The following is a 115,343-nucleotide window of genomic DNA, read 5'->3' on the forward strand; positions in this document are numbered from 1 at the left end:
AGTCTGTCAAAATATTCGATTGCGCCTTATCATCTTTTAGCGTTGACGCTGTAACTGCAATGATTGGAATATGTTTAAAGCGATCATCACTACGAATTAATTGACTTGCCTCTAAACCGCCCATTACGGGCATTTTTAAATCCATAATGATCAAGTCAGGTTGATGTTGCTCCATTTTATTAAGCGCATCTTCTCCGTTGATAGCTGTATCTATAGTAAAGCTCCAGCGTGATAAGAAGGACTCTAAATAGTCTCGGTTATAAGGGATATCATCAACAATTAAAATACGTGCAGGATTAAAATGATAGCTTGAAATGGCAGGGTAATTACGATGCTCAACTTCGGTTTTTGATTCGGCCAATTCAACGTTTGGTAACGATACAATAAATTCACTACCTCGGCCTTTTTCGCTTATCACTGATAAATCACCACCCATTAGCTTGATAAAGCGCAAAGAAATAGCTAGACCTAATCCGGTTCCGCCAAACTCAGAACTACGTTGGCCTTGTACTTGTTCAAAATCATTAAAAATAAGATCTTGTTGATCTTTAGGAATACCTTTACCTGTGTCTTTAACATGAATACATATGTCGATATTGCTGTTGTCATCGTGGGCTTTAAAATCGAAATACACTTTAACACTGCCTTGTGCAGTGAACTTAATGGCATTACTGATTAAGTTGGTTAGTACTTGGCGCACTTTATTGCTATCAAGTAATACAGGGGTTGTTAACTCGGGATGAGAGCTTATTTGTAAGTCGAGATCTTTTTGTGCACTGAGTTGTAAAAACATCATATTGAGTTCATGGCACATTTTAGGAATTTCTACGCGCTCAATATCGAGTTGCATCTTACCAGCATCAATTTTTGATAAATCTAGAATGTCATTTAGTACATTAAGTAGGGAATTACCCGAGATTGAAATTGCTTCTAAGTAACGACGTTTATTTTTATCTGTTTCGCTATCTTGCAGTAACTGGCTGAAGCCTAACACTGCATTAAGCGGAGTTCTAAGTTCATGGGACATATTGGCTAAAAAGCGGCTTTTAGCCTGATTTGATTGCTCAGCTTGCTCTTTAGCATCAAGATACTCTTGGGTACGTTTAGCAACGGTATCTTCGAGTAAACTATGTTGTTCATGCATGCTGTTAATCTGTTGCCTAACCGCAGCACGCATCATTTTAAAGCCACTGGCAAGGGTGCCAATCTCATCTTGGCTTTTTATGTTAATAGGGCAGTTTAGATCACCAGTGGTCACAGCATGAGAAAACTCAACAAGCTGATCAATTGGCTGCAAGATAATACGGCGAATAATGATGTAGGCGATGATGAGTGCAGTTAAAAGGTAGATTGCAAATAGTGACACAGCATTACTAATGATAGATTTAGTTTTTAATGCTAAGTCTTTATCTGAAAAGCTCACAATAACATAACCGATATTTTCGCCCTGAAAGTTGCTAATTGGTACAGCAACAGCATATTGTTGCTCCATAGCTACAATGGTATTTTGCTTTGGATTAAGCTGCTTTAATAGCATTTGGTTAGTTTCAAGGGTATCAACTTTACTGTTATCAGGATGGGCAGCAATAAAGTTATTTTGATCGATAAAGTAAATCGTCTGTAAGTCATCAAAGGTATTATTTTTTAGAATATTTTTTAATGTTAATCCCTGAATTTTAAGTACCCAACTTCCTACCGTATTGTCTTTAGTTAAGCTTTTTATTTCTGACAACATGGGTGAGACAATAGCGTCAGCTTTTTCACTCATGTTCAAAAGTGTTTGTTCTTTTAGCTCCATAACATGCAAAGACGTACTTGCCCCTAAAATAAGGGTAATGGTAAAGCCGATGATCATTAAAATTTTATGGGCAATACTAATTCTCATTGCTGAATATTGCTCCGTACTTTTAGCGCTTGCATATTAGTGTTTATTTTTTCGTCAGCAGCTTTAATAGATTGCTTTATATCTGCACCATAGAAAATTTGGCTAAAGGTTTGCGAGATAATTTTGCCAATAACAGGAAACTCGACCATACCAGACTGCAGGCGGTCCGGAGTTGCGTGATCAAATACCCATAACATGGTTTTATTAAAGCCAGGCTTGTTTACTAAAGTAAATAGTTTTTCGTGCCACACCTTTTGCCTTGGTGGTGAACCTCCGGTACTCAGTAGTGCGGCTGTTTGTTCACTTGTTGCCCATTGAATAAATAACCATGCAGCATGTTTTTCATTTGATTTGCTATTTATCGCGAACGCCCATGCCCATGGCGATGTTTCTCGGGCTATTGGGCCAGCAGGCAAGGGGGCGGCCTCCCATTTATTCCAAATATCAGACTCTTCTGCGGTATCTATTTCATTATAAAAATGAGAGGCCAAAAAGGCCGAGGCAAGTTGGCCTTCTTTAAAAAGGCGACGAATTTCATAAAAGTGAAGTAAGCGGCTGTTATCAGGGGTGCCGAACCCCGTGACTAGATCACGATACACTTGTAAGCTTTTTGCTGTCTGAGGACTACCGAAAACAGATTGACCTTGCTTATTGATAACCTCAGCACCATAAGCTCGCATAATAGGTAAGACTGTCCAGGTGTTTAATCCTGCCCCCGGCAGTGTGCGTGAGGCAAATGCGTGCATACCATTCAAAGAAGGGGTGCGGTCAATAGCCTTTTGCAGCTTAATTTTAGTCGCTTGCAGTTGTTCGTAGGTATTGGGTACTTCTAGGTTGAAGCGCTCGAAAAGATCTTTACGGTAAAAATATATCGGCGCAGAAAAATCAAACGGTAACGAATATAGTGTATCGTCGATCTTACAAAGGGCTAGGCTACGCTCACTAATATCTTCTAACTGATACCACGCTTTGTCTGTAAGTCTAGGGTTTTCAATGTATGGCTGTAAAGGGTCAACCCAGCCTTGGCTTTGAGCTTCACCTAAAAATGTGATTCCCATAGGCAGTACATCATAAAGACCTGTGGCTTCGCTTAAATCTTGATGTCGACGAGCACGCATTTGCGATTGTTCTAAGGCATGAAAACCAACAGAAATTCCTGTTAGCTTTTCAAACAAAGGAATGTAGGGTTTTAAAGCCATAAATGCGGGTTGCTCGTCAGCCAAGATATTTATATGGCTACCCGCTTCACTTTGCCAATTTATAGTTGCTTGCTGCCAATGTTGTAACGTTGCAGAGGCAAAGCTACATTGACAAAAAACCAAAAGCGCAACGCTGAGGGGGAGATTTTTAAGTTTTAACAAACGAAACGCCATAAAGAAGTTACTCTGCAAGTTTAATTTTTAATTTTGCAGCCTGTGCTTTAATTTTTTCAAAACGGATTGCTTGTTCATCTTCTAATGTTTGAGCATCTAACAAGGCAAAACATTTTTTCGCGAGTGCTAAATTAAATGATTGGCCTTGGTTATTTGTATCGAATAAACACTGCAGTAAATTTAAGGCGATGCTGGCATTTTTTGGCATTATTCTAAATGCCTGTGTGAATGCTTCAAGTGCAGTATTTAGCTGGCCTTTATTAAACTGCGTCACAGCGTGGTTATTGAGCTCTTTTGGACCTAACTTAATATCACGCCGCTCAGTTTGTTGCTGTTGAATATAACGTAAATAAACCGGATCGCTTATTGATGGGTGACGTTCACAGTGATTGATAATTTGGTTAAACAATGTTTGTGCTTTGTGGTGGAAGCCCAATTCATGAAACGCTTTCGCTTTATCGAGGGCTCCATCTACCGAACGAATTTGGCTGTCACTTTCATCCAGTTGATTGATGAGTGCTTTGGCCTTTTGATGTTCATCCTTTAAGTAATGCAAACGCGCATTGAGAACGTCAATCTGTGTTTGGTTATTACTATTAGGAAATTGTTTTTTTAAATCACTCAAGTATTGGTTTGTCTGTCTTGATATTCGATTAACTTGATCAGTCTGATCTGTAGTTAAAGCAAAATCAATACCGGCACGAGCCGCATTTAAATACACATCAGGGTTGTCGTGAATAGAGTGCTTTGCGTAACTAGCAATGTCTTTTTGAGTTAGATAATTCTTTTCGTAGTCGTGATTAAGTAACGATACATGACTCAAGGTTTTTTGACGGTCAATATTACGTGGCGCAATTTCAACAGCTTGACTAAAAAACTGCTGAGCCTCATCAAACTTATGCAGCTTTATTTCTAATCGACCGAGTAAATCAAGAGCAACGAGTCGAGTTTCACTGCGCTGCAACATTGTCTTCAGCATACGATGTGCAAGTGTGTGTTCATTATTGGCAATGAGTGCTTCTACTAAACCTACTTTTGCCCATGTGAATTTTTGAATATCGAGCACTGATTTAAAGAATGTTTTTGCATCTTCAAAGCGTTTGAGGCGAAGTAGGGCATCACCTTTTAATCTCAATAGAATGGCGCTGTAACTATTACCTTTGTTTTGCAGCAAGGTATCAATTTGTTTAATTGCTTTGGAGTCATTCCCATCATCAATAAGTTGATAAATTTGATGTAGGTTACTTTTGCGTAATAACACTTTTTCAATACGATTTTTTAATTCGTTAATTGTAAAGGGTTTAACTAAGAAATCATCTGGTTGTAGCTCAAGCACACTGTGGACCAAAGAACCACTTGTTTCAGCTGAGATAAAAATGAAGCCCGTGGAGTTTTTAATAAGGCGCTTCATTTTCAGCTCTTCATAAAGCTGATAGCCATCTTGATGTTTACTTAAGTTAAATGAACAAACGATGAGGTCAAATTGCTCAATTTGACATTGTTCTTTTGCTGCAATGGCATGCTCTGCAAAACGCAATTGACGAAAGCCCAACCCTTCTAAGGATTGTTTCATATAGCTTTGAGCAAGAGGCTGCTCTTCAACTATTAAAATTTTGGCTTTCGAAAAAATCTTTGCAGGCATTGGACTTGCGACTAAGTGACATTAACAACGACTATAATAAACAGTCTAGCTGCTGACAAGGCAAATTACAGCTTTTGCAGCGATTTAAAATTTACTTTTAGGCTATATCAATAGTGGGGGAGGTTGGTATTAGAGTTTAAATCTCAAATGTCAGATAAAAGGAACTAGATACTAGAGGTTTATATGTGGTGGGTCGTACTGGACTAGAACCATCGAGCCTGTGTTTTGTTAATGGTGGCGATGCTTTTGAAAGCTAAGGGTAAAATAAGGAAATATATTTAATGAAGTGTCTATATGTGGTGGGTCGTACTGGACTAGAACCATCGAGCCTGTGTTTTGTTAATGGTGGCGATGCTTTTGAAAGCTAAGGGTAAATAAGGAAATATATTTAATGAAGTGTTTATATGTGGTGGGTCGTACTGGACTTGAACCAGTGACCCTCGCCTTGTAAGGGCGATGCTCTCCCAACTGAGCTAACGACCCACATATAAATTGCCTAGTGGCTTAAAGATTAAATGGTGGGTCGTACTGGACTTGAACCAGTGACCCTCGCCTTGTAAGGGCGATGCTCTCCCAACTGAGCTAACGACCCATATAATCTTTTTCTTCGCTTACCATCGGTGAAAATGGTGGGTCGTACTGGACTTGAACCAGTGACCCTCGCCTTGTAAGGGCGATGCTCTCCCAACTGAGCTAACGACCCGCGAAGATTAATCTAAATGAGAACACCACTAAAATGTGTTTAATGGTGGGTCGTACTGGACTTGAACCAGTGACCCTCGCCTTGTAAGGGCGATGCTCTCCCAACTGAGCTAACGACCCATTTAGATTTTTTGTAATATGAACACCATTAGTGAATAATGGTGGGTCGTACTGGACTTGAACCAGTGACCCTCGCCTTGTAAGGGCGATGCTCTCCCAACTGAGCTAACGACCCATATTACATGCAGCCCTATTTCTTAATGGTGGGTCGTACTGGACTTGAACCAGTGACCCTCGCCTTGTAAGGGCGATGCTCTCCCAACTGAGCTAACGACCCATTAAGAATTTAGATATGAACACCATTAGTGAATAATGGTGGGTCGTACTGGACTTGAACCAGTGACCCTCGCCTTGTAAGGGCGATGCTCTCCCAACTGAGCTAACGACCCATATCTAAAACAACTCATTGCTGCGTTGTTGTGGGGCGCTATTATAGATAGAGTTGTAAATGTGTCAACACTTGAATGAGTAAAAATGTGTTAGATGCAGCTTTTATAAACAATGACATGGCATTTAAGCATTTTTTGGTGAACAAATATGCAATTTATATTCATAACCTTGTATTTATAAGTTGATCTATAGCTCTATGACCTTAGTAAAATGATCGAAGTGATATGAAAACAGTAAAGCTTTATAGCAGTTTCTTCGTATCAATAAGTTTGCATCAGTTAAAAGCGACCTATTTTGTATATTAAAAAACAACATAGGGTACGCTTAGTTTCTTTATTTAAAGCTTTAGGTAGCGATCTTTGTTTTGCATATAAATGTATACCTTATTTAAATAAGCAAGTTTAAAGGCAGGAAGCCTTTAAATGAGAAACCAGTACTGCAAGTAGCTCAAAATAGCGAATTTGATAGCACTTTGTTTAAAACACCTCCGTAACGGATTGATATTTAGTCAGCTTGTTGAAATTTAAATCATTTAAATAAACTTAGATAAAAAACTGTTGACTTTATTTGGGGGGCTGCATAGAATGCGCCCCGCACTCAGCGATACACAGCCAACATTAATTGGTGGTGTGTATGCAAGTCGGGGCTATAGCTCAGCTGGGAGAGCGCTTCGCTGGCAGCGAAGAGGTCTGCGGTTCGATCCCGCATAGCTCCACCAGATTTGCATAGTGTTTGTCCTAGGGTTGCAGTTTTCTGCGTCCCCATCGTCTAGAGGCCTAGGACACCGCCCTTTCACGGCGGTAACAGGGGTTCGAATCCCCTTGGGGACGCCACTTACTTCAAGTAAGTGAGCAATTGCCAAGAAAATAAATATGTTAGTCTCGAGTACTTACATGTTAATTTAGTAACCTTAACTCCGATATGAGTCAAACTATCATTTAATGTCCTAGTGACACATTATGTGTCCCCATCGTCTAGAGGCCTAGGACACCGCCCTTTCACGGCGGTAACAGGGGTTCGAATCCCCTTGGGGACGCCACTTATTTAAGTAGGTTATGTGTAGTGGGGCGGTGAACACCGCGCAATCTATGCAAGACTTTATCAAGAGTACGAATCTCTTGGGGACGCCACTTACTAAAAATGTTGTGTTATTAAAACTCGTCTGAATCGAGTCTAACTATTCAGTTGTCCTAGTGACACATTATGTGTCCCCATCGTCTAGAGGCCTAGGACACCGCCCTTTCACGGCGGTAACAGGGGTTCGAATCCCCTTGGGGACGCCACTTACTAAAAGTGCTGTGTTATTAACACTCGTCTGAATCGAGTCTAACTATTCAGTTGTCCTAGTGACACATTATGTGTCCCCATCGTCTAGAGGCCTAGGACACCGCCCTTTCACGGCGGTAACAGGGGTTCGAATCCCCTTGGGGACGCCACTTACTAAAAGTGTTGTGTTATTAAAACTCGTCTGAATCGAGTCTAACTATTCAGTTGTCCTAGTGACACATTATGTGTCCCCATCGTCTAGAGGCCTAGGACACCGCCCTTTCACGGCGGTAACAGGGGTTCGAATCCCCTTGGGGACGCCACTTACTAAAAGTGCTGTGTTATTAACACTCGTCTGAATCGAGTCTAATTATTCAGTTGTCCTAGTGACACATTATGTGTCCCCATCGTCTAGAGGCCTAGGACACCGCCCTTTCACGGCGGTAACAGGGGTTCGAATCCCCTTGGGGACGCCACTTACTAAAAGTGCTGTGTTATTAACACTCGTCTGAATCGAGTCTAATTATTCAGTTGTCCTAGTGACACAGAAACTTTCTGTTTAAGCTAAGGCCATTCGCCTCGCAGGCTCGGTCTCATCTTACACAGAAATAGCAAATCGGTGATTTGCAAAGCAATTTCTGCGTCCCCATCGTCTAGAGGCCTAGGACACCGCCCTTTCACGGCGGTAACAGGGGTTCGAATCCCCTTGGGGACGCCACTTACTTAAGTAGGTTATGTGTAGCAGTTCGGTGAACTCCGAACAATCTATGCAAGACGTTATCAAGAGTACTAATCTCTTAGCGCGATGCCACATATTGACATAATCTTATGTTAAGTAGGAATAATCACCTTGTAATCTAACTTCAAATGGTTAGATAAACATATCTAGAATTTCATCGCTTTAACTCTCCAACATATCTCTGCGATATTATTTTTTTAATTTCTAAAAAATCAATTTTTACAGAACACTTTTACTGAACATTTTATTACTTTATAGTATTTAGCAACTCATCAGCTAACCGTAAGGAAATTAAAATGTTAGCTAAACGTGTTGTACTCATATTTATTTCTTTAGTTATTTCAGCTTGTTCAGACTCTAATGAGGGAGTAGCGCTAGGGACTCTTGAGCGTGAACGTGTGATCCATCCTGCAACGACTAACGAAGTACTGATTGATTTACCCGTCTCAGCAGGTCAGTTAGTTGAAAAAGGGCAGGTAATTGCACAGTTCGATGCTGAGCTTCAACAAGCCATTGTAGCCAAAGCTCAAGCGCAACTAGCTCAAGCAACAGCATTTCTTGAAAAAACTTTAAATGGTGCTCGCCCAGAAGAGGTTGCTGCGACATCAGCCAAAGTAGCAGCGGCAAATGCTGCATACACACAAAGCGAAGCTAATTTTCGCCGAGCAAAAACGTTAGTTAAAGATAAGCTCGCAAGCCAAGAAACCTTAGACAGCGCAACAGCCGCACGGGATGAAACTTTTGCAAATTTAGAATCAGCAAAGCAGAACCTAAAAGAGCTAACAAATGGCTCTCGTGTCGAAGATATTAATAGTGCAAAGGCGCAAGTTCAAGCCGCAGAAGCTGAGCTAAAAGTACAACAAAAATATCTTTCAGATCTGACAATTAAAGCGATGCGTTCCGGCAGAGTCGATAATTTGCCTTGGCATGTAGGTGAGCGAGTTACTAAAGGAAGCCCTGTGGTTATTATTCAAGCGAACAGCGCACCATACGCACGCGTATATATCCCAGAACCATATCGCGCCAAGCTCAAACAGGGCATGAGGCTCATGGTTCGCGTAGACGGCATAGATCAAGAGATTGAAGGCGAACTTACTTGGATCGCCACAGAGCCTGCTTTCACTCCTTTTTATGCCCTTAATCAGGAAGAGCGCGCGCGTTTAATGTATCTTGCTGAGGTAACACTACCTGCAACTGAGAATAACTTACCAACAGGCGTACCTGCCCAAGTGGTTATGCCATGACTGAGTCGGTGATCCATGCCAAAGGCTTGATAAAACAATTTGGCGATTTAACAGCGATTGATAACCTTGATCTAGACGTTCAGCAAGGCCAAATTTATGGCTTTTTAGGCCCCAATGGTTGTGGCAAAACGACTGCAATACGTATGCTTACGGGTTTATTGAAGCCAACCGCCGGTGATATCAATGTGCTTGGCTTGAGCCTGCCAAAAGATGCAGAAAAGCTGAGAACACAACTTGGTTATATGACTCAAAAGTTTTCACTTTATAGCGACTTAACTGTACTTGAAAACCTCCAGTTCATGGCTGCGCTTTACCCTTTAAAAAAGCGGCAAAAACAACAAAGAATTGATGAATTGCTCCATACCTACGGTCTTGATCAAAGAGCGGAACAAATGGCCGGAAGTATGAGTGGGGGCCAAAGGCAGCGCTTGGCATTGGCTGCTGCAGTGATCAATAAACCGAAAATTTTATTTCTTGATGAGCCAACATCGGCAGTCGATCCACAAAATCGCCGTGACTTTTGGGAAACACTTTTTGATTTAAGTAATGCCGGTACCACAATATTAGTCACTACTCACTACATGGATGAAGCGGAGCGCTGTCATCGTTTAGCAATTTTAGAATCCGGTATTAAACGCGCCGATGGCTCACCAAAACAATTAATGACAGACATGCATGCCTATGTTGTAGAAATAGCTGGGGCGCAAACTAGAGAATTAAAAAAACAGCTCGCAACAATCGATCAAGTTATCTCGGCGACTCAGTTAGGCGCACAATTGCGAGTATTAGTGAAAAAAGATGTTAAAGATCCCGTTGAGTTTATAAAACAGCAATCATTTTGTAAGGATACGTGGCAAGTAAATATTGTTCGCCCAAGCCTTGAGGACGTGTTTGTAACTTGTACAGGGCAGGGCAGACAATGAATATTGTTACCTCTTTAAGCCGTATAAAAGCTATTGTAAGCAAAGAGTTATTACAATTACGCCGTGATAGAATGACATTTGCTATGGTGGTAATGATCCCCCTTATCCAGCTGATTCTATTTGGGTATGCTATTAACACTAATGTTAAGGATATCCCTGTTGCAGTAGTCGATCATAGTCACACTGCTCTCAGCCGCATTTTAGTACAAACAGTATCAGCCACAAATGTGGTCAAAGTGACAGATTACTATAACAGTATAGAGCAAGCACAAACAGCAATAGCCAGTGCTAAAGTGCGCGCCGTGCTTTTTATACCCCACGATGTAGCAAACCGGCTTGCTCAACACCCAACAGTCGGTTTTGGTTTACCAGATGGTAGTAATGAGTCGTTAGTCAGGCCAATTGCGCATTGGTTAGTTGATGGCTCAGATACAATGGTAGCGTCGAGCATTAAATCGCTTCGCAACATGCCGCTTGCTGAGCTGCTCGATAAGCCCGCGAATAGAACTTATCCTACCTTTGAAACAACCTTATTTTATAACCCTGAGCAGCGCTCTGCGGTTAATATTGTGCCAGGTTTAGCAGCTGTCATTTTGACCATGACCATGATTATGTTTACCTCTGCTGCAATTGTTAAAGAGCAAGAGCGAGGCAATATGGAGCTCTTAATAACCTTACCTTTAAGCTCACTTGAGTTGATGATAGGTAAAGTGGTGCCTTATATCTTCATTGGTTTTATTCAGTTATTTATTATATTAGGAATGGGCAAGATATTATTTCATATTCCTTTTGGCGGTGGTTTAATGGCACTGGTTGTCGCAACATTTGCCTTTATATGCGCCAGTTTAGTGCTAGGTTTAGTGCTCTCGACCATCGCTAAAAACCAGCTTCAAGCAATGCAAATGACTATTTTTATTCTGTTACCTTCCATTTTATTGTCTGGTTTTGTATTTCCCTATGAAGGAATGCCTATGGCGGCGCAGTGGCTTGCTGAATGCTTACCAGCAACGCACTATTTAAGGCTAATAAGAGGAATAGTACTAAAAGATGTCAATCTAATGAGTATGAGCAGTGACTTAATTTGGCTTTTGATCTTTACTATTTTAGGCTTGGCTATGGCTGCACTTAGGTTCAAGAAAACCCTTGATTAAGCTAGGCAATGTACGGCATATGTGCTTAACTAAAATATAATTTTCATTATTTATGAGCAAACCTTAGCGTGTGGCAAGTATTTTGGGTAGTGATGCTAATAGTTACATTTGATAGCTATGCGGCAAAGATAAACCTAGCCCATACCATGAAACATGAGCATTTTGATCAACTGTTAAGCACACTCGCTGAGCAAAGTGGTTTGACGGTTAATTCTGTGTCGGTTGATCAAAAAGCTCTAAAAGTAAGACTGGTACAAAACACCAGTACCAGCACCTCAACAGACGTTATTATTGTGCCTGCAGATCATTTAGGTCTTGATAAATATGCCAACTACAGTGTTATTCCAAGCTCACTCATTGCTGACACTACAGATAAGCGAACCTTAGACACTGCTAAGCTAAACAATCAGCTCTTGGGTATTCCCATTATTCAAGGTAATCACCTGCTACTTTTTTATAATAAGCAGTACGTTAAAGAGCCAATAGAAAATTGGCAGGATATATATAGCTTTAAATCATCCTTGCCTGAAGAGGTTAAACTAGTTACATGGAGTTTTATGGAGATGTACTGGTTTATTCCGTTTTTATCGGCTTTTAATGGTGATCTAATTGTAGATAATAAAGCTCAGCTAAACACGCCTGCAATGCAATCTGCTCTCAAATTTGTTTGGGATTTAAGTAAACAAAACCTCGTTGATAGACAGTGCGATTACACTTGTTCAAATAACGCATTTAAAGCGCAGCAAGCCGCATTTACTATTGATGGTGCATGGGCATTAAAAACTTATGATCAGGCGCTTGGTGATAATTTAGGGATGCAACAGTTACCGAAACTCAATGGTGAGTATATGCAGCCTTATTACTCTACTTTTGTACTGGCGTTTCCAAATGATGGCCTAAATGGTGCAAATAAAGAAAACTTATTCAAATTTGCTAAATTGGTTCAAGCAGAAAAGTTCCAAACAATGATTTGGCAACAGCTCCAAGATATTCCTATCAATACAGAGGTTTTAAATAAGCTAAAAGCACAACAAGGTTCATGGTTATCAACCTTAATTGATGCTATGCAATTCACAAAACCTATGCTATCAACGCCATCTATGATCATTGTATGGGAAGTATTAAATAAAGGTTTTATTCGCTATGGGAGTGGAGCCTTAACTGCTGAGCAAGCGGGGTTTTTTATGCAAGGGTTGGCAGAGCGTTCGATTGCCAATGAAGGGGATGAATGAGCAGTCCACGCTTTAGTCGCGCCTTGTTTATCAGTGTTTTACTTCTGGTAATTATACCTTTATTGATACTTGCAGGTTTGATGACAGGGCGTTTCTATTTAAGCTCGATTGATCAGGCAAACACTAGTTTACAGTGGCAAGCCAGAAATAATGCGGCTAGTCTTGAGCAACTATTATTTAAGCTTGAGAAAAACAGCCAATTACTTAGTAGTATCAAGGCGATTACTGAATTGCCTAATAAAGTTGTATACTCACAGTTCGCGCTAGTACAGCTACAGGAGTTTGTCGCCCAAAACCCGCAAATCAAAGCTGCAATTGTTATTGATAACCAAGGGTTTATAGTTGAGGGTTATCCTATTACCTCTTTAAATTTGAACTATAAGCTCACAAAAAGCATTCTCGATAGCGCCCAAACATCGACACAACAGAACACAATTCAAATTATTGATAACCCCCAAGTGAGTGAGTTGTTTGTTCCTGCACAAGCAAAACAAAATGCCTTGTTGGCTATTACATCAACACTGCTCCATGAGCAAGATTCACTGAGCGAGCCAATTATCAAAACGGGCGTATTAGTGTCTTTTGTCCCCTTATCCGAAGCGTTAAAGTGGCTTGCAATACATAATGAGCAGCCAGTTTATCAAGAAGGCAAGCAAGTACAAATCACAGCAGAAAAAAATATTTTGTTTAGTTTGGGTGATGCGGGCGAAAATGGGAAACTAATGGGGCAAGCAACGATTAATAATGTTTACTTCGAAGGCAAACCAACGAACTTACAGTTTCAAATTAACGAAACCAAAACAAGTTACACCAGCGCCGTTAAACAAACAGCCGTATTAGCAGGACTACTAATTTTTGGACTCTCTGTTATTTCATTTATTCTCGTCCGTTGGCTGACTGCGCGACTTCATAACCCGCTGAATCGTATAACTGCCCTTAGCCGCGAGTATGCGTTAGGGAATTACAAACAAAATACTGACGACTTTCACTACCAAGAGTTTAAAGATATTGCTGAGTCGCTAAATAGCATGGCTGAAACCATTGATATTCAAATTACTTCTTTGCAGCTAGAAAAACATCGGGCTGAGCGTTCTGAGCAAGTTAAAAGCCAATTCTTAGCGAATATGAGCCATGAAATACGCACTCCAATGAATGGTATCGTGGGCTTTTTACAGTTACTAAATAAAAGCGAATTAACGCAAGAGCAAGCAGAGTTCGTTAGGCAAATTAATAACTGCAGCGATGTTTTATTGACCGTTATTAATGACATTCTTGATTTTTCAAAAATAGAGGCAAAAAAAATAGAGCTAGAGTCGCGTGAATGTGATTTAGTCGCGCTTTGTCGTGACCTTATTTTATTATTCAAGCCTAGTTGTGATAACAAAGGGATTCGCTGCAATCTAGATGTCCCCTCAATACAATCTTTGATCGTTGAGTGTGATGAAATACGTGTTAAACAAGTGCTTATTAATTTGCTTTCGAATGCAGTTAAGTTCACTAACCAAGGGGAAATTGTACTCTCACTTACTTTGCTAAATAGAGACGAACGCGTCACAGACGTTGAGTTTTCTGTAAAAGATTCCGGAATTGGTATCGCAGAAGATAAAATTAAAGCACTGTTTAATCCATTTGTTCAGGCGCAAAGTAATATCACCCGTGAATATGGCGGTACAGGCCTTGGGCTTGCAATTAGTAAAGGGATGATTGATTTAATGGCAGGGAATATAGCGATAATTAGTGAGCTTGGCAAAGGAACCGAGTTTACGGTTAATGTCAGTTTTAAAACGCTATATCCAGAAGGTGTAAGCGCTAAAGTGGATCAGTTAGATAAAGACTCTCAATTTGATTTTAACTCAGTCGATAAGCCTATATTAATTGCCGAAGATAACCCAATTAACCAAATTGTTATCACTAAGTATTTAACTCAATTAGGTCTAAGTTATGAATTGGCCGAAAATGGACAAATTGCGTGTGAGAAAACCCTAACAAAAGACTATGCACTGATTTTAATGGATATCCAAATGCCGGTGATGGATGGTTTAACTGCCAGTGAAAATTTATTAGCAAGGTCAGGTTTTAATACACCAATTATTGCAGTCAGTGCCAATGCAATGAAAGACGATATCGAAAGAAGTTCAAAAATTGGTATCAGCGACCATATCGCAAAGCCAATTAATTTTACTGAACTGGAAAAAGTACTCGCAAAGTGGCTATCTCAGCAATTGCTGAAATAGCCACTATCAATCAAAAAGTGTTGTTATCTTTTTTCTGAATTAACTCAATCGCATAACCATCTGGGTCTTTAACAAACGCGATTTCAGTTGTGCCGCCTTTAACAGGACCCGGCTCACGACTCACATTACCGCCAGCAGCTTTAATGTCTTCGCAAGCTTTATAAATATCATCAAACTCAATAGCAATATGACCGTATGCATTACCTAAATCATAGCTGTCTGTATCCCAGTTATAAGTAAGCTCAAGCACTGTCGAATCTTTTTCATCACCATAACCGACAAAAGCAAGGGTGTAGCGGTACTCTTCATTGTCTGCACGACGCAGCTCTTTCATACCTAATACCTGCGTATAAAATTCAATTGATTTGTCTAAATCAGCAACGCGAAGCATTGTGTGTAATAAGCGCATTTTTAGCATCCTCTTTCTTGTCTTTAAATTCGCACAATTCTAATAACGCAGTGTGGTATAAGGCTGCGCGTTAAAATTATCAAAAATGGATTATAAGTTATTTCGATTGCTTGCACAGTAGCATTGAGACAAATCGCAAAGTCCATGCTGTAAAATTAATAACTAAGCTTTGGTATAAAGAAGGTAATGATATGCAGCAATGGGAGAGCTATTGCTGCATAACAATGAGGTATTTGAGATATAAGCGTACGTTTAGCTTTTCACTTTACCTTTCAGTACATAGATTTCGCCATCAAAACTCCCTTGGATTGTCAGACCTTGTCCCGCCAACTCTTTAAGATATTCGATATGCTCATTAGTGATATGTTGCCCCGGGACTAACAGTGGGATACCAGGAGGGTAAGGCGTCACTAATCCGGCACAGATTCGGTTGTTACTTTTACTAATCGGCACAGATTCACGTTCACCATAGAACGCATCACTTGGGATACAAGCCAAGTCTATAGCAGGTAAGTTTTCTGGTAAGCGAGTGCGCCTCATTGTGGTGGCTAGCTTCACTTTACCACTGTCGAGTTTTTTCAGTGCATTGTAAAGACGAATGATCTTTGAGCGTGTACCGCCAAGAGTTAGTAAAACTAAGATAGTACTGTGAGTATACTTTTCAATTTCAAGGCCAATTTCATCTAATAGGAATTTATGAATATCCTTTAATGAATAAGGTAGCTCACTAATATCTATAAGAATTTTTAGTGGGTCGTGGCCCATGTTATCGCCACGAAAATGTGGGAATATATCCATGAAATCTTGCTTATCGAGCACTTTTATATGTTTTAGGGAAGCCATTTGTTGCTTAAATTCTGCAACGTGATTCAGTAGGGCATTCAGTAATTTATAACCTTCCATTTCTAATTGTTTTTGGCATACATCTAGCGAAGCAATGAGCTGATATTTTGGCGAGGTACTGGCGTAAATACTGTAGATCTCACGAAAGAAATCGGCATCAAAATCAGGATCGTTAACATGAATATAAGATGCTTGAGAGAACGCTGAAACCACTTTATGTGCCGAATGGGTAACATAGTCCGCGCCAGCATTAATCGCCGAGTAGTGGCGTAAACTCGGGTGAAAAAGTGAATAAGCAAACCAGGCTTCGTCGATAAACACTTTAATACCGTGCTGATGCGCAAATTCAACCACTTGCTTTAAATCGCTAAGCAGGCCATCGTAAGTACAGCCTGTTAAAACCAATAATTTAGCATCGGTATTTTGTTCAATTGCTTGCTTAATGTCAGCCAGTGACGGTGGTGCGAAGATACCATATTTAGGATTCAAAATACTCGACAAGTAGATAGGTAAACTAGCCGATTGCAAAATGCCATAATGCACTGACTTATGGCAGTTTCGGTCTATTATCACCTTATCGCCTTTACGTAGCAAAGTTTGCAAAATAATTTTATTTGAAGTAGAGGAGCCGTTGGTAACAAAGTAGGTATGTTTTACTTCAAATGTCGCCGCTGCTGATTCTTGAGAGCGGCCTATAGTGTTGGTACTGTCTGACAATGAGCCAAGCGAATCGACAGAAACAGACAAGTCGCCAACAAACACATTACGGCCATAAAACTGATAAAAGTCTTTAATATAGGGAGAGTTTCTAAAGCTAGCACCGCCACTGTGCCCAGGTGTGTGCCATGAATCGTTCGATTCACTTACATAACGACGGTAAGCGGTCCAAAATGGGGTTTCTGATCTGTCATCAAAGTCATTGATCATATAGCCCAAGATTGCTTCAGGGTCTGAAATGACCTCGTCTTTAAAAAAGAAAGATTCAATTTCTTCAGACTCGTTGACTATTTCCAAGCCTTTCGTATCGTCACCGATAACATAGACTGGCAGTTCAAGACGGATGCCTTTTAATTGCTCGATAAAGCGACTATAGGTGCGTTCGCCATTATTTAATACATCCCAACTAAGCACTACAGCTTGAATATCACCATCTTCCTCTACATAATTCAACGCCTGCTTGAGCTCAATGCACTCAACAATCTCGATATCAACATCAGTACGTTCAAAGTTAGGGATTGTTCTTGCTAGGTTCGTTGAAAGCTCTTTTAAGGTGGCAGGATCTTGCTCAATTAATAAGATACGAAGTAAAGGTAACATAGCAACTCTCATAAAAAATTCACATTACTCAACAGCATAACGAAAGGATGGAAGCTTGTGAAATTAATACATTGATATTTTTGTTTCGATACAGGGTATGCTTTTTTGCGTGTTAATCGCAGATAGTTGAAATTACATGTTCTTACTGTAAAAGTAATCGCTAAAGTAAAAGGTTAATTGAGCACTGAGTGATAAAACCACTCAAGCCAGATACAGCTAAAAATAAAGGCAAGCTTCCAAGGGAGAATAAAACATGGCGTATGTTGCCAATTTCAAAACCGTAGTCATCTCGACATTGTTTGCGTTTTGTACAAACGCGGTCAATGCAGATGAAATTTCAGATTCAAACAACAGTAAAAAGTCGATACCCGAAGCCACAAAATTTGTTACGCAGCATAAAGGCACTTTCAATGGCAAAAAGCTGAAATACAAAGCTGTAGCAGGTGAAACTTATTTATTAAACAAAAACGAACAGCCAACAGCTGCTATTTTTTCGTTTGATTACATAGCCTCAGACGGCAACAAAAATAGACCTGTTACATTTATCTGGAATGGTGGCCCTGGCTCATCGTCTAATTGGTTACACATGGGGGCTTATGGCCCCAAACGAGTTGTTGTACCAAGCGATGCAACATCTCCTGGAATGGCTCCTTACGAATTAAAAGAAGCGCCTGAGACGATTCTAGATGTGACTGATATGGTGTTTGTGGACCCTGTTGGTACAGGTTACTCACGTGCATTAGGTGACACTGAAAGCAAAGCCTTTTGGGGCTTGAATGAAGATGCATCTTCTATCGCTGATTTTATTGCCCAGTGGCTGACGAAAGAAAATCGCTGGAATGCACCAATATTTTTATTGGGAGAGAGTTATGGTACAACTCGAGCAGCAGCGGTTTCTAAAGTGCTTATGGATAAACACCTGATTAATGTAAATGGCATTATTTTTGTTTCACAAGCTTTAGACTATCAAGGTTCAAGCCCTTATGTTGATGACAATATCATTTCTTACGTCACTTACATACCCACACTTGCTGCAACCGCTTGGTATCATAAAAAAGTAGACACATCAGGAAATTTTGAAGCATTCATTGATGCTAGCCGAAAATTTGCTGTAGATGAATTACTGCCTGCACTATTTAAGGGTAATGCGCTCAGTAAAGCTGACAGAGCGCTAATTGTTGATGGACTTCACCGTTATACAGGGCTAAGTAAACAATATATTGAACAGGCTGATTTACGCATTAACGCCTTTAGATTTGCAAAAGAATTATTGCGTGATGAGGGCGTTGCCGTTGGCTTTCTTGATGGACGTTATAAGCTTGATGAAAGAGATGATCTAACAGCAGCTCCTAAGCAAGACGCTTCGAAAGTTATAGGGCCGGCATATAAAGCGGCACTGATGAAATACATGCACACAGACTTAAACGTGCAGTGGAAAAGAAAATACTTAAATCCTGGCGACCCTGAGTTATCTGATAATTGGCGCTGGCGAACTGCTCCTGACGGACAAGGTTGGGAGCCAACATACGTCAACACAGCACCGGATCTATCTTATGTTCTTCGTAGTAATCCACAGATGAAAGTGATGGTTGCCTCTGGATATTACGATATTGTTACCCCATTTTTTGATGCTGAATACACTTTAAATAGACACGGTATATACGCTGATAAAATTGACTATCACTATTATCACGGCGGTCACATGATGTATGTTCACGAACCAGCAAGATTATCGTTGTTAAATGATACGCGAGAGTTTATTAAAAAGCAGGTGAGCCGAAATCCACTATAACGGCTGGGCAGATTGTGCCAAACCCTTTGTTTGGCACAATGTGCAAAATGAGTTTGCATGGGGATAGAAAAAGAAGAAGTGGGGAACATCACCTTTAGATTATTTGCTTTCGAGTAGACTTCAACTACTCAGTCTTTTCTTTAAACTCACACAAATCTTCAATATTACAACTGCCGCATTTAGGCTTACGAGCAGTACACACATAGCGGCCATGCAGGATTAACAAGTTTAGGTACCACTTCTTCTAGTTTTTGTTCTACAGCAACTACATCTTTACCCATGGCAAACTTAGTGCGGTTAGAAACGCGGAAAAAATGCGTATCAACAGCAATTGTCGGCCCGCCGAAGTATACTGAAAGTAGATTTAGATGATTGCGCTAAAATAGGCTGCTTTGAGAGGCCAATGGCCGTTGTTAACGATTAAGTTGTCTAGTCTATTTGTTTGATAATCTTAGATACTTCAGTGTTTGGTTGATTAAAAATCGATTCTTTCGATTCCTGTATAGAAAGTAATGTGATCAATTTGTTAATTATTTAGTAACCTATCGCTGTTTTATCGTTATAATGATAGTGACTTAATAGGTGAGTGAATGTGAGCATCATTTTTATAATTTTAGTTTTGACACTGTTGTTTACCTTTATAAAAATTAGACAGTATCAAATAGAAGTGCGTGCTGCTAGGTTCGATAAACAGCGTGCTGACATCGTTAATAAAATAGCAAAATGTATCAGCTCTGAATTAGCGCCGAATCAAATAATAACCATTGCGCTAAAGGATATAGCCCAATATTTCCCTATGTATCGTGTATCCTATTCTACTATTTCACCTCAAGGGATTTTATCCGTACATAGCTGTATACCCACTGAAAACTCACCCTCTATCGAAGGCATAGAAGCTGATTTAACTATTGCTCCGCAATACCTCGCAGCGCTAAAAAAACAAAAAATATTGGCGATTGATGATGTCGAAACCAACTCACTTATAGCGCCATTAAAAGACACTATGATAGAAGGAAAGACCAGAGCTGTACTGGATGCTCCTATCAATGTAAAAAATAATGTCGTCGGTTTATTTTGCTTGGACAGTGCATCAACTCAACACTGGTCGGCCAGTGAAATTGAAATAATAAAAGAAGTTACTTCTTACATTGAAATTGCAATTCGCCAAGCGAACTATGTGATTGATATTGAGCAAATGGCAGCCAAATTAAAAAAATATAATCATAGTCTTGAAGAGCAGGTTAAAGCCCGTACGGCAGAGATCGAAATTGCCAAGAAAAAAGCTGAAACACTTGCCTTAACGGACGAATTAACACAGCTTCCTAATCGCAGAGCTTTTTATCAAATGGCTGAATGTCAGCATTCACAAGCTGTACGTTATTGTCATTCGTATTGTGTAATGATGTTTGATATCGATAACTTTAAGTCTATTAACGATACCTTCGGTCACGCTGCTGGTGACAAGGTGCTCTGTTCACTTGCAGATTTAGTGCGAAAAATTATAAGAAAGTCCGATGTCATCGGGAGAATAGGCGGCGAAGAGTTTGCGATGATGCTACCTGAAACTGAAATAGAAGAGGCAAAAGACATGGCTGAACGTCTGAGAGCACATGTAGAACAATGCCAAGTAAAATTTGAGCAACAAACTATTCGTTTTACCTTATCAATAGGTGTCGCCCAGCAGCCAGATTATAAACAAAGTTTTGACTCTATTTTAGCTCAAGCAGATAATGTGCTTTACCAAGCTAAAGCCTCAGGTCGAAATAAGGTAAACTGTACTGCCTGAAGAAATATTGTGGCTGCGTTTTTCGAATAACCGAGAGTGAGCTGCATCTACTTTTTATGAAGAGAAGGTTTCATGTAGAAGTACTGTGCTTATTGAGGGGTGTTATCACGTCAGGGGTGATTGTATGCCCATCACTTACTTACCGAAGCCGCCCCTTAATGGGTGGTCTAAAGGTGCTGACTGAGTTTGAGTAATACAACAATGAAGTCTTTGATTACTCAGTTTTATCCTTAAACTCACACAAGTCTTCAATAATACAACTACCGCATTTGGGTTTACGTGCAGTACATACATAACGACCATGTAAAATGAGCCAGTGGTGCACATCGACTTTAAATTCTTTAGGTACTACTTTTTCTAATTTTTGTTCTACAGCAACTACATCTTTACCCATGGCGAACTTAGTGCGGTTAGAAACGCGGAAAATATGCGTGTCTACAGCAATGGTCGGCCAGCCGAAGTATAAGGAAAGTAGATAATTAAGCTCGTAATCCCCTGTTTAAATGTATGAGCATTGTCAACTTTTTAATAAAAATATACACTCAACCGCCTTAAAGATATAAACCGGATTCGCACACTATTTACTTGCTGTAATAGACTATTAGATATGAAACTTTCCAAATATATTATATTAATCACCACACTCCTTTTGGTAGCTTGTGGAGGTAGCTCGCCTTCGGATGAACCTAAAGTTACAACTAAAATAGACAAAATCAGCTTAAACTCTGAACTGATAAGGGGCCAAAGTACCAGCGCAATAATAGAGTGTGTTGATTGTTTGAAGGATGAAGCCATTTATAGCTGGAAAATTGATAATGTTGTAGTGAGTCAATCTAGTTCATTTACTCCTGATTTTGAGCATTTGGATAAGACGGCTGTGATCACGGTTCAAGTACCAAGTATTGATCAGGTGATGAGTGATGAAGTTTCCTATCAGGCTGAGATTATTTCACGTAAAACCAAAGTCGAATCGCTAGAACTTACAGGGAAACATACTCCAAACACGACAACCCTTGCGGATTTTACCTGTGATAATTGTTTGTCGGAAACAATATCAATGCAATGGTTTATAGGCGACCAGTTAGTTGCAACCGGCGCGTCGTTTACACCAGAATTAAATAACTTTGATAAACCAATCACTATAAAAGCAAAGGTGATTAGTATTGATAAAATTGTTAGTGAAACGGCTTCATTTGACTTTATCAAGCCGACTCCAATCAGTGGAAATATAGACCTATCAGATAAATATATTTTGATGTCTAACGGCGAGCTAATTTTTGATAGTACCAATGGAATACAGCCGGAAGATGGCAAGAGTGACTTTGTTAATGCTTATTATGGAAAACATGTATGGGGGACTGTTTTAGCTCAAGATACTAAAGGGAAATTTTTTAAATATGGTGACGGCAGAGAGTTTTATTCTCATGAAAAAGAAAGTAGCTTTGAAGATATAAAAGAAAAAATAAACAACGTGAAAAGTTACTGGTTAGATTTCTACGGTGAGCACGTTTTAACAGGTGATGGAAAAGTTATTACTTGGGATAACACTCTCGATGATTCAGGTAATTTTGAATACAGTAAAGCCCAATTATCCCAAACAGAGCTTAACGATGTAAAACAAGTTCTGCATTCACTTTATGACTGTAGCAGCTCTGCAAATACTTCAGCAGTGCTGTACAACTCTGGACTTCTTGTTATCGACGGATTTTGGTGGGATAAAGAAGGCTCGCACCAACATAGTTATAAGCGAGTAGAAAAAACGGGTGTTAGTAAGATACAAGCTGTTAGCTATGCTGGTGGTGGAGGATACGATGCTGTAGCAATATTTGATGAACAAGATAATGTAGAAGTTTGGACGTGCAGTAATGAGCCGTTTTTTTCTACTCAAGAAAGTGGAGAATATGCTACAGGGTTTGGAGATTTACAAAATGTAGCCCGAATAATCAGTCCTTTAGATTCAAAAGCTATTCTTGCGATAAAAAAAGATGGTAGCTTTTCAATCAGAGGTTCTGGTTTAACCTACCGTGTTTCGAGTCTAAACACTGAGATTAAGGTAAAAGACTTACTTAAAATTAGTTGGATGTATGTTCTGTTGGATGTTGAAGGTAATATTCATTATTTAGATAGCTATTGGAGCGAATACTTACCTGAACAGTTCCCAGAGTTTTCTTTTGATAACATAGCATATAGTGTTCCTTCAGATCATTCCAATGGCGTAGTTGTTAAAGACGATGGTTCGGCTTTACTTATTACACAAAACAACCCACAGACATTATCTTCTGTTAAAGATGTAAACCTAGTAGACAATTTTATGCTAATTACGGATAAAGAAGATAAGCTCATGACTTATTATGACCATGATAGCGAAAGAGAGTTAGATGCAGATTTCTTTTCAAATGGTATTAATCAAATAGAGGGCGTTTCAGAGGTCATAAATTTAGGACACGGTTATATTATAAAAACAAATTTAGGTGAGTTTATTTTAGTTCAACCGAACGAAAGCTATCTCAGTTACTTCCATGACAAAATCAATCGGCCAATTGAAGCTATAGATTAATTATTTTTTAAATAAATTAGCGCACTATAAAAAGAGAAGGCTAATCAGTCTTCTCTTTAAACTCACACAAGTCTTCAATAATACAGCTGCCACATTTTGGTTTGCGGGCGGTACAAACGTAGCGACCATGTAAAATGAGCCAGTGGTGCACATCGACTTTAAATTCTTTAGGTACTACTTTTTCTAATTTTTGTTCTACAGCAACTACATCTTTACCCATGGCAAACTTAGTGCGGTTAGAAACGCGGAAAATATGCGTGTCTACAGCAATGGTCGGCCAGCCAAAGGCACAGTTTAAAACAACATTCGCGGTCTTTCTGCCAACACCCGGTAATGCTTCGAGTGCTTCACGATTCTCTGGTACTTCTGAGTTATGTTTATTGACCAGAATCTCACACATTTTATAGACATTATTAGCTTTAGAATTAAATAAACCAATGGTCTTAATGTAATCACGAAGGCCTTCAAGGCCCAAATCAAGAATCGCTTGAGGCGTGTTAGCAACAGGGAAAAGCTTACGTGTGGCTTTATTAACCCCCACATCTGTTGCTTGTGCTGATAAGGTAACAGCAACTAATAATTCAAACGGGCTTGAATATTCAAGCTCTGTTTCTGGGTGCGGATTTTGTTCACGAAGACGAGATAAGATCTCGTAGCGTTTTTCTTTATTCATGGTGGCGTAAAGCACGCAGTGACGGTGCGCGCTCTCCTTTAAGTTAAACTCGTTACTCGGACTCTCGGGCCTTTTTCTGCTTCTGGAGTAACAACTTGCTTAGATTTTATTTGTGTATCAATGACATTTTTTGCAGCAATCAATAAACCAAGTCCCAAAAAGGCACCCGGAGGTAAGATAGCTAATAAAAATTGGTTATCAAAACTGAATACTTCAATTCGAAGTGCTGCAGCCCATGGTCCTAATAGTAAATCGGCGCCATCAAATAGCGTACCTTGGCCAATAAGCTCTCGCATCGCCCCTAATACCACTAAAACTAGCATAAAACCAAGACCCATCATCAGTCCGTCAAAGGCTGAAAGTGGCACGGTATTTTTAGAGGCGAATGCTTCTGCGCGACCGATAATGGCACAGTTAGTAACAATAAGCGGAATAAAAATCCCCAGTGATTGGTAAAGCCCAAATGTATAGGCATTCATCATCAGTTGCACAATGGTTACAAAGCCTGCGATGATCATCACAAAAACAGGGATACGAATATCTTTAGGCACCCAGTTACGTACTATCGATACGGTTACGTTAGAGCCAACCAGTACCAATAAAGTCGCTAATCCAAGGCCTAACGCATTGGTAATCGTTGATGTAACGGCAAGTAGCGGGCACAAGCCTAATAACTGAACAAGGGCAGGGTTATTGGCCCACATACCATCTTTAAACAAGGTTCTAACTTGGCTCATTACTTGGCTCCTTGACAGATGTTTGGTGCAGCAAACAGATTATCAAATTCAGCTTGGGCAAAAAGTACCGCTTGTTTAACTGAGCCGACAACAGCACGGGGTGTGATCGTAGCACCGGTGAATTGATCAAACTGGCCGCCATCTTTTTTAACAGCCCAGCGGTTGTCATCTTCACCCAGTACATTTTGGCCTTTGAAAAGGGTGATCCAGTCAGACTTCTTGATCTCGACTTTATCGCCAAGACCCGGCGTTTCTTCGTGTTTAGTGACACGGACACCGGCTATTTCGCCATTGGCAAAAACTGCTGTTAATAAGTTGATATCGCCGCTATAACCACTTGGTGTTACATGGCGCATCACTAAAGCATAAGGCTTATTGTCTTTGTAGGCGCGGTAAATAACTTGCTCTGGGCGTGGACCTAAGCGCTCATCGGTGATCACAACACAATCTTTATAGAGCTGATTGTCGTAATGATGAGCATCAAGTACTTGTTGCAGTTGTTCTGCAAGTTGTTGCTTTTCTTGCTCTTCAATACGCTCAGCAGTCAAGTTATGAGTAAGGGCTACAGTGCCTGTGGTAATGAGCGCAAACGCAGTAAGAATAGCACCATTTTTAGTCATTGAGGAAAGGATCATTATTTCACCCCATGGCCGTAAGTTCGTGGTTGCGTGTAGTAATCAATTAAAGGCACCGCCATATTTAGCAGCAATACACTAAATGCCACTGCATCAGGGTAACCACCAAAAGTACGAATTAAGTAAACAAGCAAACCAATTAACGCGCCGTAAATTAAACGCCCTTTATTAGTTGTTGATGCAGAAACAGGATCCGTGGCAATGAAAAATGCCCCTAACATAGTCGCACCACTGAATAAGTGAAATACCACACCTGGTTCTGTGCCAGGGGCGGCGATATAACCTATACCACTGCACACGGCTATCGAGGTTAAAAAGCTAACAGGGATATGCCAATTAATGATTTTAGCTTTTAATAAATAAAGACCACCGATTAAAAAGCCGAGGTTAACCCAGCCCCAGCCAAGACCAAACCAGTCGTTAAAAATTGGTTTACTCATGCTTTCAGCCACCGTTAGGTGATGGGCGACATCTGTTTTAACGGTATCAAGCGGTGTTGCCATAGTTGTGCCATCAATTGCTACACGTAATTGATCGACACTAAATCCAGCGCTTGTAAAGCCATTGAAAATAACAGACAGCTGTTGTGAGAAGCTAATCGGAGATGCAAGTAAATCACTCACAGGTAACCAACTGGTCATTTGCACTGGAAACGATACAAGTAGTAATACATAAGCTGCCATAGCAGGGTTAAATAAATTAAAGCCAAGGCCGCCATAAAGCTGTTTTACAATAACAATTGCAAACATACAGCCAATTACGATAATCCACCAAGGCGCTAAAGGTGGAATACTCAACGCCAGTAATACGCCCGTTAACCAAGCACTGCCATCACTGAGTGTTGGCCAAACTTTGCGCTTACGAAGCAGCAATACAGCGGCTTCACAGGCGCTTACTGTTATAAGTGCGAGAATAAGCTGAATTAAAACGGCTGTGCCAAAAAAGTACACTTGGGCAATTAAGCCAGGAATACACGCAGCAATCACCGTCATCATTAATCGACTTAATGATTTATGGCTATGATTATGCGGCGAACTCGCCATGGTTAGTTTCATGACTTATCGTTTCCTTCTTGTTGTAACTTTTTAGCTTTAGCTTTAGCTTTTGCAATTGCACGGGAAACTGCTGCTTTTTTCTTATCTTCGCTAGACTCAGGTTCATCAGATTGCGGTTTGGCATCTGCCTCATCACTTGAATCATTTATTTGCTCTGAATAATCGTCACTCTGCGCTTGCTCTTTAGCGGCTTTTTTCGCTTTAGCGCGAGCGATAGCTGCAGCAACGGCGGCTTTTTTCTTGTCTTCGCTAGATTCAGGTTCATCAGATTGCGGTTTGGCATCTGCCTCATCACTTGAATCATTTATTTGCTCTGAATAATCGTCACTCTGCGCTTGCTCTTTAGCGGCTTTTTTCGCTTTGGCGCGAGCGATAGCTGCAGCAACGGCGGCTTTTTTCTTGTCTTCTCTAGATTCAGTAGCATCAGACTGCGGCTTGGCATCTGCCTCATCACTTGAATCATTCGTTTGCTCTGATGAACCGTCACTCTGCGCTTGCTCTTTAGCGGCTTTTTTCGCTTTAGCGCGAGCTATGGCTGCAGCAACAGCGGCTTTCTTATCATCAACTGGTGCGCCATCTTCTTCAGCTTCAGTTTGGTTTTTAGCAGATTGCGCGGCTTTTTTCGCTTTAGCGCGAGCTATGGCTGCAGCAACGGCAGCTTTTTTGTCATCAACTGGTGCGCTATCTTCTTCAGCTTCAGTTTGGTTTTCAGCAGCTTGAGCGGCTTTCTTCGCTTTAGCGCGAGCTATGGCTGCAGCAACGGTAGCCTTTTTGTCATCAACTGGTGCGCTATCTTCTTCAGCTTCAGTTTGGTTTTCAGCAGCTTGAGCGGCTTTCTTCGCCTTTGCACGAGCGATAGCAGCTGCAACAGCGGCTTTTTTGTCATCTTTTGGTGCTGAGTCTACTTCTGCGTTATCTTCTTTAGCTTGCGCGGCCTTTTTCGCTTTAGCGCGGGCAATAGCGGCAGCAACCGCAGACTTTTTATCGTCTTTATCGGCGCTTTCTTCACCTTGCTCTAGTGCTTTTTGCTCTTTATATTTACGTGCTTGTTCTTTACGCGCAGCACGCTCTTTAGCTACTTCAGAGTTATCAGGCTCAATCTCTGCACCTTGCTTTTTCGCTTTAGCACGCGCGATAGCAGCAGCGGCAGCTGATTTACTCTCTTTGTCATCAGATTTAGTTTTAACTCGTGCTAGTGCATCGGCCACTTTTTGTTTTTCGCTATCTGACTTAGCAGCTGGCTTACGTTTGTGGCGGTTTTGACGTTCTTCTTGTTCGCGCTCTAAACGCTCTTTACGTGCTTCAAAACGCTCCTTTGCACGCTCAGCTTTAATTTGTTCTGCTTGCTGTTCTTTTATTTCTGCTTTAGCAACACGATAGTACTGAACGAGTGGAATTTCACTTGGGCATACATATGCACATGCACCGCATTCAATACAATCGAATAGGTTGTGCTCGTTGAGTTTGGCGTATTCTTTAGACTTAGCGAACCATTGTAATTGCTGCGGTAACAATGAAGCAGGGCAGGCGTCAGCACAGGCACTACAACGAATACAGGCTTTTTCCTCACCCGGCTCAGCAAGTTCTTGGTGATCTGGCGCTAAAATACAGTTTGTCGTTTTAACGACACCAATTCGCACTGTTGGTAGGGTAAAGCCCATCATCGGGCCGCCCATTACAACACGTTGTTGTGGTACTGGTGAAAAACCTTGGCAATCTAATAAATGTTTAATTTCAGTGCCCAGTAAAGCCCACACGTTACCCTGTTTATGAATGGTGTTACCAGTTACAGTCACCACACGCTCAATCAGAGGTTTACCCTCATGCACAGCTTGATTTACTGCAAACAAGGTACCGACATTTTGCACTAACATACCAATATCAGCTGGAATACTGCCACTCGGGACTTCTTTGCCAGTTAGCAATTTAATCAGTTGTTTTTCACCGCCAGAAGGGTAAACCGTTGGCACTGTTTGTACTATTATGCTGTCGTTATGTTCAGCTGCTTTTTTCATAGCAGCAATGGCTTCTGGCTTATTATCTTCAATACCAATAATTGTGAGCTGCGGGTTTAACAGCTGCTGCATTAATTCAATGCCCGCGATAATACCATCAGCATGTTCGCGCATTAGCATGTCATCAGCGGTGATATATGGCTCACATTCGACGGCATTGACAATTAAAAACTCAATGTCTTTACGTATATCTGCTTTGACATAAGTAGGGAAGCCAGCGCCGCCCATACCTGAAATACCGCTTTGATGAATAATATCCACAAGCTCATCATGCGAAAGTGCTTTGGTATCAGGCACAGACCGAAGCTCGCACCATTTATCTTCACCATCAGGTTCAATGATAACGCTAAGTTCTGGCAGCGCTGATGGGTGAGCAGATGGCATTGGGCAAATATCGCTGATCAGCCCAGATGTTGGTGCGTGTACTGGCACTGACCAATTCCCGCTTGGTTTCGTTAATGCTTGGCCTTTAAGTACCTGTTGGCCTTTTTCAACAATGAGTTTGCCGTTAGCGCCAATATGTTGTTTTAGTGATACAACAAGTTTGTCAGGTAGTGGTAGTCTTGCGATTGCTTGCTTAGTTGATTGCTGCTTTTGACCCGGTGGGTGAATACCTCCAGGAAATGGCCACACTTTACCTTGTTTAATTTGATCTATTAGCTTTTCCATCTGTGCTCCTAATCTACCTGAGTCACAGGGATTGCGTTTAATTGCCATTTCCAGGTTTGTTTAGTTTCTTTTACGGGCAACATATCAATACAGTCTACAGGGCAGGGTTCTACACATAAGTCACAACCGGTACATTCATCAATTAACACGGTATGCATTTGACGCGTTGCACCGACAATGGCATCAACAGGACAGGCTTGAATACATTTGGTACAGCCAATACATTCATCTTCACGAATATAGGCGACTGTTTTAATCGGATCAGCTTGCTCACCGCCTGCAAGTGGTTTTGCTTCAACACCCATTAAATCAGCTAATTTTTTTACTGTTGCTTCGCCGCCTGGTGGGCATTTATTTATTTCATCGCCGTTGGCAATCGCTTCAGCATATGGGCGACAGCCAGGGTAACCACATTGGCCACATTGTGTTTGCGGTAAAATGGTATCAATTTGGTCAACTATAGGGTTGCTCTCTACGCGAAAACGCACGGCAGCGAAACCTAAAATTAAACCAAATATTAGCGCTAATGAACCTAACGCTATCAAAGCATAAAACAAGGTCATATTAAAACTTCACTAATCCTGTAAAACCCATAAAGGCCATCGACATAAGGCCTGCAGTGATCATCGCAATAGAAGCACCTTTGAAAGGAGCAGGGACATCAGCCGCAGCTAAGCGTTCACGTAATGCAGCAAAGAGTATTAACACCATAGAAAAGCCCACTGCGGCACCAAAGCCGTAAACAGCGGATTGCAAGAATGAGTGGTCTTCTTTGATATTAAGTAGGGCAACGCCTAATACAGCACAGTTAGTGGTGATAAGCGGTAAGAAAATCCCTAATAAGCGATAAAGTGTCGGGCTGGTTTTTCTAACCACCATTTCAGTAAATTGCACGACAACAGCGATAACCAAAATAAAGCTCATGGTACGCAAAAACTCGATATCCAGCGGGATCAAAATATAATGATTTACTAGATAACTAGTCACGGAGGCAAGTGTAAGTACAAAGGTTGTGGCTAAGGACATACCAATCGCGGTATCTAACTTACCCGACACGCCCATAAATGGGCATAAACCTAAGAATTGAACTAAAACGAAGTTGTTGACTAGCACGGTGCCAATCAATAACAAGACATACTCTGTCATGCGTGCCTCACGAGAATAAAAACGACCCTATTATCCTTTTTTCTGGGGGCTGACACAACACATGAGGGACGAATAGATAAAATTAACAAAGCTGTTTACGATTAAAGTGTTAAAGCTAAGTTAATAGATAGAATAGGCCCAAAAACAGTAAGGTTTTTTGGGCCTTTAATAGGGGGGTTAAATGTCTTTTGGTTTTTCGATGTAATAGCCTTGCACACCATCAAGACACAGAGTTTCAATGATATGCTTTTCTTCTTGGCTCTCTACACCTTCAGCAAATACACTCACTCCAATACGGTGGGCAAGATCAACCATTAAGCGCATAAAATATTGATTATTTTTATCTTCTTCAAGGCCGCGGGTATAACTTGCATCCATTTTGATGAAATCAGGTTTTAAATCTCTAAAGAATTTAAATGACGTTAAACCAACACCAAAACGCTCTACAGTGATACGCGCACCGACACGATGCACCATATCGATAAAGCGCTTACTTGCTTTAATATTTTGTTGCAAGCCAAACTCGCTCACTTCAAATATAAGCTTAGAGGCGATATTACTGTCTTTTAGTAGGCGGCGCTCAAGCCAGATCACAAATTGATCATTATGGGCGCTTGATGCGGTAACATTGATTCCAAAGAATTTCTCAGAAAAATTACGGGTTTTAATTTTTTCTAAGCTGGTGTCAATGATTAAGCGGTCAATTTCCATAGCCATTTCTAGCTTTTCGGTCATAGCAAGAAAAGAGGCAGTTGGTAGCATTTGATTTTCTGCGGTTTTGAAACGAACCTGAATCTCTGCATAGGCCTTCACACTTTTACCAATTGGCATAATGTTTTGCATGACCAAGTGAACACGTTTGGTTTCGATCACTTCGTTAATCACTTTACGCCAGTTTTGGTTACCAAAACCAGCGCTAGCATTATTTACAAGGTCAGTCTCGCGTTGAACATGCCATGCGTTAGCTTGCTTTGATTGCGCCATACTCATCGCATTATCAACAATAGATAATAACTCTCCTAAAGGTTTACCTTTTTCGTATCCGACAATACCTGTGTTCGCGACTGAGCTTAACTCTTGATTTTGTTGATACTGTGTAAATCGAGACTGTAAGTTATCACCAAAACGTTCCGCTTCTTTTAGTGGGGTATGGGGCAACACAACTGCAAAGTCTGAGCTGTTCAAACGAAACACTTGGCTACCAGTATAAGTACCACTGATATGTTTAATTATATCGGCCACGCCTTTAACATAATCATCACCTTTTTGGTAACCACGAGTTTGGTTGATGGCTTGCAGCTCGCTACAGCGAACCATCGCAAGTGAACCAAAAGTACTTTTTTCTGCGTTTTCGATATTCTTTTCGTAGTACTCAACAAACATATTACGGTTGCCAAGGTTAGTCACTACATCTTTATAAGCTTCTTTTTTGATGTTCAGCGCATTGTTTTGAATATCGTCGTGTTTAGTTTGTAAAAAGTGAGAAAGGCGGTTGAATGAAGGGATTAAATCTTTGCTTAACTTTTTTAGGCTAGTTGTATCAATTGATTGTTCTAGGTCATCATCAATTTGGTTTTGATTAATATAAATATCAACTATATCTGCAACTGTAGTGCTAATTTTACGATTAAGGCGGCGGAACATGCTCTTCATATAGATAATAGGAAGTAGGGCAATCAAGCCTGAAATTAAAATAACAACAAATAGAGCCTGTTGTAATAAGCTTGCGAGATTATGCGCATTAATTGTGAATTCAACCTTTATATCAGATGCTTGGTTAACGGCAAATTGAGGGCGAATTGAGTTAAACGTAGCATTTACAATTTCAGCAAATATGGGTAGGGGTTGACTTGATTCAACTGAGCTAACTACTTGGCCCGCTTGATCACGGATCACAAACTTAGAAAAAGTACTGCCATCGGCAAGCGCGTGTTTAATTTTTTCTGGTGCTAGTTCATCTAATGTCTGAGTGTTTATATAAGCACTAACGACATTTTGTGCTTTTTGCTGAGCATCACTGACAGCACTGTCGAAACTAAGGGCAATAAAATAACCACCTAATAAAGCAAAAAGCAGCCAAGATATGAGTTGTATAAATATAAGTTTTTTAAAGCCAGCCATGTTCTTATCTTATAAAAGCCTAACGGAAGGAATCAATTCCTTGATTGATCGCTTTAATTACAGTCATTACATTCTATCGTAAAAAATAGAAAAAACTTTAGAAATAACTTTAATGTAGGGTAGATTATAAGCGCTTTAAAGTCTAATACAATCGAAGAATAGTAGTAGATAAACCTGATTATTTTCTGTGAGTTGGCTCCCCCTCCCCGACTCGAACGGGGGACCTGCGGATTAACAGTCCGTCGCTCTAACCAACTGAGCTAAGGGGGAACTAAATAGAGTAGTAGGGTGCTATGATTTGGCTCCCCCTCCCCGACTCGAACGGGGGACCTGCGGATTAACAGTCCGTCGCTCTAACCAACTGAGCTAAGGGGGAACAATCATATTCATAAACTTGGCTCCCCCTCCCCGACTCGAACGGGGGACCTGCGGATTAACAGTCCGTCGCTCTAACCAACTGAGCTAAGGGGGAATCGTTTATGATTGAAAAACTTGGCTCCCCCTCCCCGACTCGAACGGGGGACCTGCGGATTAACAGTCCGTCGCTCTAACCAACTGAGCTAAGGGGGAAGCGTCATGCCTTTCAACGGGGCGAAATATTAATGACAGCATTGCAAAGTGTCAACATAAAAACTTCATAAATTCAAAAAAGAAGCTTATTCGATGTTTTTATGTTCGATCTGCGCAAAATGTAGCTGAAAACCACTGCATTTTTTAGCTTGTAGTAGGGGACCTATGTCGAAAGCTTTTATTTTTTGCATGCTTTTTAAACAGAAGCATCATTTTAAAAGTATAAAAAAGTTTCTTTGCTTAGATATTCTTTACCAAGTTGAGTAAATCATCATTTATCCAATGTTTTATTCTAACTATGAAAATCAGATCTAATTCTTTTTGTTTGAAGTTCTCCGAGCGTAATTTTTTCTTTGTATTTACTGTGTAGGACTAGTAAAGATTTTTCTATTCTTTGCAGAGAAACTCAAAAATGATCTGAATTCAATAGAAGTAAACTCATTTTTAGTGCTGTATTTCATATGCTTAGCATATGAAATTTTATAGAACTTTAATTGTCATACTTAACTTTATAATAGGGTAGAACAATTTTTACGCGTTCTTTTCTAGAAACTTATAAAAAGGTTAAAACAATAGGCTTTGTTACTTTTCCTATACAGAGATGAACATCCACCTTAGAAGCCTTTATATTTGCGGCTTCTAGAGAGTTATCCACGGTTTCTGTGGATAACTCTGTTTATTAAACTTTAAGAACAGCTATAGTACTAGGATTTTAGGGCGCTACAGCAATTTCAAGCATTTAATTAAGTTTTTTTATTTTATTATAAATCAATTGCTTAGTATTTTTATCTGAAGCCATGCTGAATTGATAAGTAAATTTATTCGTGACGATGAAATAGCGCGATTTGTTGTGTAAAAAAACAGCGAAAACTGCCTTTTAATTGTAACAAAGCTATTAAAGTTGTTTTTATATTGTATTTTATGAGGGTTAGTGGTTATTTTTATGTCAAAGTGTCAAAAGTGATAGTTTTGTGTATCAATTTTGATTCTGCTAATAAAGCATAGCTTGCAAGAGAAGGATGCTTTAAACTAACAGGTTCAGAAAAAGAGGCAAAGTATCCCCATGAGCGTGAAACCGCAGAGCAAAACTAAACCTGATCTTTTAAACTCACCCATTCTGCCAACCTTAAAAAAAATGACCATTCCGATGATCTTTGGAATGATCACCCTAATGATGTTTAACCTTGTTGACACCTTCTTTATTAGTTTACTAGGCACTGAACCTCTCGCCGCTGTCAGTTTTACCTTTCCTGTTACTTTTACTGTTATTAGCCTTGCAATTGGTTTAGGTATAGGCACTTCAGCGGTTATCGCTAAAGCCCTCGGTAGTGATAAGTTAGATGAAGCTCGCTTTGATGCCAGTATGTCATTGTTGGTATCGGTTGTGATGGTGTTTAGTCTTTCTGTGATGGGCTATCTTCTGATAGATCCTATTTTTAAGTTACTTGGTGCTGGTGAATTAGTATTACCGCTTATTCATGAGTATATGAGTGTATGGTTCCTTGGCAGCGTGTTTTTAATTACACCTATGGTTGGCAACTCAGTACTTAGAGCAAGTGGTGATACCAAAACTCCGAGCATTGTTATGGGTGGAGCGGGGCTGATTAATGCTATTTTAGACCCTATGCTTATTTTTGGCTTTGGGCCTTTTCCCGCATTAGGTATACAAGGCGCAGCAATTGCCAGCGTTATTGCGTGGTCGGTTGCAGTGGTTATCATTTTATATATTCTAGCAATTAAAAATGGCTTATTGAGTTTGCATGCTGGTTTGCAAACACCATTTAGCTCAATTCAAAAAATTCTTAAAATTGGTTTACCAGCGGCGGGGGCAAATATGCTTACACCAATAGCAATGGCGGTAATTACGGCATTAGTGGCTAAGCATGGTCCTGAAGCTGTAGCAGCGTTTGGTGTTGGAAGTCGAATTGAGTCTATCGCAAGTCTTGTTGTGCTTGCTTTATCGATGACTTTACCGCCATTTGTTAGTCAAAACTTTGGTGCCGGTAAGTTTGAACGTGTAAAAGAAGCCTACACTAAAACCTTAAAATTCGTGATGATTTGGCAGTTTGCTATTTATATTTTACTGCTATTAACTTCTGGCTTGATAGCTAATGTATTTGGTAAAGAGCAGGCGGTAATGGATGTTATTAAGCTGTTCATTTATATCCTACCGCTAAGTTATGGCCTACAAGGGGTAATTATTCTATCGAACTCTTCATTTAACGCATTACATAAACCGATGAATGCGCTTATTTTAAGTGTAGTACGTCTGTTTGTTTTTTACGTGCCTTTTGCTTATATCGGCAGTGAGTTTGCTGGGTTAAAAGGGTTATTTATTGGCGCGGCTATAGGTAACCTATTTACTGCGGTGGTTGCCTATAGATGGTTTATCAAAGAAGTTGATGGGTTAAGTGAGTCTTATGTGAAGGAGTGTCATTCATGAGCGACCATTTTCAGCTAGTTTCTAAATTTCAGCCAAATGGTGACCAACCAACGGCGATTGCACAGTTAAAAGACGGTCTTGAGGCTGGGCTTGCACATCAAACATTATTAGGGGCTACAGGAACGGGTAAAACCTTCACTATGGCCAATATCATTAATGATTTGAATCGGCCAACCATTATCATGGCACACAACAAAACACTCGCAGCTCAGCTTTATGGGGAAATGAAAGAGTTTTTCCCTCATAACGCGGTTGAGTATTTTGTTTCTTATTATGATTATTACCAGCCAGAAGCCTATGTTGTTGCTAGTGATACATTCATTGAAAAAGACGCCTCTATCAATGAGCATATTGAGCAAATGCGTTTAAGCGCTACTAAAGCGCTACTTGAGCGTCGTGATACGATCATTGTGGCTTCGGTGTCTGCTATTTATGGTTTGGGCGATCCAGACTCATATATGAAAATGATGCTACTGCTTAAAGTTGGAGAAACTGTCGATCAACGCGACATGCTGCGTCGTCTTGCTGAATTGCAATATACTCGAAACGATATTGAATTTAGCCGTGGTACATATCGTGTTCGTGGGGAAGTGGTTGATATATTTCCTGCAGAATCTGATACTTATGCCGTTCGTGTGGAGATGTTTGACGATGAAATAGAGCGTTTAAGTATTTTTGACCCACTTACTGGGGCTGTTGAAAAGCACATTGTACGCGCTACTATTTACCCAAAAACGCACTATGTTACGCCGCGTGAAAAAATTCTCGATGCTATTGATAAAATAAAAGATGAGCTTAAAGACCGTCGTTCTCAGCTACTTAGTGCCAATAAACTTGTAGAAGAGCAACGTATTGCTCAGCGCACTCAGTACGATATCGAAATGATGACCGAGCTTGGTTATTGCTCAGGAATCGAAAACTACTCGCGTTACTTATCTGGCAGAACGCCAGGCGATCCGCCGCCAACATTGCTTGACTATTTGCCTGATGACGCATTAATGATTATCGATGAATCGCATGTTACGGTATCGCAAATCGGTGCTATGTATAAAGGTGATAGAAGCCGTAAAGAAAATCTTGTTGAGTATGGCTTTCGCTTGCCATCGGCGTTAGATAACCGCCCATTACGCTTTGAAGAATTTGAAGCAATCGCGCCGCAAACTATTTATGTGTCAGCCACCCCAGGTGACTTTGAGCTTGAACGCTCGTCAGGGGAGGTTGCAGAACAGGTCATTCGTCCAACCGGGCTTATTGACCCAGAAATTGAAGTGCGCCCAGTGGGCTCACAAGTAGATGACTTACTCTCTGAAATATACAAACGAGTTGAGGTCAACGAACGGGTATTGGTAACTACTTTAACCAAGCGTATGGCTGAAGATTTAACCGACTACCTAAATGACCATGACGTAAAAGTTCGTTATTTGCACTCAGATATCGATACCGTCGAACGGGTTGAAATTATCCGCGATTTACGTGCAGGTGTGTTTGATGTGTTAGTGGGCATTAACTTATTACGAGAAGGTCTCGACATGCCAGAGGTATCCTTAGTAGCGATACTTGATGCCGATAAAGAAGGTTTCTTACGCTCTACTCGTTCACTGATCCAAACCATAGGTCGTGCTGCACGTCACTTAAATGGTAAAGCGATTCTTTATGGTGACCGCATTACTAAATCAATGAGACAAGCCATTGATGAAACAGATCGCCGCCGTGAAAAACAACAAGCTTATAATCTTGAGCATGGTATTGAGCCGCAAGCTTTGGTTAAAAGCATCACCGATATTATGGATGTGGGCGAAGAAGCAAGCCCTAAAGACAACCTTAAATTGGTGCGTAAAGAGTCTAAACAAGTACTCAGTGCAAAAGAAATTGCCAGCCAAATTAAAGAGCTTGAAGCGAAAATGCATGCCTATGCTAGCGATCTTGAATTTGAAAAAGCGGCATCTGTGCGTGATGAAATTCACGAATTACAACAACAGTTAATTAACTAAAGATTATGACAAACGATTTTTCTGCCATTTTAAATGCTTTAGCAGAGGCTCCTCTCGCTACAAATGAATTATGCCGTGTATTTCATGGCCGTGGCCACTCCGTGGCTGAGCTTAGTCACATTAACTTAGACTTTTATCCGCCAGCACTTTTTTTAGTTTCATATGAAGAAATAGATGAACAAGTGCTTGAGCAATTAACTAATACAGTGTGGCAATGGGCGCAAGTAAACCCACCAGAGCTTGTGACTGCATTGGTTTACCAACAACGCTGTGGGATTAATACCCGAAATTCTCTTCTGTTTGGTGAATTACCACAAGAGCATCTTGTTAGTGAAAATGGTATTAAGTTTAAAGTAGATTTACTTAGTCGCCAAAATACCGGTATATTCCCTGATATGCGCCGTGGTCGAGAGTTTGTCCAAGCTAATAGTAAAAACGCAAAAGTGCTAAACTTGTTTTCTTATACTTGTGGCTTTTCTGTTGCTGCAATGCAGGGTGGTGCTGACCAAGTTATTAATATGGATATGAATAAAGGCGTGCTTAGAACGGGTAAACAAAACCATCAGTTAAATGGTTTTGCTCAAGGAGTTAGTTATTTCCCACACGATATTTTAAAGTCATTCGGCAAGTTAAAAAAATCAGCACCTTATGAATTGATCATTGTTGATCCACCGAGCTTTCAAAAAGGAAGCTTTATATTGACTAAGGATTATCAAAAAATCCTGCGTCGTTTACCTGAACTGTTAAATGAAAACACCCAATTATTGCTTTGTGCTAATAGCCCTGAGCTTTCAGAGCAGGCGTTTAAAGAGCTAATTGCTGAGCATACGCAAGGGGCTATTTTTTTTGTTGAGCGTTTAAAACCGACAGATGGCTTTGTTGAAGTAGACAGTGATCGAAGTTTAAAAGCCTTAGTCTATAAAACAGCAAATTAATGGCATTGAGTAAACGACTATCAGCCATCGTTGATGTGGTTGATTCAGGCTATGACGAAATCTGGGATTGCTGCTGCGACCACGGTTTGTTAGGAATTGAGCTTTTACAGCAAAATAAAGCACAGCTTATACATTTTGTTGATATTGTGCCTGAGTTGATGCAAGCACTAAATGACAAACTGGTGCGCTTTGCCACTAACGAGCAATGCGGTCGCTGGCAAGTTCATTGTCAGGATGTTGCGATGATTTCCCCTGATCCAAATAAACGTCATCTTGTTATTATTGCGGGTGTTGGTGGTGAGCTATTGGTGCAATTTTTAGCGAAGATTGTGGGTCATCACCCAGGTATTCATATTGACTTTATTGTTTGCCCTGTACATCACAGTTATCAAGTTCGCCGCTATTTGCAAACACTCTCATTAGGGCTCGTATCAGAACAGTTGATTTGTGAAAATAAACGCTTTTATGAAATCATAGCTATGAGTGCGTCATCATCGAAACAGGTTACTCGAGTTGGGCAGCAAATGTGGCAACTAACAAGTAAAGAGCACCAAGCCTATTTAAAGCAGTTATGTGCTCATTACCAACGCATGTTAAATCAAGACGCGGCTTATTATCAGCCAGTGCTTGATGAGTACTCAGCTTTATTATTGTAATTAAAGTTTATTAATTTCTTGTTTTACGCTGTAGCTAGAGTCAGTGACAATGGCTTCGAGCGTTTGTACACGTTCTCTTAACTCTTGTAGTTCTTTTGTCACTTCGGCAACATGTTCGTTTGCTTCTTTTGAATTTTTTAAAGTCCGTGATTTAAACTCAAGGTGTTTTTTATACATATCATAAATTACCCCAGAGCCGACTGATATCAGCACGATTAACACCACCATGGTAGTACCTGACATACTATTCTCCTTCCATATTTAGTACCTAATAGAGTATAGATTGTATTTAAAAATGCAATTTGCATTCTGTTACAAGGTGTTTCGTTTTAAAAATGGTTTTATACGGATAAAGCCTGTGACCAGCATGGTGCCAGCGATAACACAAAGTGCGCCGCCTAAGGTATTTGGCCCTATTTGTTCATCTAAAATTAAATTACCCCATACAATACCAAAGAGTGGGATTAAAAAGGTAACAGTCAACGCAGAAGTTGGGCCAATGTCATCAATCAAGCGGAAAAACAGTATATACGCCACAGCTGTACAAAGCACACCGAGAGCGACCACTCCAAGCATCACTTCATTACTTGGCATTTCTCTGGCAGGAATAACAAAAATAAGCGGTAGTACCATAATACTTGCTGCCCACATACTGCCATGAGCATTATCAAAAGCAGACAACTTTGGTGCATGTTTAGTGTAATGGGATGCTATGGCATAACTTAGTGAAGCACAAAGTGCTGCAAAGATTGCTGTAACTGCTTGGGTATCGATAGTGAGGCTATTTTGACCCACTAAAATTGCTACGCCCGTTAAACCTAATAGTAAGCCAAGCAGCATACTTTTAGTGGGTTTAGTTTTACTCCAAATAATACCAACAATCACGCCCCAAATTGGGGTTGTTGAGTTTAGTATTGATAAGGTTGATGCATTGATTGTTTGTGCTGCATAGGCAAACAGTAAAAAGGGGATAGCGGAATTAAGTGCGCCAATAATAAAAAAGTGTTTTTTATGTGTCGTGAAAGCGAGTGTCTTTCGTAAGTATAAAGCAAAAATAAAGAGTGTTATTGCTGCAAAGCCAACTCTTAGCTCTATTAATACCGCAGGGCCTAAGCTATTAGCTGCCATACGCATAAATAAGAAGGAAGCGCCCCAAATAGCAGCAAGGATGAATAAGCGCAAAAAACTTGGCAATGACATGGTGTTACATTCTTTAATTATAAAACCTGAGCATAACAAATTTATGCCCTAATACTCGCCATTTTCGGACTATTAATTAGTTGATTTTGAGAGTTTCTTTTCGAAGTCAGATTTTACGATTTCTAGTGCGGCTAATACATCTTCAGCAGGTACGTCGTTTTGCTCTAAGAGCATAATTAGGTCAACAGCAATCTTTATATAGTCAGGCGCATGCTCTAACTCACTACTCATGATTGTAGTTCCTTTTTCTTAGCAACTTGACTGATTGCCACATCGATTGCCGTTTGTACTTGCTGCTCCATTTTTATACGCTCTGTTTGCGGTAAATAAAATTCCATATCAACATCATAGCGTATGTAGCGGGCAGGGAGTTGATTTAATACAGTGCAGCATAAATCTGCCATAACATCATCACTGTAGGTCGTTTCTAAGTTACGTTTTGTGATGTCTTCGACAACCAGTTTTTCATAGTAGTTGTGAATGTCGTCATGCAATTTCATACAAAGTGAACCCAATTAAAAAGTCACTTTAAGTGTATACCAAGCTTTAAAATAAATCGACAGCAGCCCTAAAAAGCTGACCATGAACATCAACCAAACGGCTTACATTTCGCTGATAGCCACCGCCCATGACTGCAAAGACAGGGATTTTTGCTTCTTTCGCTTGGTTTAATACAAAATAATCACGTTGATACACTCCCTCCATACTGACTTGAAAGTGTCCTAATTCGTCATTCGTTGCAATGTCTGCGCCGGCGTTGTACAAAATGATATCTGGCTGGTGGAGTCTCATCGTTAAGGCTAATGCTTGTTTCACTGTTTCCAAGTATTCAGTATCTTTTGTGCCATGCTCTAGGGAAAAGTCGTAGTTTGATTGCTGTTTAATTCGCGGGAAGTTTTGTTGACAATGAATTGAGCAGCTAATGATCTGAGGGTGCGCTTGTGTCACTTCAGCGGTACCGTCACCTTGGTGAACGTCGCAGTCAAAGATTAACACGGTGTCGGCTTGATCTGTATTAATTAAATGCGCAGCTGCTATCGCTAAGTCATTGAAAATACAAAAGCCACTGCCATAGCCTGTAAATGCATGGTGATAACCACCACTTAGGTTAAAAGCTGCACCATGTTGCAAGGCATACTCTGCGCCATGAATACTCGCCCCTACAGAATAAAGTGTTCGTTCAACTAATTCATGTGACCAAGGGAAGCCCATTTTTTTTATCTCTTTTGTATCAAGGCTGCCAGTTAAAAAAGCATCGACATAATCTTGGTCATGGCACAGAGCAAGCTGTGCTCGAGTGGCTTGTTGTGGGGTAATGAAATGCTGCTCATCAATAAAGCCGCTGATAAGTTGTTTCAACAAGCGATATTTATCAATCGGGAAGCGGTGACGCTCAGGTAAAGCTAACGCTGAATAACTTGGATGATAGTAAAACATTATCTGAGCTGCTGTTTTTCGACCTGTTGAATTTTGTCTTCAGTGGCTGAAATTGCCTTACGGCAACGGCCCAACCTTGCATGCAATGCAAGTATTTCTTTATTGATTTCGGCTGCTTGCTGCGTATTTGCAGCTTCGAGCTTAAGTTTTCGCTCTTCAATCATCAAAACTAAGCGGCGCTCAAACTCGTGATTTTGCTTTAGTTCATCATACAGTTCATGTGACGACTGCATGATTTTTTTTACTGCTTGTTTATAAACTTGTGGTTTTGTTTTTGGTTTAAAACTGTACTTATTTTCTTTAGCCCACACAGGGGTTGATTTGATCACATTGAATACAGCTTCTACCTGAAGGGCAATTCGTTCAAGAGCATATTGGTATGCGTGACGATGCTCAGCAGGTGGCAGGCTGTTAAGCTCATCTTCGATTTCTATGACATAATCTGCCAGCTTCATACTTTTTGTGCTAAATACTGCTTTATCAAATAAACTTGGTTGGGCTTGCATATAACGATTTTTCGCAAACAAATTACCCTTATCAAATTGTGTAGCTAATTGCTTTAGCCTTTCAATTTGTGAACGCAGTTTATCAAAAGCAGCCGATTGCATTTATAAATAAGCCTCATAGATTAACTTTAATGCTAAAACAATAACCACAGTGTTAAACACGGGGCGGATCATTTTACTGCCAAACTTAATTGCCGAATGCGCACCTAACCATGCACCTAGCATCAAGAAAAAGCCCATCGTGATACCAAGTATAAAGTTCACATGCCCTAACGCAACAAAGGTGATCAAAGAAATAAAATTTGAAACGAAGTTCATCGAGCGAGCAAGCCCACAGTTAAGTAACAAGCTCATTTTATATAATAGGCTATTTGAAGCAGTCCAAAACGTACCAGTCCCTGGGCCTGCTAAACCATCAAAAAAGCCTAGCCCAAGCCCTTGCAGCCACTGTTTAATTTTAGTTTTGCCATCAAGTTCTGGTAATTCGTTATGCTCGGTAGTACTCAAACTGCCAAATAAGCTGTAACAAGCTACTAGAATAATTACCACTGGCAATAATTTATTCAGAAATTCAATACTTAAGTAATCAACCACAAGGGTACCTATAAGCGCACCTATGGCTGTTGCTAGGATTGACGCGGCCCAAAATCGAGGGTTGAATAACTTTTTACGAAAATAGGTCACGCTGGCTGTTAATGAGCCAAAACTTGCTGCAAGTTTATTTGTGCCTAATGTGAGATGGGGAGGTAAGCCCGCAGTTAATAGCGCCGGCACAGTTAACATGCCGCCACCGCCTGCGATAGCATCAATAAAGCCAGCTGCCAGCGCCACTGCGCATAATAGTGCCCATGTTGTTGGGTCTAAAGCTAATTCAAACATTAATAATCAATTTGTCTTTTAAAGGGTGGCAAGGTATCGAGCATGGCTTTGCCATATCGCTTGGTCACTAATCGGCGATCAAGAATAGTAATACGACCCTGATCATTTTCTTTGCGAAGCAGTCTACCACAGCTTTGTACTAATTTCTTTGCAGCATCAGGAACGGTTATCGAAAGAAACGGGTTGCCACCTTTACTTTGTACAAACTCAGCCTGCGCTTCTTCTATTGGGGAGGTCGGCACCGCAAATGGAATCTTTGTTATAACTAAGTTTTCTAAGTATTTACCCGGTAAATCAAGACCCTCTGACAGGCTTTGAGTGCCAAATAAATAACTAGCACGGCCTAAATCTACATTCGCTTTATGCTTTTTCAAAAGTGCCTCACGCGACATTTCACCTTGCACTAATACATTAATCCCTTTGCTTCTCAACGCTTTGACGACATGGTCCATTTGCCAATAAGAGGCAAATAACACTAAATTAGCTTTTTTATCGTTAAGGAATTTAGGTAACTGTTCAGCTAAGTGGTCGCTAAAGGCTTTCTCTGTAGGCTCAATATGACTTGCAGGAATATGCAGCGTGGCTTGTTTTGGATAATCAAACGGAGAAGGAACTTTAATGTATTTGACACCTTCTTCTTTGGCAAGGCCACATTCATATGCAAAGTGATCAAATGAGCCAAGTGCCGTTAATGTCGCTGAACACAGAACAGCACCTGCACATTGGTTCCATAATTTATCTTTTAAGTAATAGCCAACTTCAATAGGGCAATCACTGAGTAAATGATCGTGATGGTTCTTATACTCTAGGCGTTTTATCCACCTGGCATGGGGAATACCTTCACCTTTTGTAGCGTAACTAAACCATAGCTTGTTTAATAACTCTAGGCGATTAATGTACTGGCCACTTTCAGCCAATATTGGATCGGCCACATAAGGTTTAATATCGCCATCACTCACGTCTTGCACTAGGGTGTCGTGCATCTTGTTAAGTGCTCTTAGTGCATCAAGGGTGGCATCGCTAATATCTTTTGCTTTAGCATGCAAAGCCGCTGGAATCTCACCATGCTCAAAGCGATAGGTATCATCACTATTGTAGTTAAAGTCGGCATTATCAAGAATGTCACGGACTACTTTTAGGTTTTTGCCCGCATCATTGATGCTGTCACTGAGTTTAAAATTTTGCCCAATCGCTTTTTGACCCACCAGTACATTCGCCATTTTCCCTGCGAATTTAACAAGCTTGTCGAGCCAGTCGATGGTGCCTTTGATTGTTGCCGCAGCAGATGAGAAGTCTCGAGTGATGTGCGCTAAGTGATGGGCTTCATCAATAACATAAATAGTATCGTCAGGTTCAGGTAGAATCTTACCACCACCCAAATCAAGATCAGCTAGTAACAAAGAATGGTTGATCACTAGCACATCCATTTGCATAAGACGCTGACGCGCCATATGGAAAGGGCAGAGCTGATGAGCGCGCATTTGTCGTTGGCATGAGTGTTTATCACAGGCAATTAAATTCCAAACTTTATCCGGAATAGTATCAGCCCAACTATCGCGATCGCCTTGCCATTGTTTGTTTGAATAAGCATCATAAAGTTGCTTTAAGCACTTGGTTTCCATATCTGAAAGTGGTGATGACAGGGTAGGCATAAACTCCATTTGCGTTTGGCTGTCGCCATTAACTGCAGCACTAAGTTTTTGTGCACAGATATAACGCTGACGACCTTTAACTAAATCAAATTTAATATCTAACCCAGAGTGCTCTTTAAAAAACGGCAGTTCTTTACTTATTAACTGTTCTTGTAGGGCAACAGTTGCCGTCGAAATCACTAATTTCTTTTTTTTGGCCATCGCCAATGGTAATGCACCTAAACAATAAGCGAGTGACTTACCGGTCCCTGTGCCAGCTTCAATGACACAGATACGTTGACTTTTGTGATACTCACCGGCAAGGGTTTTTGCTATCTCGGCAACTAAATAGTTTTGACTGCTTCTAGGGCGGTAGTCAGTAAGGTTATCAGCAACATGCTTATGAATTTGCCGAATTGTTTTTTTTAAAGAGTCAGATAGCATGCCCAGAAAACCTAAAGTATGTATATAATTACAGTAATGAATTTTAGAGATTTAACTGGGCAACTACAAGCGACTTGTTCGATTATTATTTTATTAGCTTTAATAGAGGTTCAAGATGAACCTGATAATTAGACCATTCTGTTAATGCATCTTTGTAAATGGGTTGCCTTACTTGTTCTGAGCTTGGTGTCATAATTGGGCGTTTGTGATTATAAAAACTCATGCAGCTTTCATGCATTTCTAAATCGCAGTAAGTTAGTAACTCACTCACGGTGTTGGAAAAATCATTAACAAGATTTTGATAGTCGACTTTAAATATTTCGTCAGGATATAAGCAATGCCAGTGCGACATTAAATCAGTGTAATCATTTATATATTCTGCAAGAGATGTAAAGTCGTAGCTATAGGCGTGACCCTCAGAGAAAGAGTGTTTGTATAAACTCCACGCAGTTGCGGCTTTATCTCTCGTTACTTCGAGTATCTTCGCATTTGGGAAGAGCGTTTTAATTAACGCGATATGATGAAAGTTCACTGGTTGCTTATCGATAAATATATTGTTTTTTCCACGTAAAGGAGCAATAAATTTTAGGTATCTATCAGCGTAGTGTGCTTTATCTTTATCAGTTAGCTTATCAAGGCCATAAGGAACATCTGAGAGTTTTTTACTTTCTAACTCTCGAGCGATTGCATTTATTTCTGTGAGCTCGTAACTTGCATCAACATCAGGGTGACTTGCTAAAATTTGCTCAACTAAGGTAGAGCCACTTCGCGGTAAGCTGACGATAAAAATCAGCTGTAGCGATTCATTAGATGTAAGATTATTAATAGATCTTTGAGTTAAATATTTTTTACAACGAAAAGTAAAGTTGCTTGGCTTGTATGGTGTTAGTGCTTTTTGAATTTTGTTTGCTTTTTCTAATGTCTTAAATGAGAGTTCGTAGTTGTGGCATTGTTCATAGGCTTTGGCGAGAGCAAAGTAAAGTTGAGCACTGTTGAGGTTTTGAACAGCAGATTGTGTTTGTTCTACTAAACTGTCTATATCCCTTTTATTAAATGTATATGTTTTTAAATTAGCTAAATTCCAATAGGCCTCACCTAGTCTGTTATCTAGTTGGAGTGCTTGTTTATAGTGCGTTATAGCAAGTTCAGTATCACCTTTGATTTTTTCTATGTTACCAAGTCGAAGGTGGCAATGGGCTGCGTAATAGTTTGCATCGAGTAACTTGTTATAGATGGCCTTTGCTTTATCAAATTGCATCATTTTTACATGAGCGATAGCAATTAAACTCTCAATAAATAAAGTAGGAGAGGGGATCGATGTGCGATAAAATGTGAGTAACTCTTCAAATTGCTTGGTATTGAGTAAGGCTTGGCAGTAGTTTTCTAGGACTGCTTGTTTTTGCGAGTTGTTCTCGAGGTTATGTTTTGATATGTCAAAGTACGCTTTGCTATCTCCCACCTTTAGTGCGATATCAGCCAGCGTTTGAAGTGCTCTATACTCATTAGGCACGAGTTGTAGTAGTTGCTTAGTGATTTGCTCAGCTTGGCGAGGGTTATGGTTATTTAACTGTTGTTTAGCCGTTTCTAATTGTTTGTTAAACCAAAAAATCATCTCATATTGTTTTAAAGCACTTTGCTGTTGTTCGTGCTCTTGCAGCATTTTGTGAGTTTCAGCGAGTAATGCCCAGCCATCATGATATTCAGGGTGTTGTTTGAGTATGTCTAGCAACAAAGCTTTAGCCTTATGTGGTTCAGTAGCAACGAGTGTTTTTGCGCTTTTAATTGCATTAATTGGGCTCATAATTGGCTCTTATAATTTTTTATAGTTAGGGTGTACTATACCTCTACCGTGATAGATATTTGAAGTAAATGGTTACAGATACAGGTTTTATACTTTCAAAAGAGGCCTTCGATAGCTCAACAGGAGTTACTTTTGTGTTTTGGTTGTGGTGTAAACACGGCCCATTAAAAGTGCTCGTTGAACAACAAGAAGTGGTGTTTTTCATCCCTGACAATCAGGTGTCTGCTGCAGAAAGGCTTTTGCAAAGTCAAAACATTTATGTTCGTTTTGCAGATGCAAAATTAAAAAACTTTCAAAATCAATCGGTGATCTGTTGTTATTTTAATTCATTAAAAGACTATTACCGTGCCATCAAAATTTTAAAAAGTTCACAAATAGTGACGTTTGAAGATGATGTCAGGCCAATTGACAGATTTTTGATGGAACGTTTTATAAAAGGCTCTGTATGGGTTAAAGGTGAAATTCATACACGAAGCGATTTTAGACTGCTAAAGAAAGCAAAATTAAAACCAAACAATGAATTTAAACCTAATTTTAAGCTCGTTTCTATTGATATAGAGTGTAATGGTGATGGCGTACTATTTTCTATTGGCTTAGTCGGAGACGGCATAGACAAAGTGTTAATGATAGGGCGTCCAGAATCTACTGCCGAATTAGATTATCAAATTAACTGGTGTGAAGATGAAATTGACCTGCTATCTCAGTTTGAGACTGAAATTCAGCGAATTGACCCAGATGTACTAATTGGCTGGAACGTTATTGAATTTGACTTTAGTGTACTTCATGCAAGAGCTGAGGCGCTAGGTATTTCACTAAAGCTTGGGCGTAATAAAGAAAAAATGCGTTTGCGTGAGGGAAACTTTACCCGCATTACAATACCTGGTCGCGTTGTGGTTGATGGTATTGATACCTTAAAAAATGCCACTTATCATTACGACAGTTTTAGCCTTGCCAATGTAGCAAGCATTGAACTTGGCGAAGAAAAGCTGATTAGCACTGATAATCGCCTTGAAGAGATTATTCGTCAGTTTAATGAAGAGAAGCTTTCGCTTGCTAACTACAACAGACAAGATTGTATATTGGTACTACGCATCTTTGAGAAGCTTAAACTGCTCGACTTTGCGGTTGTAAGAAGCCAGCTCACAGGCCTCGAATTAGAGAGAATGGGCGGTTCAGTTGCTGCCTTTACTAATCTCTATTTACCACTGTTACATAGAAGTGGCTATGTTGCCCCGAATTTAGGAGATCACGGGCTAAGCTTTGACAGCCCAGGTGGTTATGTTATGTCATCGCAGCCAGGCTTGTATCAGAATATACTTGTGCTTGATTACAAAAGCTTATATCCATCGATCATGAGGACCTTTTGTATAGATCCTCTTGGGCTTATAGAGGGATTAAAAAAGCCGGATAATGCAATCGAAGGATTTAACCAAGCACAGTTTTCACGCACTGAACACCACCTGCCTGAACTGATCCGTGAACTTGCAGCGACAAGGCAAATAGCCAAAGACAAAGATCAGCCTATGCTCTCACAGGCGATTAAAATCATTATGAATAGTTTATATGGTGTACTTGGTTCAAAAGGTTGTCGCTTTTATGATCCTCGATTGTCTAGCTCTATCACTTTACGTGGTCATGAAATTATGCAAACCACCAAGCAGTGGATAGAAGAGTGGGGCTACGAAGTCATTTATGGTGATACAGATTCGACCTTTGTAAGGCTTGATGATGATCTAAATTCGCATGACTGTAATGAAATCGGTACGAAACTGGCAAAAAAAATTAACAAATGTTGGCAAATTAAATTATTACAAGATTATAAAATAGACAGTTTCTTGGAAATTGAGTTCGAAACCCACTATAGCCCATTTTTTATGCCTACAATTAGAGGCAAAACAACAGGTTCTAAAAAGCGCTATGTAGGAAAAGTTGGAAAAAATGGTGCTTCAAAATTAGTCTTTAAAGGCATGGAAACTGTGAGAAGTGATTGGACAGAGCTTGCTCATAAGTTTCAGACAGAATTATTTGAAATTTTATTTTCAGAAAATTACGGTCCACAATTAATAGTGCAAGCCTTTGATAGATATGTTAAAAAACTCTATGCAGGTGAGTTTGATTCAAGCCTTATCTATCGTAAGCGTTTAGGTCAGCATTTAACTGATTATCAAAAAAACATCCCTCCCCATGTAAAAGCTGCGAAACAGCATTTAGCTGACAATCCCCATCTGGTGTTTCAGCGTGGTCAAATAATTGAATACGTTTACACCGCTAGTGGTGCAGAGTACTACATAGGTAAGCATAATTATGATTATAGCATTTATGTTAATAAACAATTGTTACCAATAGCTGAAATGATTGTTGTTGATTTGGGTACTATAGTTTCATCTCTAAGTGACCGTCAAATACAGCTTTTTTAAAAAAATTAACATTTTTTTGATTCTTTATTGCGATGAATGATCGAGTGGGCAGGTTTAAATACTTATTTGGGTGTTTTTTGTTCACAAAAACAGAAAAAGTAAACTTTTTGCTACTTCATTAAAAAATTGTAAATAAAGAGCTGGATATTTTGTTTTATTTGTTTATTATTTGTTTGTCGCAGTCCTGATGCGATACAAATAATAAACAAGCTTATGCTAAATATAGCCACAATATAGTGGTCCAGGGAGAATCAAATGTTAAATAATAAAGTTTCAAAAGCAGTTCGCTTAGCGCTTGCTTTTGGTACAGCTTCAACAGCTGCGTTTTCTGTAAACTCTTATGCTGCCGAAGAAGAAGCAGTAGAAAAAGTTGAACGTATTGAAGTTACAGGTTCACGTATCAAACGTACTGATATTGAAACTGCAAGCCCAGTACAAGTTACAACAGCTGAAGATATCGAAGTTGCTGGTTTTACTCGTGTTGAAGACATGATGAACAGCTTGCCTCAACTTGAAGCTTCAAGTACTGCATTCCAATCAAATGGTGCTTCTGGTACTGCTACTCTTGATTTACGTGGTATGGGCTCACAACGTACCTTAGTACTTATCAATGGTCGTCGTATGCAAGCAGGTGGTATCTATAGCCAATCTGCAGATATCAACCAAATCCCAGCAGCACTTATCAAACGTGTTGATGTTATGACTGGTGGTGGTTCATCAACTTATGGTGCTGACGCAGTAGCGGGTGTTGTAAACTTCGTAATGGACGATCAATTCGAAGGTTTCGAAGTAAACTTAGGCTCAACAGCTTATCAACATGATAACGATAACGAGTACATCCAAGGTTTAATGGATGAAAAAGGTTTTGAATACGAAAGCGGTAATACAGGTTTTGATGGTTCATCGTTTGATTTCTCTGCTACGCTAGGTGGCTCATTCGATAGCGGTAAAGGTCATGCTGTAGGTTATTTTACTTACAACAAACAAAACGAATTACGTCAAGGTTCACGTGATTACTCATCTTGTGCATTATCTTCTACAGGTACTGCATGTGGTGGTTCTGGTAACGCAGTTGTTCCTAACTTCTATATCGCTGGTGTTACAGATGCTGGTGGCTTCAATTGGGATGATTACGATTACTGGACACTAGGTACTGATAGCAGCTTCATTCCTTCAAGCGGCAACCTATATAACTATGCGCCAGTTAACCACTTTATGCGTCCAGATGAACGTCATACACTTGGTTTATTTGCTAACTATGAAGTAAATGATAACTTCCACCCGTTCATTGAAGCTATGTTCATGCGTGACCGTACTTCTGCACAAATCGCAGAATCTGGTACGTTCTTCAACGAAAATTATGTAATGGATTATGATAGCCCATTACTAACTGATGCACAGCGTCAAAACCTAACTGACCGTTTCGGTTTAACTTCAGGTGACCAATTTGCAACTTACATCGGTAAACGTAACGTTGAAGGTGGTCCTCGTGTTAACCAACTTGAGCATAGCTCATTCCGTTTAGTATTAGGTAGTAAAGGTGAAATTAGTGACCTTTGGTCATATGAAGCGTTCATGCAATATGGTTCAACTTCTTCATCTTCTGCATACGAAAATGACTTCTTCGGTCCACGTATCAGTACAGCTCTTTCTGCAAATGGTGAAGATTGTGCGGCAACTTCAGGTTGTATTCCTTATGAAGTATTTACTTACCAAGGTGTTTCAGCTGAAGCGGCTGGTGCACTAACAGGTACTGCGATCCTTAACGGTGTAACAGAACAGTTTATCGTAAGTGGTTTCGTAACAGGTGAATTTGAATTTGGTCTACCTTCTTCTGATTACCCAATTGCAGCAGTATTTGGTGCTGAGTACCGCGAAGAGACATTCGGCCGTACAGCGGATGAAGTTTACGCGCAAGGTCTACTACTTGGTCAAGGTGGTCCAACTAAGAGCCTTAACGGTGAGTACGATGTAACAGAATTCTTCGGTGAGTTAAGCTTACCAATCGTTGAAGGCATCACTGGTGTTGAAAGCCTATTAATCGACTTAGGCTATCGTTGGTCTGATTACAGCACTTCAGGTTCAGAGCCTACTTATAAAGTAGCAATGAACTGGGATGTAACTGAAAATTGGAAAATCCGTTCAAGCTACAACCGTGCAGTACGTTCAGCAAACAATGGTGAATTATTTGCTCAACAAAGCCGTGGCTTATGGGGTGGTGTAGATCCATGTGCGACTGCAACTCCAGAACTTAGCCAATCAGCTTGTGCAAACACAGGTGTTTCAGCTTCTCAGTATGGTAGCATCGGTAAGAGCCCTGCGGATCAGTACAACGGTTTCTTCGGTGGTAACCCAGAACTTCGTCCTGAAATTGCAGACACAATCACCCTAGGTGTTGTTGGTAACCCATTTGAAGATTTCAACTTCTCAATCGACTACTGGGATATCGACCTTGAAGACGCAATCGGTGCAATTGACCCTGAGTTAATCGTTCGTCAATGTGGTCTAACAGGCGATGCACAGTTCTGTGATAAGATTGAACGTACACCTGGTAGCGGTAGCTTATGGGTTGGTTCTGGTCAAGTTGTTGCAACTAACACTAACTTAGGTAACATTCACTTTGAAGGTATCGATTTAAGTGCTAACTACGACATGGAAATTGGCGGTGGTACACTTTCGACTAGCCTAATCGGTACTTACATGATGACTAAAGAATATGAAGATATTCCAGGTGTAAGTGAACCGTATGATTGTGTTGATACACTAGACAATGGCTGTTTCCCACAACCAGAATGGCGTCATGTTCTTAGCGCAAGCTACGACACTGGCAGCTGGTGGAAAGCGACAGCTAAATGGCGCTTCTTTAGTGGCGTGAACGATTACACTGGTTCTGACACATTAGTTCAAGACGGTATCGGTTCACAAAGCTACCTTGACCTTAAGGGTTCATTCACAATCAATGATTACACTCGTGTTCTTGTTGGTGTGAATAACGTATTAGATAGAGAGCCACCATTAGTAGGCGGTACATTATCTACAAATGGTAACGCAGTAGCTGGTTACTACGACACACTTGGTCGTTACTTCCACGCAAGCGTTTCATTAAAATTCTAATTTGAATTAATTAATGTATGATAAAGCGAGCTTCGGCTCGCTTTTTTTATGGGGAAGCTTTTTTTATGGGGAAACAATGACATCAGAACAACACACGTTTACCCAAGCTGTTGCTTTACTTCAGCAAGGTAAAGTTAGCCAGGGGATAGAATTATTAAAACCGTTAACACATAACAGTGAGTTTGCTGAAAAAGCGTTACAGATTCTCTTTAAAGTTGCTATGCAGCAACAAGACACTGAAACAGCCATTTCTTATTGCCAGCAACTAGTATCAATTGCTCCTACAAAGTTTGATTACGTACTGACCCTAGTACAATTAAGTTTAAGTTGTGGTGAGCTAGAAATTGCAAAAAACGCGCTATTACCTTTATATGAGACAAACCCGCAGCAAGCTGATATTTGTTTTCAGCTAGGTAAAATAGAAAGAAAGCTTGATAACGCAGATGCAGCATTAACTTATCTAGATCAAGCGAGGGTTTTGTCTGAGCAGTTTAAAGTACCTGCTTTAATCGAAATCTCTTTTGTCCATAATGATCAACTACATCAGCCAGATTCAGCAATAAAGTATTTAGAACAGGCAATTAGTGCTGATAGTAATAATCTGCAAGCCCACTTTGCATTGGCAAATATTTATGAACAACTCGGTGATAAAGACAAGGCTAAGAAGGGATTTCAACAGGTTTTAAAAATAGATGCATTTAATGCGATGGCTCAAGCAAGATTGGCCGATATTGAAACCTTCACTGAACGCGATGCAATTGACTATGAACGAGCAAGCTTAGCCATATTACAGCGGGAATCAGATGATATAGCGTGTGCTGATATTTATTATGCACTTGGTAAAGTATTTAATGATTGCAAAAATTATCAGCAAGCTTGGCATTATTATGTAAAAGCTAATCATTACAATAAAAAGTATTTACCAGCCTATGATCGCCAATCTGTTGAGAAGATTACTGACTACACCTTAGCTCGTAATATTGTTCTGCAAGAAGCGAATAGCTCAATAACACCAATTATAATTTGCGGTATGTTTCGTTCTGGCTCAACACTAATTGAACAAATCATCAGCTCTAACGAGCAAATAGCGGCAGGTGGTGAAATTGCCTATTTACATTCATCGTTATTCAATTTAATTGGCGATGAAAAGGCTCTTGCTAATAAGGCTAAAGAGCCTGAATTTATTGATGGTTATAAAGAACAATTAACCTTAAGAGCTGAAGGTGCGCTTTATGTAACAGATAAACGCCCTGAAAATTACCTTTACTTAGACATTATCAAGCAGCTATATCCAAAAGCTAAGATTATCTGGACAGAGCGAGATATTAAAGACAATAGCTTATCAGCTTTTTTCCAGCATTTAGGTCCAAGTTTAAATTATGCTGTATCGCTAAACGATACATTGCATCATTACGAGCAGCAACAACGAATTAAGTCACATTGGCAGTCGCGTTTTGGCGATGATATTTTTACTCTGAATTACGACCAGCTCGTTTGCTCACCTGAGCAAGTGTTAGAACAGTTGTTTAGTTTTTTAGGGCTAGAATACTCTGATGAAGCCCAGCGGTTTCATAATAAATCTGGCACTGTAAGTACAGCGAGTGTCTGGCAGGTTAGAAAACCACTTTATAAGTCTTCGTCAGGTCGTTTTGTAAATTATCTAAAGCATATACAGGCTGATGAGAAATCCTATTTAGATGCAAAAGCGCTTTTAAATAGATAACAGCTAATTAGAGGAAAAGACCATCAGTTTGATGGTCTTTTTTTCACTATTTTAAGGGCATGATATCGCAAGGAATTGTTAGCCTAGGACTCTTACTTTTGAGTTGGTAAGTGCCATGCCAAATATAGCTAGGGAAAATAATAATATGACCTTCTTCTGGGCATATTTCACGAGCAATAGATTCTCGATCACCTAAGTTAAGACTTGTTTCCCCCAGTTTTAACCAACCATTTTTAGTCGGATCATCTTTACTCATTTCATCAGGAATAGAAATATAGCTCGGAGCCGATAACCAACCTTGTGGGTGAATATGGTTAGCATGAAAACCACCTTGTTCTAGTTTGACAGACCAACTACCTTTGGCAACAAAGCGTTGATGGTTACGTGCCAATAGAGGATGGTTAACATCTTCTGGCAGCTGCTGCAGATATTGGTTTATGCATGTCGTCATTGATGACTTAAATAAATCAATGAGTTGATTAGAGCGGTGCAACAGGTGACCCTGCGTTTGACTGCCACTGCGCACACTTTGATCTAATGGTTGTAGTTTATTGGTGTGTAGGCCAATCATTAGCTCTTGCAGTTGTTTATTGAAATCGCCATACGTTTTAAAACCATGCGGGGCAGGAAGCTCCATTACCTTAACGAATTTATCAAGGTTAGTTAACCAATGATATTTATCATTATTTGATAGTCGCCAAGCAATACTTAAATATGCCCAAAGCTCTTGGTTATTAGGATTAAATTTTACTGCGGTTTCTAAATGAGAGATCGCTGAGCTGTAATCGCCTTGTTGTATGTAAAAGTTTGCTAAATCAATACAGTAACGAGCATTTTGTGGGGCTGCTTTGACTAGTTGCTGAAGGAGTGAAAATGCTTTTTCTGCTTCTCCTGTTTTATCAAGAAGAATACTATGGGCATGAAGTAAATCTAAGTTCTGCGGATGGCTTTGTGTTGCTTTACTACTTATAAGTAACGCTTCTTCTAACTTGTCTAATTGCAGCAATTGACCAATTTGAGAATGGATTAAAACAGGGTTAGCATCATAGTTTTTAAAAGTATGGGCATATGAACTCATCAACTGGTTTTGTGAGTGTTCCCAGTAGAGCTTATTAAGACTTTCATGTGCAGGTACATAGTTAGGAGCAAGCTCTAAGCATGCCTTGAGGTGAGCTTGTGCATGTTCATATTGTTGTAAATCATAATGTGTACAACCAACTATATAATGTAATTCAGCACTTGGTTGCTGTTTTAAAAGCATTTTCAAAAGCTCCAATGCTTTGTCAAATTTACCCAAATTACGATAATTACACGCTTCTTTATAAACGAAATGAAATTGCCCCTTTAATTGGGCTGGTAATTTTGTTTGAAAATAGTCTTCGATACGTTGTAAATCACCCAATCGCTCGAAAAGCTCTAGAGCGAGCCAGTGATATCGAACTAATGAAGTTTGCGAAGGGGATGTTTCGTTAATAAACAGCTCAGCCTTCAGTAATTCGTCTTGGTTAATTAGACTTTCGATATAATTAAGTCGTGGCTTTTCGAGTGACAAAGAAGCTGTGTTGTATTCACAAAACTGAATACACTCTGCATACTTTTTTTGTTTACAAAGTAGATTGGTGTAGTTGTCTAAAAGGCCAACATGATTACTAAATTGGCTAAGGCCTTTTAAATAACACTGCTCTGCTTCAATAGTTTTGTTTACAGCTGATAAACATAAGCTATTCAATGTATACCAATCAGCGGTTTTATTTGTATGTAAAGAAAGGAGTTGTAATGCCTGCACATATTGTTGTTGATTGAATGCGTGCAAAGCTCTTTGCAATGTATTATTCACTCGTACACCCTGTTTTTGCTTTATGTTAACAGGGCGTACAGTAAAGTAAAATATTACTCTTGATTTACATCAAGGTCTTTGATTTCTACTGTACCTTTAATGCGTTCTCTTTGTTTATAAAGCTTGCGAATTTTCTTCCAAACTTGTGGTGGGTATCAACCAAATTGAGCTAGCCGCTTCGTTAAGGGATCGGTGATATAGCTTCCGTCTGCTGCACGATATCCATATGTTATTCCACCTATACCTTCTAACGGAGCCCTGTTAATAGCTGAAGAGGCTCCATAGGCTCTATGCGTGCGATATAAATCCACGATATGCCAATCATCTATTGTAAGCTTAAACCCTTTAGATGACTCTACAGCATCTTTTAAAGAGCCATTAGTATAGTGTTCAATATGAGACTTTAAATCTTGTTCAAAGTCGTCAAACAAGGCTTCTGTTTGCTGGTAGTAGACGGATAGGTAAAGCCTATCTTTCCCTTTAATTTGCATACCTCGGTTAGAATTAACAAATTCCTCACCATTGTCTGCTAGTTGGTAATACACTTTGCTTCCTACATAGGCTTCTGGGCGAAGATTTGGGCTGCCGATATTCCCTTGATGAAAGCCGTACATTACAATCGGTTTACTTTTGCCAAACTTTTTAAAGACAATGTTGTGTTGTATGTCATTTAAAGACAGGCTATGTCCCATAACAGTAATAAATTCCTCATCAAGTAATGAATTATCACCAAATAATAAATCTTCAGTACTGAAGATAGGGTAGTGCTCAATGAGTTTCTCTAATAATGCTGTGGTATATAAATTTAGCCAATAAGCGAGTTGCTCAGATAGGACGAGCTCATTAAGAGGGATTTGTTCAGGAACTTGTTCAAGGCTCAGACGTATTTTTCTAAAACCAGTTTTCAGGTTTGCCTTTACAACTTCTTCATAATAAAAACGGTTTGCTTCTAAAGCAGTATCGTTATTTTTATGTGCTCGGGTGCGTGTCCCAATGCTTGATTGGCCTTTTCGAAAACCTCGGTCTGAGCGGCCTAAGTCAATAACAGTGATTTTAAGCAACTGATCTAAATCACCATAAGATATTGTTAAATCATTATCTAAGCCGAAATCGGCAAATTCTTCTGGTAGAGTGTCTAGTTTTGCTGACGAGTATGCAGTAAAGAAAATTGTGGTAATTAATAAGAGTGGTTTAAGCATAGCGAACTCCCTGTTCAGAAAAAGCCACCCATCACATTCTTTTGACGAGTGGCTATCTTATTTTAATTCTTTGAATCAAGATCCTTAATCTCAACAGAGCCACTGTTGTCTTGGCGCTTTAAATTAAGTTTTTTGATTTTTTCTAACATTTCAGGAGAAAAACGACCAAAATCCATGGTGCGCATCATAATTGAATCAGTAATGTGACTAACGTTTACCGCCCCAATACCAGCGCCACTACCTTCAGGGCCGATAGGTACTGCAGAGTTGCTTACAACAGCATTTAGCATTGCCGCAGGGTTAGTTGATGCAGAACCGCCATAGTCACGGTCGGTGCCATATAAATCAGTGATACTCCAATCTTCAATATCAATTTTGAAGCGCTTGGCGTATTTAACATCGCTTTTCATTTGACCTTCAGCGTAGTCTTCTAAGTGCTCACGTAAGTCATTTTCGAAATCTGAAAATAAAGACTCAGCTTGTTCATAATACTTAGACACATAAAGGCGGTTTTTACGCTTAATTTGCATGCCTCGATTTGAGTTTACAAACTCTTCACCATTTTCAACAAGTTGATGGTAAACCTTGCTACCTTTATACGCTTCATCTCGAAGGTTTGGGCTACCAATGTTACCTTGATAAAAGCCATACATAACAATTGGCTTCTTTTTACCGAATTTTTCAAAAACAATTTTATGTTGAATATCATTGAGTGAAAGTTTGTAACCGGCAACGGTTAAAAACTCATCTTCTAAAATTGAGTCATCACCAAAAAGAAGATCTTCCGTATCACGAACAGGGTAGTGTTCAATTAACTTTTCAACCATCGCTGTATTATATAGGTTAAGCCAATATGCCAATTGTTCATCAAGGCTTAAATCGTTTAATGACACTTCACTCGGTACCTTTTCTAGGCTAAGCCTAATTTTGTGAAATCCATCTTTTATGTCTGATTTAACAACCCCTTCGAAGAAAAAACGATTGGCTTCAAGCGCAGTATCATTATTTTTGTGGGATTTCATGCGTGTGCCAATAGAGGATTGAGATTTACGAGAACTTCGATCTGATTTCCCCATATCTATTACGGTCATTTCAAGTAGCTTATCGAGATCCTCGTACGAGACTTTAATGTCACGATTGAGACTAAAGTCAGAAAACTCTTCTGGGAGTTCATTTATTTTTGCATACGAAGAAAGTGAGCAAAAAGTAAATGTAATTAGTAATAATTGTTTAATCATGGTTTTTCCTTGTTGTTTTAACAATCTAACTATTGCTGATTGTTACATTTTTTTCAAGTGAACATGTACCGAATATATAACTGGATCCAATGTTTACCCTAGTAAATAAGGAGGTGTTGTAAATTGTTGGTTAAGTTGTCTTCCTGTTTGAGGTTAATAGAATGTTCATTCTATTAACTTTTGCATTTTTAAGTCTTGATTTTATCATTACCCTTTAATTTGACCTGTTTAATTGTGAATTAACCGTAATTGCTGGGTGTTTATTTTTTTATTTTTATTTTTTACCAGATAAAAAATCTAAAACAACAAAGCTTCAACTATTGCTTTTTTGCAATTAATTGGCCGGCTTTGTGCTTGTACCTATATTAATGCCAAAAATGTGGATTTTTAAATTCTTTTATAACTTGTTGTAAACACTGTCATACTCTTTGTAATTCAAGGGATTTAAAGGTGTTAATGTTGTTTTTTTAATTTGGGTGTTCTTATATTTATTGTTAAAAGTTGAACTTTTGCGTTACTGAAGTGTTGACCTTTGAGAGTCGCGAGTATTATTATCATGGCTCAAAATGACTGTGTAATATGCATTTATTTTGAATAACTATAAATATTCCATGAATAACATGGACCAGGGAGAATCAAATGTTAAATAATAAAGTTTCAAAAGCTGTTCGCTTAGCGGTTGCTTTTGGTGCAGCTTCTACTGCTGCATTTTCTGCAAGCTCATTTGCAGCAGACGAAGAAAACGCAGAAAAAGTTGAACGTATTCAAGTTACAGGTTCACGCATCAAACAAGTAGACCTTGAAAACAGCTCTCCAGTAACTGTTTTATCAGCTGCAGAAATTAGCCTTTCAGGTGAGCCTACAGTTGCTGACGTTTTAAATAACCTTGCTTCTAACTCTTTCGGTTCTTGGAAGGGTGTATCTGGTTACGGCGCAGGTGGTGCAGCATCTTCTAACATCAACTTACGTGGCCTGGGTTCTGATGCGACACTTGTATTATTAGACGGTCGTCGTATGCCTGGTACAAGTTCATCTTCAGGTTCATCAGCAGATACTTCAATTATCCCAATGGCAGTTGTTGAGCGTGTTGAAATCCTTCGTGATGGCGCATCAGCTGTTTATGGTTCATCTGCAGTTGCTGGTGTAATCAATATCATCACTAAGAAAGATTTTGATGGCGTTAGCGTTAAATACGATTACGAGGTACCTAAAGTAGAAGGTGGCGAAAGCAAAACTTTCTCAATTACTTCAGGTTATACATCTGAAAAAGGTAATATCATTTTCACGTATGAGAACTCACGTGACAACGCAATCTTCGACAAAGAAATTTGGGCGATGGACGATCCTACGTACGGTGCGTACAGTGGTTATAGCCATGTACCAAACTATCGAATTGGTGGTGCAGGTAGCTACATCTCAAACCCAGAGTTATGTGATCAAACAGCTGACGTAGTGAATGCTATGGATGAAAATGGCGTTGGCGGTTGTTTATATAACTACGGTAACGTTACAAAATTCTACCCAGACGTAGAAAATAACTCATTCTTAACAAACTTTAACTATGAACTAACTGATAACATCCGTTTTGTTGGCCGTGCAATGGCAAGTTTCAACGAAACAAATTCACGTTATGCTGGTACTCCAGTATCTACGGGTGCTGTATGGATGGACGCTGACAACCAGTATAACCCAGAAGGCGAAGACATCCGTCTTTACATGCGCTCTGTACCAATTGGTAACCGTGACACTAAAACAGAAGTTGTTACAACTGATATCGTATTAGGTCTTGAAGGTTTCACTGATATTGGCAATGGCCTTGATTGGGAAATCAACTACCAAAATAGCATTTCTAAAACAAACGTTTTCGGTAGTAACCTAGTTAACGACGTAATGTTACAAAACGCGATTGATTCTGGTGAGTACGATATTCTTAATACTACTGGTATGAGCTACGATGAGTGGAACACTCAATTAACTGATTTATACCAATATGCAGCGCACACTGGTACTTATGAAGGTCGTTACGAAAGTCAACAAATTGATGGTTTAGTGTCTACTACTTTTGTTGATAACGGTGACTTCGTTATTGCTGGTGTTGTTGGTGCTGAATTTGAAGAAATTGATTTCACTCAAGTATCTGATCCTGAATCTGCAAATGGTTTCATCTCTGGTGGTTCAGGCGGTGATGACGTGTATGCAACTCGTGACCGTACTGCTGCTTACATGGAAATCCAAGCAAGCTTACCATACGAAATTGATGTAACAGTTGCTGGTCGTTATGAGAAATACGAACAGTCTGGTATGACAAACCTTGGTGAAAAGAGCACTACATTCGATAAAGTTGTTCCAAAAGTAGGTGTTACTTGGCGTCCAACTGAAACATTATTAATCCGTGGTTCTTGGGGTGAGTCTTTCCGTGCTCCTAACATGGGCGAAATGTTCCAGTCTTATGCATTAAGTTTCCCAACTGTTCGTGATACAGCATGGTGTGATGCTAACCCAGGTCAAGCACTAGAAGGTTACTGTTCTGACGCTGGTGAGCAAGTAGCGACATGGTTCGGTGGTAATGCAAACCTTACTGAAGAAACAGGTGATTCTACGACTCTTGGTTTCGTATGGGATATCGTTGATGGTTTAGCAGTAGAATTAACTTACTACGATATCAGCTACGAGAACCGTATTGATGACGTAAGCACTACTGAGCTTCTACGTATTGAACAAGAAGAGGGTGGTTTAGGTTCTACGCCAGATGCTATCGACCGTGCTAATGGTAATGGTCAAATTGATTACATCTACACAGGTTATATCAATAAAGCATCACTACAAACGTCTGGTATCGACTTCTCAACTCGTTACAAGCATGAAACTAGCTTCGGTGACTTCGGTGTTATGCTAAACGTTTCTAAAGTTATGGAATTTGAAGAGAAAGCTGACAAAGATGCAGAACCATTTGATTATGCAGGTCTTCAAGATTACCCAGATTGGAAAGCTGATTTAGGTGTTAGCTACTCTTATGAAGACTACAGTGCGTCTTGGACTATGTTCTACGTAGGTGCACAAGAGTCTGGTAATGAAGAGTGGGGTGTTGATTACCTTGCTGATGTACCTTCATACTTCAAGCATAATGCTCAGTTCACATACACTGCACCAACAAATACTAAAATTTCTGTAGGTGTTAACAACGTATTTGATAAGAAAGCTCCTTCTTGGTATGACGGCTTCCGTGACTACCGTGATTCAAGCTGGTCATTATACGATCAAACAGGTCGTTCAATGTACCTTCGTTTAGAACAAAAATTCTAAACTTTGAAAACAAATTAGTATAAGCAATAAAACCCCGCGACATCGCGGGGTTTTTTTTGTCTAATTCTCGTTTCTCAATACTTAAAAATGGATTCATCAATATTAGTTGTTGTTAAAACCGCTGTGCTTCGGTTTGCAAAAACTTAATTACAAACCTTTTGTCTTAGTCTGATTTTGTGCAAACAGTCGTTCTTTCTAAGAAAAATCTTTAAGTTATCGAATAAAGTTCCCAGTAAATAGTGTTGTTGTTTTCGCAAAAACGAAAGCTTATTTGTTTTGTTTTTTGGAACTATCTTTTAGAGCTTTAATGGTTTTTTTATTGTATTAAAAAGGCTGTGTCGGTTATTTTAAAATTAGTTTGTCCCTATTTTTAGAATAGCGGTTAATGGTGTATGAATGGTTTTGGGAGTATTTTTAGATATAACGAATTACTGGATTTTACATTAAAAAACAAAGGTTAAAAAACTGTTGACCAAAAGTTGTCCCTGATATTAGTATTTAATTCCCTTATAGGGTACTAGTACCTCTTTAAGGGTTAAAATAAATTAATAAAGTCATAACATGGATATGACCAGGGAGAATCAAATGTTAAATAATCAAGTTTCAAAAGCAGTTCGCTTAGCGATTGCTTTTGGTGCAGCGTCAACTGCTGCATTTTCAGCTTCGTCTTTTGCAGCTGAAGAAGAAGGTGCAGAAAAAGTTGAGCGAATCGAAGTTACAGGTTCACGTATTAAACGAACTGACATTGAGGGTGCAAACCCTGTAGTTGTAATCGACCGTGCATCTTTAGATAATTCGGGTCAATTAAGTGTTGCAGACGTATTAAATCGTTCAACATTTAACTCATTTGGTTCGATTCAACCATCATCAGGTAGTACTGCGCAAAGTCAGGCAACAGTTAACTTACGCGGTTTAGGTTCTTCAAGAACACTCGTTTTAATTAACGGTAAGAAAATGCCAGGTTCACCTGTTATGGGTGGTGGTGCAGCTGACTTAAATACCATTCCTTTTGCTGCTGTAGAGCGCATTGAAGTTATGGGTGATGGCGCATCTGCGGTATATGGCTCTGATGCGATCGCCGGTGTAGTTAACATTATCTTAAGAAAAGATTTTGAAGGTGTTCAAGTACAGGGTCGTATGGGTACTCCGAGCCGTGATGGCGGTGGTGATGAGTCATCTTTCTCAATTATCACAGGTCTTAAATCAGAAAACTCTAACCTAGTATTCAGCTATGAGCATGATGAGCGTGACATTATTTTTGCTCGTGATCGTTGGTTCTCACGTGCAACAGACGATGGCTCAGGTACATTCGCTGGTACAACAGGTCAAAGCTGGTATGGCCGTAACATTCTAGATATGCAAACATTTGAGTTTAACCCAATGATCACTGGTCAAGACTGTTCTCAGTACGGTGATTCATTTGCTTATCATAATGATGCACCAGATTTCCCTGCTGATGACGGCTGTCACTATGATTATACTGCTGTTGCTGCTGACGCTGCTTCAACAAAGCGTGACTCAGTATTTGTTAACTTTGATTATGACATCAATGATGATTTAATCTTTAACTTCCGTTCATTACATTCGCGTAATGAAAGCTTTGGTCGTTTCGCACCTGCAGCAGGTTGGTTTACATTCCCTATCGCGCTTGCTGAAGACACAGAAAAAGGCTTAATGGCTGTTAATGAAGGCGACCGTGGTTATTATCGCTTTAATAACGTAGGTACTTCACGTGATACTTGGCAAGTTAGCAACATGGCTGATTGGAGTGCATCTTTAAATGGTATGGGTGAAGTGCTTGATTGGCATGTAGATGCACACTATAACCGTTATGAAATGAACGAGTGGGGTCAAGGTTATGTTCATCGCCCAAGCGTTGAAAATGCGATCATTGATGGTTGGGATCCACGTGACCCAGATCAATCTGCGTATGCTACTCAATTAGCAAATATTGCTGCAAATAGTAACCGTCGTTCTGGTAGTACATTACGTGAAGTAACTGCAGGTGTAAGCTTCAATGAGTTAGCTACTTTACCTGCAGGTGAACTAGGTTTATATATTGGTGCAAGCTACCGTGAAACTGATTACTTTGACCAAGCGGAAGCTCAAAACGAAGCGAAAAACATCATTGGTACTGCTGGTGGTTCAGCGGCAGGTGACCGTACAGAATCAGCTGTATTTGCTGAAATGTTAATCCCTGTAGTAGACACATTAGAGTTAAACTTAGCTGCTCGATATGATGATTACAGCGATGTAGGTTCGTCATTTGTTCCTAAAGTTTCACTTAAATACCAGCCATTTGATGAGTTAGTTTTACGTGCTGCTTGGGGTGAAGGTTTCCGTGCTCCAACGCTAGAAGATCTATATAAAGCACCACAAGAGTCAGCTTCATCAGCTAAAGATGTTGTGGTATGTACATCAGCAGGTACATCACGTTCTGATTGTCGTACTCAACAACATACAACTTACTTCATTGGTACTGATTCATTAAAACCTGAAGAATCAGAAAGTGTAAGTTTCGGTATGGTTTATAACATCACTGATAATATTGATATGTCAGTTGATTACTATGATATCGAAATCACTAACCAAGTTAGCTCGTTATCTACACAAGACGTATTTGACCTTGAGTTAGCTGGTCTTTTAGGTGACCCTGAAGATCCAAATGATAACGCAGCTGGTTATGATCAAGTATCTGTGGACCGTGGTGGTAATCCAACAGGTCGTTCGTTACTTGTTACTGCACCAATGGCTAACATCCCTGGTTTCTCTACAGATGGCTTAGATTTCAAACTTAACGCAGTATTCGACTTAGGTGGTGCAGGTTTGCTTCGCTCTAAGTTTGCTTGGTCAGAAGTACTTAGCTATGAAGAGCCAGATATCATTGGTTACCCTAACGTTGATAAAATTGGCCGTGCTGGTTTACCAGAAAGAAGAATCAGCTGGGGTTTAACATGGGATATCGAAGCTCACATGTTAAACGTAAATTGGAACCACATTGCTTCTACAGCTGAAGAAACTGAAGATGCAAATGATGAAGGTACTAAGTTCAAAGCAGTTGGTGAGTTATCTTCGTATAACATCATCGATATTAACTATACTTACGCAACGCCTTGGAATCTTGATCTAACACTAGGTGTTAATAACTTAGCTGATAAAGATCCAGTATTGAACTCTGAATTAGACTACGACGATACTCTTTATAGCCAAGTTGGTCGTCTGTACTATGCAGGTTTCAAATTTAAGTTCTAAACGAACGATTTAAATACTTGTATATTAAAACCCTGCACTTGCAGGGTTTTTTATTTTATGCACTGTTTCACTCCGCATTTTACAGTTACAGCACAATTTATTTTTTAAGGTTTTAAGATAGGCAATTTTAAGTCTTAATTTATATCCACATTTTCTCACAAGATTTATGTTCGGTTGTTTAAATCAAATTATGCTCTTATACTTTAAAAAATATTAACAAACGTGATGTTGAAGTTGAGTTATTTCCATAAAATCAACGTGTTGTTTTTGACACTGTGCCTTTCTTATGGTGCTTTAGCAACACAACTTAAAGCGGGTATCGTTAACTATAACTTTTTCCCTTACCATACTCGCGACGCTGATGGCCAGTTCTCAGGTGTAATTGTTGGTTACAGTAATGAAATCGCTCGTTTGGCCGAAGCTGATCTCGAATACCGCGTTTATGATAGCCTAGATGAGCTTTTAGATGCCCTTAAAGCCGGTGATGTTGACTTTGCCGTAGGCTTAAACAAAACCTCACAACGTAAAAAGCACTTTTTATTCTCAACGCCATTCATGGAAGCGCCAAGAGGTATTGTTGCGAATAAGTCCATCGCGAATGATGCATTAAAAAATTTGGCTAGCCTGCGATGGGTGTGTATTACGGGGAGTTCGCACTGTGAATATCTAGTAGAAAATGGTGCGCTATTTATCAACCGTTTTATAAAACCAGAGGACGCCTTTAAAAAAGTAGCTGATGGCTCATTTGATGCGTTTATGGGTGATTACTCGGTTTTATCTCACCAACTTAAAAACCTTTCCCAAGAAAACCTGAAAGTTGTAAGTCCAGTTTGGTTATCCAGTGAAACCCTGCATGTTATGTTTAATAAAAATAATACGGCATTACGTAATCAGGTTAATTCGGTATTAGCTGCTATTTCTCCTACAACTAAACAACTATGGGAAAGCTCTGCCAGTGAAGAGTATTTAGCAGCAAAAGCTTATAGCCAATTTAAGCGTGATTTCAATCAGATTGACAAAGTGGAAGATAATAATTACTTACTCACTTTTTCTTTTGTAGATGGCTTATTTCCAATTCACGCAACCAGTAATATAGGCGAAGCAAAAGGCTATTTAAACGACACTTTGGAACTATTAGCACAACGAAGTGATTTTCAATTTAAATATATACCAGCTGCCAACTCTCAAGAGCTAGAAAGGCTCTTTTTAGCTAATAAAATTGATTTAATTCCAACTATGAACCCCACAAAAATAGAAGAAGGTGTGTTAATTGCGTTACCTTCTCACTATAGTTTAGAGATGGTGTTAATCTCTAAACGAGCTAGTCAAACCAAGCGAATTGGCTATTTAGAGGTGTTCGCCGATCCTAAACAAAAGCTATTGACCAATGAATTAGTCGAAACAGTCTCATTTGATTCAATCAAAACGCTGTTTTATGCATTGAGAAATGACAACATAGATGCGGTGATACTACCGCAAAGTATTGCGGCGTATCAGCTAAACCAATTTTATATTGGTGAGTTTTATATCAATCCAAAATACCGTTATACCCAGCCTATTTATTTTTTAGTGAATAAACACTTCTCAGAATTTGCGACTCTGCTAGACAGCCTATTTAAAACATTGACCAGCAATGATTTTAACTATGTTGTTAGTCGTCACGGCATTTTTAGTATTGAACGTGGTTACGACCGTAAAACTGTTAATACCACAGCTATTCTCATTTTAATTTTGATTGCTGTGTCGGTAATTTATTTTATTAGCTGGCGATTAACCATTAATCGTGAAATTGCAAAGCGCAAAGATGCTGAAGAAGTGGCTTTAAGTAAGCTTAATTTTACCCAAAAACTGATAGATGACTTACCCACTATGGTGGTGATACAAGATCAGCACCAAAAGCGTATTATGTGGAACAGAGCTTATAAAGAAAATTTTGCTCACTTATGGGATGAAAAAAACCAATATTTGCGCGGAGATATTAAAGTCGTAAAAAAACTGATTTCGCAAAATGAGCAAAGTTTAAATTCAGGCAAGGTAATCAATCAGCATATACATTACACGAATAAATCGGGTAAAGAGCTGGAGTTACTTTACACCAAAAAGCCATACTTGGGCTCAGGGGGTGAATTTGCAGGTATTATGACGGTGATCACTGATGTAACTGAACATCGTCACCTTCAGCGTGAGAATCAATCTGTACAGCAACTGTTACAAACCATTACGGACACAATACCTGGAGGTGTATTTCAGTATGAGTACTACGATGACGGTGAGGGTTGTTATACCTATATTAGTAAAGGTGCACAGAGTTTATTAGGGATTACTTCGCGAATGATTAACCAGCGCGGCATGACGGGATGTATTTCGCCGCTTATTGTTGATGAAGACCGAGTGCAAATTGCAAAGAGTTTTAAAGCAGCGAGTAAACTCAACAAAATGATTGATATTGAGTTTCGGATAAACAACCTAGGCCAGCAAATTTGGTGTCGTTTTATTGCCAATGCAGAAACTAATAAGCGCGAAAATAAGCAGGGTGTGCGTTGGAATGGTATTTTGCTTGATATCAGCATACTCAAACGTCAGCAGGAAGATTTGAATAAAGCAACGGAGCTTGCACATCAAGCTCAGTTGGCGAAAGGTCGTTTTATTGCCACTATGAGCCATGAACTAAGAACACCTATGTCTGGAGTAAATGGCTTTATAGAGCTTTTAAAATCATCATCACTTGATGAAGAGCAACACTATTTAATCGAGCACATAGAGAGCTCAGTAACAAAGCTTCGCACTTTAGTCGATGATATTTTATATTTCGCAGACAGTAGTACAGGTAATATCGAAGTCGACTTAAGAGAAACCGACCTTGAGGCGCATTTATGCCGTGTTATGCGTGCTCATGAGTACCTCGCTAAGCAAAAAGGGCTCGCTTTCAATGTACTATGGCGTAAAGCTACTTTTAATTTGGCTTTGGTCGATATAAGTCATTTGATGCAAGTGCTTTCTAATGTACTAAATAACGCCGTGAAATTTACAGAGCAAGGGACAATAAGCTGTGATGTTTTATTTGATAAGCAATCTTTAAAGATTGAAGTATCAGATACAGGTAAAGGTATGACAGCCGAGCAGTTGGCTAATATATTTATCCCTTTCGAGCAGGCAGATAACTCTATTCAACGTCGCTATGGTGGTACTGGGTTAGGCTTAAGCTTGGCAAAGCAACTTGTTGAAGCTATGCAGGGTGAAATCTCCCTATCAAGCACCTATGGTAAAGGCACTAATGTTTATATTTCAGTACCACTTAAAAACGCAAGTAAACAGAAGTTACGAGCTTTGTCAGTTAATTGGGCTGTTTGTACCCAGCACGATCAATTACTAAATAACCTAGCCAGTATGGGGGTGAAACACTATCAATTAAGTTGGCCAATCGATAAAGACGCATTTGAACAAGCTGATAATATTCTCATTGACGAGAGTTATGTTAATGCACTGTGGGGCGCTAATTGGCAGCAATCAATTAGTAATGCAAGTAATAATTATATTTTAGTAGCATGCGCTAACAAAGTGCATACACCAGCAAATTGTTGCTGCCATATTCTACCTATTGAACCATTGTATCCAGATACTTTGAGAGAGCTTATAAATAGTGCACACATTCGCTTGGATGATGAGATGCTAACGCAAAGCTATCCGTTACATGGGAAAATATTAATAGCTGAGGATAATAAAACAAATCAGTTATTGCTCGAAAAACAATGCCAAAAACTAGGAATTAAAGCGGTCATGGTTGACGATGGTATTGCTGCTCTAAGAGCACTTGAAACAGGGCATTTTGATTTATTATTAACAGACTGTCACATGCCTGATTTAGATGGATTTCAATTAACTGAGCAATTACGCAGTCAAGAGAAGTTTAAAAATTTGCCAATTATTGGCTTTACTGCGGATGATTCTAAAGAGTGTTTAAATAAAGCATTAAAATCAGGAATGAGCTGTGTGTTATTTAAGCCATATAAACTCAATGAATTATATAATCGACTAGCTGAGTTTATAGAGTTAAGTAGTGATGATTTGCCAATTACCGATGATAATCCCGATTTAAGCTTACAAGGTATAAAAGATAAACAGCATTGGTTAAATGTTTTCGGCAATGAGAATGATGCAAAAATGCTCGCAGAGGTATTTATTACTAGCTTGCAAGCAGACTTAAATTCCTTACAAGAGCAAATAAAAAATCAAAATTTAGAAAAGGTTTCTGGCGCAATACATAAACTTAAAGGCGCTATTGTAATGCTTCAATATCCTCCTTTATCTGAGCTTATCGTAACGACCGAGAGTCGTTTTAATCAACTGCAAGATACATTAATTGTCGAAAAGTTAATTGCAGAGCTAAGCGATGTAATAGATAAAATAAAGCTATGGCTATAATAAAAAGATAGGATAAAAAATAAACATGGAATAGATTATTTCATTAAATCCACATATACTAGCTACTGTTAAACTTTTAACTTAACTTTTAATACTTAAGAGAGCTCTCAATGAAAGAAATCCGATCTTTTGTGAAATCTGCGTCATTATCTGAATTAGAAAAAGCAAAACAGCTAATTGACACAGCAATCGAGAAATATACTCAACAGCAAGAAGCTAAAAAAGAAGTACTCGATCTACTAAAAGAAAAAGGACTTACATTAGAAGATCTACAGGATGTAGCAACAACTGATAAGCGTACTAAAGTAAAACCAAAATATCGCATCGAATTTAATGGTGAAATTGTTGAATGGACAGGCCGTGGTAAACGTCCTAAAGCTTTCCAAGGTGTAGATCTAACAAAACACCTCGCTTAATTTTTGCTTTAAAGAATAGGAAGGGAAGCGTATGCTTCCCTTTTTTTATGTCGATAATAGTCAGATAAAATGAAGTACGTACTCAGACCCTATCAACAAGAGGCCGTAGCACGCACAGTTGCTCACTTTCGACAAACTGATGATGCAGCACTTATTGTGTTACCAACAGGTGCAGGTAAGAGTCTTGTTATTGCTGAACTTGCGCGTATTGCCAAACAAAAAATTATGGTGCTTGCTCATGTTAAAGAGTTGGTAGAGCAAAACGCTGAGAAATACACCAGCTTTGGTTTTAAGGCCAGCATATTTTCAGCGGGTTTAAAGCAAAAGTCTTTAACTGAACAAGTCACCTTTGCAAGTGTGCAGTCACTGGCGCGAAATACAAAACAGCTAACCGACGCCTATTCATTATTGATCATTGATGAATGCCACCGTGTAAGCGGTGATGAAAAAAGCCAATACGGACGGGTGATAGCGAGTCTAAAAAAACAAAATCCTAGTCTTAAAGTACTTGGACTAACCGCGACTCCATTTCGAATGGGCATGGGGTGGGTTTATCATCATCACTATCATGGCTTTGTTAGAGGTGATAGCGATGCGCCATTTAAAAAGTGTATTTTTGAGTTACCACTGCGATATATGATCAAAAATGGCTATTTAACGCCGCCTCACGAGGTGGATGCTGCGATTAGTCATTATGACTTTTCATCACTGCCGAGTGATTCATTTGGTCGTTACAGTGTCGAGAATATGAATGCGTTATTGAAAGATAACACTCGCGCGACAAAAGCTATTATCAACCAAGTAATAGAATATAGTGAGCAGCGTCATGGTGTAATGATCTTTGCTGCAACTGTGATGCACGCCAAAGAAATAACAGGCTACTTACCTGAGCATAATACTGCACTGATTACTGGTGATACCGATAATCAAGAACGCGATAGGATTATTAATCAATTTAAAGCAAAAAAAATAAAGTATTTAGTCAATGTATCAGTACTTACGACAGGCTTTGATGCCCCTCATGTTGATTACATCGCAATTTTAAGGCCTACAGAATCGGTGAGTTTATACCAACAAATTGTAGGTAGGGGACTTCGTTTAAGCGAAGGTAAAGAAGATTGCTTAGTTATTGACTATGCTGGTAATGGCTTTGATTTGTTTTATCCTGAGGTAGGTAGTATCAAAGCACAAAGTGATAATGAGCCAGTACAAGTACTTTGCCCTGGTTGTGGGTTTGCGAATATTTTTTGGGGTAAAACTGATAGCGAAGGTAAAGTTGTTGAGCACTTTGGCAGGCGTTGCCAAGGGTTGCTGGAAAATGATGAAGTGCAAGTACAGTGCGATTATCGTTTTCGTTTTAAAGAATGTGAGCACTGTGGTGAACAAAATGACATAGCAGCAAGGCAGTGTCAGTCATGTGGTGCTATGATGGCAGATCCTGATGATAAACTAAGAGAAGCGCTTAATCTAAAAGATGCTTTGGTATTAAGGTGTAGTGGTTTGTCGGCACAGTTGCTTGCTAAAGGTTTACTTAAAATTAGTTACTATGATGAAGACGGTGCAAGTTGTGATGAAGTATTTAATTTAACCAATGATACGGGGCGGTTTATCTTTAATAAGCAATTTGGCAAACGAGCGGCACCCGGTTACAGTCCCGTTGAATGGCAAAGCGCAGAACAAGTTGTTGAATTACAGAAGCAACTACTTGCACCAGACTTTGTGATTGCCCGTAAAAATAAAAAATACGGTTGGAAAGTGGCTGAAAAGCTATTTGATTATCAGGGGAGTTTCCGTAAAGCGAATCAATTGAGTTGATTCGCTTTACGAAATTGGGGCAGACCTATTTTTCTTCGGCCATTAAACCCCAGCCGTCACCATATCCATTGTGACCATTTGCGATGCTCTCTAAGTATTGCTCTGTTTGGCTAAGTAAAGTGTGATCTGGCACCATTTTCACACGAGTAATTACTTCCCACACCCCTGTATCAGGGCATTCGTTTAATTCCGTAGAAGGTGCAAGCTCATCACTTTCAATTACTTTTGAAAATTTTTCTGCTTCTGGTTTTTGTTCAAATAGAATATAGAAATCGATGGTTTGCATACTGGTTAAGTCGACACCAGCTTCAGCAATTTCAGCTAATAATTGACCGTTTTCGTCATCAGGGAAGTGCATTTAGTCGCTCGTTCATTATAAATCTAGGTATTATCCGCTATTGTAGCGAAAATAAAAGTTTAACGCGTACTAATTTTAACATTTCAATTATGTCAGTGGCTATAACGCTGTGTTAATATCATTTTGTACTCATTTTAGATTATGACTCTTCCAAAAAAGTAAGGATAATTTTTGTATACTCGGCATCTTTATTTTGTCTTTTTGCTTTTCTGTTCTTCGTATAGCCAGTACTCAATTGGTACGGAAGGGATTATTAAAGATTATAAAATACAAGGGATTAGTGGCGAGCTTGAGGGGAACGTTGAGCTTTACATTAAACAACTTGTCGATGAAAAAAACTCTAAGGCTCTAAAGCGTCATGCTAAAAGCCAAGTTGAAATGAGCTTAAAAGCTCTTGGCTACTATAAACCTACCATTAAAATTAGCTTCGATAACGCAGAGCAGCTTTTAATAGTTAATGTTGAACGCGGCCCTGTTACACGAGTTGCAGATATCAAAGTGACTATCACTGGTTCAGGTAAAGATGACGCTGAATTCATGTCTGTAGTCAACAGCATCAAAATAAAACAGGGTGATTTTTTAAATCACGGTAAATATGAGGCCGCTAGAAAACGCATTGAAAGCCAACTATTAGAGTTAGGTTACTTTGATGCAAAATGGCATGAGCATAAATTAGCGGTGTCTTTGAAAAATAATAACGCGAGAGTCATTTTTAATGTTGATACTGGGCCTCGGTACCAGTTTGGTGATATCACAATCGGCAGTGAGACTCCCGCTGAAAAATATATTCGCTCACTAGCGGAGTTTAAACAAGGCCAGCCTTATAAAGCGACTGAGATTTCTGATTACAATTTAGCATTGTCGAGCACGCCTTATTTTGCGAGTGTGCGTGTTTATGCTGACATTGCTAAACGTAAAAATAATCAAGTGCCAATTAATGTTGATGTGTTACATAAACCTGCAAATAGCTTCGAAGTGGGTGGCGGTTATAGCACCGACCTTGGGCCAAAAGTTCGCTTTAAATGGACAAAACCCTGGATCACTGAAGATGGTCATTACTTAGAGAGCAATCTGAATGTATCAGAACGTCAGCAAGATATCTCTCTCGGCTATACGGTACCTGTAGATGACCCTAACGATGATTTATGGCGTTTTTCTTTGGGCTACAAACTAGAAGACGAATTAACCAATGATTTATATAGCCGCATTTTTACAGGCCAATTACAGCGCCAATGGCTAACAGACGACGATTGGGTACGCACTGCATTTTTAAGGCGTGACTATGAAACTTACCGTATTGGTGATGAAGAGCAAAGTGCAAAAATGTTAATGCCTGGCATCAGTTATGCCAAGAAAGACACTGAAGGAGGCACAACGCCATATAAAGGCTATCAATGGATGATGTCAGCCGAATTTGGTTTAAAAGATATGATGTCTTCAACTAACATTTTGCGATTACAACTGCAAAATGCTTGGTTAACCACGTTTGCAGATCGCCATATGCTGTTTTTAAGAGCCAACCTAGGCGCAATGCTGGTCGATAATATCAATGAAGTTCCTCTATCTTTGCGCTTTTATGCGGGTGGTGACCAAAGTGTGCGTGGTTTTGCTTATGAATCTATTTCGCCTGAAGATGAAGAAGGACGTTTGATAGGTGGTAAATATTTAATGAGCGGAACCGTTGAATATAACTACCAATTTGCCGAGCATTGGCGAGCAGCCTTATTTGTTGATAGTGGTACCGCGACAAATGATTTTACTGATCGTGTAGAAGTTGGGGCTGGTTTTGGTTTTAGGTATTTAACACCGGTTGGTCCTGTGCGTATCGACCATGCTTGGGGTCTGACAAAAGAAAGTAAAAGCACTCGACTAAGTATTACCATAGGGCCTGAAATCTAATGAAGATGTTAAAAAAGATAACCAAGGTTCTATCAATTACATTGACAAGTTTGGCAGTCATTGTGTTTTGTTTGTTGTTCACAGCACCCGGTAATCACTTTATTGCATACTCTGCTAATAAGCTAGTTGATGGCTTAACAATTAAGTTGCCATCAGGGCGTTTTTTATATAACGATGCGTTTGATGTTTTCTTTGAAAACCAAGGTATCATGCTTGATGCAAAGCAACTAAAAGTTGATTTGTTCTGGTGGCGTTGTGATGGTATTTGTATTGAAAATTTAAGCGCCCAGTCGATTGATTTAAATATTAAAAAGCAAGCTTCATCAACTGAACCTCGTAATGAATCAGAGCAAGAAGTAGAACAAGCCACACAAATTAGCTTACCAATAAAAATCACTCTAAACCGAGTTGCAATTAATCGGTTTAGTTTAGTGCATGCCAGTGCCGACGTAACAGTAAATAAATTAAGCCTTGAGGGGCGCGCCGAAGCATCAGACGTCACAGTGAATTCATTGAATATTGCTGACATAGAGGTGTTATTGCATGAAACTAAAGAGCAGCCTAAGTCGACTCCACTAAAGGAGGTACCGGCACTACCAGAAATCGATACTACGCTCCCGGTTAACCTCCAAGTTAATCAATTTCGAATCAGCAAGGTTGCTATTACACCTTCTGGGGTAGAAGAGGCTCAGCTGGTTGAAAATATTGAATTGGTCGCTTCAGTTAATGGCAGTGATATTCACCTTGAAAAACTTGCTGCACGCTATCAGCAATGGCAATTACAAACCAAGCTAACGGCTGAACTCTCTGGTGATAATACTGTTAGTGGCTCGCTGTCGGTAGGTAACACTGAGCATCAAGCTAATTTAACTGTTTTAGGCCCACTTGCTAATTTAAAGTTAGATTTAGTCACTCAGGGGACATACCCAGCAAAGCTAAAAGGGACTGTGAATTTAAGAGAAACAAATTTTCCATTTGATTTAACAGGCCAGATAGAAAAGTGGCAAATTGAAACTAATACACAAAACCTGCAATTAACTGACTTTGATTTACAAGCCAAAGGCCACGCCGATGCTTATGAAGTCGATTTGAGCTTAGTCACACAGTTAGACGCGTTACCGGCAATGACTGTGAAATCGCAACTACAGGGTAGCTTAACAAGTGCAAAACTGAAGCAATTAAACCTTAATGCGAATGACAGTAACGCAGTAGTAACCGCTTCGGTTGATTGGTCAAATGGGGTAAAAAGTCAATTTAAAGGAACTTTGAGTCACTTAAAAGCACAATACTTAACGGATGCACTGAGCAGTGACTTATCCGGTGAGTTTAATGGTTCACTCAATTTACAGGCAAGTGAATGGCAGCTTGCGTTAGATAACACGCAATTAAATGGCTCAATAAATGAAGTTCCTGTGACCTTACTTTCGGATTTTGAACTTGATAGCAGCTTACATGCGAGTTTTAAAAAGCTTGAAGTGAAAAGTGGTAAAAATGAAATTGCCTTATCAGGTCAGGTAGATGATGTATGGCGCGTCGAAGGTAAAATGCGTTTAGATGCAAGTGGTCAAGATATCTTGCCTATGCAAGGTAAGGGATTTGCTGATTTAACTTTACGTGGAAAGCGACTCGCGCCAACGGTTGATTTAAATATGGTACTTCATACGTTGAGTTATCAAGATATCCAGGTCGATGGTTTAACATTAAAAGGGCAATTCGATTATGCCGCAGACTGGCAAACTGACCTGTCACTTATTCTTGATTCTGCAAGTGTAGGCGAACATAAAATTAATCAAATTGAGTTAGATGCCAGTGGAGATAAAACTGATCACCATTTAGCTTTTTTACTCGATGCAGATCAAGGGAAAGCATCATTTGATGTTGACGGTAAATTTAATAAAGAAATCTGGCAAGGTGCGTTAAGTCAAATTCTTGTAACCGATAATCAGGTGCGCTTTGGTACTAATAAGCCGGTTAATATTCAACTAAATACCAAAACCTTTGACTTTAATGTAGCCGCTCACTGCTGGCAAAGCGATAACTCAAAACTATGTTTTGAGACCTTGCAGCAAACTAAACAATTAGGTCAGTTGAATGCAAAGCTTGCTGCGTTATCTATTGCTGAATTTAAACACTTCTTACCAGATAATTTGAAAGTAATTGGCAATGCAAACGGGGAGTTTGTTGCTAATTGGAATAATGGCGCATTGAAAACGATTCGTGCCAATATCAAAACACAGCAGCTAGAAGCATCCTTAATTGATGGTGCAAATGTCTATAAATTACCGGTAGAGGTTTTAGATATCTCGGCAATGAGTGATGCGCAAGTTGGTAAACTTAATGCCACCCTTGATTCATCCGTATTAGGTAAAGTGACTTCACAGCTCAACATTGATGATATACAAAATAAACAGACCTTAGCGGGCGACTTGGTTATTGAGAAAATTGAGTTAACAAACTTAAGACCCTTTATTGCATCACTTGAACAATTAACAGGCGATATTAAAGGCCGTTTAGCAATCGCAGGCACCTTGAAAGAGCCATTACTCAATGGTGAATTTGATGTTGAAAAAATCAATCTAGAAGGGGCAACATTGCCCGTATCGCTGCAAAATTCATATGTAAACATTGCCTTTAATAACCAAAGTGCAAAGCTCACGGGTGAGCTGAAAGACACTGAAGGGGGCGCACTTAACTTATCTGGCGGTGTCGATTGGCAGCAAGATTTACCAGACGTTGACGTGAAATTGAACGGTAAAGAGTTTTTTGTGCGTGCCCAGCAAGATGTTACCTTTAAAGTATCACCAGATTTAACTATGTCATTGAAGAACAATGCGTTTAATCTCGATGGCCAAGTCGTGGTGCCATGGGGCCGAATTGCTATTGAAGAGCTACCAGAGGGCGCAGTACAAGTCAGCGATGATGAAGTGATTGTTGATATTGAGCAGCAACAATCTGAGAAAGTGCCATTTGACTATGCGATAAATTTAAAAGTATTGGTTGAGAATGATGTACGAATAGATTCTTTTGGCCTTAAGTCAAAAGTTGAAGGTGATTTAAATATAAGTATGGACCAAGTCACTCCTATGATAGCAACGGGTGAATTGAACCTAGTAGACGGTACATACCGTGCATTTGGACAAGACTTGCAAATCCGTACTGGTCAGGTGGGGTTTAGTGGCTCAATTGATAAACCTTACTTAAATATCAAAGCGATTCGTAACCCTGATAACACCTCAAATGGTGTTGTGGCAGGGATCACCTTAACAGGTAATGTTGAACAGCCTTCGTTAAAAGTATTTTCAGAGCCAGCGATGGATCAGGGTCAAGCCCTGGCTTATTTGCTAAATGGACAACCTCTTGATGAAGGTGACAGCTCGACCGATGCCATGTTAACACAATTATTGCTTGCCCAAGGTGTAAACCGCAGTGAGGGGGTGGTGTCTAAGATAGGCGAAAGTTTTGGTTTGTCAGATGTAAGCTTAAGTTCGAGTGGTAGTGGTGACGATACAAAAGTAGAGATATCTGGCTATCTTACACCGGGCATTCAAGTGAAATACAGTGTTGGTATTTTTGATTCGTTAAGTGAAGTTGCTGTGCGCTATCAATTGTTGTCACAATTGTACATTGAGGTGACCAGTGGCCTTTATCAAAATGTTGATATTCTCTATAAATTTGATTGGGATTAATAATGAGCATTGCCTTAATAAGTCGCTTTTACTTGCTTATTGGGGCATAAATTAATAGGCTGAATTGTCAACTACTTAAAAGATAATAACAATGAAATTAAGACTATTAACCTTGTGTCTTGGTGCGGTATTAATTGCACCAACTCATGGAAAAGAAACCAGTCAAAAACGTTCTGCTGGCGAAATCATTAAAACTGCCAGCGATAGTGAATGGCGAACTGTTAGTGCCCAGAACATCATTAAACTAACCCTACCTACGGGTGCTGCTTATATTGAACTAAACGATAAATTGGCGCCTACGCACGCAAACAACATGCGACAGCTTGCCAAAGAAGGGTTTTATCAAGGCCTGAGTGTGTATCGCTTTGTTGAAGGATTTGTAGCACAAGGAGGCGATGTCAGCGAAAGCAAACCTGTTAAAAATGCTAAAAAAGCCTTACCCGCTGAGTTTTACTTACGTACCGAGACTCCTCTAAAGATTACAGAGCTCAAAGGACCTGATGGTTATGCAGCTAAAACGGGCTTTTTAAACGGCTTTGCTGTGGCACAAAACCAAAGCCAAACTGAAACATGGCAAGTACATTGCCCTGGTGTTTTTGCTATGGCTCGCGATAATGATATCAATTCAGGTGGGACCGAATTTTATGTGACCATAGGGAATAGCCAGCGCTATTTAGACCGTAACATCACTGTATTTGGTCGCGTTTTAGAAGGGATGGAACATTTTAATCTCTTACAGCGTAAAGCCACTGAAGGTCAGACATTTAACCCCATTACAGATATGCAACTATTAGCAGATATTAAAGACACAGACAACAGTAAATTTCGGGTCATGAAAACAGACTCAAATGCGTTTATAGCCCTCATTGAAGCGCGTAAAAATCGCGTTGAAGCGTGGTTTGTTGAAAGCCCTGATTACATCAACGTTTGTGCAATGCCAATCCCAACAGAGAGGGTGATGCCAACTCGCAATAATCCTTAATCATTTTGAGGGATTAAATCTGTCGCTAACTGCGTTAAATATTACTTATTTACGACTGCATGGATGCAGGAAGTAGAGCAATTGCCGAGAACAATTAAACAACGAAATTTTTGCCTTGTTATCAACGAGATTTTATTGCCTCAAAACGGTTCACTTAATTAAGCGAATTGGCATAAATAAAGCCATGACCACCTGATAGATTATTTGATACAATATCAATCTATTGGTTAAGAAATATAAGGGTATCGGGTGGTTAACCTAGGTCCGCTGTTCGGCGAATTAAAAACGTGTTTACGCAAAGATCAATTCATCTTCAAAAAACGCCTTCATGGCATCAAAAAAATCAACGATGAAACTAAGCAAGCAAACATAGCGCAAGAAATAGCAGAAGATATTAGCCGTTCTCAGCAATTGCGCGAGCAACGTTTGGCTGCCTTGCCAAAAGTGACTTACCCAGAGCAACTACCAGTTAGCCAAAAGAAAGATGACATTAAACAGGCCATCGCCAATAACCAAGTCGTGATCATTGCTGGTGAAACAGGCTCAGGTAAAACCACGCAGATCCCAAAAATGTGTTTAGAGCTTGGCCGAGGTGTTGATGGATACATTGGCCACACTCAGCCTCGTCGACTCGCTGCACGCAGTGTAGCGAATCGTATTGCAGAAGAAATGCAGTGCGAGCTAGGTCAACAAGTGGGTTTTAAAATTCGCTTTAGCGACCAAGTCTCTGACAATAGCTACATTAAATTGATGACAGACGGTATTTTGCTGGCTGAAATTCAACAAGACAGATACCTAAATCAGTACGATACTATTATCATCGATGAAGCCCACGAACGAAGTCTGAATATCGATTTCATCTTAGGCTATTTAAAAAATTTACTGCCAAAGCGACCAGACTTAAAAGTTATCATCACCTCAGCGACGATTGACCCTGAGCGTTTTTCTAAACATTTTGATAATGCGCCAATTATTGAAGTATCAGGCCGTACTTTCCCAGTAGACGTTCGCTATAGACCAACTACTGAAATCAACAAAGATGATATGGAAGCGGATGGTGACCAATTACAGGGGATTTTTGATGCTGTCGATGAGCTTTGCGATGAAGGCCCCGGCGATATTCTGATTTTCATGAATGGTGAACGAGAAATTCGCGATACTGCTGATGCGTTATCAAAGCGAAACCTCAAAGGCACGGATGTTTTACCGCTCTATTCGCGTTTATCAAACGCTGAACAAAACCGAATTTTTGCGCCGCACAGCCGCCGTCATATTATTTTAGCCACCAACGTTGCTGAAACGTCATTAACGGTGCCAGGTATTCGCTATGTTATCGATCCAGGCACTGCGCGCATTAGCCGTTATAGCTATCGTACTAAGGTACAACGGCTTCCGATCGAACCAATTTCGCAGGCAAGTGCCAATCAGCGAAAAGGCCGCTGTGGTCGTATTGAAGCGGGTATCTGTATTCGCTTATACAGTGAAGAAGACTTTAATTCGCGCCCAGAGTTTACTGATCCTGAAATTTTACGCACCAACTTAGCCTCTGTTATTTTGCAAATGCTCGGTTTGGGACTTGGCGACATGCAGCAGTTTCCGTTTGTGCAAGCGCCTGATAGTCGTAATATTAACGATGGTTTGACGTTGCTTGAAGAACTCGAAGCCATTAAGCCTGCAAAACGTCACAAGAAAACCGAACTGACTAAGTCAGGTAGGAGCTTAAGTCGATTACCGGTAGATCCACGTCTAGCGAAAATGGTGCTAACTGCTGATAGCTTAGGTGCACTGCGTGAAGTGATCATTATTGTTGCGGCATTGTCTATTCAAGATCCAAGAGAACGACCGCAAGAAAAACGTGGCGCAGCAGACGAAAAACATGGTCGTTTTGATGATCCAGATTCAGACTTTATCGCTTTTCTAAATCTGTGGAATTACCTTGAAGAGCAGCAATCAGAATTGAGCAATAGCCAATTTAGAAAGTTATGCCAAAAGGACTTCTTAGCCTATATGCGCATCCGTGAATGGCAAGATATAGTCTATCAGCTATCGACGGTTTGTAATGAAATGGGCATGAAGGCTACCACCAATGTTGCTGATAGTGACCGAATCCATCAATCTTTATTAAGCGGTATGTTAAGCCATATTGGTTTTAAGGATGAAAAACAGCTTTATAAAGGTGCACGCAATAGCCAGTTCCATATTTTCCCTGGCTCAGGCTTATTTAAAAAGAGCCCAAAATGGATTATGTCGGCAGAGCTTGTTGAAACGAGCAAGCTTTATGCTCGAATCAACGCGCGTATAGACTTGAAATGGGTTGAAGGCTTTGCGCAACACCTAGTTAAGCGCAGCTACAGCGAACCGCATTGGGAGAAAAAGCCTGGTGCAGTTATCGCGTTTGAACAGCAAACCTTGTATGGGCTGTTAATTGTTAATAAGCGCCGCTGTGTGTATAGCAATATTGATCCTAAAGTCAGTCGTGAGTTGTTTATTCGCACCGCTTTAGTAGAACAAGAGCTGGGTCAAAATGAAGGGTTTTTACAGTATAATCAAGAGTTAATTGAAGATATTCAGGTACTCGAAAATAAATCACGTCGGCGTGATATCTTGGTCGATGAACAAACCTTATTTGAATTCTACGACAAGAAAATTCCGCAAGATATAAATAATCGTGCCGCATTTAATAAATGGTGGAAGACACAAAAGCAAAAGGATAAGCGCTTTTTGCACATGTCTCGAGAAGAGTTAATGCAGCATGGTGCTGATCATGTCACTGAGTTTGACTACCCTGATACTTGGCAGCAGGACAACTTGTTATTACCTCTGGCTTATCATTTTGATCCGGGTCAGGCAGTCGATGGTGTTGCGGTACAAATTCCGGTAGCGCTTCTAAACCAAGTACAAGAAACAGGCTTTGATTGGCACATTCCAGCATTTAGACATGAGTTAATTTGTGCGCTAATTAAGTCGCTACCAAAGACAATTCGTCGCAACTTTGTGCCTGCACCAAACTACGCCGACGCCGTACTCGCTGCAATTGAGCCTATGCAAGGCAGCCTAATTGATGCAATCAGCACTCGTTTGTTACGTATGACAGGGGTTCGTGTGGAGTCTGATGCGTGGGACTTATCAACCCTTGCTCCGCATTTACGCTTGCAGTTTGAAGTACGTGATGAACACAATAAGTTACTCGCTCGTGGTTTAAACTTGGCAAAGCTGAAAGCCCAGTTACAAGGCAAGGTAACGGATACCTTATCGAAAGTAGCCGACAAGGGCATAGAGAAAGCCGATTTGACCGAGTGGAGCTTTGGTGAGTTACCAAGCTCTTATGTGAAAAAGCAGGGTCAATACGAAATCAAAGCGTTTCCAGCACTCGTGGATAAGAAAGATTCTGCAGCGGTTGAGCTATTTGATAATGAACACAAAGCACAGCAGGCGCACCAACAAGGTTTACGTCGCTTAGTATTATTAAATGTGCCATCACCGATTAAATATTTACAGCAAAATTTACCAAATAAATCTAAATTAGGTTTGTACTTTAACCCTTTTGGTAAGGTGAATGACCTAATTAATGATTGTATCGCCGCAGCAGTGGATAGCCTATTAACTAAATATGGCAACATCCGTACTGCAGATGCATTTGAAAAAGCGAAGGAGCAAATTCGCGGAGAGCTCGGTGATACTGTTGTTGAGATTGCCACCCAAGTAGAGCAAGTGCTGAGTATAGCTCATGGCTTAAATAAACGTATGAAAGGTCGTGTTGATTTAACTATGATCACGGCGCACGGTGATATTAAATCACAGTTACAAAGCTTGGTGTTTAAAGGCTTTGTCAGCCAGCATGGTGCAGCAAAAATGACGGATTTAATTCGTTACTTAAAAGCCATTGAACGACGCTTAGAAAAATTACCAGTCGACCCTAATCGTGACAGGCTGTGCGTGCTTGAACTTGAAAAAGTGGCTGAGCAATATCAAAAGTTAGCGAATAAAATTCCTAAGGGTATGCCTATTCCTGAAGAAATAAGCGCGATATTTTGGATGCAACAGGAATTACGTGTTTCTTTATTTGCACAAACACTAGGGACGCCTTATCCTGTATCTGCTAAACGTGTTTTAAACGCAATCAAAGAATGTGAGTTATAATACTAAGGAATGAGCAGTGAGCTAAGCGCTTCCTTGCTTTAAGTTACAAACACAAATGCTAAAAGGAGATTATGTGGGCATTGAAAAGGAAAGACCGATCTCAGTTCCTGAGCGAGCGGTAAATCGACCGCGACCAAGCATTTTGGTCGTTGATGATGAATATTTTAATTTTGAAATGCTCAAAGCAAGCCTTGGAGATGAGTTTTCGTTAAGCTATGCAAACTCAGGCACATCGTGTTTAACGTCAGCCATAGCTGAGCCGCCAGATGCTATACTGTTAGATGTTTGTATGCCGGGCTTAGATGGTTATGATACTTGCCGATTACTAAAAAACACCCCAGAAACAGAGCAAATCCCTGTTGTCATGGTGTCTGGCCTTGAAACCGAGCTTGAACAAAAAGCGGGGTTTGATGCTGGGTGCGACGCCTATGTAGTGAAGCCTTTTTCTGTTAAAACATTAATAGAGAAAATAAAAACACTGGTATAGGAGGCCATATGTTTCATGAGGAGAAACGCGACTTTCGCCGCATGCAAATTCATACCCCTGCAAAACTTATCCCGTTAGATGTTGCTAATGGCGCAGAAATTGAGGCGATATGCACTGACTTAAGTGCAACAGGGCTTGCAATTCATCTTGATGAAGCTTTAGAAATAGGCCGTCTTTATCGCGTGTTAATTGCTTCGACTAGCACCGCTATTACCTCATTTGATGCTACAGCACGGGTGATACGAGCAACCAAGGAGCAAGATGGCTCCTTGAGTGCCGGTTTAGAAATTGTAAATTTTAACTAATCTCTTTGCTTAGTATACTTTACAGATTAGGCCTTTAAGATAAAAACCTTCAGGGTAGCTGCCAGCAATCGGGTGGTCGGCAGCTTGATTTAGTCGCTCCATGATCAATAAGTCTTTACCTGCATCAAGGGCAGCATCCGCAACCACTTTCTGAAATAAATTTTGTTCCATTAACCCAGAACATGAAAATGTCAGTAAGGTTCCCCCAGGCTTTAAGATTTGCATCGCAATCATATTAATATCTTTATAACCACGACATGCACCGGTTAATTGCGCTTTGTTGTCAGCAAATTTTGGTGGGTCCATAACAATAGTATCAAATTGCACACCTTCATCACGGTATTGGCGCAATAACTTAAAGACATCTTGTTTCACAAAATCAACTTTAGATAAGTCAAGGTTGTTATGCTCAACGTTACGCTTAGCCGTATCGAGCGCTGGCTGTGACACATCGACGTTAGTAACGTGTTTACAACCGCCACGTAAAGCATAGAGCGAGAAAGTACCTGTGTAGCTAAAGCAGTTTAATACTGTTTTGTCTTTAACAAAGCGCTCAAGAGCTGCACGACTATCACGTTGGTCTAAGTAAAAGCCAGTTTTGTGGCCTTCAAGAATGTCTACTTCGAGTTTTAAGCCATTTTCTTCAATGACGACTGGCTCTGTTGGTTCTTTACCCCAAAGTACGCCCTTGATTGGCTCAAGGCCTTCTTTAGTACGAACATCAACATCTGAACGTTCATAAATATCGCAGCCTGGGAAAATAGTCATTAGTGCAGCAACAATTTCACCTTTATGGCGCTCTGCACCGGCACTAAGCAGTTGGCACACCAGTACATTATCAAATTTATCGATAGTGATGCCTGGCAAGTAATCAGACTCAGCAGCGCTTAAACGAAAACCCGTTAAGCCGCCTTCGCTGATCACCTGTTCGCGCGCATCATAGGCACGGCGCAAACGCTTTTCAAAAAATGCTTGGTCAATGATTTCGTTTTGATCGAAGCTCCATACGCGAGCACGAATTTGCGACTGCGGGCTGTAAGCAGCAATCGCTAAAAATTTGCCGTCATTGTCATAGATAGTGACAGTATCACCTAGTCCTGGCTTACCTTTTACTTTTTTAATGGCTTTTGAGAACACCCATGGGTGTTTTCTTTTTAGTGATTTTTCTCGACCAGCTTGCAGGTAAATAGCAGATGACATAGGGATTCTCGCGTCAAACAAAAGGGGGCATAGTTTAATGAAGCACTGACAAACATACAATGAATGTTTTGAACAAATCCAGCAACCACGCTAAAGTAAGCATAATTTCAATTAGTTAATGGTGATAGTCTGTATATGCAGCCAGAAATAGACTTTGCAGCTTTAGAAACTCAGTGTCGAGACTTTATTTTGTCTTTACTTCATGCCGATGTCGCACACGATATTAGTCATATTGAGCGAGTAGTGAGGGTTGCAAAACAATTATGTATTGCCGAGCAGGCAGAAATGGCTGTGGTGTTACCCGCAGCTTGGTTACATGATTGTGTTGCGGTTGCAAAAAACCACCCAGATCGGGCAAAAGCATCGACCATGGCTGCAGACAAGGCGTTAAGTTTTTTAGCCTCAATTAATTATCCAGAGCAGTATTTCAGTGCCATTCATCATGCTATTGTGGCACATAGCTTTAGTGCCAATATCAAAGTTGAAAGTGTCGAAGCGCAAATAGTACAAGACGCAGATCGAATGGATGCATTAGGTGCAATCGGTGTTAGCCGCTGTATGAAGGTAGGGGGCTCAATTGGTCGCTATCTGTACCATAAAGACGATCCATTTTGCTTAAACCGCGAACCCGATGATACAAAATACACCCTCGATCATTTTTTCATTAAGCTGTTAAACATTAGCGAGAGTATGAACACGCCATCAGCGAAAGATGAAGCCAAAAGACGCACAGCTTATATGCTCGAATTTTTAGAACAGTTAAAAACAGAAATTGGCGAGTAATATGGCTATTCCATCTTTATGTGGTGTTGACCATTGCCACTTAAATGTTGATGATTTAGCTAAAGCTGTTGGCTGGTATCAACAGGTACTTGGTTTTACCGTCGTTCCTGAGCTTGCTTTTTGGGATGAAGGAAAAGGTCCGTTAACCCTAGAAGATCAAGCAAAAACGATTCGTCTGGCACTGTTTGAAGCTGAGGGTAGAAGCAAGGGGATTGCTTTTGGCGCAAATGCAGCACAGTTTCTAGAATGGCTTGAACATTTAGCTCAATTTGATATTAAAACTGTTGTTGCCGACCATGGTGTTACTTACTCAATGTATTTTAAAGATTGTGCTGGTAATAGCCATGAAATTACTTCGCATGATTACGAAGCAATTAAAAAAGGCCTCAAATGAGGCCTTTAATTCGCCATTAGCTGGTATAAGTGTTTTTGATTTCTATGATGCTATCTATTTGGCCGATAAATAAATCGACTAATTGCGGATCAAAATGCTTACCTGCCTCATCTTTTAATAAGTCGAGGGCTTCTTCAATCGACCAGGCTTTTTTATAGGGGCGTTTTGAGGTTAAAGCATCAAATACATCAGCAATAGCTACAATACGTCCTTCAATACTGATTTCTTTGCCTTTAAGGCCATACGGATAACCCGTACCATCCCACTTTTCATGGTGTTCAAGGGCAAGCTTATGAGCTAATTGTAATAGCGGCGAAGGTGAGTTTTCTAAAATCTTCGCACCTATTAAAGCATGTTGTTTCATGTGCTCGTATTCGTTTTCGTTTAAGCGCCCAGGTTTCAAAAGCACGGCGTCGGGAATACCGATTTTACCAACATCATGCATTGGGGCTGCCTGTTTAAGCTGCTCGGCTTCATACTCACTCATGCCATAGGCAAGGGCGAGTACTTTACTGTAGCGGCTCATTCTTGCGATATGCTCACCGGTGTCAGTGTCTTTATATTCGGCAGCTCGACCTAAACGTTGAATCAAATCAATATGAGCTAATTGCAGTTGCTCAGCTTGCACTAGGGATAAGTGATTTTTAACCCGAGCCCTGACAATTGCGGGGCTAATTGGTTTGGTAATATAATCGACTGCACCAAGAGCAAAGCCTTCAGATTCATCTTGTTCATGTGAAAGTGCCGTAACAAAGATAACAGGAATATGCGCTGTTTTAGGATTTGCTTTTAACACTTTACAGACTTCGAAGCCGCTCATATCGGGCATCATAATATCGAGCAAAATCAACTTAGGTGGTTCATTCTCAATAAGTTGAAGAGCAAGTTCCCCAGATTTAGCAAACGATAAGCGATAATCGTTAGCAAGTACTTCACGGATCACTTTTAAATTTGCAGGTTCATCATCGACGACCAAAATCTTTGCACGTTCTGAGAGTTGTGTCATAGGTGTTCCTTAGCAGCTTGGACTGTATGCTTTAGAGTTAATAAAGCGGTACTTGCTGCATCAAAGTCAAAGTTTTCAAAATGCGCACAAATTTCAACAACCTGCTCTTTATAGGTTGTAGGTGCTTGGGATTGCACCAGGCTTAATAAATCATCGTCTATTTCTGCATGCTCAGCTTGCTCTTGCAGTGTGTCAATTTGGCTAATAAATGCGTCCAATGACACTTCGTGTATACGTTGCTGTTGTGAACTGGGCTGCTGCTGATCTGCAAGCAATGCAATTAGAGTTTGCCATTCTTGTTCGCATTCGGCAATGAGTGAAGGGAAGCTTTCCTTTTCACGTTCTTTCTCAGCGTTTGATAACAAATATAATAATTTTGCTAGGGCTAAATTACCTGCGACTCCTTTAAGAGTATGCAAAATTAATTTTTGTTCGTTTTCACTGAGTTTTTGATCCTTCAGTCGTAGAATGCTCTGTTGATGATTGCTTAGGAATAAGCCAATTTCCATATTTAACTTCTCTTTGCTTCCCCACATCAAAACACCTTTGTCGTAGTTGATGTGTTTTCTTTCATCACGCATTTTATTACTAGTGACTTTATTTACTTCTAAACCAAGCACTTTCGCGATTTCATGGTTCAGCTGGTTAATATCAACAGGTTTATTTGCAAAACCATTCATCCCGGCTTGCTTTGTAGTAATTTTATCTTGTTGTAAAACACTCGCCGTTAAAGCGATGATAGGAGTAATTTTTAAGCATCTGACTTTTTCAATTTCACGGATTTCCTTACAGGCAGTTATTCCGTCACATTCTGGCATATGTATATCCATTAAAATCACATCAAAGTTTTGTTGCTCAAATGCAGCAATGGCTTCAAGGCCATTCTGAGCGGTAACTACTGTGTGCCCAGCTTGAGATAATAAAATATTGAGCAGCTCAATATTTTGCTCAATATCATCAACCACTAATATTTGAAGCTTTGGTAAATTCAATTGATTACAAGAAAATACATCTACTTTGTTAATATCACCCTCTTGCAAAGGAAGGGTGAAGTAAAAGCAACTTCCTTTTCCTTCTTCACTATTAGCATCAATTGAACCGCCCATTAATTCAACAAGCTGTTTACTAATAGTGGTGCCTAAACCTGTGCCACCAAAGCGGCGTGTCATAGTACCGTCAGCTTGTTCAAATGGCTGGAAAATAGCATCTAAGCGGTGCTTCGCTATGCCAATACCACTGTCTTGCACTTCAAAAAGTAATTGCTTATCTGGAGTTTGACTTACAGTAATCGTTACAGAACCTTGTTCTGTAAATTTAATGGCATTACCAATGAGATTATTCATCACTTGGCGAATTCGGGATTCATCGCCAATATAAATAGGCGCAACATTATCAGCGATGATCAAATCAAGCAGGATATCTTTTCGCTTAGCTTCGAGCCAAAAGGTCGATACGATGTTGTCGAGTAGCGCTTGTAAGTTAAAGTGCTCAGCGTGAATATCGAGTTTGCCTTTTTCTAATTTTGCAGAATCAAGGACTTCATTGAGTAAATGCAGCAGTGAGCGAGCTGATTTATTCACTGTAATAATATGCTTTTGTTGCTCTTTACTGAGTGGGCTATCCATTAATATGTCGCTAAAGCCAATTATTGCATTCATTGGTGTGCGTATTTCATGACTCATATTTGCCATAAATGATTGTTTTGCTTGTGCTGCAGCTTCAGCTTCTTGTTTTGCTTGTTTAAGTGACTCTTCATATTCGTGACGAGTAGTGATATCAATGAGTACACCATCGATCCACTTTTGGTCAGAGTCACTATTTTCGTTAATTGTTCCTTGGTCTAAAACCCACACAACTTTTCCACTTCGGTGGCGAATGCGGTATTCAACAGCATATTGGTTTTTTTCTGCTATGGCTTTTTCAATAACTTCATCAATATGCACTACATCATCATTATTAATGATTTGAGCAAATGTAACTGTGCCATTGGTAAACTCTTCAGGGCTATATCCTGTTAAGTCAGTAACACTTGGGCTTATAAATTTCATCGTCCAGTGTTCATCTAACAAGCAACGAAATACAGCGCCGGGGGTATTGTTCATTAACGTACGATATTGCTTCTCTTTTTCTTCAAGACTTTGCTGCAGTGCACGTTGCTCTGTTAGATCGGTTATAAAGCCAACAAATAGTGTTTCTGCATTAGGCTGTTTTACTTCACCAAGTCCTAGGCGAATAGGGAATAAGTGACCATCTTTATGTTTTGCATAGACATTTCGGTTAACGCCAATGACTTTTTTAACTTCATGCCTGCTACTATCAGCTAAATAATCATCGTGCTGAGCAGCAATATCGTCGTTCATTAATAGTTTTACATTTTTGCCTAGTACTTCGTCTTGGCGCCAACCAAAAATAGTTTCTGCTGATTTATTAAAGCTTAAAATAATGCCATGAATATTAATCGTGACGATGCCATCTATTGCAGTGCCTAAAATGGCATCTAGGCGCGACTCTTCTGCTGATTTTTCTGCAAGTAATAAACGAAAACGCACCATGCCATTAATAATCCCAACCAGAGCGGTTAATAATACGGTGGCAAATGAAACGCTAATGGCGATAAAAGTAAGTTGCGACGTTTGCACGTTTTCGGATAACAAAGGTGAGGTTGCGACAAAACGTGTTGCCGCCATGCCCATGTAATGCATTCCTGCGACTGCAAAGCCAAAAATAATGGCGCAAATGACACGGGTTTGTAGCATGGTTAGCTTTTTAAAATGTTCGCTAAGATGAAAGCGCGCATATAAGCCTACAAAAGATAAAGCAATTGCCACCACAATTGATGCTGCAAACCAAACTGGATCGTAGCGAAGTAGAGGGCTCATTTGCATGGCAGCCATGCCTGAATAGTGCATGGTTCCTATACCTGACCCTAGCAACACAGAAGCAATTAGAAGTTTAATTGTTTTTGGAATTTGCTTTAAATCTTTGCGTCTCAAAAATGAAAAAGCGGTGTAGCAGGCTAAAAATGCAGGTATGAATGAAAAAAATGTCAGAGTTGGGTCGTACTCAACGTTGGTGCACAAAGAAAAAGCTAACATACCAATAAAGTGCATGCTCCAAATCCCGCCTGACATAACCAAAGCACCGGTTGCACTGCCTAATTTTCGGTATGAATTAAAGTGAGTTCTGTTCGCTAAATCAATGATATGGAGTGAAAAATAAGCAGCAAAGATAGCGGTAGCAATAGAAAGTACAACTAAGCTTGGATCATAAACACCGCTGACAATTAGGCTGGGGTCTTGATTGGTAATAAAAAATTTTGCGAGCATAATATTTTTTTGAAACGGCTTATAAAGCTAGTTTAATACAAATTATTGTTAAATTAGAGAAAAACCTATCACTTAAGTACGTAGTATTGAAAACCTTGACTATATTTAATTAAAAAGGAGTAGTCCGAGGTGAGTAGATGAGAAGAACTGAGCAGACTTTAGTTGAGCAAATGCAAATTAATGATGTCGAAATTCAGCATAGGATGAGCTTATTGGGGCTGAGTTCAAACAGTCTCTCATCTCTTTTGAACTACAAACCTATTATCGAATCAGCCATCGAAAATGTAGTGAATGAATTTTATAAAAAGCAAACCGAAGTTGATGAAATTTCTTTATTAATTGGTGATGCGGATACTTTAACGCGACTAAGAGATGCGCAACGCCAATATATTATTGATCTATTTTGTGGTCGTTACGAACATGAATATGTTAATAACCGCTTACGTATTGGCATGGTACATAAGCGTATTGGGGTTGAACCAAAACTCTATTTATCGGCAGTGTGTACTTTAAAAGAACTCATTTTTAATGTGCTTAGGGCGACAATAAGCGATCAAGCTGAATTGAATCAAACGCTAAACATCATAGATAAGCTAATTTACTTTGATACCACCTTGGTCTTTGACACTTATATTGATAGTTTGGTGGGCGAAATTGAAAATGCGAAACGTCGCACCGAAGTTTACGCAAAAGGCCTCGAAGAAAAAGTTGCGCAGCGTACTCAAGAGCTTGAGAAGCTAGCGAAGCTTGACCCACTCACCAACCTATATAATCGCCGTGTCATGCAAGAGTTATTACAACGGGATCTTGCCAGAGCAAGACGGCACAAATCACCATTAACCATTGTGTATTTTGATCTGGATGACTTTAAGTCAGTAAATGATACGCAAGGGCATTTAAAAGGCGATGAAGTGCTTAAATATATAGGCCAATATTTACTTGAAAATATACGCGAGATTGATATTCCTTGTCGCTACGGGGGAGATGAGTTTTGTGTCATTTTGCCTGATTGCGAGATAGACAGTGGTGTTAATATTTGTGAAAAACTAATAGCTGCATTCGAACAACAGTACCCTGAGCTTCATTTAAGTTTTGGCCTTATAGCAGCACCACTTGATAGCACAGTAGATGCTGAGGAGTTAATTAATCGTGCTGATAAGAAAATGTATCAAGCGAAGGAGCATATAGGCTCATATATTATGCGCTAGCGGGTCATTCGCTTTACAAAGACAACAACGAACAAAGCAAGCGAGAAGCTGCCACAGAATGCTTCTATTGCTGCAATCAACCTTGAAAAGCCAATCGGAGTAATATCCCCATAACCAAGGGTTGTAAAAGTTACCACACTGAAATAAAAACTATTTAATAATGCCGATAAATTGCTTGTAAATGAGTTTTCAACGCTTAGTTGCATCACTGAATCTTGATAACTTACCCCAAATAAGAAATAACAAAAGGCACAGCAAATAATTAGTGACAAGCTAAAGCGAATAACATTCTCGGGTTTTTCTCCATAACCGCACAGCATGTCAATAAAACTTGAAGTAATTTGCTTGGTTGAACCTCTAGGGTACTGCGCATGGCGCATCCGTAATTCTTTGTATGTAAAGTTACCGGCTAGCTCAAATAGCCCTTGATGTTCTGAGGCTTTCCTTAAGTTTCGGTATATTTCTTCTGATTGTTCAAATAAGTCTCGGGCTTCTGCGAATTGTTTATTTTTACGAGCTTTAAATGCAGCCGCTTCTTGTAATAATTGATCGCCCAGTTCGATATTATCAATACGGCTGTCATTGAGTTTAATACCCAGTAGGTTGGTATTTTTTAAATCACAGTAATGCAAACTAGCGCTATGTAAATTGGCTTTCATCAATGAGGCGTTGGAGATTTTGTTATTAAATAAGTGAGCGCCCGTTAAATTCGCGCGGTAAAAATTACAATAAGAGAGATCATAGCCTTCTTCGTCATCCTGTTTGATTAAGTTTAGTCCTGAAAGGTTCGCTCTTTTCAGTTGCAGGCCTTCTAATAATCCCCCTTTTTTTGCATAGCGCTCTAATTTTTGGGTGAGGTCTAGCCCTGATTTATCAAATTTACTATCATGCCAAAAGCAAAATCCAGAGCCCATATCTGTTTCTTGGCACTTGTTACCTGTTGGTGAGGTATAACTACAACATGGTTTATCAGGCATAAGGACGAAAACTTATTTGTTAGTCATCTTTATAGATTAGCAGCTATTTAGCAGGGTAAAATGGAATCTCTCATTTTTATTAATTGAATTGGCTTATATTTGTTAGATTACACCTTAAAGCGCAGTAAACGCAGAACAACAGTTGCAATTAAAGTTGCTGAGCAGAAACTCACTGTTTATGCGCCTTTTTATGTCTCACAAACTGAGATAGATGGTTGGCTAAAGACAAAACAGGATTGGGTCGCAGAACAAATCGCAAGACAATCCTCACAAGCTGAACGACGTCAACTTCCTCTTGTAAACGCGACTATTAAGTTATTCGGTCAGAGTGTGCCGATAATTTTTGCTAAAGGCCCTAAAAGCACTTGGCAACAAGATGCACAATCTCGGCTCACTTTATCTATTTCATCACGGGTCAAATATCAAGAAGCTAACTACTTAGCTCTGCTAGAACGGTTTTTACATGAAAAGCTTGAGAGCTATATTGAAATGCGTGTTCATGACTACTGTTTGCAAATGACTGAAGATTTACCTGCAAAGTTAAAGATTCAACATTATAAACGTCGTTGGGGCAGTTGTAATAAGCGCCGAGAGCTTGCATTTAATTTACATTTAGCAAGCGCGCCGACATGGGTGATTGATTATGTCATTATTCACGAACTTGCGCACCTCAGACATATGAATCATAGCGCTAAGTTCTGGCAGCGAGTGTGCCATTTTTATCCTGACTATAAAAAAGCAGAAAGTTGGCTAAAAGCAAATGGTAGTAGTTTGAGTTGGTAGCTTAAGTTAGAAAGAGTAAAGTTAGAAAGAGTAAAGTTAGAAAGAGTAAAGTTAGAAAGAGTAAAGTTAGAAAGAGTAAAGTTAGAAAGAGTAAAGTTAGAAAGAGTAAAGTTAGAAAGAGTAAAGTTAGAAAGAGTAAAGTTAGAAAGAGTAAAGTTAGAAAGAGTAAAGTTAGAAAGAGTAAAGTTAGAAAGAGTAAAGTTAGAAAGAGTAAAGTTAGAAAGAGTAAAGTTAGAAAGAGTAAAGTTAGAAAGAGTAAAGTTAGAAAGAGTAAAGTTAGAAAGAGTAAAGTTAGAAAGAGTAAAGTTAGAAAGAGTAAAGTTAGAAAGAGTAAAGAGTGGTGGAGGGAGCTGGATTCGAACCAGCGAAGGCTGAGCCGTCAGATTTACAGTCTGATCCCTTTGGCCGCTCGGGAACCCCTCCACACAGATTTTACTATTGCATTTGGCCCCACTTTTCAAATAAGAAAAGTGGTGGAGGGAGCTGGATTCGAACCAGCGAAGGCTGAGCCGTCAGATTTACAGTCTGATCCCTTTGGCCGCTCGGGAACCCCTCCAATGCAACGGCGCTGATAATAGCAAACTGGTTATTTAAGTAAAGAAAAAAACTAAAGAAAATTACATAAATGCCGATAACTGGTTAATCAAGAAACTATTTGGCTAAAGACTATGCAAATTGATGGTTTGTTGCTCACAGAGAGTCAACTCGATAATCGTCTAAATAAAAGTGTTCAAGAGAAACGCCCTGGGGAGTTTGCTTTATTACTAGCAATGCTTTCTCATGATGTGCTCGATTTTAGTCAGTTTCACCTACCAAAAACTGAATTAACCAACCCTGATGTGTCTGAATCTGTTCTGCGAACTGAATTAGGAGCAGGGCCAGCACAACCATTGGCACCTGAGCAGTTTGACATGCTGATTGGTCAAGAAAATGCTTACAGGCTATTGCAAGGTGGTTTATCAGATATCAGGTTGCGTCATTGCTTAAATCCTGAACCACTGAATATACGTGATGATAGGCAGCATGTGCCACTTGAAGTGATTGATAACTGTGAACCTGCAGTTAGAAAACGTTTTTACGAAAAGAATAAACCAGTTGAGCGGCCACAAATAGATGCAGCTGCCTTTTATGACAGCCTAAATGATGAAGCTATACATCAACCTCTACATTTAGCAACAGCCTAAGTATTAGCGGCTTAATCGAATTGTCATAGACTCTGAATAAACTATATTTAAGTAAAATGGCAAAAAGTACAGCTAAATTAAGATGTGCTTGTTATAATAGCAGCCTATGGCTTAATGCCATTGTCATTGAACCAAGTTACTAGGACTATAATGAAGAAAACATTCACGCTAAACCACGAGAAAATTAAATATCCTCGTATGGTTGATGCAGCCAAGCACGAAGTAAAAAAATACTTAAAACGTGAGCGTAATAAAACACTCCCAGCAGGTGCTGACTATTGGGCATTTGACTGTAAGTTTGGTGAGTCAGCGGATGAGGCCAATGTCGTTCACGTGGCAGAGATTAATAAGTGTATTAGCGATATCGAAGCTAAAGGGCTTACATCGTTTTACGTTGAGATCTTAGCGCGTCCTGCACAGCGTCAACATCAAGAGTTTGACGAAGAGTAATATCAATACTCTTATACTATAAAAGGGCCATCAGGCCCTTTTTTAGTTTTAAATTAACGTGCAAATGGATCGGCATTAATTTTTTCTATGTACCATTTTCCTTTCTTACGTATCATTTTCACACTGCGCATATCATCAACTTTCTTACCATTAAAATAACCAGTAAAAATTAAATTGATATTGGCTTTATCGCCATATTGCTCGCGTAAACTCATATTGGTCATATCGACTTCAATTACGACTTCATCGTATTGCATATTGACAAGGTTACGAGCGAACTGCCCAGCAGTACCATAAGATTTCATAATACGCGCCATTTTTGGAGTGGAGTATTCCATGGCAAGATTCAAATCGTTTTGGTTATATAAGGCATCAAAATAGAGAGTAGCCACATTACCTGGCGTATTTTGTTCGCCTTTTGGAGCGTCTTCGGAGCCGCAACCGAAAAGGACGCTGCTACTTAACAGAATAAAAATTAAGAGTATATTTTTCATTTTTGTTGTTTTACGAGTGAACTTAATATTAAGTGTGTGACTAAATTAGCATGATGTAAAGTTAACTCGGTAAATTTATTGGTTTTATCTATTTTAGGTAATAAAAAAGGATGCATCTTTGCATCCTTTTTAGACAACTTAGTCGTTCTTACTGAACAAGCTCTTTATCGCTGAACTCTTCAGCGAATAATGGACTAGATAAGTAACGCTCAGTTGCACTTGGTAAAATTACCACAATATTTTTATCTGCGTTTTCAGGCTTTTCAGCAAGGCGTTTTGCAGCAACAACTGCAGCACCAGAAGAAATACCTACTAAAATGCCTTCATTTTTCATCAGTTCATGCGCCATTGCAATTGCATCTTCATTTGATACTTGCTCAGCGGCATCAACAACTTCTAAATCAAGGTTACCAGGGATGAAACCTGCACCTATACCTTGAATTTTATGAGGACCCGGTTTTACTTCTTCACCAGCTAAGGTTTGGCTGATCACTGGTGAGTTAGTTGGTTCAACAGCAACTGACTGAACATTTAAACCTTTTTCAAGTTTAAGGTATCGGCTAACACCCGTAATAGTACCACCCGTACCAACACCTGCTACGAAGATATCAATTTTACCATCCATTGCTTCATAGATTTCAGGGCCCGTGGTTTCAAAGTGAATTTTCGGGTTTGCAGGGTTTTCGAATTGTTGTAGAAGAATATATTTTTCAGGGTCACTTGCTTGAATTTCTTTTGCTTTCTCAATTGCGCCATTCATACCTTTAGCGCCATCAGTTAGAACTAGGTTAGCACCTAACGCTTTTAACAATTTACGACGTTCTAGGCTCATAGTGTTAGGCATAGTCAGTGTTAACTTATAACCACGAGAAGCAGCAACAAACGCAAGTGCAATACCGGTATTTCCCGAAGTAGGCTCGATTAACTCTTTGTCTTTGGTTAATACACCTGACTTTTCTGCTTCCCAGATCATTGAAGCGCCTATACGGCATTTAACACTGAAACTTGGGTTACGTGATTCTACTTTAGCAAAAACATTACCTGAGGTTACGCGGTTAAGCTTTACGATTGGAGTATTACCAATCGTTAATGAATTATCTTCAAAAATGTTAGACATAGTGTTCCTTTGGAAGCAATTTATTCAATCGTGATCGAATAGCTTAGGCTAGCGATCTGTAATAGTCACACTTTACTGTGGTGAATAAAAAACGAAAGTAAAGTTTGGCTATAACATATAGCGAATAGGCTTATATACCCAAACCATCTCAAGGTGCGAGTTTCAGTTGAAATTAAAAGCGATTTAGGCAAGGCATTGATTGCAAGTAATAGTGGTTCTATTGCTAAAATCAATAACGCAGTATAAATCGCTTTTAAACCAACCCGTTGGGCGCTTCACAGGCACTTACTCTCATCGTTGTTACTTCTTAAAAGGGACTGCCATTCTTGCAAATAACGCCTTGATATTAAGCACCTGCGAAACGCTGAATTCTGCATCTTGAGGTGGCTTGGGTATAGTTTAGGAATAAGCAAACAAAGAAAGGGGAGGGCGCACCAAAAGATGCGCTAATAAGGTATTAAAGCAACCAAGCGTAGCTAAATTTAGCAAACAACGTACGCTGCTCTTTAGTAATTGATGAAAGCTCATCATCTTGATAGCCATTATCAGAATAACCTGCAAAGAATACCGTTTGCGGGTTCAGCTTGTAAGAATACAGCAGCTGAGTGGCTAACTTTTTATATTGGCTATCTACATCATCAATGTAATTAGCCTGATTGCGCTCTAAATCGGTATAAATGACTGCAAGGCGTAAAAAACTATTCACATTAAATTGATAAGTTAAACGCACATCACTTAGGTTGGCGGTAAATACTTCACTGCCGTCGGCTTCAAGCTGCTCATAAGTATGGCGTAAACGCACTTCAAAATGCTTACCAAGGTTCATATTCAGCACAGGGCGTATATGGAACTTATCACCAACACGATTATTAGCTAAGTCAACGGCATTACCTGTATACATATATAAAGAGGCAAATACCCCTGCGGTTGGTTTAAAGTCACTGTAAAAACCAACGCCATTTTCGCTAAACAAGTCAGTGTTACCATCAATATCTAAACGTGATTTATCGTGGCGAAGGCCGGTGCGGTTACGGTGCTCAACAGAGAGCTCAAAAAAGCTCTGCAACGGGCCGCTGACTGAAAAACTAGTTTGTGCTTCTTTTTCGAGAAGTTCATTATTTTCGTTGTGGGTAATATCCCAATCGGCGTAAAGGTTAGCGCGATTCCACCAATTGCCTTTATCGCCATACCAGCGGTATTCACCGCCAGTCGTAAACTTTTTAAAATCAACTTGTGAGATAAAGCCTAAGTCAGCTCTTAAATCAGCATCGCGATAATTATAGTCAGCAAAGGCACGCCAGTACTTCTCGTCGTGTTGATACTTTACGTAGTAGCCAGTACCTGATTGCTGTTCTTTACTTAAAACACGAAGTACGCCTTCGTTATAGTCGCAGTCACTATTTAATTCACAAATTACTTGCTCGGGCTGTAAGCAGTTATCACCATCACATAACTCGTCGATAAAATCTTGGCTGTATTGTGTTTGTGACTTTAATACTTGGACTAAGAAAACATCGTTCACTGTTGGCTTGTATTTACTATCAATACTGTAAACCGTGTTTTTATAATCATGACTTTGTCTGTGTGTTGCAGTTGAACCGAGCGATAACCCTGACTCAAAATCGTATCGATAACGCATAGCGCTATTTTCACTTTTCTCGTCAAGGGCAACAAGAGATGAGCCTAAATTGCCAGGGATCAACACATTGGTTTGTGTGTCATTGGCAATGAAGCCGGCAAATGTATGGCCATTTTTGCTGCCGGTGATCTTTGTTCCGTAATCTGGTTGGGCAATATTACGGGTATGAATAAGGTTGAGAGTTGAGGCAAAGTAGTCAGCGTTATCTAAAAAGAAGGCGCGCTTTTCAGGGAAGAACAAACTGAAATTATTGTTCACACTCAATTGTGCGACATCCGCTTCAACCTGAGAAAAGTCAGGGTTGATGGTCGCATTTAGGGTAATATCAGGAGTGATCCCCCATTTTACATCTAGGCTGGCTTCAGTATTGTTCTCTGACTCCCAATCATCAACTCGAGCGCCATCAATATCGCGGGTCTCATTTTTGCCAAGCACCACAGATGGGATAATCGCCACGTTATTGCCTTGTTTGGCTTGTTCAAAACCTTGGTAACTTGGCATTTGGCAAATCCAACAATTGTTACCGTGGTCAATCTGCATATTAGAGATACGCAACCGTTCACTGCGCGGTAAAAAGCGTAAAAACTCCATTGCCATGGTTTTGCTTGCGACGCTGTCGTCAAAATTTAGTACGCGTAAGGGAATAGCAACTTCAACTGTGTAGCCTTTATCATGGATAACACCGACGCTATCCCAAATACCGTCCCATGATGAGCTCTCATGTTTAGTTAGTTCGTTTTCTATTGAATCTTGCTGTACGCCAAGTGGGTTAATAAAAAATTGATACGCTAATTGAGAGTTATTGTATGAATCAATTTTTAGCCCGACTAAGTCATCATCCCAAGCTGCGTCACGGTCACGGTAAAAAGCACGAATAAGTTCTGGGTTAGGGTCGTTCGCTTCAAAACCTATAAATAACGTTTCGCCATCTTCATAGACATAAGCGTAGGTAGTAACAGGGCTCTTACTGTTCTCATAAGGCCAAGTGACGTTATCTATTGTAATTTTTTTTGCACGTTGCCAACTTGCTTCATCAAGCTTACCGTCAATTGTTGGCTGTTCTGCAATAAAAGGAAGGGTGATAGGTTGGCTGATGGCCAAGCTAGTAAAAGGCACACTCAACAGAGCGGCACTCAACATTGATTTATACATAAGCACTATATGGGTATTCAAAACTGCGAGCATGTTATTAATTTGCAACTTTGTTAACAAATGCAACGCGACAGGCCGCATATATTTACGTTCAAATTAGATTCTGCCAAGCTCTGGTGGTAAATTGCGCAGTTAAACGTTAATTTGGCTGTTTTATAACAAAAGTAAACTAAAACGTGGTAAAAGATTACCACCTAAAAATTGAAGTGATCGTTATGAATTTAATTTTAAAATTAATTGCTGGTATTGTTGCCGGTATTTTAGTGGGCTTGTATGTGCCACTAACAGGTGTTGAACTCCTTTACACAGTAAAAGAAATAATAGGTCAGTTGATCACCTTTACCATTCCGTTAATTATTTTATTTTTTATCGCATCAGGTATTGCTGGCTTACCAAAAGGGTCAGGCCACTTGTTAGGAAAAACGGTTGGCTTTGCATATGGTTCAACCGTTATTGCAGGTACCTTAGCGTTTTTACTTGTCAGCGCTATGATCCCATTGTTTGATGGGGGCTTAACGTTTGAAGCTGAAGTCGCCACAGAAGTGGGTAGCTTTATTGATTTAGAAATTCCACCTCTAATGAGTGTAATGACAGCTCTTGCTGCAGCATTCATTTTTGGTATTGGAATGAGCCAGTTACAGCTTGATACTTTAAAGAAAGTGTCTGATCAGGGCCGTGATGTTATTGATGGCTTACTAGCAAAAGTAATTATTCCTGCCTTACCTTTTTACATTGCTGGTGTATTTGCTGAAATGACAGTCGCTGGTACTGTGGTTGATACACTACAAACTTTTGGTATTGTTCTGCTGGCTGCATTAATTATGCATTGGTTATGGCTAACGGTTTTATATGTATCTACTGGACTGCTACTAAAGCGAAACCCATTAGAGCTTGTAAAAAACATGCTACCCGCGTATTTTACTGCTTTAGGTACAATGTCGAGTGCAGCAACTATTCCGGTTTCACTTCGCTCAAGTAAAGCAAATAACGTAAAAGAAGATGTTGCTAACTTTACGGTACCTTTATGTGCAACAATTCATTTGTCAGGTTCAACAATTACTATTGTGACGTGTGCGATGGCTGTGATGTTCTTATCTCCTAATATGGATGTACCATCATTGTTTGGTATGTTGCCATTTATTATGATGCTAGGCGTTGTAATGATTGCAGCTCCTGGTGCACCAGGTGGTGCTGTTATGTCGGCATTGGGCCTTTTAACAAGTATGCTTGGCTTTAATGAAGGCGCTGTTGCATTAATGATTGCACTTTATTTAGCACAAGATAGTTTTGGTACTGCCTGTAATGTAACAGGTGATGGTATCATTGCTTTATGGGTTGATCGTTTCAGCGAGAAAGCATCAGCTTAAAATTAATGAGTGGAACGATATTTTGATTTATCGTTTCACTTTTTCTGTGCTAATGTGGCACATTAAATTGTGCGAAAGCAGCTATTTGGGTTATTTGAGGGTGTTCCATTGATTAATGTACTTTTAGTTGATGACCATGAACTTGTACGGACAGGGATCAGACGTATACTTGATGATGTTCGTGGTTTTAAAGTGGTGGGTGAAGCTAAAACCGGTGAAGAAGCGGTGCAATTTTGCCGTCAACATTCGCCTGATATCGTGTTGATGGACATGAATATGCCAGGTATTGGCGGTTTAGAAGCGACAAAGAAAATCTGTCGCTACTGCCCAGATGTAAAAATTATTGTACTTACTGTGCATTGTGAAGATCCATTCCCAAGTAAAGTAATGCAAATTGGTGCTCACGGTTATCTAACCAAAGGTGCCGGTTCTGATGAAATGGTTAACGCCATTCGTGCTGTAAATGCAGGGCAACGCTATATTGCACCTGAAATAGCACAGCAAATTGCCCTTGCACAGGTCAGCGGCCGTACAGATGAAAACCCATTCCAGAGTTTGTCTGAGCGAGAATTACAAATTATGCTGATGATCACCAAAGGTGAGAAAGCGCAAGATATCGCAGAGCGTTTGAATCTTAGTTCAAAAACAGTGAATAGCTATCGCTATCGCATGTTTGAAAAGCTAAATGTAGGTGGTGATGTTGAGCTTACACATTTAGCAATTCGCCACAAAATGATCGACATTGATAGCTCGCATTAATTTGCTCAATGTCTGATTTCGAACCAGCCCGTTTTCTCAAAACACTATCAAGTGAACCCGGTGTGTACCGAATGCTTGATAGTGAAGGGCAAGTCATTTATGTAGGTAAGGCCAAAAACTTAAAAAAGCGCGTAAGTAGTTATTTTCGAAGTAATGTTACTGATAGTAAAACGCGTGTACTAGTAAGCAATATTTGCAGTATTGAAGTCACCCTGACCAACACTGAAACCGAAGCCTTATTACTTGAAAACAACCTAATTAAAAAATATCAGCCTCGTTACAATATTTTGTTGCGAGATGATAAGTCATATCCGTATATTCTGTTAACTGCTCACAAACACCCACGCCTAGCTTTTCATCGTGGTAGCCGTAAAATAAAAGGCGAGTATTTTGGTCCATTCCCAAGTGCGGGGGCAGTATCTGAAAGTTTGCGTTTAATGCAAAAAATCTTCCCTGTACGTCAATGTGAAGATGCTTATTATAGAGCCAGAAGCCGTCCATGTTTACAATATCAGTTAAAACGCTGTTCAGCGCCTTGTGTAAATAAAATCTCCGATGATGAGTATCAGCAAGAAGTGGATTTTGTTCGTAAGTTTTTATTAGGCAAGTCCCATGAAGTTATTGCCGATTTAATTGCAAAGATGGAACAAGCTAGCAAAGAACTTAAATTTGAGCTTGCTGCAAAAGTACGAGACCAAATTTTGTTGCTCAGGAAAATGCAGGAGCAACAATCTATTTCAGGTAACCATGCCGAAATGGACGTAGTGGGCTTTGCTCACTTAAATGGATTAAATGCGGTTCACTTATTAATGATCCGCGACCACAAAGTGCTAGGCAGTAAAACCTATTTTCCAAAAGTGCCAAAAGACTCTGGTGAAGAAGAAATCCTAACCTCTTTTTTAGGTCAGTATTATTTAGCACCCGGTGCAACAGGGCGCATTGCCAAAGAAATTATCTTACCCTTTAGTATTGAAGAGAGTGAGCCTTTAAGTGAAGCGCTTACGGCAATCTCTGAGCGTAAAGTCAGTTTAAAAGTTGCTAATCGTGGAGAGCGGGCGCAGTATTTAAAGCTCGCTAATAAAAATGCACTTAACAGCATCAGCGTAAAACAAAGTACGCAGGACTCAATCAATAAACGCTATGCACAACTAAAAGAAACATTACGTCTTGATGATATTAATCGCATGGAATGTTTTGATATCAGCCATACAATGGGTGAAAACACCATTGCAAGTTGTGTGGTGTTTGATTCACAAGGTCCAAATAATAAAGAATATCGCCGCTTTAATGTTACGGGTATAACTGGTGGCGATGATTACGCAGCTATGGAGTTTGCACTTAACAAGCGCTACAACAAAGTAGTTGATGAAGAAAAAATTCCAGATGTCATATTTATCGATGGTGGTAAAGGTCAATTATCTCGTGCTGAGCAATATTTTGAAAACTGGCCACATAATAAGATGCCATTGCTGGTGGGTGTTGCAAAAGGCACAAGTCGAAAACCAGGTTTAGAGACTTTATTAATTGATGGTGGGCGCAAAACAATTCCACTTGACTCAGATGCACCAGCGTTGCATTTAATCCAACACATTCGCGATGAGTCGCACCGTTTTGCTATTGCTGGACATCGCAATAAACGTCAAAAACAACGTACTCAATCATTATTAGAAGAAATTAACGGTGTTGGACAAAAGCGCCGACAAGCATTATTAAAATATTTAGGGGGCATGCAAGGGGTAAAAGCTGCTAATATAGACCAATTAAAACAAGTTCCTGGGATCAGCCCTGAAATGGCTGAAAAGATATTTAATCATTTGCATGACAAGGCGTAGCCTTCGTGCGAATATAGAAAAAAAGACATCTCCAAGTAGTTATGTGGAATATTCCAAACACACTCACAACCTTTAGACTTTTTCTTATCCCCATTTTTTTGGTGATATTTTATTTGCCTTTTTCATGGGCGTTTTTCGCAGCTGCGTTTGTTTTCTGGCTTGCGTCAATCACAGATATCCTTGACGGTTATTTAGCGCGTCGTTTAAATCAATCAACGCCTTTTGGTGCTTTCTTAGATCCAGTTGCTGATAAAGTAATGGTGTGTGCGGCATTAGTTGCCTTATCAAGTCATTACCAAACTTTATATATGACGATACCGGCATTAGTTATTATTAGCCGTGAAATTGTAATCTCTGCATTACGAGAATGGATGGCAGAGCAAGGTAAGCGTGATAACGTGGCTGTATCAAACATGGGTAAGTTTAAGACTGCGGCACAAATGCTAGCCATTATTGGTTTGATTTGGCAGTTTGATACATGGATGATCTACTTAAGCTATGGTCTTTTATACATTGCAACATTCTTGACGCTAAGCTCTATGTTGCAGTATTTAGTTGCCGCATGGTCTGAATTGACCAAAAATTGATCCTAAACGTATAATTACACACCATTTTAGATAAAAAATAAGCAAACAGTTCAAAACTAGCATTTTTTATATTGACGCGTTTAATAATCTCTGTAGAATGCGTCCGTGTTGAGAGGGCATAGCCCCCAAGATAAAGAAAGCGGCACTAGCTCAGTTGGTAGAGCGCAACCTTGCCAAGGTTGAGGTCACGAGTTCGAGCCTCGTGTGCCGCTCCAATTATCTAATGTGGCGGAATGGCAGAGTGGCCATGCAGCGGATTGCAAATCCGTCCACCTCGGTTCGACTCCGGGTTCCGCCTCCATCAACACTCCACGCAGCTCTATGAGCAACCCGATGCCCGGGTGGTGGAATTGGTAGACACAAGGGATTTAAAATCCCTCGTTCGTAAGGACGTGCCGGTTCAAGTCCGGCCCCGGGCACCATTTGTGGTTAACTACAACACCAAATGTAGTTTTAAAAATATTTTGTTTTAGAGTTAATATGATGCGGCACTAGCTCAGTTGGTAGAGCGCAACCTTGCCAAGGTTGAGGTCACGAGTTCGAGCCTCGTGTGCCGCTCCATATTAACTTTATCCACTTGCTTTAAATAGCAAACCCGATGCCCGGGTGGTGGAATTGGTAGACACAAGGGATTTAAAATCCCTCGTTCGTAAGGACGTGCCGGTTCAAGTCCGGCCCCGGGCACCATTTAAACTTAAATAGTTTATTGGATAAAGACTCAAGTTTTCGGCACTAGTTCAGTTGCCAGAACGTTAGCATCGCAACCTTCAAGGTTGTGAACCAACGGACAAATCACTGATAGAAATAAATTTGCGGCACTAGCTCAGTTGGTAGAGCGCAACCTTGCCAAGGTTGAGGTCACGAGTTCGAGCCTCGTGTGCCGCTCCAATTATTTGGAAGCGATAAGGCGGAATGGCAGAGTGGCCATGCAGCGGATTGCAAATCCGTCTACCTCGGTTCGACTCCGGGTTCCGCCTCCATATAATACTCCACATGCTCATACGAGCGACCCGATGCCCGGGTGGTGGAATTGGTAGACACAAGGGATTTAAAATCCCTCGTTCGTAAGGACGTGCCGGTTCAAGTCCGGCCCCGGGCACCATCTATATACAATACCTCCTATCTATTTCATTAACACTTCAGTTTATAAATTAATCTAATTGTTTTTTATTTCACTAAATAGCTTTATAGTTTCCTTATTCTTTTTCAAATTAGTTAAAAAGTTTGCAGTATAAAACTTTGAACTGGTACAACTGAATTAAATAAATGGGATCAAGGAAAGATAATGGAGCAATTTAAAGGTGGTTTAAATCAGTTTTGGGTTGGTGCAGTGTTTGGGCTATGTTTAGCAATCTCATTAGTACTTATTCCTGTTGCTATTATTATGTCGAACATTAACGATGTACTTAAAATTCATGAAGTCAGCGTGCTTGTTGCTCAAGTATCCACAGCCTTCGAAAAATCTGAACGGGCTATCAGTAATGCTAAAACAGCGTTAATTGACTTTGATAATGACGTGGTGATGGATACGCTCACTGCCGTGCAAGCTTATCATCAACAATCGCAGCCAGTATTAACTGCCAAGCAAAGACAAACATTAAAAGCGCAAATCAAAGAGCAGCTTGTCATGCAACTCGAGTCAAAGCTTAACGAACAGCAAATTACATTCATATTGTCTGTTTTTGAAAAGTTAGCAGATACAAAAAAGGGAGCACAAACGCTCCCCAATTAAACATTAATTAAACTTGATTATTTGCGCCACGCGCCTTTAGGAATGGTTTGATCGAGTTTTTTGTTTTGCGAAGGATCAAAAGTAGGTAATTTACCTTCTTTACGTTGTGTATTGTAATCCTTCGCTAACCAAATAACGACACCCGATAACATAAATAAAGCGATTACGTTAACGATAGCCATTAAACCCATTGAAACATCTGCAAGGGTCCACACTAGTGGCAATTCGCCTAGAGCACCAAACATCACCATACCAAGTACTAGTAATCGGAAGATCAACATACCCGATGCATGGTTATGCTCTAAAAACAATAAATTGGTTTCGGCATAAGAATAATTAGCAACAATAGATGTAAATGCAAAAAACAAAATGGCAATTGCAACAAACGTTGCTCCCCAACTACCAACATGTTCTTCAAGTGCAGCTTGTGTTAACGCAATACCTGTAACTCCTGAATCAGGAATTAGCTGTTGTGATAATAAAATAAGGGCTGCAGTTGCTGTACAGATAATTATTGTATCTACAAATACACCTAACATTTGCACATAACCTTGTGAGGCAGGATGCGGTGGGTTCGGTGTTGCCGTTGCAGCAGCGTTCGCAGCGCTACCCATACCGGCTTCATTAGAGAACAAACCACGTTTAATACCCTGGATCATGGCCTGCATTACACCATAACCAATAGCACCAGCGCCTGCTTGCTCTATACCAAAGGCACTATTAATAACATGCATAAATACATTTGGTAATAAATCGTAGTTCATGGCACATACATAAAGTGCAACTAACAAATACGCCAATGCCATAAAGGGCACAACCATTTCTGCAAAACGTGAAATGGTTTTTAAGCCGCCGAAAATGATAATGCCAGAACCTAATACTAAGGCGATACCAACAACATAGTTTGGAATACCAAAAGCGACATTAAATGCAGCTGCTATAGAGTTTGATTGAACAGCATTAAATACCAAACCAAAAGCAAGAATAAGACAAAGCGAGAAAATGACTCCCATCCAACGTTTACCCAAACCATATTCCATATAATAAGCAGGACCTCCACGAAAGTTGCCCTCTTCATCGACCGTTTTATATGCTTGGGCAAGGGTACTCTCTGCAAAACTTGTTGCCATACCTATTAATGCAATAAGCCACATCCAAAAAATTGCGCCTGCGCCACCTAAATAAAGTGCAACGGCAACACCTGCCATATTACCCGTACCCACTCGAGCTGCTAATGAAGTACAAAATGCTTGGAATGAAGAAATGCCGTCGCCAGAACCTTGTCGGCTCTGAAACATAACTTTGATCATATGCGGGAATTGCGTGAATTGAATAAAACCAAGTCGAAGTGTAAAAAATAGCCCCGCAGCTATTAAGAGGTAAACCAGAATGTGGCCCCAAAGGAGGCCACTTATACTATTTATAATGTCTGTCATTTTTCTTGCCTTGTGAGCGAGTGGAAAATCTGCGGCGCAAGTTACCATAACAAGTGAGGAGAGTTTAGTTATTCTGCTAAAAAACGTCAGTTATCCACAGTTGTTTGTGAGTAACTTGTTTGCATTTGGTGGGTATCTAGCTAATTTGAAAATAAGCAAAAAAACCTGCAAAAAGTGCTTGCGTAAAAAATCCATCTCCCTATAATGCGACCCCACTGACACGGCGGGCAGCAACGAAAGACGCTGAACAACGTGGCAGAGAGTTAAGTAAAACTTCGGTTTAAAACGGTCTAAAAAGAAAGTTTAAAATTAAGTGTTGACTCGAAAAATTAAGGATGTATTATACGCATCCCTAGCGACAACGTCGCAACGTTCTTTAACAATATAAAGCAATCATCTGTGTGGGCACTCGTACAGATTGAGTTCTAACAGCAGATTCTAGTTCGCTAGATGACGCAAACAAATTTAGAGTCTCAATTGAACTGAGTGACCAACGGAAACAAGTTTACTTGTTTCAGCACAGTCAATTCGATATCGAAAGATATCAAAATTCAGAATTCATTGAGCATGTCCTTCGGGACAGAAAAAACTTTTAATTGAAGAGTTTGATCATGGCTCAGATTGAACGCTGGCGGCAGGCCTAACACATGCAAGTCGAGCGGAAACGAAGAGGTGCTTGCACCTCTGGCGTCGAGCGGCGGACGGGTGAGTAATGCTTGGGAATATGCCTTATGGTGGGGGACAACAGTTGGAAACGACTGCTAATACCGCATGATGTCTACGGACCAAAGTGGGGGACCTTCGGGCCTCACGCCATAAGATTAGCCCAAGTGGGATTAGCTAGTTGGTGAGGTAATGGCTCACCAAGGCGACGATCCCTAGCTGGTTTGAGAGGATGATCAGCCACACTGGGACTGAGACACGGCCCAGACTCCTACGGGAGGCAGCAGTGGGGAATATTGCACAATGGGCGCAAGCCTGATGCAGCCATGCCGCGTGTGTGAAGAAGGCCTTCGGGTTGTAAAGCACTTTCAGTAAGGAGGAAAGGTTAAGTGTTAATAGCACTTAGCTGTGACGTTACTTACAGAAGAAGCACCGGCTAACTCCGTGCCAGCAGCCGCGGTAATACGGAGGGTGCGAGCGTTAATCGGAATTACTGGGCGTAAAGCGTACGCAGGCGGTTTGTTAAGCGAGATGTGAAAGCCCCGGGCTCAACCTGGGAACTGCATTTCGAACTGGCAAACTAGAGTGTGATAGAGGGTGGTAGAATTTCAGGTGTAGCGGTGAAATGCGTAGAGATCTGAAGGAATACCGATGGCGAAGGCAGCCACCTGGGTCAACACTGACGCTCATGTACGAAAGCGTGGGGAGCAAACAGGATTAGATACCCTGGTAGTCCACGCCGTAAACGATGTCTACTAGAAGCTCGGGTCTTCGGACTTGTTTTTCAAAGCTAACGCATTAAGTAGACCGCCTGGGGAGTACGGCCGCAAGGTTAAAACTCAAATGAATTGACGGGGGCCCGCACAAGCGGTGGAGCATGTGGTTTAATTCGATGCAACGCGAAGAACCTTACCTACACTTGACATACAGAGAACTTACCAGAGATGGTTTGGTGCCTTCGGGAACTCTGATACAGGTGCTGCATGGCTGTCGTCAGCTCGTGTTGTGAGATGTTGGGTTAAGTCCCGCAACGAGCGCAACCCCTATCCTTAGTTGCCAGCGATTCGGTCGGGAACTCTAAGGAGACTGCCGGTGATAAACCGGAGGAAGGTGGGGACGACGTCAAGTCATCATGGCCCTTACGTGTAGGGCTACACACGTGCTACAATGGCGCATACAGAGTGCTGCGAACCTGCGAGGGTAAGCGAATCACTTAAAGTGCGTCGTAGTCCGGATTGGAGTCTGCAACTCGACTCCATGAAGTCGGAATCGCTAGTAATCGCATATCAGAATGATGCGGTGAATACGTTCCCGGGCCTTGTACACACCGCCCGTCACACCATGGGAGTGGGTTGCTCCAGAAGTGGATAGTCTAACCTTCGGGAGGACGTTCACCACGGAGTGATTCATGACTGGGGTGAAGTCGTAACAAGGTAGCCCTAGGGGAACCTGGGGCTGGATCACCTCCTTATACGATTTAGAACTTATTTGTTCGTAGTGTCCACACAGATGATTGTTAGTTAGCTAAACCACTTGGTTTAACTAATTAATATGCTCTTTAAAAATTTGGAAAGCTGATATTAAAATTCTTATAGATATTCGTATCTATAAAGAGTTTTCAAAAGTAAAAATATGCCATTAATCGAAAGATTAATTGGTATCTACTTTAGTATTCTCATCATTATTTGATGAATTAACTTCTGGCGAAGTTAACAGCTGTCACTAACAAAGACCCGTTTGGGTTGTATGGTTAAGTGACTAAGCGTACACGGTGGATGCCTTGGCAGTTGGAGGCGATGAAGGACGTATTAACTTGCGATAAGCCTAGTCAAGCTAGTAAAAAGCGCTTGAGACTAGGATTTCCGAATGGGGAAACCCACCTGCTTGCAGGTATCGTTAACTGAATACATAGGTTAACGAGGCGAACGCGGAGAACTGAAACATCTAAGTACCCGTAGGAACAGAAATCAACCGAGATTCCGGAAGTAGCGGCGAGCGAAACCGGACCAGCCCTTAAGCTTATTATGTGTTAGTGAAACATTCTGGAAAGTTTGACGATACAGGGTGATAGTCCCGTACACGAAAATGCATCTTAAGTGAAATCGAGTAGGTCGGAGCACGTGAAACTTTGACTGAATATAGGTGGACCATCATCTAAGGCTAAATACTCCCAACTGACCGATAGTGAACCAGTACCGTGAGGGAAAGGCGAAAAGAACCCCTGTGAGGGGAGTGAAATAGAACCTGAAACCGTGTACGTACAAGCAGTAGGAGCCCCTCGAGGGTGACTGCGTACCTTTTGTATAATGGGTCAGCGACTTATATTTTGTAGCGAGGTTAACCGATTAGGGTAGCCGTAGTGAAAGCGAGCGTTAACTGCGCGTTTAGTTGCAAGGTATAGACCCGAAACCCGGTGATCTAGCCATGGGCAGGTTGAAGGTTGAGTAACATCAACTGGAGGACCGAACCCACTAACGTTGAAAAGTTAGGGGATGACCTGTGGCTAGGAGTGAAAGGCTAATCAAACCGGGAGATAGCTGGTTCTCCCCGAAATCTATTTAGGTAGAGCCTCGGACGAATACTTACGGGGGTAGAGCACTGTTAAGGCTAGGGGGTCATCCCGACTTACCAACCCTTTGCAAACTCCGAATACCGTAAAGTACTATCCGGGAGACACACGGCGGGTGCTAACGTCCGTCGTGAAGAGGGAAACAACCCAGACCGCCAGCTAAGGTCCCAAAGTCATAGTTAAGTGGGAAACGATGTGGAAAGGCCCAGACAGCCAGGAGGTTGGCTTAGAAGCAGCCATCCTTTAAAGAAAGCGTAATAGCTCACTGGTCGAGTCGGTCTGCGCGGAAGATGTAACGGGGCTAAACTATGCACCGAAGCTGCGGATTCAAACTTTGTTTGAGTGGTAGGGGAGCGTTCTGTAAGCCGTTGAAGGTGTACCGGGAGGTATGCTGGAGGTATCAGAAGTGCGAATGCTGACATGAGTAACGATAATGCGGGTGAAAAACCCGCACGCCGGAAGACCAAGGGTTCCTATCCCATGTTAATCAGGGTAGGGTAAGTCGACCCCTAAGGCGAGGCCGAAAGGCGTAGTCGATGGGAAACGGGTTAATATTCCCGTACTTGGTATAATTGCGATGGGGGGACGGAGCAGGCTAAACAAGCATGGCGTTGGTTGTCCATGTGAAAGTGAGTAGGTTGAGAGTTTAGGAAAATCCGGACTCTTAAGACTGAGACACGAGACGAGCACCCAAGGGTGTGAAGTTGTTGATGCCATACTTCCAGGAAAAGCCTCTAAGCTTCAGATTATACCGAATCGTACCCCAAACCGACACAGGTGGTCAGGTAGAGAATACTAAGGCGCTTGAGAGAACTCGGGTGAAGGAACTAGGCAAAATCGTACCGTAACTTCGGGAGAAGGTACGCTCCTATCTGTGATGAGACTTGCTCTTTAAGCGGACGGGAGCCGCAGTGACCAGGTGGCTGGGACTGTTTATTAAAAACACAGCACTGTGCAAAATCGCAAGATGACGTATACGGTGTGACACCTGCCCGGTGCCGGAAGGTTAATTGATGGGGTTAGTTTTCGGACGAAGCTCTTGATCGAAGCCCCGGTAAACGGCGGCCGTAACTATAACGGTCCTAAGGTAGCGAAATTCCTTGTCGGGTAAGTTCCGACCTGCACGAATGGTGTAACCATGGCCACGCTGTCTCCACCCGAGACTCAGTGAAATTGAAATCGCAGTGAAGATGCTGTGTACCCGCGGCTAGACGGAAAGACCCCGTGAACCTTTACTACAGCTTGGCACTGAACATTGAACCTACATGTGTAGGATAGGTGGGAGGCTTTGAAGCAGAGACGCTAGTCTTTGTGGAGCCGTCCTTGAAATACCACCCTTGTAGTTTTGATGTTCTAACGTTGGTCCCTAATCGGGATTACGGACAGTGCCTGGTGGGTAGTTTGACTGGGGCGGTCTCCTCCCAAAGAGTAACGGAGGAGCACGAAGGTTGGCTAAGTACGGTCGGACATCGTACGGTTAGTGTAATGGTAGAAGCCAGCTTAACTGCGAGACAGACACGTCGAGCAGGTACGAAAGTAGGTCATAGTGATCCGGTGGTTCTGAATGGAAGGGCCATCGCTCAACGGATAAAAGGTACTCCGGGGATAACAGGCTGATACCGCCCAAGAGTTCATATCGACGGCGGTGTTTGGCACCTCGATGTCGGCTCATCACATCCTGGGGCTGAAGTCGGTCCCAAGGGTATGGCTGTTCGCCATTTAAAGTGGTACGCGAGCTGGGTTTAGAACGTCGTGAGACAGTTCGGTCCCTATCTGCCGTGGGCGTTTGAGAATTGAGAGGGGTTGCTCCTAGTACGAGAGGACCGGAGTGAACGAACCGCTGGTGTTCGGGTTGTCATGCCAATGGCACTGCCCGGTAGCTACGTTCGGAACTGATAAGCGCTGAAAGCATCTAAGCGCGAAGCAGGCCTCGAGATGAGTTCTCACTAGACTTTTAAAGTCTCTGAAGGGCCGTTGAAGACTACAACGTTGATAGGCAGGATGTGGAAGTGGTGCGAGCCATTAAGCTAACCTGTACTAATTACCCGTGAGGCTTAACCATACAACGCCAAACGCGTTTTATGACAGCGTAACAGACAGAAGTTAAGAAACTAAAGTAGACATTTACTTGATATCAGAATTCCGAATTTTAGTTGATTGCCAAGGCGATTAACGACCCAAATTTGCTTGGTGACAATAGCGTTTTGGACCCACCTGACCCCATGCCGAACTCAGTAGTGAAACGAAACAGCGCCGATGATAGTGTGGCATTTGCCATGTGAAAGTAGGACATTGCCAGGCTCCAAATTAAAGAAAGCCCGATTCGAAAGAGTCGGGCTTTTTTGCGTCTGGAGCTGTCAGCTTTCAGCCGTCAGATAATAGATGTCAGCTGAGCGCTGGGGGTGTTTAGTGAAGAGTCTCCCTCAGCAACAAAACCTTGTAGGAGGCACTTCAGTGCTGAATTAAGCCCATAATAAAACATGCATGGCTACGATTAGACTTAAAGCTTTATTCTTGCAACTTCCAATTCGCTCATCTACCGTTCATTAAATTAACTTTGCTTTGTTTATGGCTTTGATTTAGGATCAAATCAGTTTAAAAGCAAGAACTAATGGCCTGTGTCTAGATTACTTATTTGTTTATTATTATTTTTTTCGAGTGCTTCAAGCTTTGCAGTTGAAGTGACTAATTTATATCAAGATACCCTCAAAGTTGCGGACAAATCACGTGATGCTCGTTTGGCAGCAAGTCGTGAAGCGCTGCTAAATGTATTGGTGAAAGTGAGTGGTGATACAAGCGCTGATCAAAACTCTGTAGCTAAACAGCGTATCCGCGACATTTCAGATTATATGCTCAAATTTGAATATGACGAAAAAGCAGATGGTAGTTTAAATCTGGTTGTTAAGTTTGAAGCTAACAAAATTAATGCATTGCTTAAAGATCTAGGCTTGCCATTGTGGGGCACGCGTCGTCCATTAGTGGCTATTTGGTTAGCGATTGAAGATAATTGGCGTCGTGAACTAGTTACACAAGAGTCGTATCCGCAGCTTGAGCAACTTATTTATGACAAAGCGGATCGTCGTGGTTTACCTGTAGTTGTACCATTACTAGATTTGCAAGACCGCGCTATCGTTGGCATTCCTGAAGTATGGGGTAACTTTTCTGAGCCCGTCGAGCAAGCTTCCAGCCGTTACAGCGCAGAGCGCAGCATTACCGCAAGAATGTATCAACAGGCTGATTCAGAAACGTGGATCCTTGATTGGCGTTTTACTAATGCAGAATTATTTGATACTAATCGTTTGATGGGTGATAAGCAGCAAATTGTTGCTGATATGATTGACAGTTTAGCGGGCGGTTTAGCACAAGAGTATGCAATCGATCCTACAATGATTGGCCAAATAGCTACAGCTACCTTTTATCTTAAAGGCATTAATAACTTCGTAGATATTGAATTCGCTAAACGCCGCTTAGAAAGCTTAAGTGTTGTTACACGAGCAGTGATATCTGTACGTACTCCAGATGCAGTGCAATTTACAGTAAATCATACTGGCAGCATGAATGATTTCAGAAAAGCGTTAGAGCTTGATACTGCCTTTAAAGCCCATCAGGATCCTCGTGACTTTTATCAGGTAGTCAACAAAGACGAACTTGAATATCAATGGAAGGGGCTTTAATCACAGTGCAAGAACCAATGCAAATGGCATTGCCAGTTACTTTGCCTGATGATGAAACATTTACCTCTTATTTTGGTGGCGAAAATTCTCTTGAAGTTAGTCACCTTAAAGATGCGTTTACAAAGCTTAGTAATAAATTTCAATATACCTACTTATGTGGATTAGGTGATTCTGGCAAGTCACACCTTTTGTATGCTACCTGTATTCACGCACAAGAGCGTGGCTTATCAACTATGCTGCTTTCGATGCGTGAAGTGATTGATTATGGTCCTGTTGTACTTGAAGGCCTCGAAAATCTTGATGTGCTATGTATTGATGATGTGCACCTGGTGGCCGGAAATGATGTATGGGAAAAGGGATTATTTAACTTTTTCAATCGGTTCAATGAGCCTGGTAAATACCTTGTTGTAACAGCTGATTTATTACCCGATATGTTGCATATTAATTTACCTGATTTAGTATCTCGTTTGAAATGGGGCACGACATTGCAAATTCGCTCAATGAGTGATGATGACAAAGCCGAAGCCTTAGTTCGACGTGCTCACATGCGTGGTCTTGAACTTACCGAAGAATGTGCACGCTTTTTATTAACGCGATTAAGCCGTGATATGCGCGCATTATTAGATGTTTTAGATAAACTTGACCATGCCTCAATGGCTGCACAAAGAAAATTAACAATTCCTTTTATAAAATCAACGTTAAAGCTTTAGTAGGGCTAGAATCTAGTCCTTGCTTTCAGTTATCATTAGCTATTACAAAAATCCTTCTGTGAAAGACCAGGTACTCAATGAACTTAGAAAATATTTTAGCGCAAGCACTAGAGGCTGTTGCCAGTGCGAATGAAATCGCGCAATTAGAAGATATCAGGGTTAATTACCTTGGTAAAAAAGGTGAAATCACCAACTTACTTAAAACGCTTGGCAAGATTGCCCCTGAAGAGCGTAAAGAAGCGGGTCAAGTGATTAACCAAGCAAAACAAGAAGTACAAACAGCGATAAACGAAAAGCGTGAGTTACTAGCAAGTAAGGCTCTTGAAGAGAAGCTAGCGGCAGAAACGATCGACGTAACTTTACCGGGTCGTGTTATGCCTACAGGTGGCTTACACCCAGTAACTCGTACAATTGAACGTATAGAAAGCTTTTTTGGTGAGTTAGGTTTTGCGGTTAAATCAGGTCCTGAAGTTGAAGATGATTTTCATAACTTCGATGCGCTAAATATTCCTGAGCACCATCCAGCGCGTGCTGATCATGATACTTTCTATTTCAACCCAAAACTTGTGTTACGTACGCAGACAAGTGGTGTACAAATTCGTACCATGGAAACTGAACA

74 protein-coding genes, 29 tRNA genes, 3 rRNA genes and 3 pseudogenes (2 of these 109 running past the window's edge) are annotated in these 115,343 nt (G+C 40.3%); 60 read left to right on the forward strand and 49 right to left on the reverse strand.

The window, feature by feature from the left end:
• The 10 genes from QUE86_RS13595 to QUE86_RS13640 form a co-directional block, all read right to left on the reverse strand.
• Positions 1-1,885, reverse strand: partial view of an ATP-binding protein gene (locus QUE86_RS13595; RefSeq protein WP_167658507.1) — the 5' portion only. It extends 65 nt beyond the left edge of the window; only the first 1,885 of its 1,950 coding nucleotides appear in the window; it begins with the start codon at positions 1,883-1,885; its stop codon lies beyond the left edge, outside the window.
• Positions 1,882-3,258: an ABC transporter substrate-binding protein gene (locus QUE86_RS13600; protein ID WP_250661864.1), complete on the reverse strand. Its 1,377-nt coding sequence runs from the start codon at positions 3,256-3,258 to the stop codon at positions 1,882-1,884. The genes QUE86_RS13595 and QUE86_RS13600 overlap by 4 nt, the downstream gene beginning before the upstream one ends.
• A gap of 7 nt (positions 3,259-3,265) precedes the next feature.
• The gene (locus QUE86_RS13605) at positions 3,266-4,900 is read right to left on the reverse strand and encodes a response regulator (RefSeq protein WP_286257840.1); all 1,635 of its coding nucleotides are present in this window, start codon (positions 4,898-4,900) and stop codon (positions 3,266-3,268) included.
• A gap of 407 nt (positions 4,901-5,307) precedes the next feature.
• Positions 5,308-5,383: transfer RNA gene (locus QUE86_RS13610), tRNA-Val, on the reverse strand.
• A gap of 33 nt (positions 5,384-5,416) precedes the next feature.
• Positions 5,417-5,492 (reverse strand) — tRNA-Val (locus QUE86_RS13615).
• A gap of 35 nt (positions 5,493-5,527) precedes the next feature.
• A tRNA-Val gene (locus QUE86_RS13620) sits at positions 5,528-5,603 on the reverse strand.
• A gap of 43 nt (positions 5,604-5,646) precedes the next feature.
• Positions 5,647-5,722, reverse strand: a tRNA-Val gene (locus QUE86_RS13625).
• Between the two features lie 39 nt (positions 5,723-5,761).
• Positions 5,762-5,837, reverse strand: a tRNA-Val gene (locus tag QUE86_RS13630).
• Positions 5,838-5,863: 26 nt separating this feature from the next.
• Positions 5,864-5,939: transfer RNA gene (locus tag QUE86_RS13635), tRNA-Val, on the reverse strand.
• Positions 5,940-5,975: 36 nt separating this feature from the next.
• A tRNA-Val gene (locus QUE86_RS13640) sits at positions 5,976-6,051 on the reverse strand.
• Positions 6,052-6,694: 643 nt separating this feature from the next.
• On the opposite strand from QUE86_RS13640, the gene QUE86_RS13645 reads away from it, so the two are divergent.
• The 13 genes from QUE86_RS13645 (at position 6,695) to QUE86_RS13705 (ending at position 14,841) form a co-directional block, all read left to right on the forward strand.
• Positions 6,695-6,770 (forward strand) — tRNA-Ala (locus QUE86_RS13645).
• Positions 6,771-6,809: 39 nt separating this feature from the next.
• Positions 6,810-6,885, forward strand: a tRNA-Glu gene (locus QUE86_RS13650).
• Between the two features lie 130 nt (positions 6,886-7,015).
• Positions 7,016-7,091, forward strand: a tRNA-Glu gene (locus tag QUE86_RS13655).
• A gap of 168 nt (positions 7,092-7,259) precedes the next feature.
• A tRNA-Glu gene (locus QUE86_RS13660) sits at positions 7,260-7,335 on the forward strand.
• Between the two features lie 77 nt (positions 7,336-7,412).
• Positions 7,413-7,488: transfer RNA gene (locus tag QUE86_RS13665), tRNA-Glu, on the forward strand.
• A gap of 77 nt (positions 7,489-7,565) precedes the next feature.
• Positions 7,566-7,641, forward strand: a tRNA-Glu gene (locus QUE86_RS13670).
• A gap of 77 nt (positions 7,642-7,718) precedes the next feature.
• A tRNA-Glu gene (locus tag QUE86_RS13675) sits at positions 7,719-7,794 on the forward strand.
• Positions 7,795-7,960: 166 nt separating this feature from the next.
• Positions 7,961-8,036: transfer RNA gene (locus QUE86_RS13680), tRNA-Glu, on the forward strand.
• 317 nt (positions 8,037-8,353) lie between these two features.
• A complete protein-coding gene (locus QUE86_RS13685) occupies positions 8,354-9,301 on the forward strand; it encodes an HlyD family secretion protein (protein ID WP_167659210.1) in 948 nt (315 codons plus the stop codon).
• Positions 9,298-10,224, forward strand: a complete 927-nt coding sequence (locus tag QUE86_RS13690) for an ABC transporter ATP-binding protein (RefSeq protein ID WP_130051857.1) — start codon at positions 9,298-9,300, stop codon at positions 10,222-10,224. The genes QUE86_RS13685 and QUE86_RS13690 overlap by 4 nt, the downstream gene beginning before the upstream one ends.
• Before the next feature lie 2 nt (positions 10,225-10,226).
• On the forward strand, positions 10,227-11,375 hold the full coding sequence (locus QUE86_RS13695; protein ID WP_130052306.1) for an ABC transporter permease: 1,149 nt from the start codon (positions 10,227-10,229) through the stop codon (positions 11,373-11,375).
• 92 nt (positions 11,376-11,467) lie between these two features.
• Entirely contained in the window at positions 11,468-12,607 is a 1,140-nt protein-coding gene (locus QUE86_RS13700) for a sugar ABC transporter substrate-binding protein (RefSeq protein ID WP_286257850.1), read from the forward strand.
• Entirely contained in the window at positions 12,604-14,841 is a 2,238-nt protein-coding gene (locus tag QUE86_RS13705; RefSeq protein ID WP_167659213.1) for an ATP-binding protein, read from the forward strand. The genes QUE86_RS13700 and QUE86_RS13705 overlap by 4 nt, the downstream gene beginning before the upstream one ends.
• Positions 14,842-14,851: 10 nt before the next feature.
• On the opposite strand, the gene gloA is transcribed toward QUE86_RS13705, so the two are convergent.
• Both gloA and QUE86_RS13715 read right to left on the reverse strand, forming a co-directional pair.
• Positions 14,852-15,250 carry a lactoylglutathione lyase gene (gloA, locus tag QUE86_RS13710; protein WP_054553771.1) on the reverse strand — a complete coding sequence of 133 codons (399 nt, stop codon included), beginning with the start codon at positions 15,248-15,250 and terminating at the stop codon, positions 14,852-14,854.
• Positions 15,251-15,502: 252 nt separating this feature from the next.
• Positions 15,503-17,410, reverse strand: a complete 1,908-nt coding sequence (locus QUE86_RS13715; RefSeq protein ID WP_167659214.1) for an aminotransferase class V-fold PLP-dependent enzyme — start codon at positions 17,408-17,410, stop codon at positions 15,503-15,505.
• Between the two features lie 253 nt (positions 17,411-17,663).
• On the opposite strand from QUE86_RS13715, the gene QUE86_RS13720 reads away from it, so the two are divergent.
• On the forward strand, positions 17,664-19,202 hold the full coding sequence (locus tag QUE86_RS13720; protein ID WP_286257855.1) for a S10 family peptidase: 1,539 nt from the start codon (positions 17,664-17,666) through the stop codon (positions 19,200-19,202).
• A gap of 124 nt (positions 19,203-19,326) precedes the next feature.
• Here the strand turns inward: QUE86_RS13720 and QUE86_RS13725 are convergent.
• Positions 19,327-19,564, reverse strand: a pseudogene (locus QUE86_RS13725) (endonuclease III domain-containing protein); the annotation flags it as partial.
• A gap of 230 nt (positions 19,565-19,794) precedes the next feature.
• Between QUE86_RS13725 and QUE86_RS13730 the strand changes: the two are divergent.
• Positions 19,795-20,988 (forward strand): sensor domain-containing diguanylate cyclase, encoded by a 1,194-nt coding sequence (locus QUE86_RS13730; protein ID WP_286257856.1) that lies wholly within the window; start codon positions 19,795-19,797, stop codon positions 20,986-20,988.
• A gap of 214 nt (positions 20,989-21,202) precedes the next feature.
• Here the strand turns inward: QUE86_RS13730 and QUE86_RS13735 are convergent.
• A pseudogene (locus QUE86_RS13735) lies at positions 21,203-21,454 on the reverse strand (endonuclease III); the annotation flags it as partial.
• A gap of 141 nt (positions 21,455-21,595) precedes the next feature.
• Here QUE86_RS13735 and QUE86_RS13740 point away from each other — a divergent pair.
• Complete coding sequence (locus tag QUE86_RS13740; RefSeq protein WP_286257858.1) at positions 21,596-23,545, forward strand: hypothetical protein; 1,950 nt, start codon at positions 21,596-21,598, stop codon at positions 23,543-23,545.
• Positions 23,546-23,585: 40 nt separating this feature from the next.
• Here the strand turns inward: QUE86_RS13740 and nth are convergent, their stop codons facing one another.
• The 12 genes from nth to QUE86_RS13800 form a co-directional block, all read right to left on the reverse strand.
• Positions 23,586-24,218, reverse strand: a complete 633-nt coding sequence (gene nth, locus QUE86_RS13745) for an endonuclease III (RefSeq protein WP_286257860.1) — start codon at positions 24,216-24,218, stop codon at positions 23,586-23,588.
• Positions 24,219-24,256: 38 nt separating this feature from the next.
• Positions 24,257-24,955, reverse strand: a complete 699-nt coding sequence (locus QUE86_RS13750) for an electron transport complex subunit E (protein WP_286257861.1) — start codon at positions 24,953-24,955, stop codon at positions 24,257-24,259.
• Entirely contained in the window at positions 24,955-25,590 is a 636-nt protein-coding gene (gene rsxG / locus QUE86_RS13755) for an electron transport complex subunit RsxG (protein WP_130051849.1), read from the reverse strand. Before rsxG ends, QUE86_RS13750 begins: the two co-directional genes overlap by 1 nt.
• Entirely contained in the window at positions 25,590-26,645 is a 1,056-nt protein-coding gene (rsxD, locus tag QUE86_RS13760) for an electron transport complex subunit RsxD (protein WP_286257864.1), read from the reverse strand. Before rsxD ends, rsxG begins: the two co-directional genes overlap by 1 nt.
• A complete protein-coding gene (rsxC, locus tag QUE86_RS13765; protein WP_286257866.1) occupies positions 26,642-29,329 on the reverse strand; it encodes an electron transport complex subunit RsxC in 2,688 nt (895 codons plus the stop codon). The genes rsxD and rsxC overlap by 4 nt, the downstream gene beginning before the upstream one ends.
• A gap of 8 nt (positions 29,330-29,337) precedes the next feature.
• On the reverse strand, positions 29,338-29,892 hold the full coding sequence (rsxB, locus tag QUE86_RS13770) for an electron transport complex subunit RsxB (RefSeq protein WP_054553690.1): 555 nt from the start codon (positions 29,890-29,892) through the stop codon (positions 29,338-29,340).
• Between the two features lies 1 nt (position 29,893).
• Complete coding sequence (gene rsxA / locus QUE86_RS13775; protein ID WP_054553689.1) at positions 29,894-30,475, reverse strand: electron transport complex subunit RsxA; 582 nt, start codon at positions 30,473-30,475, stop codon at positions 29,894-29,896.
• Positions 30,476-30,652: 177 nt separating this feature from the next.
• Complete coding sequence (locus QUE86_RS13780; protein WP_286257871.1) at positions 30,653-32,596, reverse strand: EAL domain-containing protein; 1,944 nt, start codon at positions 32,594-32,596, stop codon at positions 30,653-30,655.
• A gap of 193 nt (positions 32,597-32,789) precedes the next feature.
• Positions 32,790-32,866, reverse strand: a tRNA-Asn gene (locus tag QUE86_RS13785).
• A gap of 29 nt (positions 32,867-32,895) precedes the next feature.
• Positions 32,896-32,972, reverse strand: a tRNA-Asn gene (locus QUE86_RS13790).
• 19 nt (positions 32,973-32,991) lie between these two features.
• A tRNA-Asn gene (locus QUE86_RS13795) sits at positions 32,992-33,068 on the reverse strand.
• 21 nt (positions 33,069-33,089) lie between these two features.
• Positions 33,090-33,166: transfer RNA gene (locus QUE86_RS13800), tRNA-Asn, on the reverse strand.
• Between the two features lie 1,063 nt (positions 33,167-34,229).
• On the opposite strand from QUE86_RS13800, the gene QUE86_RS13805 reads away from it, so the two are divergent.
• Genes QUE86_RS13805 through QUE86_RS13820 form a run of 4 tightly spaced genes read left to right on the forward strand, consistent with a single transcriptional unit; the run spans position 34,230 to position 39,191 of the window.
• Positions 34,230-35,609: an MATE family efflux transporter gene (locus QUE86_RS13805; protein WP_286257873.1), complete on the forward strand. Its 1,380-nt coding sequence runs from the start codon at positions 34,230-34,232 to the stop codon at positions 35,607-35,609.
• Entirely contained in the window at positions 35,606-37,600 is a 1,995-nt protein-coding gene (gene uvrB, locus QUE86_RS13810) for an excinuclease ABC subunit UvrB (protein WP_130051844.1), read from the forward strand. Before QUE86_RS13805 ends, uvrB begins: the two co-directional genes overlap by 4 nt.
• Positions 37,601-37,605: 5 nt before the next feature.
• Positions 37,606-38,535: a class I SAM-dependent methyltransferase gene (locus QUE86_RS13815; protein ID WP_286257876.1), complete on the forward strand. Its 930-nt coding sequence runs from the start codon at positions 37,606-37,608 to the stop codon at positions 38,533-38,535.
• A complete protein-coding gene (locus QUE86_RS13820) occupies positions 38,535-39,191 on the forward strand; it encodes a tRNA (adenine(22)-N(1))-methyltransferase (RefSeq protein ID WP_286257878.1) in 657 nt (218 codons plus the stop codon). The genes QUE86_RS13815 and QUE86_RS13820 overlap by 1 nt, the downstream gene beginning before the upstream one ends.
• Here QUE86_RS13820 and QUE86_RS13825 read toward each other — a convergent pair whose 3' ends face one another.
• The 9 genes from QUE86_RS13825 to QUE86_RS13865 all read right to left on the reverse strand — a co-directional run bounded on the left by QUE86_RS13825 (position 39,192) and on the right by QUE86_RS13865 (position 47,089).
• Positions 39,192-39,434, reverse strand: coding sequence for a hypothetical protein (locus QUE86_RS13825; protein ID WP_054563649.1), 243 nt, complete (start codon positions 39,432-39,434; stop codon positions 39,192-39,194).
• A 69-nt stretch (positions 39,435-39,503) separates the two neighbouring features.
• Positions 39,504-40,391: a DMT family transporter gene (locus tag QUE86_RS13830; protein ID WP_130051841.1), complete on the reverse strand. Its 888-nt coding sequence runs from the start codon at positions 40,389-40,391 to the stop codon at positions 39,504-39,506.
• A gap of 72 nt (positions 40,392-40,463) precedes the next feature.
• Complete coding sequence (locus tag QUE86_RS13835) at positions 40,464-40,622, reverse strand: DUF2496 domain-containing protein (RefSeq protein ID WP_130051840.1); 159 nt, start codon at positions 40,620-40,622, stop codon at positions 40,464-40,466.
• Positions 40,619-40,891 carry a late competence development ComFB family protein gene (locus QUE86_RS13840; RefSeq protein WP_130051839.1) on the reverse strand — a complete coding sequence of 91 codons (273 nt, stop codon included), beginning with the start codon at positions 40,889-40,891 and terminating at the stop codon, positions 40,619-40,621. The genes QUE86_RS13835 and QUE86_RS13840 overlap by 4 nt, the downstream gene beginning before the upstream one ends.
• A gap of 46 nt (positions 40,892-40,937) precedes the next feature.
• The gene (locus QUE86_RS13845; protein WP_205987945.1) at positions 40,938-41,831 is read right to left on the reverse strand and encodes a histone deacetylase family protein; all 894 of its coding nucleotides are present in this window, start codon (positions 41,829-41,831) and stop codon (positions 40,938-40,940) included.
• Positions 41,828-42,436, reverse strand: a complete 609-nt coding sequence (locus QUE86_RS13850) for a primosomal replication protein (RefSeq protein ID WP_286257884.1) — start codon at positions 42,434-42,436, stop codon at positions 41,828-41,830. The genes QUE86_RS13845 and QUE86_RS13850 overlap by 4 nt, the downstream gene beginning before the upstream one ends.
• Positions 42,437-43,213, reverse strand: a complete 777-nt coding sequence (locus QUE86_RS13855; RefSeq protein ID WP_130051836.1) for a TSUP family transporter — start codon at positions 43,211-43,213, stop codon at positions 42,437-42,439.
• Positions 43,213-45,288: an ATP-dependent DNA helicase DinG gene (dinG, locus tag QUE86_RS13860; protein WP_286257887.1), complete on the reverse strand. Its 2,076-nt coding sequence runs from the start codon at positions 45,286-45,288 to the stop codon at positions 43,213-43,215. The genes QUE86_RS13855 and dinG overlap by 1 nt, the downstream gene beginning before the upstream one ends.
• An 85-nt stretch (positions 45,289-45,373) precedes the next feature.
• Positions 45,374-47,089, reverse strand: coding sequence for a tetratricopeptide repeat-containing sulfotransferase family protein (locus tag QUE86_RS13865; protein WP_286257888.1), 1,716 nt, complete (start codon positions 47,087-47,089; stop codon positions 45,374-45,376).
• 68 nt (positions 47,090-47,157) lie between these two features.
• Here QUE86_RS13865 and QUE86_RS13870 point away from each other — a divergent pair, with 68 nt between their 5' ends.
• From QUE86_RS13870 to QUE86_RS13880, 3 genes are all read left to right on the forward strand, one after another.
• Positions 47,158-49,506 carry a DNA polymerase II gene (locus QUE86_RS13870; RefSeq protein WP_286257890.1) on the forward strand — a complete coding sequence of 783 codons (2,349 nt, stop codon included), beginning with the start codon at positions 47,158-47,160 and terminating at the stop codon, positions 49,504-49,506.
• 255 nt (positions 49,507-49,761) lie between these two features.
• The gene (locus QUE86_RS13875) at positions 49,762-52,620 is read left to right on the forward strand and encodes a TonB-dependent receptor domain-containing protein (protein WP_286257892.1); all 2,859 of its coding nucleotides are present in this window, start codon (positions 49,762-49,764) and stop codon (positions 52,618-52,620) included.
• Between the two features lie 76 nt (positions 52,621-52,696).
• Positions 52,697-54,343, forward strand: coding sequence for a tetratricopeptide repeat-containing sulfotransferase family protein (locus QUE86_RS13880; protein WP_167658861.1), 1,647 nt, complete (start codon positions 52,697-52,699; stop codon positions 54,341-54,343).
• A gap of 46 nt (positions 54,344-54,389) precedes the next feature.
• Here the strand turns inward: QUE86_RS13880 and QUE86_RS13885 are convergent, their stop codons facing one another.
• The 3 genes from QUE86_RS13885 to QUE86_RS13895 all read right to left on the reverse strand — a co-directional run bounded on the left by QUE86_RS13885 (position 54,390) and on the right by QUE86_RS13895 (position 58,617).
• Positions 54,390-56,180 (reverse strand): putative 2OG-Fe(II) oxygenase, encoded by a 1,791-nt coding sequence (locus QUE86_RS13885; protein ID WP_286257893.1) that lies wholly within the window; start codon positions 56,178-56,180, stop codon positions 54,390-54,392.
• 155 nt (positions 56,181-56,335) lie between these two features.
• Complete coding sequence (locus QUE86_RS13890) at positions 56,336-57,379, reverse strand: DUF547 domain-containing protein (protein WP_286257894.1); 1,044 nt, start codon at positions 57,377-57,379, stop codon at positions 56,336-56,338.
• Positions 57,380-57,441: 62 nt separating this feature from the next.
• Positions 57,442-58,617, reverse strand: a complete 1,176-nt coding sequence (locus QUE86_RS13895; protein WP_130051828.1) for a DUF547 domain-containing protein — start codon at positions 58,615-58,617, stop codon at positions 57,442-57,444.
• Positions 58,618-59,256: 639 nt separating this feature from the next.
• Between QUE86_RS13895 and QUE86_RS13900 the strand changes: the two genes are divergently transcribed.
• The 5 genes from QUE86_RS13900 to radD all read left to right on the forward strand — a co-directional run bounded on the left by QUE86_RS13900 (position 59,257) and on the right by radD (position 71,825).
• Positions 59,257-61,920 carry a TonB-dependent receptor gene (locus QUE86_RS13900; protein ID WP_167658864.1) on the forward strand — a complete coding sequence of 888 codons (2,664 nt, stop codon included), beginning with the start codon at positions 59,257-59,259 and terminating at the stop codon, positions 61,918-61,920.
• A gap of 585 nt (positions 61,921-62,505) precedes the next feature.
• Positions 62,506-65,172 (forward strand): TonB-dependent receptor plug domain-containing protein, encoded by a 2,667-nt coding sequence (locus QUE86_RS13905; protein WP_286257895.1) that lies wholly within the window; start codon positions 62,506-62,508, stop codon positions 65,170-65,172.
• Between the two features lie 225 nt (positions 65,173-65,397).
• A complete protein-coding gene (locus QUE86_RS13910) occupies positions 65,398-69,594 on the forward strand; it encodes an ATP-binding protein (RefSeq protein ID WP_286257896.1) in 4,197 nt (1,398 codons plus the stop codon).
• A gap of 110 nt (positions 69,595-69,704) precedes the next feature.
• Positions 69,705-70,010, forward strand: coding sequence for an H-NS histone family protein (locus QUE86_RS13915; protein ID WP_063707100.1), 306 nt, complete (start codon positions 69,705-69,707; stop codon positions 70,008-70,010).
• A 69-nt stretch (positions 70,011-70,079) separates the two neighbouring features.
• Positions 70,080-71,825, forward strand: a complete 1,746-nt coding sequence (gene radD, locus QUE86_RS13920; RefSeq protein WP_250661882.1) for a DNA repair helicase RadD — start codon at positions 70,080-70,082, stop codon at positions 71,823-71,825.
• Between the two features lie 25 nt (positions 71,826-71,850).
• On the opposite strand, the gene QUE86_RS13925 is transcribed toward radD, so the two are convergent.
• On the reverse strand, positions 71,851-72,183 hold the full coding sequence (locus QUE86_RS13925) for a ribonuclease E inhibitor RraB (protein ID WP_286257900.1): 333 nt from the start codon (positions 72,181-72,183) through the stop codon (positions 71,851-71,853).
• A 171-nt stretch (positions 72,184-72,354) separates the two neighbouring features.
• Between QUE86_RS13925 and QUE86_RS13930 the strand changes: the two genes are divergently transcribed.
• The 6 genes from QUE86_RS13930 (at position 72,355) to QUE86_RS13955 (ending at position 83,682) form a co-directional block, all read left to right on the forward strand.
• Positions 72,355-74,082: an autotransporter assembly complex protein TamA gene (locus QUE86_RS13930; protein WP_434784464.1), complete on the forward strand. Its 1,728-nt coding sequence runs from the start codon at positions 72,355-72,357 to the stop codon at positions 74,080-74,082.
• Positions 74,082-77,768 carry an autotransporter assembly complex protein TamB gene (gene tamB / locus QUE86_RS13935; protein WP_286257902.1) on the forward strand — a complete coding sequence of 1,229 codons (3,687 nt, stop codon included), beginning with the start codon at positions 74,082-74,084 and terminating at the stop codon, positions 77,766-77,768. The genes QUE86_RS13930 and tamB overlap by 1 nt, the downstream gene beginning before the upstream one ends.
• A gap of 91 nt (positions 77,769-77,859) precedes the next feature.
• Entirely contained in the window at positions 77,860-78,750 is an 891-nt protein-coding gene (locus tag QUE86_RS13940; RefSeq protein WP_178926822.1) for a peptidylprolyl isomerase, read from the forward strand.
• A gap of 249 nt (positions 78,751-78,999) precedes the next feature.
• The gene (gene hrpA, locus QUE86_RS13945; RefSeq protein WP_286257907.1) at positions 79,000-82,890 is read left to right on the forward strand and encodes an ATP-dependent RNA helicase HrpA; all 3,891 of its coding nucleotides are present in this window, start codon (positions 79,000-79,002) and stop codon (positions 82,888-82,890) included.
• A gap of 175 nt (positions 82,891-83,065) precedes the next feature.
• Positions 83,066-83,377 carry a response regulator transcription factor gene (locus QUE86_RS13950; protein WP_233786804.1) on the forward strand — a complete coding sequence of 104 codons (312 nt, stop codon included), beginning with the start codon at positions 83,066-83,068 and terminating at the stop codon, positions 83,375-83,377.
• Between the two features lie 8 nt (positions 83,378-83,385).
• Positions 83,386-83,682 (forward strand): PilZ domain-containing protein, encoded by a 297-nt coding sequence (locus tag QUE86_RS13955; protein WP_130051816.1) that lies wholly within the window; start codon positions 83,386-83,388, stop codon positions 83,680-83,682.
• Between the two features lie 9 nt (positions 83,683-83,691).
• On the opposite strand, the gene QUE86_RS13960 is transcribed toward QUE86_RS13955, so the two are convergent.
• Positions 83,692-84,882, reverse strand: coding sequence for a class I SAM-dependent methyltransferase (locus QUE86_RS13960; protein ID WP_286257909.1), 1,191 nt, complete (start codon positions 84,880-84,882; stop codon positions 83,692-83,694).
• A 135-nt stretch (positions 84,883-85,017) separates the two neighbouring features.
• On the opposite strand from QUE86_RS13960, the gene QUE86_RS13965 reads away from it, so the two are divergent.
• Both QUE86_RS13965 and QUE86_RS13970 read left to right on the forward strand, forming a co-directional pair.
• On the forward strand, positions 85,018-85,665 hold the full coding sequence (locus QUE86_RS13965; protein WP_239977729.1) for an HD domain-containing protein: 648 nt from the start codon (positions 85,018-85,020) through the stop codon (positions 85,663-85,665).
• Position 85,666: 1 nt separating this feature from the next.
• The gene (locus tag QUE86_RS13970) at positions 85,667-86,059 is read left to right on the forward strand and encodes a VOC family protein (RefSeq protein WP_130051813.1); all 393 of its coding nucleotides are present in this window, start codon (positions 85,667-85,669) and stop codon (positions 86,057-86,059) included.
• A 16-nt stretch (positions 86,060-86,075) separates the two neighbouring features.
• On the opposite strand, the gene QUE86_RS13975 is transcribed toward QUE86_RS13970, so the two are convergent.
• Together QUE86_RS13975 and QUE86_RS13980 are read right to left on the reverse strand one after the other, a co-directional pair.
• A complete protein-coding gene (locus tag QUE86_RS13975; RefSeq protein ID WP_167658872.1) occupies positions 86,076-87,065 on the reverse strand; it encodes a response regulator in 990 nt (329 codons plus the stop codon).
• Positions 87,062-90,391 (reverse strand): PAS domain S-box protein, encoded by a 3,330-nt coding sequence (locus QUE86_RS13980; protein ID WP_130051811.1) that lies wholly within the window; start codon positions 90,389-90,391, stop codon positions 87,062-87,064. The genes QUE86_RS13975 and QUE86_RS13980 overlap by 4 nt, the downstream gene beginning before the upstream one ends.
• A 137-nt stretch (positions 90,392-90,528) precedes the next feature.
• Between QUE86_RS13980 and QUE86_RS13985 the strand changes: the two genes are divergently transcribed.
• A complete protein-coding gene (locus tag QUE86_RS13985) occupies positions 90,529-91,599 on the forward strand; it encodes a GGDEF domain-containing protein (protein ID WP_130051810.1) in 1,071 nt (356 codons plus the stop codon).
• Here QUE86_RS13985 and QUE86_RS13990 read toward each other — a convergent pair.
• Entirely contained in the window at positions 91,596-92,576 is a 981-nt protein-coding gene (locus QUE86_RS13990) for an ion channel (protein WP_130051809.1), read from the reverse strand. The genes QUE86_RS13985 and QUE86_RS13990 overlap by 4 nt on opposite strands.
• Positions 92,577-92,675: 99 nt before the next feature.
• On the opposite strand from QUE86_RS13990, the gene QUE86_RS13995 reads away from it, so the two are divergent.
• Both QUE86_RS13995 and QUE86_RS20050 read left to right on the forward strand, forming a co-directional pair.
• Positions 92,676-93,359 (forward strand): M48 family metallopeptidase, encoded by a 684-nt coding sequence (locus QUE86_RS13995; RefSeq protein ID WP_286257921.1) that lies wholly within the window; start codon positions 92,676-92,678, stop codon positions 93,357-93,359.
• 57 nt (positions 93,360-93,416) lie between these two features.
• Positions 93,417-93,734: pseudogene (locus tag QUE86_RS20050) on the forward strand (pentapeptide repeat-containing protein); the annotation flags it as partial.
• Here the strand turns inward: QUE86_RS20050 and QUE86_RS14000 are convergent.
• Together QUE86_RS14000 and QUE86_RS14005 are read right to left on the reverse strand one after the other, a co-directional pair.
• Positions 93,698-93,782 (reverse strand) — tRNA-Tyr (locus tag QUE86_RS14000). The pseudogene QUE86_RS20050 and the gene QUE86_RS14000 overlap by 37 nt on opposite strands.
• A 48-nt stretch (positions 93,783-93,830) precedes the next feature.
• Positions 93,831-93,915, reverse strand: a tRNA-Tyr gene (locus QUE86_RS14005).
• Positions 93,916-94,027: 112 nt separating this feature from the next.
• Between QUE86_RS14005 and QUE86_RS14010 the strand changes: the two genes are divergently transcribed.
• Together QUE86_RS14010 and QUE86_RS14015 are read left to right on the forward strand one after the other, a co-directional pair.
• A complete protein-coding gene (locus QUE86_RS14010) occupies positions 94,028-94,543 on the forward strand; it encodes a VC2046/SO_2500 family protein (RefSeq protein ID WP_130051807.1) in 516 nt (171 codons plus the stop codon).
• 150 nt (positions 94,544-94,693) lie between these two features.
• Positions 94,694-94,993, forward strand: coding sequence for a DUF6172 family protein (locus QUE86_RS14015; protein ID WP_130051806.1), 300 nt, complete (start codon positions 94,694-94,696; stop codon positions 94,991-94,993).
• Between the two features lie 53 nt (positions 94,994-95,046).
• On the opposite strand, the gene QUE86_RS14020 is transcribed toward QUE86_RS14015, so the two are convergent.
• The 3 genes from QUE86_RS14020 to QUE86_RS14030 all read right to left on the reverse strand — a co-directional run bounded on the left by QUE86_RS14020 (position 95,047) and on the right by QUE86_RS14030 (position 99,395).
• Complete coding sequence (locus QUE86_RS14020; protein ID WP_130051805.1) at positions 95,047-95,487, reverse strand: hypothetical protein; 441 nt, start codon at positions 95,485-95,487, stop codon at positions 95,047-95,049.
• Positions 95,488-95,635: 148 nt separating this feature from the next.
• Positions 95,636-96,604, reverse strand: a complete 969-nt coding sequence (gene cysK, locus QUE86_RS14025) for a cysteine synthase A (protein WP_130051804.1) — start codon at positions 96,602-96,604, stop codon at positions 95,636-95,638.
• A 457-nt stretch (positions 96,605-97,061) separates the two neighbouring features.
• Positions 97,062-99,395 (reverse strand): carbohydrate binding family 9 domain-containing protein, encoded by a 2,334-nt coding sequence (locus QUE86_RS14030; RefSeq protein WP_434784465.1) that lies wholly within the window; start codon positions 99,393-99,395, stop codon positions 97,062-97,064.
• 215 nt (positions 99,396-99,610) lie between these two features.
• Between QUE86_RS14030 and QUE86_RS14035 the strand changes: the two genes are divergently transcribed.
• From QUE86_RS14035 to QUE86_RS14095, 13 genes are all read left to right on the forward strand, one after another.
• Complete coding sequence (locus QUE86_RS14035; protein WP_054553767.1) at positions 99,611-100,762, forward strand: dicarboxylate/amino acid:cation symporter; 1,152 nt, start codon at positions 99,611-99,613, stop codon at positions 100,760-100,762.
• 108 nt (positions 100,763-100,870) lie between these two features.
• A complete protein-coding gene (gene uvrY / locus QUE86_RS14040) occupies positions 100,871-101,521 on the forward strand; it encodes a UvrY/SirA/GacA family response regulator transcription factor (RefSeq protein WP_054553647.1) in 651 nt (216 codons plus the stop codon).
• A gap of 8 nt (positions 101,522-101,529) precedes the next feature.
• Positions 101,530-103,353: an excinuclease ABC subunit UvrC gene (uvrC, locus tag QUE86_RS14045; protein WP_130051802.1), complete on the forward strand. Its 1,824-nt coding sequence runs from the start codon at positions 101,530-101,532 to the stop codon at positions 103,351-103,353.
• A gap of 41 nt (positions 103,354-103,394) precedes the next feature.
• A complete protein-coding gene (gene pgsA, locus QUE86_RS14050; protein ID WP_130051801.1) occupies positions 103,395-103,940 on the forward strand; it encodes a CDP-diacylglycerol--glycerol-3-phosphate 3-phosphatidyltransferase in 546 nt (181 codons plus the stop codon).
• 139 nt (positions 103,941-104,079) lie between these two features.
• Positions 104,080-104,155, forward strand: a tRNA-Gly gene (locus QUE86_RS14055).
• Between the two features lie 12 nt (positions 104,156-104,167).
• Positions 104,168-104,241, forward strand: a tRNA-Cys gene (locus QUE86_RS14060).
• 34 nt (positions 104,242-104,275) lie between these two features.
• Positions 104,276-104,362 (forward strand) — tRNA-Leu (locus tag QUE86_RS14065).
• Positions 104,363-104,425: 63 nt separating this feature from the next.
• Positions 104,426-104,501: transfer RNA gene (locus QUE86_RS14070), tRNA-Gly, on the forward strand.
• Between the two features lie 39 nt (positions 104,502-104,540).
• Positions 104,541-104,627: transfer RNA gene (locus QUE86_RS14075), tRNA-Leu, on the forward strand.
• A 125-nt stretch (positions 104,628-104,752) separates the two neighbouring features.
• Positions 104,753-104,828 (forward strand) — tRNA-Gly (locus QUE86_RS14080).
• Between the two features lie 18 nt (positions 104,829-104,846).
• Positions 104,847-104,920 (forward strand) — tRNA-Cys (locus tag QUE86_RS14085).
• 35 nt (positions 104,921-104,955) lie between these two features.
• Positions 104,956-105,042: transfer RNA gene (locus tag QUE86_RS14090), tRNA-Leu, on the forward strand.
• A 183-nt stretch (positions 105,043-105,225) separates the two neighbouring features.
• Positions 105,226-105,672, forward strand: coding sequence for a hypothetical protein (locus tag QUE86_RS14095; protein ID WP_286257927.1), 447 nt, complete (start codon positions 105,226-105,228; stop codon positions 105,670-105,672).
• 17 nt (positions 105,673-105,689) lie between these two features.
• Here the strand turns inward: QUE86_RS14095 and QUE86_RS14100 are convergent, their stop codons facing one another.
• On the reverse strand, positions 105,690-107,108 hold the full coding sequence (locus QUE86_RS14100) for an alanine/glycine:cation symporter family protein (RefSeq protein WP_130051799.1): 1,419 nt from the start codon (positions 107,106-107,108) through the stop codon (positions 105,690-105,692).
• 593 nt (positions 107,109-107,701) lie between these two features.
• Here QUE86_RS14100 and QUE86_RS14105 point away from each other — a divergent pair.
• The 6 genes from QUE86_RS14105 to pheS form a co-directional block, all read left to right on the forward strand.
• A 16S ribosomal RNA gene (locus tag QUE86_RS14105) occupies positions 107,702-109,242 on the forward strand.
• A gap of 277 nt (positions 109,243-109,519) precedes the next feature.
• Positions 109,520-112,402 (forward strand): 23S ribosomal RNA (locus QUE86_RS14110).
• Positions 112,403-112,526: 124 nt separating this feature from the next.
• Positions 112,527-112,641 (forward strand): 5S ribosomal RNA (gene rrf, locus QUE86_RS14115).
• Together the 16S, 23S and 5S rRNA genes form the textbook arrangement of a ribosomal RNA operon.
• A 317-nt stretch (positions 112,642-112,958) precedes the next feature.
• A complete protein-coding gene (locus QUE86_RS14120) occupies positions 112,959-114,014 on the forward strand; it encodes a DUF2066 domain-containing protein (protein WP_130051798.1) in 1,056 nt (351 codons plus the stop codon).
• Positions 114,014-114,724 carry a DnaA regulatory inactivator Hda gene (gene hda, locus QUE86_RS14125; protein WP_178927468.1) on the forward strand — a complete coding sequence of 237 codons (711 nt, stop codon included), beginning with the start codon at positions 114,014-114,016 and terminating at the stop codon, positions 114,722-114,724. Before QUE86_RS14120 ends, hda begins: the two co-directional genes overlap by 1 nt.
• A gap of 77 nt (positions 114,725-114,801) precedes the next feature.
• On the forward strand, positions 114,802-115,343 hold the 5' portion of the coding sequence (gene pheS / locus QUE86_RS14130; protein WP_062568835.1) for a phenylalanine--tRNA ligase subunit alpha. It continues 439 nt past the right edge of the window; the window shows 542 of its 981 coding nt (coding positions 1-542); it begins with the start codon at positions 114,802-114,804; its stop codon lies beyond the right edge, outside the window.

This window comes from Pseudoalteromonas apostichopi (assembly GCF_030297135.1).
Classification (GTDB): Bacteria; Pseudomonadota; Gammaproteobacteria; order Enterobacterales; family Alteromonadaceae; genus Pseudoalteromonas; species Pseudoalteromonas apostichopi.

Bases quoted from the DNA above. Each gene is read 5' to 3' on its own strand.
- QUE86_RS13600 (WP_250661864.1), bottom strand. From the start codon at position 3,258: ATGGCGTTTCGTTTGTTAAAACTTAAAAATCTCCCCCTCAGCGTTGCG.
- QUE86_RS13605 (WP_286257840.1), bottom strand. From the start codon at position 4,900: ATGCCTGCAAAGATTTTTTCGAAAGCCAAAATTTTAATAGTTGAAGAG.
- QUE86_RS13685 (WP_167659210.1), top strand. From the start codon at position 8,354: ATGTTAGCTAAACGTGTTGTACTCATATTTATTTCTTTAGTTATTTCA.
- QUE86_RS13690 (WP_130051857.1), top strand. From the start codon at position 9,298: ATGACTGAGTCGGTGATCCATGCCAAAGGCTTGATAAAACAATTTGGC.
- QUE86_RS13700 (WP_286257850.1), top strand. From the start codon at position 11,468: ATGCTAATAGTTACATTTGATAGCTATGCGGCAAAGATAAACCTAGCC.
- QUE86_RS13705 (WP_167659213.1), top strand. From the start codon at position 12,604: ATGAGCAGTCCACGCTTTAGTCGCGCCTTGTTTATCAGTGTTTTACTT.
- gloA (WP_054553771.1), bottom strand. From the start codon at position 15,250: ATGCGCTTATTACACACAATGCTTCGCGTTGCTGATTTAGACAAATCA.
- QUE86_RS13715 (WP_167659214.1), bottom strand. From the start codon at position 17,410: ATGTTACCTTTACTTCGTATCTTATTAATTGAGCAAGATCCTGCCACC.
- QUE86_RS13720 (WP_286257855.1), top strand. From the start codon at position 17,664: ATGGCGTATGTTGCCAATTTCAAAACCGTAGTCATCTCGACATTGTTT.
- QUE86_RS13740 (WP_286257858.1), top strand. From the start codon at position 21,596: ATGAAACTTTCCAAATATATTATATTAATCACCACACTCCTTTTGGTA.
- nth (WP_286257860.1), bottom strand. From the start codon at position 24,218: ATGAATAAAGAAAAACGCTACGAGATCTTATCTCGTCTTCGTGAACAA.
- QUE86_RS13750 (WP_286257861.1), bottom strand. From the start codon at position 24,955: ATGAGCCAAGTTAGAACCTTGTTTAAAGATGGTATGTGGGCCAATAAC.
- rsxG (WP_130051849.1), bottom strand. From the start codon at position 25,590: ATGATCCTTTCCTCAATGACTAAAAATGGTGCTATTCTTACTGCGTTT.
- rsxD (WP_286257864.1), bottom strand. From the start codon at position 26,645: ATGAAACTAACCATGGCGAGTTCGCCGCATAATCATAGCCATAAATCA.
- rsxC (WP_286257866.1), bottom strand. From the start codon at position 29,329: ATGGAAAAGCTAATAGATCAAATTAAACAAGGTAAAGTGTGGCCATTT.
- rsxB (WP_054553690.1), bottom strand. From the start codon at position 29,892: ATGACCTTGTTTTATGCTTTGATAGCGTTAGGTTCATTAGCGCTAATA.
- rsxA (WP_054553689.1), bottom strand. From the start codon at position 30,475: ATGACAGAGTATGTCTTGTTATTGATTGGCACCGTGCTAGTCAACAAC.
- QUE86_RS13780 (WP_286257871.1), bottom strand. From the start codon at position 32,596: ATGGCTGGCTTTAAAAAACTTATATTTATACAACTCATATCTTGGCTG.
- QUE86_RS13805 (WP_286257873.1), top strand. From the start codon at position 34,230: ATGAGCGTGAAACCGCAGAGCAAAACTAAACCTGATCTTTTAAACTCA.
- uvrB (WP_130051844.1), top strand. From the start codon at position 35,606: ATGAGCGACCATTTTCAGCTAGTTTCTAAATTTCAGCCAAATGGTGAC.
- QUE86_RS13815 (WP_286257876.1), top strand. From the start codon at position 37,606: ATGACAAACGATTTTTCTGCCATTTTAAATGCTTTAGCAGAGGCTCCT.
- QUE86_RS13820 (WP_286257878.1), top strand. From the start codon at position 38,535: ATGGCATTGAGTAAACGACTATCAGCCATCGTTGATGTGGTTGATTCA.
- QUE86_RS13825 (WP_054563649.1), bottom strand. From the start codon at position 39,434: ATGTCAGGTACTACCATGGTGGTGTTAATCGTGCTGATATCAGTCGGC.
- QUE86_RS13830 (WP_130051841.1), bottom strand. From the start codon at position 40,391: ATGTCATTGCCAAGTTTTTTGCGCTTATTCATCCTTGCTGCTATTTGG.
- QUE86_RS13835 (WP_130051840.1), bottom strand. From the start codon at position 40,622: ATGAGTAGTGAGTTAGAGCATGCGCCTGACTATATAAAGATTGCTGTT.
- QUE86_RS13840 (WP_130051839.1), bottom strand. From the start codon at position 40,891: ATGAAATTGCATGACGACATTCACAACTACTATGAAAAACTGGTTGTC.
- QUE86_RS13850 (WP_286257884.1), bottom strand. From the start codon at position 42,436: ATGCAATCGGCTGCTTTTGATAAACTGCGTTCACAAATTGAAAGGCTA.
- QUE86_RS13855 (WP_130051836.1), bottom strand. From the start codon at position 43,213: ATGTTTGAATTAGCTTTAGACCCAACAACATGGGCACTATTATGCGCA.
- dinG (WP_286257887.1), bottom strand. From the start codon at position 45,288: ATGCTATCTGACTCTTTAAAAAAAACAATTCGGCAAATTCATAAGCAT.
- QUE86_RS13865 (WP_286257888.1), bottom strand. From the start codon at position 47,089: ATGAGCCCAATTAATGCAATTAAAAGCGCAAAAACACTCGTTGCTACT.
- QUE86_RS13870 (WP_286257890.1), top strand. From the start codon at position 47,158: ATGGTTACAGATACAGGTTTTATACTTTCAAAAGAGGCCTTCGATAGC.
- QUE86_RS13875 (WP_286257892.1), top strand. From the start codon at position 49,762: ATGTTAAATAATAAAGTTTCAAAAGCAGTTCGCTTAGCGCTTGCTTTT.
- QUE86_RS13880 (WP_167658861.1), top strand. From the start codon at position 52,697: ATGACATCAGAACAACACACGTTTACCCAAGCTGTTGCTTTACTTCAG.
- QUE86_RS13890 (WP_286257894.1), bottom strand. From the start codon at position 57,379: ATGCTTAAACCACTCTTATTAATTACCACAATTTTCTTTACTGCATAC.
- QUE86_RS13895 (WP_130051828.1), bottom strand. From the start codon at position 58,617: ATGATTAAACAATTATTACTAATTACATTTACTTTTTGCTCACTTTCT.
- QUE86_RS13900 (WP_167658864.1), top strand. From the start codon at position 59,257: ATGTTAAATAATAAAGTTTCAAAAGCTGTTCGCTTAGCGGTTGCTTTT.
- QUE86_RS13905 (WP_286257895.1), top strand. From the start codon at position 62,506: ATGTTAAATAATCAAGTTTCAAAAGCAGTTCGCTTAGCGATTGCTTTT.
- QUE86_RS13910 (WP_286257896.1), top strand. From the start codon at position 65,398: ATGTTGAAGTTGAGTTATTTCCATAAAATCAACGTGTTGTTTTTGACA.
- QUE86_RS13915 (WP_063707100.1), top strand. From the start codon at position 69,705: ATGAAAGAAATCCGATCTTTTGTGAAATCTGCGTCATTATCTGAATTA.
- radD (WP_250661882.1), top strand. From the start codon at position 70,080: ATGAAGTACGTACTCAGACCCTATCAACAAGAGGCCGTAGCACGCACA.
- QUE86_RS13925 (WP_286257900.1), bottom strand. From the start codon at position 72,183: ATGCACTTCCCTGATGACGAAAACGGTCAATTATTAGCTGAAATTGCT.
- tamB (WP_286257902.1), top strand. From the start codon at position 74,082: ATGAAGATGTTAAAAAAGATAACCAAGGTTCTATCAATTACATTGACA.
- QUE86_RS13940 (WP_178926822.1), top strand. From the start codon at position 77,860: ATGAAATTAAGACTATTAACCTTGTGTCTTGGTGCGGTATTAATTGCA.
- QUE86_RS13950 (WP_233786804.1), top strand. From the start codon at position 83,066: ATGCTCAAAGCAAGCCTTGGAGATGAGTTTTCGTTAAGCTATGCAAAC.
- QUE86_RS13955 (WP_130051816.1), top strand. From the start codon at position 83,386: ATGTTTCATGAGGAGAAACGCGACTTTCGCCGCATGCAAATTCATACC.
- QUE86_RS13960 (WP_286257909.1), bottom strand. From the start codon at position 84,882: ATGTCATCTGCTATTTACCTGCAAGCTGGTCGAGAAAAATCACTAAAA.
- QUE86_RS13965 (WP_239977729.1), top strand. From the start codon at position 85,018: ATGCAGCCAGAAATAGACTTTGCAGCTTTAGAAACTCAGTGTCGAGAC.
- QUE86_RS13970 (WP_130051813.1), top strand. From the start codon at position 85,667: ATGGCTATTCCATCTTTATGTGGTGTTGACCATTGCCACTTAAATGTT.
- QUE86_RS13975 (WP_167658872.1), bottom strand. From the start codon at position 87,065: ATGACACAACTCTCAGAACGTGCAAAGATTTTGGTCGTCGATGATGAA.
- QUE86_RS13980 (WP_130051811.1), bottom strand. From the start codon at position 90,391: ATGCTCGCAAAATTTTTTATTACCAATCAAGACCCCAGCCTAATTGTC.
- QUE86_RS13985 (WP_130051810.1), top strand. From the start codon at position 90,529: ATGAGAAGAACTGAGCAGACTTTAGTTGAGCAAATGCAAATTAATGAT.
- QUE86_RS13990 (WP_130051809.1), bottom strand. From the start codon at position 92,576: ATGCCTGATAAACCATGTTGTAGTTATACCTCACCAACAGGTAACAAG.
- QUE86_RS14010 (WP_130051807.1), top strand. From the start codon at position 94,028: ATGCAAATTGATGGTTTGTTGCTCACAGAGAGTCAACTCGATAATCGT.
- QUE86_RS14015 (WP_130051806.1), top strand. From the start codon at position 94,694: ATGAAGAAAACATTCACGCTAAACCACGAGAAAATTAAATATCCTCGT.
- QUE86_RS14020 (WP_130051805.1), bottom strand. From the start codon at position 95,487: ATGAAAAATATACTCTTAATTTTTATTCTGTTAAGTAGCAGCGTCCTT.
- cysK (WP_130051804.1), bottom strand. From the start codon at position 96,604: ATGTCTAACATTTTTGAAGATAATTCATTAACGATTGGTAATACTCCA.
- QUE86_RS14030 (WP_434784465.1), bottom strand. From the start codon at position 99,395: ATGTATAAATCAATGTTGAGTGCCGCTCTGTTGAGTGTGCCTTTTACT.
- QUE86_RS14035 (WP_054553767.1), top strand. From the start codon at position 99,611: ATGAATTTAATTTTAAAATTAATTGCTGGTATTGTTGCCGGTATTTTA.
- uvrC (WP_130051802.1), top strand. From the start codon at position 101,530: ATGTCTGATTTCGAACCAGCCCGTTTTCTCAAAACACTATCAAGTGAA.
- pgsA (WP_130051801.1), top strand. From the start codon at position 103,395: ATGTGGAATATTCCAAACACACTCACAACCTTTAGACTTTTTCTTATC.
- QUE86_RS14095 (WP_286257927.1), top strand. From the start codon at position 105,226: ATGGAGCAATTTAAAGGTGGTTTAAATCAGTTTTGGGTTGGTGCAGTG.
- QUE86_RS14100 (WP_130051799.1), bottom strand. From the start codon at position 107,108: ATGACAGACATTATAAATAGTATAAGTGGCCTCCTTTGGGGCCACATT.